The sequence below is a fragment of the Labrenzia sp. ATLA3 genome, from assembly GCF_057180185.1.
The window spans coordinates 57,082-171,155 of the sequence record NZ_JBXUKV010000003.1; the positions used below are offsets into that span (position 1 = coordinate 57,082).

107 protein-coding genes, 1 tRNA gene and 1 pseudogene (2 of these 109 only partly in view) are annotated in these 114,074 nt (G+C 60.3%); 61 read left to right on the forward strand and 48 right to left on the reverse strand.

Features of this window, described 5'->3' with window-relative positions:
* From AC2A6O_RS08155 to AC2A6O_RS08225, 15 genes are all read right to left on the reverse strand, one after another.
* Window positions 1-675, reverse strand: the 5' portion of a protein-coding gene (locus AC2A6O_RS08155) for a dihydrodipicolinate synthase family protein (RefSeq protein WP_498926408.1). It extends 489 nt beyond the left edge of the window; 675 of the gene's 1,164 nt are visible here — the first part of the coding sequence; the start codon lies at window positions 673-675; the stop codon falls past the left edge of the window.
* A 28-nt stretch (window positions 676-703) separates the two neighbouring features.
* Window positions 704-1,018, reverse strand: coding sequence for a Dabb family protein (locus AC2A6O_RS08160; RefSeq protein ID WP_498926409.1), 315 nt, complete (start codon window positions 1,016-1,018; stop codon window positions 704-706).
* Window positions 1,015-2,607 carry a GMC family oxidoreductase gene (locus tag AC2A6O_RS08165; RefSeq protein ID WP_498926410.1) on the reverse strand — a complete coding sequence of 531 codons (1,593 nt, stop codon included), beginning with the start codon at window positions 2,605-2,607 and terminating at the stop codon, window positions 1,015-1,017. Before AC2A6O_RS08165 ends, AC2A6O_RS08160 begins: the two co-directional genes overlap by 4 nt.
* Window positions 2,608-2,632: 25 nt before the next feature.
* The gene (locus tag AC2A6O_RS08170; RefSeq protein WP_498926411.1) at window positions 2,633-3,391 is read right to left on the reverse strand and encodes a 3-ketoacyl-ACP reductase; all 759 of its coding nucleotides are present in this window, start codon (window positions 3,389-3,391) and stop codon (window positions 2,633-2,635) included.
* The gene (locus AC2A6O_RS08175) at window positions 3,388-4,872 is read right to left on the reverse strand and encodes a GMC oxidoreductase (protein ID WP_498926412.1); all 1,485 of its coding nucleotides are present in this window, start codon (window positions 4,870-4,872) and stop codon (window positions 3,388-3,390) included. Before AC2A6O_RS08175 ends, AC2A6O_RS08170 begins: the two co-directional genes overlap by 4 nt.
* A gap of 3 nt (window positions 4,873-4,875) precedes the next feature.
* Window positions 4,876-5,985 (reverse strand): ABC transporter ATP-binding protein, encoded by a 1,110-nt coding sequence (locus AC2A6O_RS08180; protein WP_498926413.1) that lies wholly within the window; start codon window positions 5,983-5,985, stop codon window positions 4,876-4,878.
* Between the two features lie 4 nt (window positions 5,986-5,989).
* A complete protein-coding gene (locus tag AC2A6O_RS08185) occupies window positions 5,990-6,853 on the reverse strand; it encodes a carbohydrate ABC transporter permease (RefSeq protein WP_498927068.1) in 864 nt (287 codons plus the stop codon).
* Between the two features lie 8 nt (window positions 6,854-6,861).
* Window positions 6,862-7,767, reverse strand: a complete 906-nt coding sequence (locus AC2A6O_RS08190) for a carbohydrate ABC transporter permease (protein WP_498926414.1) — start codon at window positions 7,765-7,767, stop codon at window positions 6,862-6,864.
* A 165-nt stretch (window positions 7,768-7,932) separates the two neighbouring features.
* Complete coding sequence (locus tag AC2A6O_RS08195; RefSeq protein WP_148583532.1) at window positions 7,933-9,177, reverse strand: ABC transporter substrate-binding protein; 1,245 nt, start codon at window positions 9,175-9,177, stop codon at window positions 7,933-7,935.
* Between the two features lie 488 nt (window positions 9,178-9,665).
* A complete protein-coding gene (locus AC2A6O_RS08200) occupies window positions 9,666-11,186 on the reverse strand; it encodes an aldehyde dehydrogenase family protein (RefSeq protein ID WP_498926415.1) in 1,521 nt (506 codons plus the stop codon).
* Complete coding sequence (locus tag AC2A6O_RS08205) at window positions 11,183-11,956, reverse strand: enoyl-CoA hydratase/isomerase family protein (protein WP_498926416.1); 774 nt, start codon at window positions 11,954-11,956, stop codon at window positions 11,183-11,185. The genes AC2A6O_RS08200 and AC2A6O_RS08205 overlap by 4 nt, the downstream gene beginning before the upstream one ends.
* Entirely contained in the window at window positions 11,953-13,527 is a 1,575-nt protein-coding gene (locus AC2A6O_RS08210; RefSeq protein WP_498926417.1) for an acyl CoA:acetate/3-ketoacid CoA transferase, read from the reverse strand. The genes AC2A6O_RS08205 and AC2A6O_RS08210 overlap by 4 nt, the downstream gene beginning before the upstream one ends.
* 3 nt (window positions 13,528-13,530) lie before the next feature.
* Entirely contained in the window at window positions 13,531-14,529 is a 999-nt protein-coding gene (locus AC2A6O_RS08215) for a Gfo/Idh/MocA family protein (protein ID WP_498926418.1), read from the reverse strand.
* A 221-nt stretch (window positions 14,530-14,750) separates the two neighbouring features.
* Complete coding sequence (locus AC2A6O_RS08220) at window positions 14,751-16,868, reverse strand: ATP-binding protein (RefSeq protein ID WP_498926419.1); 2,118 nt, start codon at window positions 16,866-16,868, stop codon at window positions 14,751-14,753.
* Window positions 16,869-17,612: a response regulator transcription factor gene (locus AC2A6O_RS08225; protein WP_148583538.1), complete on the reverse strand. Its 744-nt coding sequence runs from the start codon at window positions 17,610-17,612 to the stop codon at window positions 16,869-16,871.
* A gap of 212 nt (window positions 17,613-17,824) precedes the next feature.
* Between AC2A6O_RS08225 and AC2A6O_RS08230 the strand changes: the two genes are divergently transcribed.
* From AC2A6O_RS08230 to AC2A6O_RS08250, 5 genes are all read left to right on the forward strand, one after another.
* Window positions 17,825-18,865: an ABC transporter substrate-binding protein gene (locus AC2A6O_RS08230; RefSeq protein WP_498926420.1), complete on the forward strand. Its 1,041-nt coding sequence runs from the start codon at window positions 17,825-17,827 to the stop codon at window positions 18,863-18,865.
* 198 nt (window positions 18,866-19,063) lie between these two features.
* Window positions 19,064-20,092 (forward strand): ABC transporter substrate-binding protein, encoded by a 1,029-nt coding sequence (locus AC2A6O_RS08235; protein WP_148583540.1) that lies wholly within the window; start codon window positions 19,064-19,066, stop codon window positions 20,090-20,092.
* A gap of 235 nt (window positions 20,093-20,327) precedes the next feature.
* Window positions 20,328-22,559, forward strand: a complete 2,232-nt coding sequence (locus AC2A6O_RS08240) for an ABC transporter permease (RefSeq protein ID WP_498926421.1) — start codon at window positions 20,328-20,330, stop codon at window positions 22,557-22,559.
* Window positions 22,556-23,617 carry an ABC transporter ATP-binding protein gene (locus AC2A6O_RS08245; RefSeq protein ID WP_498926422.1) on the forward strand — a complete coding sequence of 354 codons (1,062 nt, stop codon included), beginning with the start codon at window positions 22,556-22,558 and terminating at the stop codon, window positions 23,615-23,617. The genes AC2A6O_RS08240 and AC2A6O_RS08245 overlap by 4 nt, the downstream gene beginning before the upstream one ends.
* Before the next feature lie 22 nt (window positions 23,618-23,639).
* Window positions 23,640-24,458 carry an inositol monophosphatase family protein gene (locus tag AC2A6O_RS08250; protein ID WP_498926423.1) on the forward strand — a complete coding sequence of 273 codons (819 nt, stop codon included), beginning with the start codon at window positions 23,640-23,642 and terminating at the stop codon, window positions 24,456-24,458.
* 27 nt (window positions 24,459-24,485) lie between these two features.
* On the opposite strand, the gene AC2A6O_RS08255 is transcribed toward AC2A6O_RS08250, so the two are convergent.
* The gene (locus AC2A6O_RS08255) at window positions 24,486-25,409 is read right to left on the reverse strand and encodes a GlxA family transcriptional regulator (RefSeq protein WP_498926424.1); all 924 of its coding nucleotides are present in this window, start codon (window positions 25,407-25,409) and stop codon (window positions 24,486-24,488) included.
* 96 nt (window positions 25,410-25,505) lie between these two features.
* Here AC2A6O_RS08255 and AC2A6O_RS08260 point away from each other — a divergent pair, with 96 nt between their 5' ends.
* Window positions 25,506-26,345: an MBL fold metallo-hydrolase gene (locus AC2A6O_RS08260; RefSeq protein WP_209001020.1), complete on the forward strand. Its 840-nt coding sequence runs from the start codon at window positions 25,506-25,508 to the stop codon at window positions 26,343-26,345.
* A 118-nt stretch (window positions 26,346-26,463) separates the two neighbouring features.
* On the opposite strand, the gene AC2A6O_RS08265 is transcribed toward AC2A6O_RS08260, so the two are convergent.
* Window positions 26,464-27,471: a Gfo/Idh/MocA family protein gene (locus AC2A6O_RS08265; RefSeq protein ID WP_498926425.1), complete on the reverse strand. Its 1,008-nt coding sequence runs from the start codon at window positions 27,469-27,471 to the stop codon at window positions 26,464-26,466.
* Between the two features lie 357 nt (window positions 27,472-27,828).
* On the reverse strand, window positions 27,829-28,737 hold the full coding sequence (gene ppk2, locus AC2A6O_RS08270) for a polyphosphate kinase 2 (RefSeq protein ID WP_148583547.1): 909 nt from the start codon (window positions 28,735-28,737) through the stop codon (window positions 27,829-27,831).
* 222 nt (window positions 28,738-28,959) lie between these two features.
* Here ppk2 and AC2A6O_RS08275 point away from each other — a divergent pair, with 222 nt between their 5' ends.
* From AC2A6O_RS08275 to AC2A6O_RS08325, 11 genes are all read left to right on the forward strand, one after another.
* Entirely contained in the window at window positions 28,960-29,577 is a 618-nt protein-coding gene (locus AC2A6O_RS08275) for a TetR/AcrR family transcriptional regulator (RefSeq protein ID WP_498926426.1), read from the forward strand.
* Window positions 29,578-29,676: 99 nt separating this feature from the next.
* Window positions 29,677-31,284, forward strand: a complete 1,608-nt coding sequence (locus tag AC2A6O_RS08280; protein WP_498926427.1) for a carboxyl transferase domain-containing protein — start codon at window positions 29,677-29,679, stop codon at window positions 31,282-31,284.
* Window positions 31,285-31,295: 11 nt separating this feature from the next.
* Window positions 31,296-32,429, forward strand: coding sequence for a hypothetical protein (locus AC2A6O_RS08285; RefSeq protein ID WP_498926428.1), 1,134 nt, complete (start codon window positions 31,296-31,298; stop codon window positions 32,427-32,429).
* Window positions 32,429-32,587 (forward strand): hypothetical protein, encoded by a 159-nt coding sequence (locus tag AC2A6O_RS08290; protein WP_498927101.1) that lies wholly within the window; start codon window positions 32,429-32,431, stop codon window positions 32,585-32,587. Before AC2A6O_RS08285 ends, AC2A6O_RS08290 begins: the two co-directional genes overlap by 1 nt.
* Before the next feature lie 4 nt (window positions 32,588-32,591).
* The gene (locus AC2A6O_RS08295) at window positions 32,592-33,017 is read left to right on the forward strand and encodes an ASCH domain-containing protein (protein WP_498926429.1); all 426 of its coding nucleotides are present in this window, start codon (window positions 32,592-32,594) and stop codon (window positions 33,015-33,017) included.
* Entirely contained in the window at window positions 33,014-33,535 is a 522-nt protein-coding gene (locus tag AC2A6O_RS08300) for an O-acetyl-ADP-ribose deacetylase (RefSeq protein WP_498926430.1), read from the forward strand. Before AC2A6O_RS08295 ends, AC2A6O_RS08300 begins: the two co-directional genes overlap by 4 nt.
* Complete coding sequence (locus AC2A6O_RS08305; RefSeq protein ID WP_498926431.1) at window positions 33,525-33,854, forward strand: hypothetical protein; 330 nt, start codon at window positions 33,525-33,527, stop codon at window positions 33,852-33,854. Before AC2A6O_RS08300 ends, AC2A6O_RS08305 begins: the two co-directional genes overlap by 11 nt.
* A 3-nt stretch (window positions 33,855-33,857) precedes the next feature.
* The gene (locus tag AC2A6O_RS08310) at window positions 33,858-35,852 is read left to right on the forward strand and encodes an ATP-binding protein (protein ID WP_498926432.1); all 1,995 of its coding nucleotides are present in this window, start codon (window positions 33,858-33,860) and stop codon (window positions 35,850-35,852) included.
* The gene (locus AC2A6O_RS08315; protein WP_498926433.1) at window positions 35,839-37,470 is read left to right on the forward strand and encodes an acyl-CoA synthetase; all 1,632 of its coding nucleotides are present in this window, start codon (window positions 35,839-35,841) and stop codon (window positions 37,468-37,470) included. The genes AC2A6O_RS08310 and AC2A6O_RS08315 overlap by 14 nt, the downstream gene beginning before the upstream one ends.
* Window positions 37,471-37,586: 116 nt before the next feature.
* Window positions 37,587-38,447: a hydroxymethylglutaryl-CoA lyase gene (locus AC2A6O_RS08320; RefSeq protein ID WP_498926434.1), complete on the forward strand. Its 861-nt coding sequence runs from the start codon at window positions 37,587-37,589 to the stop codon at window positions 38,445-38,447.
* The gene (locus tag AC2A6O_RS08325; protein WP_498926435.1) at window positions 38,444-39,232 is read left to right on the forward strand and encodes a crotonase/enoyl-CoA hydratase family protein; all 789 of its coding nucleotides are present in this window, start codon (window positions 38,444-38,446) and stop codon (window positions 39,230-39,232) included. The genes AC2A6O_RS08320 and AC2A6O_RS08325 overlap by 4 nt, the downstream gene beginning before the upstream one ends.
* A 205-nt stretch (window positions 39,233-39,437) precedes the next feature.
* Here the strand turns inward: AC2A6O_RS08325 and AC2A6O_RS08330 are convergent, their stop codons facing one another.
* The 5 genes from AC2A6O_RS08330 to AC2A6O_RS08350 all read right to left on the reverse strand — a co-directional run bounded on the left by AC2A6O_RS08330 (window position 39,438) and on the right by AC2A6O_RS08350 (window position 45,387).
* Window positions 39,438-40,244 (reverse strand): hypothetical protein, encoded by an 807-nt coding sequence (locus AC2A6O_RS08330; RefSeq protein WP_498926436.1) that lies wholly within the window; start codon window positions 40,242-40,244, stop codon window positions 39,438-39,440.
* Window positions 40,245-40,453: 209 nt separating this feature from the next.
* Entirely contained in the window at window positions 40,454-41,275 is an 822-nt protein-coding gene (locus AC2A6O_RS08335; RefSeq protein WP_209001022.1) for a response regulator, read from the reverse strand.
* Between the two features lie 443 nt (window positions 41,276-41,718).
* Window positions 41,719-41,794 (reverse strand) — tRNA-Thr (locus AC2A6O_RS08340).
* Window positions 41,795-41,994: 200 nt separating this feature from the next.
* Window positions 41,995-43,992 carry a heme biosynthesis protein HemY gene (locus AC2A6O_RS08345; RefSeq protein ID WP_498926437.1) on the reverse strand — a complete coding sequence of 666 codons (1,998 nt, stop codon included), beginning with the start codon at window positions 43,990-43,992 and terminating at the stop codon, window positions 41,995-41,997.
* A gap of 78 nt (window positions 43,993-44,070) precedes the next feature.
* Window positions 44,071-45,387: a COG4223 family protein gene (locus AC2A6O_RS08350; RefSeq protein ID WP_498926438.1), complete on the reverse strand. Its 1,317-nt coding sequence runs from the start codon at window positions 45,385-45,387 to the stop codon at window positions 44,071-44,073.
* Window positions 45,388-45,463: 76 nt separating this feature from the next.
* On the opposite strand from AC2A6O_RS08350, the gene AC2A6O_RS08355 reads away from it, so the two are divergent.
* On the forward strand, window positions 45,464-46,168 hold the full coding sequence (locus AC2A6O_RS08355; RefSeq protein ID WP_498926439.1) for a hypothetical protein: 705 nt from the start codon (window positions 45,464-45,466) through the stop codon (window positions 46,166-46,168).
* A gap of 20 nt (window positions 46,169-46,188) precedes the next feature.
* Here the strand turns inward: AC2A6O_RS08355 and AC2A6O_RS08360 are convergent, their stop codons facing one another.
* Both AC2A6O_RS08360 and hemC read right to left on the reverse strand, forming a co-directional pair.
* Window positions 46,189-46,908: a uroporphyrinogen-III synthase gene (locus AC2A6O_RS08360; RefSeq protein WP_498926440.1), complete on the reverse strand. Its 720-nt coding sequence runs from the start codon at window positions 46,906-46,908 to the stop codon at window positions 46,189-46,191.
* Between the two features lie 7 nt (window positions 46,909-46,915).
* Window positions 46,916-47,842 carry a hydroxymethylbilane synthase gene (gene hemC, locus AC2A6O_RS08365; protein WP_498926441.1) on the reverse strand — a complete coding sequence of 309 codons (927 nt, stop codon included), beginning with the start codon at window positions 47,840-47,842 and terminating at the stop codon, window positions 46,916-46,918.
* Window positions 47,843-47,935: 93 nt separating this feature from the next.
* Here hemC and tsaD point away from each other — a divergent pair, with 93 nt between their 5' ends.
* From tsaD to AC2A6O_RS08430, 13 genes are all read left to right on the forward strand, one after another.
* The gene (tsaD, locus tag AC2A6O_RS08370) at window positions 47,936-49,042 is read left to right on the forward strand and encodes a tRNA (adenosine(37)-N6)-threonylcarbamoyltransferase complex transferase subunit TsaD (RefSeq protein WP_498926442.1); all 1,107 of its coding nucleotides are present in this window, start codon (window positions 47,936-47,938) and stop codon (window positions 49,040-49,042) included.
* A gap of 103 nt (window positions 49,043-49,145) precedes the next feature.
* Complete coding sequence (locus AC2A6O_RS08375; protein WP_498926443.1) at window positions 49,146-49,649, forward strand: NUDIX hydrolase; 504 nt, start codon at window positions 49,146-49,148, stop codon at window positions 49,647-49,649.
* Window positions 49,650-49,674: 25 nt separating this feature from the next.
* The gene (locus AC2A6O_RS08380; protein WP_162855006.1) at window positions 49,675-50,151 is read left to right on the forward strand and encodes an NUDIX hydrolase; all 477 of its coding nucleotides are present in this window, start codon (window positions 49,675-49,677) and stop codon (window positions 50,149-50,151) included.
* Complete coding sequence (locus AC2A6O_RS08385; RefSeq protein WP_148583564.1) at window positions 50,138-51,145, forward strand: NAD(P)H-dependent glycerol-3-phosphate dehydrogenase; 1,008 nt, start codon at window positions 50,138-50,140, stop codon at window positions 51,143-51,145. Before AC2A6O_RS08380 ends, AC2A6O_RS08385 begins: the two co-directional genes overlap by 14 nt.
* 173 nt (window positions 51,146-51,318) lie before the next feature.
* Window positions 51,319-51,609: a YciI-like protein gene (locus AC2A6O_RS08390; protein ID WP_148583565.1), complete on the forward strand. Its 291-nt coding sequence runs from the start codon at window positions 51,319-51,321 to the stop codon at window positions 51,607-51,609.
* Window positions 51,610-52,035, forward strand: a complete 426-nt coding sequence (locus AC2A6O_RS08395; RefSeq protein WP_023002897.1) for an EVE domain-containing protein — start codon at window positions 51,610-51,612, stop codon at window positions 52,033-52,035.
* Between the two features lie 28 nt (window positions 52,036-52,063).
* Window positions 52,064-52,735 (forward strand): class I SAM-dependent methyltransferase, encoded by a 672-nt coding sequence (locus tag AC2A6O_RS08400; RefSeq protein ID WP_498926444.1) that lies wholly within the window; start codon window positions 52,064-52,066, stop codon window positions 52,733-52,735.
* Between the two features lie 151 nt (window positions 52,736-52,886).
* Complete coding sequence (locus AC2A6O_RS08405; RefSeq protein WP_148583567.1) at window positions 52,887-54,059, forward strand: M20 aminoacylase family protein; 1,173 nt, start codon at window positions 52,887-52,889, stop codon at window positions 54,057-54,059.
* 122 nt (window positions 54,060-54,181) lie between these two features.
* Window positions 54,182-54,976, forward strand: coding sequence for an AlbA family DNA-binding domain-containing protein (locus tag AC2A6O_RS08410; RefSeq protein ID WP_498926445.1), 795 nt, complete (start codon window positions 54,182-54,184; stop codon window positions 54,974-54,976).
* Window position 54,977: 1 nt separating this feature from the next.
* Complete coding sequence (locus tag AC2A6O_RS08415; protein ID WP_498926446.1) at window positions 54,978-55,748, forward strand: sulfite exporter TauE/SafE family protein; 771 nt, start codon at window positions 54,978-54,980, stop codon at window positions 55,746-55,748.
* Window positions 55,749-55,928: 180 nt separating this feature from the next.
* Complete coding sequence (gene leuB, locus AC2A6O_RS08420; RefSeq protein ID WP_148583570.1) at window positions 55,929-57,041, forward strand: 3-isopropylmalate dehydrogenase; 1,113 nt, start codon at window positions 55,929-55,931, stop codon at window positions 57,039-57,041.
* An 80-nt stretch (window positions 57,042-57,121) separates the two neighbouring features.
* Window positions 57,122-57,541: a hypothetical protein gene (locus AC2A6O_RS08425; RefSeq protein WP_148583571.1), complete on the forward strand. Its 420-nt coding sequence runs from the start codon at window positions 57,122-57,124 to the stop codon at window positions 57,539-57,541.
* Window positions 57,542-57,554: 13 nt separating this feature from the next.
* On the forward strand, window positions 57,555-57,944 hold the full coding sequence (locus AC2A6O_RS08430) for a VOC family protein (protein ID WP_498926447.1): 390 nt from the start codon (window positions 57,555-57,557) through the stop codon (window positions 57,942-57,944).
* A 3-nt stretch (window positions 57,945-57,947) separates the two neighbouring features.
* On the opposite strand, the gene AC2A6O_RS08435 is transcribed toward AC2A6O_RS08430, so the two are convergent.
* Window positions 57,948-58,844 carry a LysR family transcriptional regulator gene (locus AC2A6O_RS08435; RefSeq protein WP_498926448.1) on the reverse strand — a complete coding sequence of 299 codons (897 nt, stop codon included), beginning with the start codon at window positions 58,842-58,844 and terminating at the stop codon, window positions 57,948-57,950.
* Between the two features lie 94 nt (window positions 58,845-58,938).
* On the opposite strand from AC2A6O_RS08435, the gene AC2A6O_RS08440 reads away from it, so the two are divergent.
* Window positions 58,939-59,676, forward strand: a complete 738-nt coding sequence (locus AC2A6O_RS08440; RefSeq protein WP_498926449.1) for an SDR family oxidoreductase — start codon at window positions 58,939-58,941, stop codon at window positions 59,674-59,676.
* 31 nt (window positions 59,677-59,707) lie between these two features.
* A complete protein-coding gene (locus AC2A6O_RS08445; RefSeq protein ID WP_498926450.1) occupies window positions 59,708-59,920 on the forward strand; it encodes a tautomerase family protein in 213 nt (70 codons plus the stop codon).
* 65 nt (window positions 59,921-59,985) lie between these two features.
* Here AC2A6O_RS08445 and AC2A6O_RS08450 read toward each other — a convergent pair whose 3' ends face one another.
* A complete protein-coding gene (locus tag AC2A6O_RS08450; RefSeq protein ID WP_498926451.1) occupies window positions 59,986-60,417 on the reverse strand; it encodes a YqaA family protein in 432 nt (143 codons plus the stop codon).
* A complete protein-coding gene (locus AC2A6O_RS08455) occupies window positions 60,414-60,863 on the reverse strand; it encodes a MarR family winged helix-turn-helix transcriptional regulator (protein ID WP_162855007.1) in 450 nt (149 codons plus the stop codon). The genes AC2A6O_RS08450 and AC2A6O_RS08455 overlap by 4 nt, the downstream gene beginning before the upstream one ends.
* A gap of 68 nt (window positions 60,864-60,931) precedes the next feature.
* On the opposite strand from AC2A6O_RS08455, the gene AC2A6O_RS08460 reads away from it, so the two are divergent.
* A complete protein-coding gene (locus AC2A6O_RS08460; RefSeq protein WP_498926452.1) occupies window positions 60,932-61,330 on the forward strand; it encodes an antibiotic biosynthesis monooxygenase family protein in 399 nt (132 codons plus the stop codon).
* Window positions 61,330-61,818 carry a cytochrome b/b6 domain-containing protein gene (locus tag AC2A6O_RS08465; RefSeq protein WP_498926453.1) on the forward strand — a complete coding sequence of 163 codons (489 nt, stop codon included), beginning with the start codon at window positions 61,330-61,332 and terminating at the stop codon, window positions 61,816-61,818. The genes AC2A6O_RS08460 and AC2A6O_RS08465 overlap by 1 nt, the downstream gene beginning before the upstream one ends.
* A 132-nt stretch (window positions 61,819-61,950) precedes the next feature.
* Here AC2A6O_RS08465 and AC2A6O_RS08470 read toward each other — a convergent pair whose 3' ends face one another.
* Together AC2A6O_RS08470 and AC2A6O_RS08475 are read right to left on the reverse strand one after the other, a co-directional pair.
* Window positions 61,951-62,847, reverse strand: coding sequence for a LysR family transcriptional regulator (locus tag AC2A6O_RS08470; protein ID WP_498926454.1), 897 nt, complete (start codon window positions 62,845-62,847; stop codon window positions 61,951-61,953).
* A gap of 423 nt (window positions 62,848-63,270) precedes the next feature.
* On the reverse strand, window positions 63,271-65,490 hold the full coding sequence (locus AC2A6O_RS08475; protein WP_498926455.1) for an esterase-like activity of phytase family protein: 2,220 nt from the start codon (window positions 65,488-65,490) through the stop codon (window positions 63,271-63,273).
* 225 nt (window positions 65,491-65,715) lie between these two features.
* Here AC2A6O_RS08475 and AC2A6O_RS08480 point away from each other — a divergent pair, with 225 nt between their 5' ends.
* The 10 genes from AC2A6O_RS08480 to AC2A6O_RS08525 all read left to right on the forward strand — a co-directional run bounded on the left by AC2A6O_RS08480 (window position 65,716) and on the right by AC2A6O_RS08525 (window position 77,416).
* Complete coding sequence (locus AC2A6O_RS08480) at window positions 65,716-66,915, forward strand: multidrug effflux MFS transporter (protein ID WP_498926456.1); 1,200 nt, start codon at window positions 65,716-65,718, stop codon at window positions 66,913-66,915.
* A 188-nt stretch (window positions 66,916-67,103) separates the two neighbouring features.
* Window positions 67,104-68,186: a pyridoxal-phosphate dependent enzyme gene (locus tag AC2A6O_RS08485; RefSeq protein ID WP_498926457.1), complete on the forward strand. Its 1,083-nt coding sequence runs from the start codon at window positions 67,104-67,106 to the stop codon at window positions 68,184-68,186.
* Entirely contained in the window at window positions 68,179-69,321 is a 1,143-nt protein-coding gene (locus AC2A6O_RS08490) for a M24 family metallopeptidase (protein WP_498926458.1), read from the forward strand. Before AC2A6O_RS08485 ends, AC2A6O_RS08490 begins: the two co-directional genes overlap by 8 nt.
* 18 nt (window positions 69,322-69,339) lie before the next feature.
* On the forward strand, window positions 69,340-70,083 hold the full coding sequence (locus AC2A6O_RS08495; RefSeq protein WP_498926459.1) for a maleate cis-trans isomerase family protein: 744 nt from the start codon (window positions 69,340-69,342) through the stop codon (window positions 70,081-70,083).
* A gap of 208 nt (window positions 70,084-70,291) precedes the next feature.
* A complete protein-coding gene (locus AC2A6O_RS08500) occupies window positions 70,292-70,429 on the forward strand; it encodes a hypothetical protein (protein ID WP_006937785.1) in 138 nt (45 codons plus the stop codon).
* A 110-nt stretch (window positions 70,430-70,539) separates the two neighbouring features.
* A complete protein-coding gene (locus AC2A6O_RS08505) occupies window positions 70,540-71,574 on the forward strand; it encodes an aspartate-semialdehyde dehydrogenase (RefSeq protein ID WP_498926460.1) in 1,035 nt (344 codons plus the stop codon).
* A gap of 196 nt (window positions 71,575-71,770) precedes the next feature.
* The gene (locus AC2A6O_RS08510; RefSeq protein WP_498926461.1) at window positions 71,771-72,502 is read left to right on the forward strand and encodes a TenA family protein; all 732 of its coding nucleotides are present in this window, start codon (window positions 71,771-71,773) and stop codon (window positions 72,500-72,502) included.
* 13 nt (window positions 72,503-72,515) lie between these two features.
* Complete coding sequence (locus AC2A6O_RS08515; RefSeq protein ID WP_148583590.1) at window positions 72,516-73,409, forward strand: DMT family transporter; 894 nt, start codon at window positions 72,516-72,518, stop codon at window positions 73,407-73,409.
* Window positions 73,410-74,186: 777 nt separating this feature from the next.
* Window positions 74,187-75,827 carry a methyl-accepting chemotaxis protein gene (locus AC2A6O_RS08520; RefSeq protein WP_498926462.1) on the forward strand — a complete coding sequence of 547 codons (1,641 nt, stop codon included), beginning with the start codon at window positions 74,187-74,189 and terminating at the stop codon, window positions 75,825-75,827.
* A gap of 494 nt (window positions 75,828-76,321) precedes the next feature.
* Window positions 76,322-77,416: an HD-GYP domain-containing protein gene (locus tag AC2A6O_RS08525; RefSeq protein ID WP_498926463.1), complete on the forward strand. Its 1,095-nt coding sequence runs from the start codon at window positions 76,322-76,324 to the stop codon at window positions 77,414-77,416.
* 99 nt (window positions 77,417-77,515) lie between these two features.
* On the opposite strand, the gene AC2A6O_RS08530 is transcribed toward AC2A6O_RS08525, so the two are convergent.
* The 3 genes from AC2A6O_RS08530 to AC2A6O_RS08540 are packed head-to-tail and all read right to left on the reverse strand — an operon-like array spanning window position 77,516 to window position 81,158.
* Window positions 77,516-78,538 (reverse strand): substrate-binding domain-containing protein, encoded by a 1,023-nt coding sequence (locus AC2A6O_RS08530; protein ID WP_286192572.1) that lies wholly within the window; start codon window positions 78,536-78,538, stop codon window positions 77,516-77,518.
* Window positions 78,539-78,594: 56 nt separating this feature from the next.
* Window positions 78,595-79,623, reverse strand: a complete 1,029-nt coding sequence (locus AC2A6O_RS08535) for an ABC transporter permease (RefSeq protein WP_209001024.1) — start codon at window positions 79,621-79,623, stop codon at window positions 78,595-78,597.
* A complete protein-coding gene (locus AC2A6O_RS08540; RefSeq protein WP_498926464.1) occupies window positions 79,620-81,158 on the reverse strand; it encodes a sugar ABC transporter ATP-binding protein in 1,539 nt (512 codons plus the stop codon). Before AC2A6O_RS08540 ends, AC2A6O_RS08535 begins: the two co-directional genes overlap by 4 nt.
* A 137-nt stretch (window positions 81,159-81,295) precedes the next feature.
* Here AC2A6O_RS08540 and mtnK point away from each other — a divergent pair, with 137 nt between their 5' ends.
* Genes mtnK through AC2A6O_RS08560 form a run of 4 tightly spaced genes read left to right on the forward strand, consistent with a single transcriptional unit; the run spans window position 81,296 to window position 85,341 of the window.
* Window positions 81,296-82,558, forward strand: a complete 1,263-nt coding sequence (gene mtnK, locus AC2A6O_RS08545; RefSeq protein WP_498926465.1) for an S-methyl-5-thioribose kinase — start codon at window positions 81,296-81,298, stop codon at window positions 82,556-82,558.
* A complete protein-coding gene (gene mtnA, locus AC2A6O_RS08550; RefSeq protein WP_498926466.1) occupies window positions 82,555-83,664 on the forward strand; it encodes an S-methyl-5-thioribose-1-phosphate isomerase in 1,110 nt (369 codons plus the stop codon). The genes mtnK and mtnA overlap by 4 nt, the downstream gene beginning before the upstream one ends.
* Complete coding sequence (locus tag AC2A6O_RS08555) at window positions 83,661-84,680, forward strand: sugar-binding transcriptional regulator (RefSeq protein WP_498926467.1); 1,020 nt, start codon at window positions 83,661-83,663, stop codon at window positions 84,678-84,680. The genes mtnA and AC2A6O_RS08555 overlap by 4 nt, the downstream gene beginning before the upstream one ends.
* Window positions 84,673-85,341, forward strand: coding sequence for a class II aldolase/adducin family protein (locus tag AC2A6O_RS08560; protein WP_498926468.1), 669 nt, complete (start codon window positions 84,673-84,675; stop codon window positions 85,339-85,341). The genes AC2A6O_RS08555 and AC2A6O_RS08560 overlap by 8 nt, the downstream gene beginning before the upstream one ends.
* 13 nt (window positions 85,342-85,354) lie before the next feature.
* On the opposite strand, the gene AC2A6O_RS08565 is transcribed toward AC2A6O_RS08560, so the two are convergent.
* From AC2A6O_RS08565 to AC2A6O_RS08580, 4 genes are all read right to left on the reverse strand, one after another.
* Complete coding sequence (locus AC2A6O_RS08565) at window positions 85,355-85,858, reverse strand: DinB family protein (protein ID WP_498926469.1); 504 nt, start codon at window positions 85,856-85,858, stop codon at window positions 85,355-85,357.
* Window positions 85,859-85,885: 27 nt separating this feature from the next.
* Window positions 85,886-86,545 carry a carbonic anhydrase gene (locus tag AC2A6O_RS08570; RefSeq protein ID WP_498926470.1) on the reverse strand — a complete coding sequence of 220 codons (660 nt, stop codon included), beginning with the start codon at window positions 86,543-86,545 and terminating at the stop codon, window positions 85,886-85,888.
* A gap of 218 nt (window positions 86,546-86,763) precedes the next feature.
* Entirely contained in the window at window positions 86,764-87,141 is a 378-nt protein-coding gene (locus AC2A6O_RS08575; protein WP_148583600.1) for a hypothetical protein, read from the reverse strand.
* A 155-nt stretch (window positions 87,142-87,296) separates the two neighbouring features.
* Complete coding sequence (locus AC2A6O_RS08580) at window positions 87,297-89,303, reverse strand: methylmalonyl-CoA mutase family protein (RefSeq protein ID WP_498926471.1); 2,007 nt, start codon at window positions 89,301-89,303, stop codon at window positions 87,297-87,299.
* A gap of 277 nt (window positions 89,304-89,580) precedes the next feature.
* On the opposite strand from AC2A6O_RS08580, the gene ccrA reads away from it, so the two are divergent.
* Window positions 89,581-90,876 (forward strand): crotonyl-CoA carboxylase/reductase, encoded by a 1,296-nt coding sequence (gene ccrA, locus AC2A6O_RS08585; RefSeq protein WP_148583602.1) that lies wholly within the window; start codon window positions 89,581-89,583, stop codon window positions 90,874-90,876.
* 208 nt (window positions 90,877-91,084) lie between these two features.
* Here ccrA and AC2A6O_RS08590 read toward each other — a convergent pair whose 3' ends face one another.
* Together AC2A6O_RS08590 and torT are read right to left on the reverse strand one after the other, a co-directional pair.
* Entirely contained in the window at window positions 91,085-93,226 is a 2,142-nt protein-coding gene (locus tag AC2A6O_RS08590; RefSeq protein ID WP_498926472.1) for a methyl-accepting chemotaxis protein, read from the reverse strand.
* Between the two features lie 62 nt (window positions 93,227-93,288).
* Window positions 93,289-94,341, reverse strand: a complete 1,053-nt coding sequence (torT, locus tag AC2A6O_RS08595; RefSeq protein ID WP_498926473.1) for a TMAO reductase system periplasmic protein TorT — start codon at window positions 94,339-94,341, stop codon at window positions 93,289-93,291.
* Between the two features lie 522 nt (window positions 94,342-94,863).
* On the opposite strand from torT, the gene AC2A6O_RS08600 reads away from it, so the two are divergent.
* The gene (locus AC2A6O_RS08600) at window positions 94,864-95,400 is read left to right on the forward strand and encodes a CAP domain-containing protein (RefSeq protein WP_353619174.1); all 537 of its coding nucleotides are present in this window, start codon (window positions 94,864-94,866) and stop codon (window positions 95,398-95,400) included.
* Between the two features lie 58 nt (window positions 95,401-95,458).
* On the opposite strand, the gene AC2A6O_RS08605 is transcribed toward AC2A6O_RS08600, so the two are convergent.
* Complete coding sequence (locus tag AC2A6O_RS08605; protein ID WP_148583605.1) at window positions 95,459-95,944, reverse strand: SH3 domain-containing protein; 486 nt, start codon at window positions 95,942-95,944, stop codon at window positions 95,459-95,461.
* 201 nt (window positions 95,945-96,145) lie between these two features.
* Between AC2A6O_RS08605 and AC2A6O_RS08610 the strand changes: the two genes are divergently transcribed.
* Complete coding sequence (locus AC2A6O_RS08610) at window positions 96,146-96,628, forward strand: hypothetical protein (protein WP_498926474.1); 483 nt, start codon at window positions 96,146-96,148, stop codon at window positions 96,626-96,628.
* Between the two features lie 22 nt (window positions 96,629-96,650).
* Here AC2A6O_RS08610 and AC2A6O_RS08615 read toward each other — a convergent pair whose 3' ends face one another.
* Window positions 96,651-97,382: a glycoside hydrolase family 25 protein gene (locus AC2A6O_RS08615; RefSeq protein WP_498926475.1), complete on the reverse strand. Its 732-nt coding sequence runs from the start codon at window positions 97,380-97,382 to the stop codon at window positions 96,651-96,653.
* A 186-nt stretch (window positions 97,383-97,568) separates the two neighbouring features.
* Between AC2A6O_RS08615 and AC2A6O_RS08620 the strand changes: the two genes are divergently transcribed.
* Window positions 97,569-98,762 carry a cation:proton antiporter gene (locus AC2A6O_RS08620; protein WP_498926476.1) on the forward strand — a complete coding sequence of 398 codons (1,194 nt, stop codon included), beginning with the start codon at window positions 97,569-97,571 and terminating at the stop codon, window positions 98,760-98,762.
* A gap of 70 nt (window positions 98,763-98,832) precedes the next feature.
* Window positions 98,833-99,642, forward strand: coding sequence for an exodeoxyribonuclease III (xth, locus tag AC2A6O_RS08625; protein ID WP_498926477.1), 810 nt, complete (start codon window positions 98,833-98,835; stop codon window positions 99,640-99,642).
* 222 nt (window positions 99,643-99,864) lie between these two features.
* On the opposite strand, the gene AC2A6O_RS08630 is transcribed toward xth, so the two are convergent.
* Complete coding sequence (locus AC2A6O_RS08630; protein ID WP_498926478.1) at window positions 99,865-100,839, reverse strand: NADPH:quinone oxidoreductase family protein; 975 nt, start codon at window positions 100,837-100,839, stop codon at window positions 99,865-99,867.
* 165 nt (window positions 100,840-101,004) lie between these two features.
* On the opposite strand from AC2A6O_RS08630, the gene AC2A6O_RS08635 reads away from it, so the two are divergent.
* The gene (locus AC2A6O_RS08635; RefSeq protein ID WP_148583610.1) at window positions 101,005-101,550 is read left to right on the forward strand and encodes an RNA methyltransferase; all 546 of its coding nucleotides are present in this window, start codon (window positions 101,005-101,007) and stop codon (window positions 101,548-101,550) included.
* Between the two features lie 11 nt (window positions 101,551-101,561).
* Here AC2A6O_RS08635 and AC2A6O_RS08640 read toward each other — a convergent pair whose 3' ends face one another.
* Window positions 101,562-102,134 carry a sigma-70 family RNA polymerase sigma factor gene (locus AC2A6O_RS08640; RefSeq protein ID WP_148583611.1) on the reverse strand — a complete coding sequence of 191 codons (573 nt, stop codon included), beginning with the start codon at window positions 102,132-102,134 and terminating at the stop codon, window positions 101,562-101,564.
* A gap of 251 nt (window positions 102,135-102,385) precedes the next feature.
* On the opposite strand from AC2A6O_RS08640, the gene AC2A6O_RS08645 reads away from it, so the two are divergent.
* Together AC2A6O_RS08645 and rlmN are read left to right on the forward strand one after the other, a co-directional pair.
* Window positions 102,386-102,895, forward strand: a complete 510-nt coding sequence (locus tag AC2A6O_RS08645; protein WP_148583612.1) for an invasion associated locus B family protein — start codon at window positions 102,386-102,388, stop codon at window positions 102,893-102,895.
* Between the two features lie 385 nt (window positions 102,896-103,280).
* Window positions 103,281-104,423, forward strand: a pseudogene (gene rlmN, locus AC2A6O_RS08650) (dual-specificity RNA methyltransferase RlmN); the annotation flags it as partial.
* A 129-nt stretch (window positions 104,424-104,552) separates the two neighbouring features.
* Here the strand turns inward: rlmN and AC2A6O_RS08655 are convergent.
* Window positions 104,553-106,739: a xanthine dehydrogenase family protein molybdopterin-binding subunit gene (locus tag AC2A6O_RS08655; protein WP_498926479.1), complete on the reverse strand. Its 2,187-nt coding sequence runs from the start codon at window positions 106,737-106,739 to the stop codon at window positions 104,553-104,555.
* Between the two features lie 3 nt (window positions 106,740-106,742).
* On the reverse strand, window positions 106,743-107,204 hold the full coding sequence (locus tag AC2A6O_RS08660; RefSeq protein WP_148583615.1) for a (2Fe-2S)-binding protein: 462 nt from the start codon (window positions 107,202-107,204) through the stop codon (window positions 106,743-106,745).
* A gap of 180 nt (window positions 107,205-107,384) precedes the next feature.
* Between AC2A6O_RS08660 and AC2A6O_RS08665 the strand changes: the two genes are divergently transcribed.
* From AC2A6O_RS08665 to AC2A6O_RS08675, 3 genes are all read left to right on the forward strand, one after another.
* Window positions 107,385-108,005: a TetR/AcrR family transcriptional regulator gene (locus AC2A6O_RS08665; RefSeq protein WP_148583616.1), complete on the forward strand. Its 621-nt coding sequence runs from the start codon at window positions 107,385-107,387 to the stop codon at window positions 108,003-108,005.
* Window positions 108,006-108,171: 166 nt separating this feature from the next.
* Complete coding sequence (locus AC2A6O_RS08670; RefSeq protein WP_148583617.1) at window positions 108,172-109,392, forward strand: argininosuccinate synthase; 1,221 nt, start codon at window positions 108,172-108,174, stop codon at window positions 109,390-109,392.
* An 8-nt stretch (window positions 109,393-109,400) separates the two neighbouring features.
* On the forward strand, window positions 109,401-110,087 hold the full coding sequence (locus AC2A6O_RS08675; protein ID WP_498926480.1) for a hypothetical protein: 687 nt from the start codon (window positions 109,401-109,403) through the stop codon (window positions 110,085-110,087).
* 39 nt (window positions 110,088-110,126) lie between these two features.
* Here AC2A6O_RS08675 and AC2A6O_RS08680 read toward each other — a convergent pair whose 3' ends face one another.
* The 3 genes from AC2A6O_RS08680 to folP form a co-directional block, all read right to left on the reverse strand.
* Window positions 110,127-111,428 (reverse strand): glycosyltransferase family 87 protein, encoded by a 1,302-nt coding sequence (locus AC2A6O_RS08680; RefSeq protein ID WP_498926481.1) that lies wholly within the window; start codon window positions 111,426-111,428, stop codon window positions 110,127-110,129.
* A 92-nt stretch (window positions 111,429-111,520) separates the two neighbouring features.
* Entirely contained in the window at window positions 111,521-112,036 is a 516-nt protein-coding gene (gene folK, locus AC2A6O_RS08685) for a 2-amino-4-hydroxy-6-hydroxymethyldihydropteridine diphosphokinase (RefSeq protein WP_498926482.1), read from the reverse strand.
* Window positions 112,033-112,869 (reverse strand): dihydropteroate synthase, encoded by an 837-nt coding sequence (gene folP, locus AC2A6O_RS08690; RefSeq protein ID WP_498927070.1) that lies wholly within the window; start codon window positions 112,867-112,869, stop codon window positions 112,033-112,035. Before folP ends, folK begins: the two co-directional genes overlap by 4 nt.
* Window positions 112,870-113,161: 292 nt before the next feature.
* Here folP and AC2A6O_RS08695 point away from each other — a divergent pair, with 292 nt between their 5' ends.
* Window positions 113,162-114,074 carry the 5' portion of an alkaline phosphatase D family protein gene (locus AC2A6O_RS08695; RefSeq protein WP_498926483.1) on the forward strand. Its footprint extends 662 nt past the window's final position, so 913 of the gene's 1,575 nt are visible here — the first part of the coding sequence; its start codon is at window positions 113,162-113,164; its stop codon lies off the right edge, out of view.

Below are 114,074 nucleotides of genomic sequence, written 5' to 3' on the forward strand. Positions count from 1 at the left end.
GACCTTGGCCGCGTGGCTTTCGATGATGGCGAGCACCGCGTCGGACGCCGCCGCGACGTCGGTCGATCCCCAATAGCCGGTGAGCGCGGGATCGAACATATCGCCGAGCCAGTGCAGGATAATCGGCTCCCGCGCCTGCGTGATCAGCCGGCCATAAACGTCGGCATAATCGTCCGGCCCCGCGCCGATGGCAGGAAGCGCCCGCGAGGCCATCAGGATCGCCTGCCCGCCTGCCGCCTCGATCGCCTCAAGCTGAACGGAATAGGCCGCGACGATGTCGTCGTTGGTCCTGAGCTTTTCAAGCGGCACCTGATCCGTGCCAGCACCGCACGCAACGCGCGGCTTCAGCGGATGCGCCTTGGCCTCTTTCATGGTGCGTTCGATCAGTTCCTTCGCCGTTGCCCAGTCAACGCCCATGCCGCGCTGTGCCGTGTCCATGGCCTCGGCCAGTCCGAGGCCCTGGTCCCACAGCCAGTGCCGGAATTTCAGCGTGTTTTCCCAATCGACCGCCGGAGACCCGACCCAGGGATCGCGCTCGCGCAGAGGATCGGACACCACATGCGCCGCGGCAAAAGCGGTTCGGGTCAGCGGCACGCGCGGTGCGCGCGGGGTCAGGGCTTCGCCGGTGAGGCTGTAAGGTCCCAGCTGGTTTTCGTAAGTGGGCAGGGTCAGCATGATACGCTCCGGAAAACTTGGCGGCCGGTCAGGCCGGAACGGGAATGTCGAGGACGAGAATGCCGTCGATCCCGCCGATGGCATTGGCGACCAGCCTGGCGCCAAGCGCCTTGTGGTCCGGATGGGTCTGGTAGGCTTCCAGCGCATCCCAGCTTTCGAAATCGACGGTGAAACCGTGCATATAGCCGCGTTCGATCTGTTCCGGGCTCTCGCTGCGGCCCGAAACGATCTCGCCGATGCCGGACACATGGTCGCGAATGCTTCTGAGCTCCTGAAACAGGCTTTCGATCAGCTCTTCGGCAACGTCCGGCTGAAACTTGATGAGAACGATATGACGGATCATGACAGCGCCCCGTGGTCTTCGCGGATCATGTCGGAGGCTTTCTCACCGATCATGATGGCCGCGGCATTGGTATTGGAAGAAATGACCCTCGGCATGATCGAGGCATCGACCACACGTAGCCCCTCGATGCCGTTGAACCTCAGGCGTGGATCGACCACCGCCTTGTCGTCGGACCCCATGCGGCAGGTGCCTGCCGGATGGTGGGAGGTCTTTGAGTGTTCGCAGATGAAGCGGAAGTAGTCTTCGTCCGTCTTCACTTCCGGTCCCGGCAGGTGCTCGGCCTTGATGAAAGGCTTCAGCGGAGCCTGCGCCAGAATTTCCTGCGTCAGTTTCAGGCCTCGGATCGACATGTCCCGGTCCTGGCTGTCCTGCAGGTAATTCGGGTCGATCAGTGGTGCATCGGCTGGATTGGAGCTCTTCAGGCGCACGCTGCCCCGCGAGCGCGGGCGCAGATAACAGGAATTGAGCGTCACGCCGCCGTTGGGCATGGCGGCAACACCGGATTCAATCCCCGTACCGAGACCGAGATGAAACTGCAGGTCCGGCGAGCGCGCATCCGGGTTCGCGTACCAGAACCCGCCCGTCTCGAAGAGGCTGGAGGACACCGGCCCGCGCCGGGTGAGCAGATACTGCAGGCCCGCCAGCACCGACAGATGTGGCTTGGCATAGCGGTCGTAGGTGTGTGGACCGCTGACCTCGCAAATGCAGTAAAGGTCCAGATGGTCCTGCATATTGGACCCGACCTCTGGCTGATCATAGGTGATATCGATACCGAGCTTCCTGAGGTCGTCCGCCGGACCGATGCCGGAAAGCTGCAGCAGCCTGGGCGAGCCGATGGAGCCGGAAGACAGAATGACTTCCGTCCCGGCCGTCAGGCGGGTCCCGTCGATCAGCTCGACACCTGTCGCCCTGCCCGTCTCAACCACAATGCGGCGCACCTGCGCACCGGTCTTGATGTGGAGATTGGGCCTGCCCTTGTTGGGTGCAAGATACGCCATGGCGGCGGAAGACCTGCGGGCATTGCGCTGTGTCAGCTGGTAGTAGGCAACGCCGTCCTGCTTTTCCCCGGTGACGTCCTCGTTCTTCGGAATGCCGAGCGCGGCAGCAGCTTCGAAATAGGCTTCGCAGATCGGCAGCGGGGCACAGGGCCTCGACACTCCGAGCGGGCCGCCCTTGCCATGGTAGCGGTTGTCGTAGGTGTCGTTGTCCTCGGCCTTGCGGTAATAGGGCAGAACGTCTTCATAAGCCCAGCCCTCGCAGCCCATCTGACGCCACTCGTCGTAATCAAGTGCGTTGCCGCGAGTGTAGATCTGCGCGTTGATGGCCGAACCGCCGCCGATCACCTTGGCCTGGGTATAGCGGAACACCCGGCCCTGCATGTGCTTCTGCGGCACCGTGTGCCAGCCCCAGGACCCGATGCCCTTGGTCATTTTCGCAAAGCCGGCAGGCAGGTGATAGAACGGATGCCAGTCGCGTCCGCCTGCCTCCAGCAGCAGCACGGAAACGTCCGGGTTCTCGGTCAAACGTGCGGCAACAACCGAGCCGGCGCTGCCACCACCGATGATGATGAAGTCGTAGCCTGTTTCCATCTGCAATCTCTCAGAACAACTCGCTCTAAAGCCGGGGGATCGACAGACCGCCGTCCACCGCGAAGGTCGAGCCGGTTGCAAAGGCCATGTGGCCTTCGGCAATCGGCACAATGATTGAGCCGACATCGGCGGGCTGCCCCCAACGGGCAGCAGGCACCAGACCGTCTTCGATCCGGGCCGTGTATGTGTCTTTCACACTGGCAGTCATGCCGGTTTCGATGATACCTGGCCGGAGTTCGAAGACCCCGATGCCATGCGGTGCAAGCCGAACGGCGAACAGCTCCGCCATCATCGCCGCACCTGCTTTCGACAGGCAGTATTCCGCCCGTTCGATTGACACCATCTCGGCGCTGACCGAGGTGATGAAACTCATCGAGCGATAGCTGTCGGACGGCTGCTTCAGCATGCGTCTCGCCACTTCCTGCGCCAGGAAGAACGCTCCGCGCAGATTGACGCCCATGACGAAGTCGAAACTGTCGGGCGCAAGATCCAGCATGTCGCCCCGGATCCTGGCCGGAACGCCCGCATTGGAGACAAAAGCCGTCACCGGTCCGAGATCCGCTTCCACCCGGTCGAGCAGGACCGTGCAATGGTCGATGTCCAGAAGATCGTGCCGGAAATAGGTGCCTTTGCCGCCGAGGCTGTTCAGGGCGTGAACCACCTCCGAAGCCTCCGTCTCTTCCTGCGCGGCGATAGCCACTCTATAGCCCGCATCCGCGAGCGCCCGTGAAATACCGAGACCGATGCCGCGCTGACCGCCGGTCACAAGTGCGATCCTCGTCATGCCGCCAGATCCTTCTTGATGGTTTCGGCGGCGCGCAGCGCCAGAGCGGCGACAGTGAGGGCCGGATTGACGGCGGCCGAGGTCGGCAGCGCACCGGCATCCGTCACGAAAAGGTTCGGATGGTCCCAGGACCGGCACTCCGGATTGAGCACGGAGGTCTCGGGATCATCGCCCATGCGCACGGTGCCGCACTGATGCGACGGCACCCTGCCGTCGAACAATCGCGACAGCACCATCGGAAAACCAGCCTCTCGCAAGGTCTTGCGGGTCTTTTGGACCAGCTTCCTGTGCGCTGTCATGTTGGACCGCCGCCAGATCAGCTGGATCTTGCCGTTCTTGAGGACAACCCGGCTTTCCGGATCGGGCAGGTCTTCTGAAATCAGATAGAGATCCAGGGCATGACCGGAGATCCAGCGGGCGGCGGCTTTGGGCAGCCGTGGCACCTGAATCTTCAGGATATCCGGTGTTACCCGGCCCAGAAGCTGGACGTTGCCCAGAGGCATGCCGTCCTCGCCATCATCAAGATACCAGTCATTCAGGCCGAAGGTCTTCTGATAGACGGAGGTGTTGCGGAAGCGCGGATCGATGGCAATCATCGCCGTCGCGTTGTGATTCATGAAACAGCGGCCGACGTTGTCCGAAAGATTGGCAACGCCGGACCGCAACAAGAGCGCTGCAGACTGGACCGCCCCCGCGCACAGGGCGACGACACCCGGTGTCAGGCAGTGATCTTCGCCGTCCTTGCGGTAGTGAACTTCCTCGATCTTGCCGAACATGGCTCCTGTCTTAAGCGCGGTGACGTCCGCGCCGGTGACGAGGGTCACGTTGTCATGGGCAAGAGCGACCTCCAGCGCGCAGGTTTCCGCATCCATCTTGCCGCATCGAAGATCAGGATACCCGTCCCAGCCGGTCTGCCCGGCATCGAGCCATCGGTCGATATCGACCCCGAGCGGCAGACTGAACGGCCGGACACCAGCCTGTTCCAGCCGCCGTCTGGCAATGCGGATCGCGTCTTCGTCCGGCACCGGTGGAAACGGATATGGCTTGCCGTGCTGCGGTTCTGTCGGGTCAGAGGCCGTATCGCCCCGGACCTGGAACAACTGCTCCGCAGCATCGTACCAGGGCGACAGTTCGTCATAGGAAAGCGGCCATGCCGGAGAGAGGCCGTCATAATGCTCCAGCACCCCGAAGTCCTCTTTCCGGTAGCGGATCAGCACCGCACCGTAGAGCTTCGAGTTGCCGCCGACGTTGTAATAGTTGCCAGGCTCGAACGGATTGCCTTGCCCGTCGAGCCAGGTTTCCGGTGCCCGGAAGGCGCTGTTGGTATAGATACGCCAGGGGTCCCGGGCCGGTGCATCGTCCGGTATCCGGTAGCCCCGCTCCAGGATCGTGACCCTGGCTCCGGTCGGAGCAAGGCCGGCGGCAAGGGTTGCACCACCCATGCCGCTACCGATAATCACGATGTCGGGCGCCGTGTTCATGGGTCAGGCGATCCGGTTTTCGGTCTTCGGGTCGAAGGCGACCGCCTTTTCCATGTTGAAGGCAAACGGGAAAACGTCCCCTGCCTTCACCGCAACATCAGCCCGAAAACGGCCGGTCACATCCTTGCCGCCAATCTGACTGACGACGAATGTGTCGGACCCGGCCGGCTCGGTGACTTCTACCGGCGCCTCAACGAGGTGAACCGCCCTGGAATTGCGATCCGCACCATCCCTGTCCGTGATGGCTTCCGGCCGGATGCCGAGAATGATGTCCCGGCCGATGCTGGAAGACAGGGCGTCGGAGGCGAACGGAATGGCGGCCTTTTTGCCGTCCGCCAGCGTGACTTCCGCCGCCGGCTTGCTGTCCGCCGAGACGACCGTGGCCGGGAACAGGTTCATGGACGGCGACCCCATGAAGCCGGCCACGAACATGTTGGCCGGATTATCGTAGATCTCCTTTGGCGTACCAAGCTGCTGGACATAGCCACCGAACATGACCGCGATCCGGGTCGACAGCGTCAGCGCCTCTATCTGGTCATGGGTCACATAGACGATTGTGGTGCCAAGCTTCTGGTGCAGCTTCTTGATTTCCGTGCGCATGTCGACACGCAGCTTCGCATCCAGGTTCGACAGCGGTTCGTCGAACAGGAACACATCCGGCTCGCGCACCAGCGCCCGACCCATGGCGACACGTTGGCGCTGACCACCGGAAAGCTGGCCTGGCTTGCGGTCGAGCAGATGGCTGATCTGCAGAAGATCGGCCACCTGTCCGATGCGCTTTTCGCGTTCCGGCTTGGCGATGCCGTGCATTTCCATGCCGAAGGAGATGTTCCCGGAAACGGTCATGTTGGGGTAAAGCGCGTAGGACTGGAACACCATGGCGATGTTGCGGTCCGCCGGCTTGACGCCGTTCATGCTCTTGCCCTTGATCGCGATCTCGCCGGAGGTGATGTCCTCCAGGCCCGCGATCATGTTGAGCAGGGTGGACTTGCCGCAGCCGGACGGGCCGACGAGCACGAGAAACTCGCCCTCTTCGATGGAGATGTCGGTTTCATGCAGGACCCGCAAGGATCCATAGGACTTGGTCGCCTGCTTGATGTCGAGAAAGCCCATTGTCTTATCCTTTTACCGAGCCTGCCATCAGACCGCGCACGAAGTAGCGGCCCGCGACGATGTAGACGAGAAGGGTTGGAAGCGCGGCCATGATCGCGCCGGCGAAATGCACGTTGTATTCCTTCACCCCGGTGGAGGATTGCACCAGGTTGTTGAGGGCAACGGTCATCGGCTGGCTGTCGAAATCGGAGAAGGACGCGCCGAACAGGAAGTCGTTCCAGATGTTGGTGAACTGCCAGATGACGCAGACCACGGCAATCGGCCCGGACGACGGCAGCAGAATACGCCAGAAGATCCGGAAGAACCCGGCCCCGTCGATCTGCGCCGCTCGCACAAGCTCCGTCGGGAAGGCCGCGTAGTAGTTGCGGAAATAAAGCGTCGAAAAGCCGATCCCGTAGACGAAGTGCACGAAGATCAGACCCGGCACCGTGCCGGCGAGCCCCATCAGCCCCAGCATCCGGGCCATCGGGATCAGCACCATCTGGAACGGAATGAAGCAGCCAAACAGCAGAAGGCCGAACAGGATGGTCGCCCCGCGGAACGTCCATTTGGTCAGCACGTAGCCGTTCAGCGCGCCAACCAGCGTCGACAGGGCAACTGCCGGAACCACCATGATGATGGAGTTGAGGAAGTAGGGCTTCAGACCCGTCGCCTCGACGCCGACCTGTGCGGTCGACCAGGCACTTTCCCACGGAGCGATGGTCCATTGCTTTGGCAGGGACATCATACCACCCGACGTGATCTCGGACAGCGGCTTCAGCGAGTTGACCACCATCACGTAAAGCGGCAGCAGGTAGTAGATGCAGAACAGTGCGAGCAGCAGATACAGGATCACGCGGGCCGGACGCAGAGAGGAAGACCTGGACATCGTCGACATCACTTTTTCTCCCTGAGCTCGGACCAGAGGTACGGCACGATGATCGCGGCAATCGTCATCAGCATGATCACGGCGGAGGACGCACCGATGCCCATCTGGTTTCGGGTGAAGGTGTAGGAATACATGAAGGTTGCCGGCACTTCGGTTGCGGTTCCCGGCCCGCCGCCCGTCAGGGCGATGACCAGGTCATAGGACTTGATCGCCATATGGGCGAGCACCACGAAGGCCGACATGAAGGCAGGCCGCAGCTGCGGGATCACGATCCGGCGGTAAAGCGCGAAGGTGGACGCCCCGTCGATCTGGGCGGCTTTCATCATCTCGCTGTCGATGCCGCGCAGGCCCGCCAGGAACATCGCCATGACGAAGCCGGACGTCTGCCAGACCGCAGCGATCACGATGGTGTAGATCGCAAAGTTCCGGTCCTTGATCCAGTTGAAGGTGAAGGTTTCCCAGCCCCAGCCGCGCACCACGGCTTCGATGCCGATGCCCGGGTCGAGGAACCATTTCCAGGCGATCCCGGTCACGATGAAGCTGAGCGCCATCGGATAGAGATAGATCGTGCGGATGAAGCCTTCTGCGCGGATCTTCTGGTCCAGCAATATCGCCAGCAGCAGCCCAAGGACGCAGCAGATGGTGATGTAGAGAACGCCGAACACTACCAGGTTCGAAACGGCGGTATCCCAGGCACGGATCCTGAAGAGGTTTTCGTAGTTGTGCCAGCCGACCCACCCGAAGGAGGGCAGAATGCGGCTGTCCGTGAACGACAGGTACAGCGTGAAGGCGATGAAGCCGTAGACGAAGATTGCCACGATGGCGATCGTCGGGCTCAGCACGAGTTTGGGCAAAGCATCACGCAGTCTGTCAACAACGGAACCGCGCGGGTTCGCCGTTTCAGAGAGAGACATCTTGAGTTCCCCGACCTGGAGCACTGGTGCCGGCGTTCGAATGAACGCGCCTGGCAGCTCTGAGACTTGGGATCCGGCCGACCCGGGAACGGTTGCTCGCAACCGCGCGTCGGTCCGCCGAACCGGTGGGAGAGCGGTGAAGGATCACCGCTCTCCGCGTGGCCGTTACTTGTTGATCTGTACGGCGGTCACGAGTTCCTCAACAGCGGTTTCGCTGTCGTATTCCCCGTTGAAATGCGCCGTGATCACGTCGTACATGGCATTCTTGATGGCTGCCGGGTTGGCGTGGCCGTGCGCCATGGAGCCATAGAGGTTGCCGCTGTCGGCAGCCTTTTTCAGATCCGCCATGCCCTTCTTGCCGCAAGCATCGAAAGCCTCGTTCGAGACGTCCGTCCGCGCCGGAACGGAGCCCTTCACGACGTTGAACGCAGACTGGAAGCTCGGCGACAGGATCGCCGTTGCAAGTGCAGCCTGCTCCTTGCCGACTTCCGGACCCTGCGCGAACATCGCAAACTGGTCGGCGTTGAAGGTTACCTGGTCCTGGGTGCCCGGGAAGCGGAAGCAGAGGAAATCCTCATCCGGCTTCTTGCCGGCATTCAGGAACTCGCCCTTCGCCCAATCGCCCATCATCTGGAAGGCCGCATCGCCGTTGATGACCATGGCGGTCGCAAGGTTCCAGTCACGGCCGGAGAAGTTGTCATCCACGTAGGAGCGGATCACGGCCATGCGGTCGAAAGATTCCTTCATAGTGTCGGAGCCAAGCGCTTCCTCGTCCAGATCGATGAAGGCCTTCTGGTAGAACTCGGGTCCACCGGTGGCCATGACGACTGCGTCGAAGATGGTCGCATCCTGCCAGGCCTGACCGCCATGAGCGATGGCCGTCTTGCCCGAGGCTTTCACCTTTTCCAGAGCAGCAACAAATTCGTCCCAGGTCTGCGGGGGCTCGATGCCGAGCTCGTCGAGGATGGCCTTGTTGGCCCAGACCCAGTTCGTGGAGTGCACGTTCACCGGTGCGGCGACCCACTTGCCGTCATACTTGGAGAATTTCTGCAGGGCTTCCGGAACCACTTCGTCCCAGCCTTCCATACCGGCCAGGATGTTCAGGTCGGCGAGCGCGCCTTCCTTGGCCCAGTCGGTAATGTCGAAGCCAAGCATCTGCACGGCGGTGGGCGGGTTGCCGGAGGTGACGCGGGCGCGCAGCACGGTCATGGCCTGAGTCCCGCCGCCACCGGCTACAGGCATATCCTTCCAGCCGATGCCCTGGCTTTCCAGATCCTGCTTCAGAACGTTGAGAGCGGCAGCTTCACCACCGGACGTCCACCAGTGCAGAACTTCAACATCGGCGGCGGATGCCATGCTTGTGCTCATTGCAAGGGCGGCAAGGCCCAGCTTCAGCGATTTCAAAGACATTGTATTCCTCCCATAGAGTGCCCTGAGGCGTTTCGAGTGCCGGAGCCCGGCATTCGAGTGTCACGCAACGTTGCTCGCAACGTTGCAAACTGGAGCGCATTCAGCGATTTTCATTGCGCTCGAGAATCGGCAAGTTTCGTTTGTTCTCCAGACCATTGAGGCGCGTGTTTCAGTGCCGTATGGCAGCGTATTTTTCCGTTGTAATTTTTGAAAGCCTCCACTTGGACGTGACTGGCTTTTCACGCCAGAACGCATCGGCTCAAGTGAACGGGCATGACGCGAAAAACCGTTGACCCTGCTGGCGGCCGCCACGCGGAAAAACGGCCTCGCCCCACCTTGCGCGCACTGGCGCAGGAGATCGGCTTTGCCGCAACGACGGTTTCCAGCGCTCTTGCAGGCACCCCCAAGCTCGGCAGAGCCTCCAGGAAGGACATCCAGGTCGTCCTGAAGCCCGTGGGCGCTTTCTCGATTTCGCACCAGCCTGATCATCATGCCACCCATGGAGCCCGTGTCTTGCCGATGCGCATGGTCACGGTCTTGGCTTCCAGAAATTCGTCCAGTCCGTATTTGCCAAGCTCCCGTCCCTGACCGCTTTCCTTCATGCCGCCAAAGGGAAGTTCGGCAAAACCGTCCATCCAGGTGTTGGTCCACACCGTGCCCGCATGGGCCCGGCGTGCGAATTCCAGGCAGGTGTGCACGTTCTCGCTCCAGACACCGGCGGACAGGCCGTAATCGGCGTCGTTGACGAGTTCAATCGCCTCATCCAGCGTCTTGAAAGTCAGCACCGACAGCACCGGTCCGAACACTTCGTCACGGGCAATCGGCATGTCGCTTTTCACATCCGCAACGACCGTGGGCTGGTAGAACTGACCGCCCAGACCGGGCACGGTCAGCGCCTCACCACCCAGACGGACGGTCGCCCCGGCCTCTGCGGCATCGCGCACATATTTGTCGATCTTGCTCTGGTGGTCGGGCGTGATGATCGCCCCGACCTTGGTCGATGGGTCCAGAGGGTCGCCGAAGGGCACCTTGCGCGACAGCTCAACCGTCGCCTTCACGAATGCCTCGGCAATGTCTTCGTGCACGATGATCCGGGATCCGGAATTGCAGCATTCGCCGGCATTGAAATAGACACCGAAAACGACCGCATCGACGGCGCTTTCAAGATCGGCATCGGGGAAGATGACCTGCGGGTTCTTGCCGCCAAGTTCCAGCGAGACCTTCTTCAAGGTTCCGGCCGCCGCCTTGACGATGGCCTTGCCGACACCGGTCGAGCCGGTGAAAGTGACCATGTCGACACGCTTGTCGGCGGTCATCGCCGTTCCGACCGGATCACCATAACCAAGGACAATGTTGACGACCCCGGCCGGAATACCGGCTTCGATGCAGAGTTCACCTAGAATGACCGTCGTTGCCGGGGTCATTTCGGAGGGTTTGATAACCGCGGCGCAGCCGGCGGCGAGCGCGAAAGGCAGTTTCTGCGACACGATCAGGAACGGGAAGTTCCAGGGCGTGATGATAGACACCACCCCAACCGGCTCCTTGAGCACCAGACCAAGCATATCGCTGCCGAGCGAATTGTAGCTTTCGCCATGCATGGTGCGCGCCAGCGAGGCAGCAAAGCGCCAGATGTCGGACGCACCTTCGATTTCCGCCATGGCCTGGCTGATCGGCTTGCCGGATTCCAGCGTTTCCCAATAAGCGATCCGCTCCCTTTCCCGGTCGATCAGGTCAGCGATCTTCAGGAGAAGCGTTGCCCGCTCCTTGCCGCTGGTGCGCGACCAGCGCCCCTTGTCGAAGGCAAGCCGCGCCGCAGACACCGCTGCATCAACGTCGCGTGCACCACCCTTCGCGGCCCGCGTGACAACGCTGCCATGGGACGGGGACACGCGGTCAAAGGTGGCCCCGTCAGCGCTCTGGCGCCAGTCGCCATCAATCAGGTGGCGGGCAACGAAGGGCTCGGCCGGCAGTTTTGCTTCGCTGATGGAAACGACGTTCAGGTCACTCATGACTTTACTTCCAGGAAATTCGGTTTGCGCTTTTCGCGAAAGGCGGTGACGCCCTCGTTGCGGTCTTCGGTCGGGCTGATCATGCCGGAGCCAAGCGCCTCGATCATGGCGCTGCGGTCTTCGCCGACGGCTGCGTGGATCATGTATTTGGCCACTTCCACGGCCCGGGACGATTTGCCGGCAAGCTTCTCGGCCATTTCGAAAGCAGCTGATGCCGGGTCGTCGGAAATCTCCGCGGCAAAGCCCGCAGCAAAGGCGCGTTCTGCGGAAATCCGCCGGCCGAACAGGGCCATTTCCTTTACCATCGGCTCCCCCAGCAGGCGGATCAGCCGCTGCGTGCCGGACCAGCCCGGCACGATGCCGACAGACGCTTCCGGCAGCGCCAACATTGCCCTTGGCGCCATCACGCGGATATCGGCAGTTGCCGCAAATTCCAGTCCGCCGCCAAAGGCGTGGGCGCCAAGCGCGGCCACTGTCGGCTTGGAAAGCCGTGCCAGCCGGTCGAAAACCCGGTGGCCTTCGCGCACCCAGTGGCGGGCAAAGTCGTAAGGCGAAAGCTCGGACCATTCGAGAATGTCCGCCCCAGCGCAAAAGGCCTTGCTCTCTGCCGCCGTAATCACCACGGCAAGAATGGACGCATCGCGTTCCAGCTCGTCGCAATAAGGCTCGACGGCTTTCAGCATGTCGAGCGTGAACGCGTTCAGCTTGGCTGGATTGTCCAGCTTCAACTCGGCAATCGACCCGTGACGGATGAGATGCAATGCGCTCACAGGCTCAGCTCCATCCCGCTTCTGGACAGAAGAGCTTTCGGCATCTCGACCAGATCGTTGGCAAGCCGGACCCGGCCCCTGGAGGCATCGACGATGTCCCGTGCCGGATCGATGCCCGGCATGACCTCCGTTGCGACCAGTCCCGCGTCCGTCAGATGAATGACGCAGCGCTCGGTCACATAGATGACGTCCTGGCCGAGTTCCTTCGCCCTGCGGCCGGAGAAAGTGACGTGCTCGACTTCGTCCACCATCTTGGTGAACTTGCCCGGCGTCCGGACCTTCAGCGCGTCTTCCGTCAGCTCCAGATCTGCGCCCGCTTCAAACAAGCCCGAGAACACGATCTTGCGCGCATTCGCGGTGATATCGACAAAGCCGCCGCACCCAGCCGTCAGATACGGCTTCTTGCCGAGCTTGGAGACATTGACGTTGCCGTCCAGATCGATCTCCAGGAAAGACAGGAAGGAAACATCGAAACCACCGCCCTGGAAATAGGTGAATTGCTGAGGCGACGGCATATAGGCATCGGCGTTGGAGGCACAGCCGAAGGCAAACCCCGTCAGCGGCATGCCACCGGTCGCACCCTGTTCGATGGCCCAGGTGACAGCCTGTTCCTGACCGGCTTCCAGCAGCACGCGCGGCACCATGGCCGAGATACCGAAACCGAGGTTTGCCGTCTGACCGGATTTGAGTTCCATTGCCGCCCGGCGCGCGACAACCTTCTCGATGCCATGCTCCGCCAGCGAGAAACTGGACCAGGGCCGCATGATCTCACCGGAGATGGCCGGGTCGTATCCGGTTTCCGTGGTCTGGCGCTGATCGGGATCGACGACGATGAGATCGACCAGGTGACCAGGCACACGGACATCATGCGGACGCAGAGAACCCGAGGCTGTTACGCGCTTGACCTGCGCGATCACCAGACCGCCGTGGTTGCGCACCGCAATTGACTGCTCGAGGCCACCAAGGTAGGCGCCCTCATGTTCATAGGTGAGATTGCCACGTTCGTCCGCTGTCGTTGCCCGGATGATCGCGACATCCGGCACGATATTGGGAAAATGCAGCCAGGTTTCGCCGCCAAGTTCCAGCCGCGACACGATCGGCCGCTCGGCCGCGACATCATTCATGGCACAGCCCTGGCGGATCGGATCGACGAAGGTGTCGAGACCAACCTTGGTCATGACGCCCGGACGCCGGGCAGCAACGTCCCGGTGCATGTCGAACAGAATGCCGGAGGGCACGTTGTAGGCAGCCACCCGGTTTTCCACCAGCATCTGCCAGATCGCCGGCATCGGCAGGTTGGACGGCCCGGAAGGATAGGAGCCTGCGACGATGGTCGACAACAGGCCGTCCTTGGCAAGGTGATCAATCCCCTTGATGCCGTACATGTCGCCGGCAGCAATCGGATGGAGCGTCGTAAGATTTCTCGGGTGCCCTTCACTGTCGAACCTTGCGCCGATGGCCTCAAGGATCTTGTCCGGGCACCCGAGACCGGAGGAAGAGGAAACGGTGATGACCGCGCCATCCTGAATGCGGGCGGCGGCATCCGCCATGGAAACGATCTTGGAGGCCATTGCTCAAAAGCCTCCATAGTTGATGGCAACGGCCTTGCCGGACTGAGCAGCTTCGCGCACGGCGAGCGCAACGGCGAGCGACTTGATCCCATCGACGCCATCCGCGGAAGGACGCCCCTTGCCGTTGACCGCACCGGTAAAGAGACCCAGCGCGCGGTGGTAGAGATTGTGCGTGTCATAGGAGATCGCGTGTTCGCCATCCGCATCGACCAGCCGAACCTCGCCAACAGGCTCCTGGGTCATGACATTGCGAGCAAAGATCGACCCATCCGTGCCGTGAAACTCGATCCCGGTTCCGGCAAATTTGTGCGTGAAGCTTTCATGAGACTGCACCATGGCACCCGAGGGCATCGACCAGACGGACATCACGCTGTCCTCGACCCCGTCTCCCAGGCCTGATGCCGCAGCCTTGGCAACGACCTCCTGCGGGTCTTCGCCCAGGTGGAAACGGATCGTGTCTGCGTCATGCACGGTGATGTCTGGAATGACGCCACCACCGGCAGCCGCGTCGTTGATACGCCAGCCACGCAGCGCGTCCGGCAGATTGACCGCATGGAAGACACGCGCACTCAGCACCTTGCCGATGCGGCCGGACGCGATCAGTTCCCGGATGGCGAGATGGGACCCGGCATTGCGCAGATGGTGGTTGGTGGCAAAGACCACACCCTTGCCGGCTGCGGTGCGCACCATGTCACCGGCCTCGTCCAGGGTCATGGCCAGCGGCTTTTCGCACAGCACATGCTTTCCGGCAGCTATCGCGGCCAGTGCCTGCGCATGATGTTTTTCATTGGTGGTGGAAATATAGACCGCGTCCACGGTGTCATCGGCCAGAAGCGCATCCAGATCCGTGAAGCTCTCGGCAATGCCATGCTCACGGGCATAGGCTTTACCGCGGGTTGCGTCCGAGCTCAGGACGGACTGGATGTCGGCATCCTGCGAACGGATGGCATCGATCATGTAACTCGACGCAATACGGCTCGCACCGATAAGGGCCCAACGCATCCATTCCTCCCGAAAACTTATTATTTTGGAACGTTCCAATTTCTTGATTGGAAGAATTACTGGAACGTTCCAAACGAGTCAAGGGTGGAATACTACGCAGACGTAAATTGCGGAGCGAAGGACGCGATCGGCAGTTGGATGACCCAGCACTCAACCGGGCGTTCGTGGCGCTCTCAAATACGATGAGCCGGGAAACCTTCCGCAGATGAATACTCAGCGCCTCAGGAAACCGCTTCGATGCTCGGGGTAGCCAACCCGACCTCTTCCACGTCCTTCGGAAACCGCAGTTCGACAGTCGTGCCCTTGCCCGGCTCGGAAAAGATATTTGCCGTGCCGCCGCTTTGGCGAACGAAACCATAGACCACGGCAAGCCCGAGCCCGGCGCCGCCTTCGCTTGTCTTGGTGGTGAAATAGGGTTCGAACGCCTTGTCGACCTCTTCCCGGCTCATGCCAATGCCCGTGTCCCGGACGGAAACCACGACAGCTTCGCCAGTCGAAAAGGTGGAGACCTTGACCTCACCGCCGTCCGGCATCGCCGCCGCCGAATTCAGGCAGAGGTTCAGTACGGACTGCTCGAACAGTTCCGGGTCCAGCACCAGCGGCGGCAAGCTGTCGTCCAGCTCCAGTTTAAGGCTGCATTTCTCGCCAATGGCGATTTCGAGAATGTCAGCCATGCCGCGTAGCAATGAAGACATGCCGATGCGGCTGAGATTGGCCGGTTGCTGGCGTCCGATGGTCAACATGCTGCTGGCAAGCGAGCGCCCCCGGTCGGCCGCCTTGCGGATGCGCGCGATGTTGCGGGCCTGACGGTCGTTGAACCCACCCTCCCGCTCCAGCAGCCCGAGGCTACCGGTAATGATGCCGATGGTGTTGCCAACCTCGTGGCTGAGCTGGTGCGTCAGCCGCATGATGCCATCAAGCCTCTGGGCCTTGGCCGCCTCTGCCTCCTGCCGGTCCAGAAGCGTCACATCCCGGGCGAGCAGAACGACACCGTCGTCGCTCTGCCGCGACAGCGAGATTTCCGTAACAGTCCCGTTTTCAGAACGATGGCGTACGGAAAAAGGCGCACTCAGGGGCCGGCCGTCCGGGGCGCCCGGAAGCAACTCTGTCCGGACTTCCGGAACAGGCTCCAGAAACTGGACCAGCGGCAGCTTGCGCGCCGCACCCTTGTGGCCCAGCAGCTCGATGACCCTCCGGTTCATGGTCACCGGCTGGCCGGTGGCATCGAAGATGGCAATGCCTTCGTTCATACTGCGGAAGGTGGACCGGATCGTCCGCGCCGCAGCTTCTGCAGTACGCCGCAACCGGGTGACCCGGTCGACGCTTTCCTTGAAGGCGAGAAAGGCCTGCTGCAGATCCAGGAGTTCCGTTTCATTGCCCTGATAGACCGGCGGTCCGACATCCTTCTGCCCCTTGGCAAGAGCGTTCATGCCGCTGGCCAGGGAGACGATGCCCTTCGACACCCGGATAACCGAGCGGATCGATATCACCGCCATGGTCAGCACCAGCAGCGAAGCCACGGCAACGATCACCAGAAGCTGCTGCAAGGTGGCCGAAGTCGACTGGAAATCCCTGTTGAGGGTTTCCGTCACGATGCCCGACTGGGTTTCGGTGGCAAGGGAGAGTTCGCGCGCAACCGTGTGCAGTCTGGCAATCGCAGTGCGTACAGCGAACATCTCCAGCAGATAGCTGGTCTGTGCCTCGAAAACCCGCTCATAGGGCCTGAGGTCTGCCGGTGGCAACGAGGCCGAAGCCATGCCTGCCACATAGCGCCGCTCCAACTCGCCTAGCTGAAACAGGCTGCCCGCGCTCGAAACCGAATGCACGATGGCGTTCAGCCGCTGGCGCAGTTCCTTCTGGCTCGCCGTGTCTGCAACCGCGATCACGCCCAGCGCGGAGGACACCTCCTCCTTGTAGTGTTGCGCGGTTTCGGCCTTGGCAGACAGCGCGAGCGTCTGCGCACGGATCTGGCCGAGCAGTTCGAAGATCCGCGTGTTGGCAGCCCGGTAGGTTTCCTTGCCCGGCGGATAGTCGGGCAGCGAACTCAACAACTGGTCGACCTGCTCCACCAGCAGCCGGCTCTTGCCGGAGACGGTGTATGGCGAGGTCGCATTCATCAGAAAGGGCGCGCTGGAGACAAGGTCAGACACCTGCCGGGAAACGAGCGCGGCATCGGCCAGGCTGGTGAAGGCCTGCAGCCCATAGGCGGCGGTTTCGTCGCGCGCCTTCAGAAGGCCGTAGATCGCGATGGCCGACAGGGTAAAGGCGACGGCACAGATCAGCGCAATGGCGGCAGGCAGCCTGAAGGCGATGGAGGAAAGAACCGACCGGCTGATCATTTAAGATACATGGGCCGGATCCCGGTGCAGGATGTAGCCCTTCCCCCGCCGGGTTTTGATGTGTTGCGGCAGATCCGGATTGCGCTCGATCTTGCGGCGAAGGCGCAGGACCAGAACATCGACGTTGCGGTCGATCAGCCGGTCTGTTTCCGCCCCCAGCTGTTCCAGGATCTTCGTCCGGCTCACCGGTTCGTTCGGCGTCGCGGCCAGGATCTCCAGCAGAGAGAACTCCGATGACGTGAGCGTCCGTGTGGGATGAGACGTGCAGACGGCCTTGCGATTGACGAGATCGATCACCCAGTCGCCCAGAAGCAGAGCGGTCGGTTCGTGCTGAACGTTGACCGTCTCCTTGTCGGCACTCCGCAGGGACGGGTGCAATCGCCGGAGCACCGCCTTGATCCGGGCAGTAAGTTCAATCGGCTCGAACGGCTTGACCACATAATCGTCGGCAGCGGTTTCAAGACCCAGCACACGCTCCGCCGCGCTGCCGGCAGCCGTTACCATGACGATGCCGATATCCGTCTGCGACCGCAGCTTCTGGGCAAACACCCGGCCGGACATGCCAGGCAGGTTATGATCGACCAGAACCAGGTGGAAAGCATGCTCCGGCAGGATCCTGGCAGCCTCTTCCGCCGAACGCGCGGCAACCGGCAACCAGCCCTCGGCTTCCAAGAGGTCCGATATCAATTCCGCCATATCCTGATCGTCCTCCACGATCAGGATCTTGATGCCTTCGTTCAGCAAACCTATGTCCTCCCAAGTGGCATCATATGCATAGAGCCGCGTTATGCAAATCCTTGGTTTTTCAATTGCTTGTCACAATTGTAAGGCTTGTAATATTTGTAACTCTTTTCTTTCGCCAGCGAAACAACAGTAACCATTCTCCTGTTGCGAACACTGCCACGTCTGCCATGGTAACAGCTGTCCGGGACCTGGGTTCCGGGCTGGGAGGAAACATGAAATTCATCACGTCACTCGGAGCGGGTGCGGCCGTATGGCTGTCGCTTTCGCTCAACGCCGCTTCGGCGCAGGACCTGAATGTCCTGTGCGCGGTGCAGGTCGAGTGGTGCCAGATGATGGAAGCCGTCTTCGAGGAGAAGACAGGCCTTGATGTTTCCATGGAACGCAGAAGCACCGGCGAGATCCTCGACAGGATCCGGGCCGAACGTGACGCGCCAAAGATCGACGTTTGGTGGGGCGGCACCGGCGACACGCATCTGCAAGCTGCAGGCGAAGACCTGCTCGAACCCTACCAGCCGGCAAACTTCGATGACACGCTGCCTTGGGCGCAGAATTTCTTTCTGATGTCGGGCGGCAAGGCCGCCGGCATTTACGCGGGCGCTCTCGGCTTTGGCTATAACTCGGAAACGCTGGCCCGCCTTGGCCTTGAAGCGCCGTCCTGCTGGAAAGACCTGACAGCCTCGCAGTACAAGGGCCTTGTTCAGATGCCTAACCCGAATTCCTCGGGAACCGCCTATACAATGCTGGCAACGCTCGTCCAGCTTCTGGGTGAAGACGAGGCTTTCGAGTATCTGGCCGCTCTCGCACAGAATATCGACCGTTTCACGGTCTCCGGCGCAGCGCCGGTTCAGGCAGCCGCCCGCGGTGAGACGGGGATTGGCATCTCCTTTATCCACGATGCCGTGACCCAGAAACTCGAAGGCGCCCCCATGGTCATCGTCGCCCCCTGCGAGGGTACCGGCTACGAGATCGGCGCCGTCAGCATCGTCAAGGGTGCCCGCCATCCGGAAGCCGCGCGCCGGTTCGTCGATTTTGCACTGAGCCCGGAAGGCCAGGAAACCTGCGCTGCCTCAGGACAAAACCAGATACCCGCCAATGCCAGAGTATCTCTGCCGCCGGCGGCCCCCGATATCTCACTCATTCGCATGGTCGACTATGACTTCGCTACCTTCGGGTCGCCCGACCAGAGACGAAGACTGCTCGACCGTTTCGACAAGGAGGTGCTGCAGACGGCAACCCCTGTAGCCATCCAGTAAAAGACGAGGTCCCGCCCGGCAAGCGCTCGGGAGAGACCTGACATTCGACATTCGAAATTCGACCGGCAACGGACCGTGGAGGCGGCTCCGAACGGGCAAGTTGTGCCTCAAGCCGGTCAACACATCAGCCCCCGGGCTGAAAGAAACGCCTGCCCGTCCGGGCAGGTAAAAGGCTGAAAGCCAAAAGTGGAGGAAACCATGTCTTTGAAAACACTCTCCGTCGCACTGCTTGCAACGGCAGCAACCTATATGGTCACACCGGCCATGGCAGAGGGCGATCTCAACGTCATCTGCTCGGCGGACGTCGTAATCTGCGAACAGCTGCAGGGCGACTTCGAAGCAAAGCACGATATCAAGGTCAACATGGTGCGCCTGTCATCGGGCGAAAGCTATGCGAAGATCCGCGCCGAATCCCGCAATCCGAAAACCGATATCTGGTGGGGTGGCACCGGTGACCCGCATCTTCAGGCAGCTTCTGAAGGCCTGACCCAGGAGTACAAGTCGGCAAAGCTCCCCGAGCTTCATGAATGGGCCCAGAAACAGGCGGAAAGCTCCGGCTTCAAGACCGTCGGCGTTTATGCCGGTGCCCTCGGCTGGGGCTACAACACCGAGATCTTCAAGGACAAGGGCCTTGCTGAACCAACCTGCTGGGCAGACCTCCTGAAACCCGAACTCAAGGCTGAAATTCAGGTCGCCAACCCGAATTCTTCCGGCACTGCCTACACCGCGCTCGCCTCCCTGGTTCAGATCATGGGCGAAGATGAGGCTTTCGACTATCTGAAGGAACTCAACAACAACGTTTCCCAGTACACCAAGTCCGGTTCGGCACCGGTGAAGGCGGCCGCCCGTGGCGAAACCGGCCTCGGTATCGTCTTCATGCATGACGCCATTGCGCAGGCCGCTTCCGGCTTCCCGGTCAAGGCCATTGCGCCTTGCGAAGGCACCGGTTACGAAATCGGCTCCATGTCCATCGTCAAGGGCGCCCGCAACCTGGAAAACGCCAAGGTCTGGTACGACTGGGCCCTGTCTCCGGAAGTCCAGTCCCGCATGAAAGACGCGAAGTCCTTCCAGCTTCCGTCCAACAAGGCAGCCGAAGTTCCGCCGGAAGCGCCGAAGTTCGAGGACATCAAACTGATCGACTACGACTTCGCCACCTACGGCAACCCGGACACCCGCAAGAGCCTCCTGGAGCGTTGGGACCGTGAGATTGGCGCTATCGCCAACTGACCCCAACACCCGAAGAAGCCCGCACTGGCCCTGAAAGCCAGTGCGGGCTTCACCCGGAGGACCGACGGCGCAGCAGAGCGGGGCATTCCGCACCATGACATCTGCCGCCACCGGCATCTGACAGATCATGTGCGGCGCCACGGCGCGTCCGCAGTCTCGGCCAGCTTTGCCGGCGCATCGACAAGGATGCGGCGAGGCTTGTCCGTTATTGAAAACCGAAAATACAGGGGTGGCCATGCTGAGTGGCAACAAACGGCTGAACGCTCTACTCGGGCTGGGGATCGGCGCCTTTCTGATCGTGCCCTGGTACAGGGTGGACCGGGGTTTCTTTTCCTTTGAATGGCCATCGGACTTTCTGGTCTCCTCCGATCTCGCGCCCGGCCTTCTGCAGATCTTTGCCGAAGGTCGTGTCTGGCTTGCGCTCGCGCTGGCGCTGTTTCTGATCGGCGGCAGTGCCCGCTTCATGACAGACGCCAACAAGCGCGGCCGGTTGCTTGTCGTCACCGGCACCATCGGCATTCTCTTCATGGCGCTTCAGGGGCTTGCCATCAGCTTCACCGGCTGGGCCTGGACCTTTCCCGAAACCACCTTCGGAGCCTTGCCGCTCGGCCAGCCTGCCATGGGGGCAGGCGCCATCGTCACCTCTCTGATCTTCGTGCTCTTCATCGCTTTCGGACTTGCCGAGCGTGGCTTCATGAAGGGCGATGCCTTTGTCGTCGGATCGATCTCCATCCTGATCTTCCTGGTGACGGTTTTCATCTTCTACCCCATCGGCTCGATGTTCGCCGGCTCGGTGCAGGATTTCGACGGCTCCTTCAAGCCGGACGGGTTCATCCGCAACATGCAGGACCCGGCCATCTGGAGCCTTGATTGCGTCTTTGGCGGCAACCGCTGCGGCGTTGCATGGCGCACGCTGTTCCTGGCCGTATTGTCAGGCCTCGGCTCCACCACGCTCGGTCTTGCCTTTGCGCTGGTTGCCACACGCACCCGTTTCCCGTTCAAGAAGGGCCTGCGGCTCCTCACCGTCCTGCCGATCATCACCCCGCCCTTCGTGATCGGCCTCGCGCTCACGCTGCTTTTCGGCCGCTCCGGCGTCGTCACCCAGGGTCTCGATACGCTGTTCGGCATCGAGCCAAGTCGCTGGCTTTACGGGTTGACCGGCATCTGGATCGCGCAGGTTCTGTCCTTCACGCCAATCTCCTTCCTGGTGCTGATCGGCGTTGTCGAGGGCGTCAGCCCCTCGATGGAAGAAGCCTCGCAAACCCTGCGGGCCGACCGCTGGCGCACCTTCTGGCGGGTTTCGCTGCCCCTGATGAAACCGGGCCTCGCCAACGCCTTCCTGATCGGCTTCATCGAAAGCATGGCCGATTTCGGCAACCCGCTGGTGCTCGGCGGCAGCCACGGCGTGCTCTCGACCGAAATCTTCTTTGCCGTCGTCGGCTCGCAGGTCGATCCGTCCCGCGCCGCCGTGCTGGCGATCATCCTGCTCAGCTTCACGCTGACCGCCTTCCTTGCACAGCGCATGTGGCTGTCGGGCAAGAATTTCGCCACCGTCACCGGCAAGGGCGACAGCGGCGCCCATGCCGGTCTGCCGAAGAGCCTCTCCCTCACCGTCTACGGCATCGTGCTGCCGTGGATGGGGTTCACCATCGTCGTCTATGGCATGATTCTGTTCGGCGGCTTCGTGAAGACCTGGGGTCTCGACAATTCCCTGACGCTGGAACACTACGCTAGGGCCTTCTCGGTCACCTTCCAGGACGGCGCACTTGTCTGGACCGGCGTTGCCTGGAACTCCTTCTGGACGACCATGGAAATCGCGCTCATCTCCGCACCATTGACGGCGGCCGTGGGTCTGCTGACGGCCTATATCATCGTGCGGCAGAAATTTGCCGGCAAGAACGCCTTCGAATTTGCCCTCATGATGAGCTTCGCCATTCCCGGCACCGTCATCGGCATCAGCTACATCATGGCCTTCAACCTGCCGCCCATCGAGATGACCGGCTCGGCCCTGATCCTGGTTGCCTGTTTCGTCTTCCGGAACATGCCGGTTGGCGTGCGCGGCGGCATTGCGGCCATGAGCCAGCTCGACAAGAGCCTGGACGAGGCGTCGCTGACGCTGCGGGCAAACAGCGCCCGTACGCTGCGCAAGGTGATCCTGCCGCTGCTGCGGCCGGCTATCACCGCGGCGCTGGTCTATTCCTTCGTCCGGGCCATCACCTCCATCAGTGCGGTCATCTTCCTGGTCAGCGCGGAATACAACATGGCGACCTCCTACATCGTCGGCCTCGTCGAAAACGGCGAATACGGCATCGCCATCGCCTATTCCTCCATGCTGATCTTCGTGATGATCACGGTTATTGCGGGCTTCCAGTTCCTGGTCGGCGAACGCCGCCTGCGCCGGGAAAACCGCGTCTCCGGCATGGCCAAATCCAGTAAAATTCGTATCGCGCAGGAGAAAACTGCATGACTGACCTCAAACCCGGCTCCGTCGTTTTTGAAAACGTCCGCAAGGACTTCGGCACCTTCACCGCCATTCCGGACCTGTCGATCACCATCGAACCCGGCACGCTGGTAACCCTGCTCGGCCCATCCGGCTGCGGCAAGACCACCACCTTGCGCATGCTGGCAGGCCTTGAACATCCGACCTCGGGCAGGATCCTGATCGGCGGACGGGACGTCACCATGGTTCCCGCGCATGAGCGCGATGTCTCCATGGTGTTCCAGTCCTACGCCTTGTTCCCGCACATGAATGCGCTCGACAATGTGGCCTACGGGCTGGAATCCTCCGGATACAAGAAGCGGGAGGCCCGCGAACGGGCCGAGGAAGGTCTTACCCAGGTCGGCCTTTCCGGCATGGGCCATCGCCTGCCGGCGGAACTGTCCGGCGGCCAGCAGCAGCGTGTCGCGGTTGCCCGTGCGCTGGTGCTGAACCCGCAGGTGCTGCTGCTGGATGAACCCTTGTCCAACCTCGATGCCCGCCTGCGCCGACGCGTGCGCACGGAAATCCGCGAGCTTCAGCAGCGCCTCGGCTTCACCGCCGTTTATGTCACCCACGACCAGGACGAAGCGCTTGCCGTGTCCGACAGGATCGTGGTCATGAAAGATGGCAAGATTGCCCAGGAAGGCGCCCCGCGCGAACTCTACGAAGAACCCGTATCCGAATTCATTGCCGATTTCATGGGCGAAGCGAATGTCGTTTCCTGCGAGATCGTCGGCCGGGAGGGCGACGACGCCCTGATCGATGTCGGCGGCCTGCAGCACCGCCTGCGCGCACGGCAAGCCACCAGCGGCCAGGCCAAACTGGCCGTGCGGCCCGGCTCCGTGATGCTCAATCCGGAGGGAGCGGCAGGTCTCGGCGGTGAAATCCTGACGGCTGCCTATCTCGGCGATCACGTCGAATACGAGATCGAGACCCCGGTCGGAAATTTCTTCGTCATCGATCACTCGGTCGAACGATCCTTCGCGCCCCGCACCGCCGTCTCGCTCGGCTTCCGCAACCGGGGCCTCGCCCTGATCGAGGCCTGACGTGACAATGGTTACTGAAGACATGAGCTCATCGACTGACGCGCTGACGGCAAGGTTCGCCGCAGCGCGGGACATTGCAGAAGAAGCCGGTTCCCTGGCACTGGAGTATTTCCACCGGCGCAAGGATCTGACCATCGAGATCAAAGGCGGGCTGCAGGACGTTGTCTCGATTGCCGACAAGACTGTGGAAACGCTCATTCGCGACAGGCTGCATACGTCCTTTCCAGAAGACGGGATTCTGGGGGAGGAACATGGGGTCGAACAAGGCAGCAGCGGGTTCACCTGGGTGGTCGATCCCATCGACGGCACCTCCGCCTTCGTCCACGGCCTGCCGAGCTGGTGCGTCTCCATCGCGCTGCTGCACGGCACGGACCTGGTCATGGGTGTTATCCGTGTGCCCTGCGGCGATGAAAGCTTCGCGGCCGTCAGGGGCGGCGGCGCAACACTGAACGGCGAACCGCTCCGCCTTGACGCATCGAAGACACTGCAGAACAGCTTGACCGGCATTGGCGCCAACAATGCCGTACCGCCGGAAATGATCGGCGCGCTCATCACGGGTCTGATGGCGCGCGGCGGCAATTACATCCGCACCGGTTCGGGCGCCCAGATGCTGGCCCTGGTGGCCGCCGGCAGGCTGGCAGGGTTCTACGAGCCTTCCATGCATGCCTGGGATTGCCTTGCCGGCTATTGCCTGGTTGCCGAAGCCGGTGGCAGCTACCGCCCCTTCCCCGTTGAAGGCGATGCCATTCTGGAAGGCGGCCCGGTCCTCGCAGCCGGTCCCGGCGCTTTTGAGGAGCTTTCTGCTCTGGCAAGCGAAAGCGAGCGCCTACTGAACACTTGAGACCATGGTTGCCCGATAGGACGCTCCTCAATCGGCAAGCTTGAGATCCTCCCGCCTGTACTGGTCCCGGAACGCCCCCGGCGTCAGGCCGGAAAGGCGGGAGAACAGGCGGACGAAGGACGGCGGATCGTTGTAGCCAACAGCAAAGCAGATCTCCGAGACTGCCCAATCCGTTTCAATCAGGAGATCCCTGGCCCGCTCGATGCGCAATTCCTGCAGATAGTGTTTCGGGGCAAGACCCGTTGCCGCCTTGAAGCGCCTTTGAAAAGTCCGCCCCGGCAGCCCGCTTTCCCGAACCATATCGGCCACCGACACATCCTCGCCGGACCGAGCTTCCAGAAAATGCTGCACCTTCAGGATGGCCGCATCGCCATGCCGAAGATCGGGCAGGAAGCGCCGGAAACGGCGCTGATCGCGGCGGCGGAAGTCGACAATGAAATGCCGCGCCGTGGCAACGGCCACAGGGTACCCCAGAAAGCGCTCGATCAGGGCCAGCGCAAGATCGACCCAGGCCATCAGGCCGCCGGCCGTGATCAGGTCCGAATATTCGATCAGCAACCTGTCCGTATCGAGCCTCAGGTCCGGATAGGCTGCTGAAAGGCGCTGCTCCAGCCCCCAATGGGTCGTCACCTTGCGCCCTGCCCCCAGCCCCGCGGCCGCAACGAATGTCAGCCCGGTGCAGGCAGAACACACGACGGACCCGTTGCCGTGCAGATGCTGCAAAAACGTGGGCAGCGCCGGAACGTCTTCCAGGCGAACCCGTCCGGCCGAAGGCGGCAGGATCACCGCATCGTAGCCTTCCACCACCACGGAGAAATCTGCCAGAACATCCAGCCTCACCTCAGCACCGCTAATGCCCGCGGCATGACCAAGAACGTCCTGCAGCCCATAGACGGCGGATTTGAGAGATCCCGGATAAGCGAGAATGGCGATGGCAAGCGACTGACCCATTTGGCCAATTTAGCACATTCTTTGTCATTTGCGCCAATCGTTCCCGAAGGCACCCGAAGCTAGGTTTCCGTCCGGCAAACAGACATGGAGACCCCAATGCCCGGCACTCTCGAAAAATCCGGCACCCGCCTTGCGCTTGGCGACCTGGCCCTCACGGCCCTGTCGGACGGTTATCTCGACATTCCCGCCGCCTATTTTTCCAACGTAACGCAGGCCGAACAGCAGGCTGTCAGCCCCAGCACACGCTTTGGAGCCAACACCTGGCTGATCGAGACGGGCACGCGCAAGATCCTGATTGATGCCGGATCGGGTGATTGTCTGAAGGAGCGTTTTCCGGCAAGTGGGGCCCTCACCTGGCAGGCACCGGAAAGGGCCGCAGAGCGCGCAGCGGTGACCGACATCGTCATTACTCACATGCATGCCGACCATATTGGCGGCCTGTCCGTAAACGGCAGCAGCCTCTTTCCGAATGCGGTCATCCATGTTCAGGCGACAGAGTGGGACTTCTGGACCGACGAAGCCCTGCTGACCACTGCGCCGGAAGACAAAAGACCGATGGTTGGCCTCATTCAGGCACTGGCGAAGCCGGTCGGCAATCAGCTGCGCCTTCATCGCGGTGATGCCGATCTCGGCAACGGCATCACCCTGCTTTCAGCGCCGGGTCACACACCGGGTCATCAGGCCGTGCATCTTTCCGCCGGCTCCAGGGAAATGATCCTGCTGGCAGATGTCGTCGTGTCCGATGCGCTGCAATTTGCCAACCCGGAGGTTCGCTATGCGCTCGACAGCGATCCTGCCTTGGCCGTTGAGACACGAAAGACGTTGTTCGACCGACTGTCAGCAGACAGGATCCCCTTTGCGGCAACCCACCTGTCGACGGAGCGGTTCGGATATCTGGAGACACGCGGCAACGGGTTCACTTTTGTGGAGGTTTGAACGCTGGGGACCTTTGCCGACGTTGCCCAACGCCCCAACTCCTACCTCGGCCCGCTCAAAAACAAGTCCCGGCTCAAGGCCGGGACGGCACATTAAGAAGATCAAACGTGCATTTGGATCAGTCGATGCTGACCCAGCCGTCTTTTTCCGCCGATGCGAAGATTGCGTCGAGGATCTTCATGTTCTGAACCGCGTCTTCCGCGCGATAGGGCAGCGGCGCTTCGCCGGTAATCGCCCGGCCGAACACATCCACCAGTTCGCCATACTGGTCGCACGGCGCGATGATATCCGACTGCATCGAGGCATCGCCGAGCAGGGAGCCGTCATCAAGCCGGATCTGCACTGCCTCGCCTTGGGGTGCGTTGAACGGGATGACGATTTCCAGACGCTTCTTCGTGCCGACCAGTTGAATGCGCTGATAAGGCGTGAGCTGGGTCGAAACAGTGAAGTTGAGATGCCGGTTGTTGCCGAAGTCGAGCAGAGCACTGGTCATCCGGTCCGTACCGAACTCCGGATCCCGGTCGATCAGCGACACCACCCGCTGCGGTTCGGCATCGAAGAAGTAACGCCCGGCCAGCATGGTGTAGCAGCCGATGTCGAGCAGCGCGCCGCCGCCGATGTCGGCCTTGTTGCGGATGTTGCCCGGATCGTCGTTGTAATAGCTGAAGAAGGTGTGGATCGCTTTCAGTTCACCCAGGTCGCCGGACCGAACGATCTCGCGCGCCTTGATCCACTGCGGATGAGCCCGCACCATGAAGTTTTCGGCCACCAGCTTGTCTTTTGGCAGTTTCAGAAGCTGCGCTGCTTCCTCGGCATTGAGTGCCACCGGCTTCTCGCACAGCACATGTTTGCCGGCATTCACCGCCTGGATCGTCACGGGCACATGCATGTGGTTGGGCAACGGATTGTAGATCGCATCGATCTCCGGATCTGCGAGCAGTTCCTCATAGGACCCGTAAGCCTTTTCGATGCCAAGTTCCCTGGCAGCTTCCTGCGCCCGGCCGAGATCGCGCGAGGCGATTGCATGGGCAATACCCGTCGCCGATTGCTGAATGCCCGGAATGACCTTTTCGAGACCGATTTTCGCGGTTGAAACGATCCCCCATTTGATAGTCTTTTCCGTCATGCCGGCATCCTTCCCACTTTTTTGAGGTACGCACCCCAGATGACATAAAACGATTTAACTCCGCAAGGGCGGAAAGGCAGGATAGAGGCCTGTTCTCGTTGTCAGCGCAGCATTCAGGAAGCAGACCAGGCCCCATTTCTGCGTCACCCCGGACAAGCGTAGCGCAGATCCGGGGCCTACTCGCAGAACCACCTGCTGAAACATGCGAAAGTCCGGTCGACACCTGCTCCAGCCTCAACGCTCCGCAAGCAAGTGGGCCCCGGGTTTCGCGTTGCTCGCCCGGGGTGACACCTGTGGTCTCTGGAGAGATCTACCCGAAGGCAGCAATCGCACCCATGAAGGGCGCAGCTGCCCGCCTCAGAATTTCTCCGGCACGTAGAGGTGCTCCGGCAGCACCTTGCGCTCGTAGTCGGAGTTATAGACACGCTCCGGCAATTCGATCGGATCGTGCGGCACTTCTTCGTATGGGATCATCGACAGAAGGTGGCTGATGCAGTTGAGGCGGGCTTGTTTCTTGTCGTTGCCTTCCACGATGAACCACGGGGCTTCGGGAATATTTGTCCGCTCGAAGGTCTCTTCCTTGGCCTTGGTATAGTCTTCCCAGCGCACCCGGGATTCCAGATCCATCGGCGACAGTTTCCATTGCTTCAGCGGGTCGTGGATCCGCATCAGGAAGCGGAGCTGCTGCTCCTCGTCGGTAATCGAGAACCAGTATTTGATCAGCCGCACGCCGGAGCGCACGATCATGCGCTCGAATTCGGAAACGTCGTTGAAAAACTGCTCGACCTGGTTTTCATCGGCAAACCCCATCACCCGCTCAACGCCGGAGCGGTTGTACCAGGAGCGGTCGAACAGCACCATTTCCCCCGCAGCCGGCAGATGCGGCACATAGCGCTGGAAATACCACTGGGTTTTCTCACGGTCGGTTGGCGCCGGCAGCGCAACCACGCGCGCGACACGCGGATTGAGCCGCTGGGTGATCCGCTTGATGACACCGCCCTTGCCGGCCGCGTCACGGCCCTCGAAGATGATCACGATCTTCTCACCGGTGTGCTGAACCCAATCCTGCAGCTTCACCAGTTCGGCCTGCAGGCGCAGCAACTCGTGAAAATAGGTGTTCCGGTCAATTGACGACTTGTGTTTCTTGTCCGAGATGAAGGCGAGATCCCTGGCGATGAGAAAATCGTCGATCTCCATCTCCAGCTCTTCGTCCAGGCTGTCTGCCCATTCCGCTTCAACCCAGGTTTTTGCGCTTTCGTCGGTCATCAATCGGTTCCTTTGAAATACATCCCCTAGGCACGACCCAGATCGGCGGTGCGTTCAACCGGATGCAGAATGCCCAAGGACTGTGAACAGGTTATCCATGAAAGTTTTTTGACAGTCGTACGTATTCCTCTGCCATTCTTTGTAGCAGCAACGCCTTCGCACTCAAATTGCCCTTGAAAATGAACAAACGTTCATTTACTTTTGCGGTCAGGGAGGATTGAAATGGCAAGCGCTGCTGCAAAACCGCAAAGCCGCTCCAGAACGGGCGCCAAGGGCCAGGAGACTGCCGCGCGTGTGCGCAAGGCCGCCCTGAAACGCTTTGCCGCCAACGGCTATGCCGCAGTGTCGATGCGCGAGATTGCCGCCGATGTCGGTGTTCAGCCAGGCGCGCTCTACAATCATTTCCCGACAAAGCAGGACATCCTGAAGGACCTGATGCTGGCCCATATGGGCGAGCTTCTGGCCGCCTGGGACGAAGCCCCCTTCCCCGTCGATATGGACCCGCTGGAGCGTTTCGTGCGGTTTCACATCCGCTATCACCTGGAGAGGGCTGACGAGGTTTTCATTTCCTACATGGAGCTTCGCAATCTCGAGCCTGACAATTTCGACGCCGTCGAGACAGAGCGCCGCCGCTACGAAGGCATCCTGACGCACATTCTCGAAAAAGGCTCGCAGCAGGGCCGCTACAGCCTGCACGAACCCAGGGTCACGACCCGGGCGATCATCGCCATGCTGACCGCCATTCCAAGCTGGTACCGCGAAGGTGGGCGCCTCTCCAGACAGGATATCGAAGAGATCTACCTCGACCTGGCGCGCAAGTCCGTCGCGCCGGAAGAATGAGACATACCGGCCCCTCAGGCGTCCAACCGGACGCATGGGGAGCCAACAAGAGAACGAGATCAACCGCCCAGAGGGTTGTTCCAAGGGAGACCGGGTGACATGAGCATCCTGAAATCGAGCCTATCGCCGAGAAGCGAACAGTTTGCAGCCAACCGTGCCGCCCACGAGGCCGCCATGGACACCGTCAAGGCAGCCGCCAGAACGGCATTGGACGGCGGCGGTGAAACCGCCCGCCAGCGCCACGTGTCCCGCGGCAAGATCCTGCCCCGCGAACGCGTCTCCCGTCTGCTCGATCCGGGCTCGCCTTTTCTGGAAGTCGGCATGCTGGCCGCCAACGACATGTATGACGGCGCAGCGCCCGCCGCCGGCATGATCGCCGGCATCGGCCGGGTTGAAGGCCGCGAGGTGATGATCCTTGCCAATGACGCCACCGTCAAAGGTGGCACCTATTATCCGATGTCGGTGAAAAAGCACCTGCGCGCCCAGGAAATTGCCTCGGAAAACAATCTGCCCTGCATCTATCTGGTCGACAGCGGCGGCGCCAACCTGCCCAATCAGGACGAGGTCTTCCCGGACCGAGACCATTTCGGCCGTATCTTCTTCAACCAGGCCAACATGTCAGCCAGGGGCATCGCGCAGATCGCGGTCGTCATGGGTTCCTGCACCGCAGGCGGCGCCTATGTGCCGGCCATGTCGGACGAAACCATTATCGTCAAGAACCAGGGCACCATCTTCCTGGCCGGCCCGCCGCTGGTGAAGGCCGCCACCGGCGAGGAAGTCACGGCGGAAGATCTCGGCGGCGGCGATGTCCACACGCGCCTGTCCGGCGTTGCCGATCATCTTGCCCGCGACGATGCCCACGCGCTGGCGCTTGCCCGCCGCGCCATCGCCAGCCTCAACCGCACCAAGACACCGTCCGTCGCCCTGCAGACCCCGGAAGACCCGCTCTACGATCCGGAAGAAATCCTCGGTGTCGTTCCGGCCGATCTGAAAACGCCCTACGACATCCGCGAGGTGATCGCCCGCACGGTCGACGGATCGCGCTTCGATGAGTTCAAGGCCCGCTACGGCACCACTCTGGTCTGCGGTTTCGCCCATATCCATGGCATGCCTGTCGGCATCATTGCCAACAACGGCGTGCTGTTTTCCGAAAGTGCGGTGAAGGGGGCTCATTTCGTTGAGCTCTGTTCCCAGCGCAAGGTGCCGCTGGTGTTCCTGCAGAACATCACCGGCTTCATGGTCGGCCGCAAATATGAAAGCGGCGGCATTGCCAAGGACGGCGCCAAGCTGGTGACGGCGGTTGCCACCACCTCCGTTCCGAAGATCACCATGCTGGTGGGCGGCTCCTTCGGCGCCGGCAACTACGGCATGTGCGGCAGGGCCTATTCGCCGCGGTTCCTGTGGACCTGGCCCAACTCCCGCATCTCCGTCATGGGCGGCGAACAGGCGGCCGGCGTTTTGGCCACCGTCCGCCGCGACGGTATCGAACGCAAGGGCGGCAGCTGGTCGGAGGACGAGGAAAAAGCTTTCAAACAACCGATCATCGACCAGTTCGAAGAACAGGGCCACCCGCTTTACGCGACCGCCCGGCTCTGGGACGATGGCATTGTCGACCCGAGGAAGACCCGCGACATTCTGGGCCTTTCCCTGTCGGCAGCACTGAACGCCACGATCGAAGACACGCGCTTCGGTCTCTTCAGGATGTGATGAGATTCGACATGCCACTCACTGATAAGTTCCTCTCAGGAACCTGTACACTACACATCGGGGACAAGAGTTTGCGTGGCTGCGCTTGCTATCTAAATTTAGAAAAGCAGGTTTTTGAAGTACAAGTCCGAAATGAAAACTCAGTTACTGAACTTAAGCATGAAGCTGACTTTCGCCTTACAAACGTAAAATTAATTACGCCACTCGGCGAATTAAGCGCGAACAGCATACCTATTGCCTTCGCTTCAAATATAAATCACAGAGGATGGAAATCATCATCAACTGAAATTCTTACTATTCTAGCAATAGACGCAAGCTTTGAGTTATTAAATCTAGTCGTAAATAGTGAAATTGAATTCGATATAAAATGCCCTGGAAAAGAAATATTATTTTTTCCCGGAATAGCAACTTATGGCAAATTCCAAGTTTCAGAAGATTTATTTATTAATGGCACAAAAGACAACATATCACTTATCGGGAAATTACCAGATAACTGTACACGCGCAAAATTTGCACTGAGTGTCGCTATTGGAAGCCCATTAAGAAAATTTTCTCACCTTTCGAACAACAAAATAAGGATGATAATAAATAATTTTGGCTTCGACCGCGCGTCAAGACCAATTTTTTATTGCGGATATCCGTACAGAGAAATGGAAATTGTTCGAAATAATCTTATAGAGACCTTCAACAAAACATACAAATACATGAGAAATCTAAACAAAGAAAAAGAATCCGGCATGAGAAACGCTCTCAGCAGCTTTCTACAAGCACGCACGCTCTCTGGCTCTTATCAAGTTCAAATTCTTGCAGCCTATCACTTCCTTGAATGGTTTGACGGCTCAAAAACGATGTCGGCAAACCAGTTACAGAACATACTCCAAATATCCAGATTAGAAGCCGAAGGGATAAACAATATTAGAAATGGATTAATTCACAACAACACTGATTTGTTAGAAATAATTCAAAGAGGATCGGAAAAAATAGCATCATCCAACTCTGAGTTATCCCAAAAAGTTCTAAACTTCAATCGTCACGATTTTGGCTACATGAACTATCTTTTTACACTGCTCGGGCGCGCCCTCTTTAGGGAAATCGGGATTCATGCCCAAACTGATTATTACCTACCAGTCACAGAGGATCACTAATGTCAAATCTTGTTGACTTGAGCAATCAACGTGAAGTTGGCCTCTGGGACGATGGCATCGTCGACCCGCGCAAGACCCGGGATATCCTCGGCCTCTCCCTGTCGGCAGCCTTGAACGCCCCGATCGAAGACACGCGCTTCGGTCTCTTCAGGATGTGATCCGATGTCCATCGACGCGTTGAAAGCAAAATACCCCGGTGCGGAAACCTTCAAGTTTGGCGACAGCGCGGACCTGTGCGCCCAGCTCATCGCCCTGGTGCGCGCCGGCAAGAAGACCGCCACATGCGGCGACTTGTACAGTTTTGAAGATGGCGACGAGGTCCTGCCCGTCGTAGGACGCCGGGATATTGCTGTCAACTGGGACGGCACCCCCGCACTGGTGATCGAGACGGTGGCAGTAACTGTCCAGCGGTTCTGCGATGTCGGAGAGGACTTCGCCCTGGCAGAAGGCGAAAACGACGACCTGGCCGGCTGGCGGCGGGATCATCAGATGTTCTTTGAACGCAACGGCGGTTTTGATCCGGAAATGCAGCTCGTCTGCGAGCGCTTCAAGGTTGTCGAGGATCTTCAGCCGGAGCTGAAGCCATGAGCAGGATCAAGACACACGTCGGCGACATCACCCGGCTTGCCGTGGATGCCATCGTCAATGCGGCCAACACGTCGCTGCTCGGTGGTGGCGGTGTCGACGGCGCAATCCACCGCACGGCAGGTCCCGAGCTCCTGGCTGAATGCAGGACACTCAACGGCTGCAAGACCGGCAGTGCCAAGATCACCAAAGGCTACCGCCTGCCGGCCCGCCATGTCATTCACACGGTCGGCCCGGTCTGGAAAGGCGGCGCGTCCGGCGAGGCGGACCTCTTGGCGTCCTGCTACGAAACCAGCCTGCGCCTTGCGGCCGAAAATGGCTGCAGGACAATTGCCTTTCCGGCGATCTCCACCGGCATTTACGGCTATCCGGCCGACAAGGCCGCCTCGGTTGCGGTCGCAACGCTCACGCGGGTTCTGGAAGACCTGCCGGAGATCGATTGCGTCACGCTGGTCGCCTTTGACGAGGCCAGCCATGCCCCTCTTCTGGAAGCGCTCGGGAGGACGCCCGATGAAAGGTGAAGTCCGCTCCATGGTGGAATGCGGTCCGGATATCGAAGCCGCATTTCGTGACCAGCATCCTGAAGTTCAACTCACGCAGCCACTGACCGCCATCCTGGTCGCGCTCGACGAAGGCAGCATCGACAAGGGCGACACGCTGTCCGTCGGCGGCCTGAAGGTGGACGTGCTGGCAACCGGGCGAAGCGCCCCACTGGCAGACGGCAGCCGGAACTCGGTCACGGTTTTCAGCACGCTGCCGATACACAATATGCCGGACCTTGCTCCGGACCGAGATGCCGATACCCCCGGCGCACTTGTCACTCCCTGGGAGGAGAGCTGAGAAATGTTCAAGAAGATCCTCATTGCCAACCGCGGCGAGATTGCCTGCCGGGTCATGACGACGGCCCGGAAGCTCGGCATCAAGACCGTCGCGGTCTATTCGGACGCCGACGCCAGGGCAAAGCATGTGGCCATGGCCGACGAGGCGTTCCGCATCGGCACGGCACCCGTTTCGGAAAGCTATCTGAAGGCCGACAAGATCATCGAAGCCTGCAAGCTGAGCGGCGCCGAGGCGGTACATCCGGGCTACGGTTTCCTGTCGGAAAATCCGGACTTCGTTGATGCTCTCGACAAGGCCGGCATTGCCTTCATCGGGCCAAGCGCCTCATCCATCCGCGCCATGGGCCTGAAGGATGCCGCCAAGGCGCTGATGGAAAAGGCCGGTGTGCCGGTAGTGCCCGGTTACCACGGCGACAACCAGGATGCGGATTTCCTGAAAGAGCAGGCCGACCAGATCGGCTATCCGGTGCTCATCAAGGCGCGTGCCGGCGGCGGCGGCAAGGGCATGCGCAGGGTCGACGACCCGCAGGATTTTGCCGAAGCGCTGAAAGGCGCCCAGCGCGAAGGCGAAGCCAGTTTTGGCGATGGCCGCGTGCTGATCGAGAAATATCTCACCAAGCCGCGCCATATTGAAATCCAGGTTTTCGGCGACAGCCACGGCAATGCCGTGCACCTGTTCGAGCGCGATTGCTCGCTGCAGCGCCGCCACCAGAAGGTGATCGAGGAAGCCCCCGCCCCCGGCATGCCGGAAGAAATGCGCCAGGCGATGGGCGACGCTGCCGTGACAGCGGCAAAGGCCATCGATTACTCAGGTGCCGGCACCATCGAATTCATCGCCGATGTCTCCGAAGGCCTGCGCTCCGACCGGTTCTATTTCATGGAAATGAACACCCGCCTTCAGGTGGAGCACCCGGTTACCGAACTGATCACCGGCGAGGATCTGGTGGAATGGCAGCTTCGCGTTGCGTCCGGTGAAACCTTGCCGAAACGCCAGGAAGATCTTTCCTTTGACGGATGGGCCTTCGAAGCCCGGCTCTATGCTGAAGACGCGCCAAAGGGCTTCCTGCCCGCCATCGGCACGCTGGAGCACCTGGCCCTGCCGGAAGACAGTGCCCGCGTCGACAGCGGCGTGCGGCCCGGCGATGAAATCACCCCCTATTATGATCCGATGATTGCCAAGGTAATCGTCCATGGCCCGACCCGCCAGGCTGCCCTCGGCAAGCTGCTGGCAAGTCTGGAGGCGACGGAAGTTGCCGGTTGCGTCACCAATGCCGGGTTTCTGGCGGCCCTGTGCCGCCACAAGGGCTTTGCCGCGGGCGATGTCGACACCGGCCTTATCGACAGGGATCTGGCGCAGCTCATCGAAGAGCCGTCCATTCCGGTGGATGCAATTGCCCTTGCCGCCCTCAAGGCGCTCGGCCTGACCAAGCCGGCAAGCGGCAACGATCCGTTCGACAGGCTGGCCGGATGGCGGATCTGGAGCGCGTCGCGCCAATACGCACTGCTGGAAATTGCCGGCGAGCGCCGGGATGTCGAGGTTCATGCGCTCGGCCACCAGCGATTTGCCGTACACCTGGAGGAAGGCTCGCGCGAATACGCGCTGGTGAAAGTCGACGCCGGTGCGATCACCTATGACTGCGACGGCCACCGGGCCCGCGCCGTGGTGGTTGAAGACCGCAAGGGGCTGACGGTCTTTCTCGGTGGCCATGCCTTCCCGGTAGCCTTGCCGGACACGCTCAGTGCCGACGAGGAAGCCGGCGGCGCGGACGACCAGCTCATCGCACCCATGCCCGGCCTTGTGAAAGTTCTGAACGCAAAAGCAGGCGAAGCCGTAACAAAGGGTCAGCCGCTGCTGATCCTGGAAGCCATGAAGATGGAACACACGCTGAAGGCCCCGCGCGACGGTGTCATCGGCGAGGTTCTGGTGGCCGAAGGCGAGCAGGTCACCGACGGCACCGTTCTTCTGGCACTCGCGGAGGAAGCCGATGCTGCCGCATGACGCCACAAGTTACGATGACCTTTCTGACAGGTTCAAATGGCAGATCCCCGACCGGTTCAACATCGGCGTTGCCATATGCGACGACTGGGCCGCGCGCGAGCCGAACCGGGAGGCGCTGGTCTATACGGACGAGGACGGCAACGCCACCAGCTACACCTATGACGACCTGAGACGGCTTTCCAATCAGCTTGCCAACCTGCTGACTGCCCGAGGCGCCCAGCCCGGTGACCGGATCGGCGTCCTGATGCCCCAAAGGCCCGAAACCGCCTTTGCCCATATCGCTGCCCTGAAACTCGGCGCGATCACCATTCCGCTCTTCACCCTTTTCGGTGAGGAAGCTCTGGAGTATCGGCTGAAGGATTCCGGTGCCAAAGCGGTGATCACGGACGCGAGCGGTGCGGCCAAGCTGGCGACGATCCGTGACCGCCTGCCTGAGCTGACAACGATCTTCTGCGCTGACGAAGATGTTCCAGGGGCGGAGAGCCTTCACCATCACATGGCCGGGCACGAAGGCAAATTCACCCCTTTCGACACGGGCCAGGACGACCCGGCCATCATCATCTACACCTCCGGCACCACCGGCCAGCCGAAGGGCGCCCTTCACGGCCACCGAGTGCTGCTCGGCCATTTGCCCGGCGTGGAAATGAGCCACGACCTGCTGGGCCAGCCGGGTGACCGGATCTGGACCCCGGCGGACTGGGCCTGGATCGGCGGTCTGCTCGACGTGCTTATGCCAGCGCTCTACCTCGGTGTCCCGGTGGTGGCCTGCCGGTTCCGGAAATTCACCGCGGACGCCGCCTTTCAGCTTCTGCAGGACCAGAAGATCCGCAACACCTTCCTGCCGCCCACCGCACTGAAGATGATGCGGCAGGTGGAGGCTCCTGAAGACCGCTGGCACTTCGCCCTCCGCTCTGTTGCGTCCGGCGGCGAAACGCTCGGCGCGGAACTGATCGACTGGGGCCGCCGCACATTTGGCCTGACGATCAACGAGTTCTACGGCCAGACCGAGTGCAACATGATCGTTTCCAGTTGCGCCAGACTGATGGAAGCGCGCCCTGGCATCATGGGCCGTCCTGTTCCCGGACACCACGTCAGCGTTGTCAGCGATACGGGTGAAGAACTGCCTGCGGGCACACTCGGCAACATTGCCGTCAAACGTCCTGATCCGGTGATGTTCCTGAGCTACTGGAACAACATGGAAGCGACGGAAAAGAAGTTCGCCGGCGTTTGGCTTTTGACAGGCGACACCGGCATCAAGGACGACACAGGCTGGATCCGTTTTGTTGGCCGGGATGATGACGTCATCACGTCATCTGGCTACCGCATCGGGCCGGGGGAGATCGAGGATTGCCTGATCAAGCACCCGGCGGTTGCCATGGCCGGTGTCGTTGGCAAACCCGACAGCCAGCGCACGGAGATCGTCAAGGCGTATATCGTTTTGAAAAACGGCATCGAACCGTCCGACAAACTTGCCGGGGAAATTGCCGACTTCGTCAAGACGCGGCTTGCCGCCCACGAGTATCCGCGCGAAGTCGCCTTTGTCAGCGCCCTGCCCCTGACTACCACCGGCAAGGTGATCCGCCGCGAACTGCGCGCCAGAGCCGGGCAGGAAGGGTGACTGCGCCCCGATGCCCAACGAACGCCTCCAAGACTTGCCTGGTGCCGTCCTTCCGGCGAAGCGTGTCAAACCATTAGGCTCAGTGTTAAGCGTCACGAGAAGCTAGAGAAGAAAACATGTCTGAATTTGTCACCCTGTTTGAAATGGGCCCGCGCGACGGTCTGCAGAACGAGAAGATCTTTGTGCCGACCGCGCAGAAGATCGACCTCGTGGACCGCCTCTCCGCCTGCGGCTTCCGCAAGATCGAGGTGACCAGTTTCGTCAGCCCGAAGTGGGTGCCCCAGATGGCCGACGCCCAGGAGGTGATGGAAGGCATCTACCGGCATCCGTCCGTGACCTACGCTGTGCTGACGCCCAACGTCAAAGGCTATACCGCCGCCAAGAAAGTGTCGGCGGATGAGGTCGCCATCTTCGGCTCGGCGTCGGAAGGCTTTTCCAGGAAGAACATCAACTGCTCCGTGGCAGAGAGCATCGAACGCTTCAAGCCGCTTCTGGAAAAGGCACACGAGGACGGCATACCAGTGCGCGGGTACGTCTCTTGCGTGACCGACTGCCCCTACGATGGCCCGACACCGCCGGAAAAGGTTGCGGAGGTCGCCAGCGCGCTGTTCGATCTCGGCTGCTACGAAATCTCTCTTGGCGACACGATCGGCGCCGCAACGCCGGAAAACACTGGCCGGATGCTGGACGCGGTGCTGACGGCGATCCCGGCTGGCAAGGCTGCCGGGCATTTTCACGACACCAAGGGCCGGGCGATCGAGAACATCGAAGTCAGCCTCGAAAAGGGCCTGCGTACCTTCGACAGCGCGGTCGGCGGTCTGGGTGGCTGCCCCTATGCACCAGGTGCCAAGGGCAATGTCGCAACCGAAGCCGTTCTCGACCTGATGACCCGCAAGGGCTTCGAGACAGGCATCGACCGGGCCAAACTCGCTGAAGTCGCCGATTTTGCCCGCACCCTCAGGAGCGTTGACGCATGAGCTTTGAGACAATCTCCCTCGCCGTTGATGAAAGGGGCGTCGCAACCCTGACGCTGAACCGCCCGGACAAGCACAATTCGCTTTCTGCCACGATGATCGCCGAACTGACGGACGCCGCCGCGCAGCTGGCCGAGGACAACTCTGTCCGCGTCGCTGTCCTGACCGGGGCCGGTGCAAGCTTCTGCGCGGGCGGTGATCTCGGCTGGATGCGCGAGCAATTCGAGGCTGACCGCGAGACCCGCATGACTGAAGCGCGCAAGCTCGCCATGATGCTGCAGAGCCTCAACAAACTGCCCAAGCCGCTGATCGGCCGCGTGCAGGGCCAGGCCTTCGGCGGAGGGATCGGCATGATGAGTGTCTGCGACACCGTGGTTGCGGTCGACACTGCCAAATTCGGCCTGACAGAAGTGCGCCTCGGCCTCATCCCGGCAACCATCAGCCCCCATGTGCTGGCCCGCATGGGCGAGGGCAAGGCGCGCCGCGTGTTCATGTCCGCCCGCCTGTTCGGCGCGGAAGAAGCACGGGATCTCGATCTTGTGGCCAAGGTCGTGGACGCAGCCAACCTCGACGCGGCCATCGAGAAGGAAATCAAACCCTATCTCTCCGCTGCGCCCGCCGCCGTCGCCGCCTCCAAGGCGCTGGCGCGCAGCCTCGGCCGGGAAATCACGGAAGAGATCATCGATGACACCATCCGCCGTCTTGCCGAGACCTGGGAAACCCCGGAAGCCCGGGAAGGCATCTCCGCATTCTTCGAAAAGCGGAAGGCGAACTGGGTCAGTTCGTAGTTTGCAGCGACTGAGGTCAGCACCGGGTCTTCAGACCATCAAACTCCCCAACTCCTCATCCTGAGGAGCGTGCTAGCGCGCGTCTCGAAGGATGGGCCACACAGAACAAGCGGCCCATGCTTCGAGACGGACCTGACGGTCCTCCTTAGCATGAGGGTGAATTTGCGGTGAGCTTCACCAGATAGCTGATAACAAAAACCCAGCATCAACGCCCGGTACTGCGCCTTGCGTGCTCGATCAGGGCCGCGATACGGGCGACTTCCTTCTCTTCCGACTGCGGAGGTTCCAGCTCGGGACCGCCATACATGCGTTCGCGCCGCTGGCGGATCTTCTTGCGCTGATATTCGCTGATCCCGTCGGGCAGCTCCATGCCGGCCCTGTCGATGTTGATCAGCACGCGCTGCAGGTCCGGAACCAGTTCGGAAGAAATGGTGAAGGTTGCGCCGTCCTGCCGTTTGAAAACCAGCGTCGTCGTAGTCTCCGCTCCGTTGAGCAGAACGGCGGATCTTGGACCGATTGAACCGATGGTGGACTGGAACCAGGCCGCCCAGCCAGAGGCCTGCCAGAGGCGGATGTCGATCTTCTTCAGATCCTCATACATCACCCGGACGCGTCGTCCGAACTGGGTGAACTCGAACCCGTTGCTGAAGAAGCGGACCCAGGACGTTTCCTGCCGCGCGGAGACGGTGAACAGCAGCGGCGCAATCGAAGCAGGGATAAGACAGAGAAGCGCAATCAGCGCTGCGCCGCCAGCCCAGTCGGCCATGCCGATGAACGCAATGGAAAAGAAAACGGCGCCGAAAGCAAAGCCGACCGCATCCAGCACGAGAACGGGCGGATGGCACACCGGCTTGACGGAACCGGACGGCACGTTCGGCCGCGGCAAGGCGGCATAGATCCCGGCGGCGGCGATGATGCAGAGCAGGCTGCTGAGCACCGATATGAAAAAATACCCGCCGACAATACCGAGTACACACAGACCGAGAGGCAGTATCCGGCGTAGTAATTCCAATTTTGCTGTTTTGCCCACACCGCTCTCCATGCATTCAGCCAGTGGAACCGATACGAACTGGGAGGAACTTCTGATTCTGTCATTGAATCAACTGAAGCAGGCTAAATCAAGAATCCTGACAAACTATCCAGTCTTGTCTTCCATAAACTGGCGGCTTGCACCCACGAAAACGAGGTATGAGCACGCTATACCAGCCTGCTGGACGACACTCAGGAGGCCTTGCGATCACGTTCCATGAAGCTGAACATGTCGCGCACCTTGCCGAATTTTGGCGTGTCCAGTTCCAGGAACTTGTGCATGAGCGTGTCGATGTCCTGCGCGGAGAACGGCTTTTTCAGAAAACCGTTTATTCCGACGAAGGCGGCAGACCGCTCAAGGTAGGTCGTGTCGTTGGTCGACATCATGTAGATGCCGATCCTGCTGGAAAGATCCCGGATCGACCCCGCAAGCTCGAGACCATCGACATCCGGCATGTGGAAATCCGTGAGCACTACCCGGAATTTGCCTGATGACAGGGTGCGAAGGGCGGCCGCCGCACTGTCGGCCTCCGAAATCTCGAAGTCGAACCGGCTGGCCTCCAGAACCTTGCGCGTCAGTTTGCGCATGGTTGCGCTGTCATCGACGATCAGGATCGGATAGGTGGTTGTCATCGTCATGTAGGTGGCGATGATTTCCGAGACCTCTGACTGATTGAACGGCTTTTTCAGGAAATGATAAGCCCCGAATTTCTTCAGCGTGTTGGCGTTGCGGTCGTCGAGGTCGCTTGAAATTGCAACAGTCAGGCACTCGGTCGACTTTGTCTCGCGCATCGCGGCGATCACTTCCGGGCCATTCAACCCGGGCATGTTGATGTCGATAAACGCCATGTCGATCTGCTTTTTCTTCAGAACCTCGACGGCGGAGCGGCCGTTGTCGACATTGTCTATCTCGATGTAGCGCTTGGCCCGGTGAACGGCGATGCCGTTGTTGATGACTTCGCGCGCGACGCCGCTATCATCAGCGACAAGAATACGGATCATTTTATGCAGCACGTCTCATCACCTTTGTGCGGCGCCCGCATCAATTTCTGACGCCAATCGGAAGATGTGCGCACAATAAACAAACATTTGTATATTTTCGGTTACTTAAAATTGTCAGGTAGACAACAACCAGCGATTTTATAAAGCCGCGCACCCCATCTTAAACCGCACCCAGATTTCTTTTACATATTACTTGAAAATGGTTCTCCAGCTACGGAAGACGTTTGATATGTCTGGGCTGAGTGTCGCCCCGTACCCGACCACGGGATGACATGACACAGGCCGTACAGTGCGTTCCTCATTAAGGTCGCAAAAGCACCGGCTCGCTTCATGCTGCCTGCAACGGTTTGAACTTGCGTAAATTCAGTCTGAAAAAGCCAAGCAAAAAGCAGCGGGGGCCAGAGGCTCTGTCTTGCCTCAGATATCCGGCTGAACTTTTCTGAACTCTTGGAAAGTGGTGCCGCTGATAGGACTCGAACCTACGACCCCATCATTACGAATGACGTGCTCTACCATCTGAGCTACAGCGGCATTTTCCGGCAAGTGCCGGGCGTCGCGCGATTTGGCGCGGACACTCAGGCCATGCCCGAGTGCGCCGCTAATTACCGGAGCTTGGCGTCAGATGCAAGAGGCTAAAACCGGTTCTTTCTGGAAGATCACATCTTCCCTTTTCGCAAGACCCGGCAAATAGCCGCCCAACGACGTTTTCCAGTCCTGACAGCCGCAAGCACTCAGTTGAAAAAGCGCGGACGCGGGGTCTTGGTCGACTCACTGTCTTCGTCCTCGTCCGGGCCCGGATCGTCCGGCATCCGCGACAGGGGAAACTCGATCGGCCCATTGAGGTTTCCTTTGGAGCTTCCGGATTTCGCTTCGCCCGACTTAGCATCACCAGACTTCGAATCGCCTGGTTTTGCATCGCCGGCCTTCGCCTCGGCGTTCCTGGAAGCGTCCTCAGCCTTGGCATCTGCCTTGGATGATTTCTCCGAACCGCTCCCGCCTTCAGCCTTGCTGGCGTCTTCGCCGGCCTCGGAAGATGGTTTGGCCGCGGCCACCGGCTCAGCATCCGCCTTGGCAGGAGCTGCTTCGGGCTTTGCCTCTTTCTTCGGCGCGGCTGTTGCGCCTTCGGCGTCGGGCAGGTCCGTCAAGGCCGGGGTGAACTTGACGTCGTCCGTCGTGCCCTCATAGCCTTGTTTGCCAACCGGCACGGTTGTCTTCTCAGAGGTCGCCCCAGCGGCCTTGGTCTCATCGCTCTTGGGCTCAGGACGCTTCGGATCGGCGGACTTGGTAACGGGCTCCACTTCCAGAACCACGGCGTTGTCATCCGCGTCTGCGACCGGCGGAACCGGTTCGGCAGCAGTGGCGGACGGCAGGGCCGGTGCATCGAACAGGCTGTCCTCAAGCAGAGGACCGTCTTCATCCGTCAGGCTGCCCGGCGTTGCCCACTGGAACGCGTCGAGCTTGCCCGTAACCGGTGAAACCGGCTGCCATTCGGCGGAAATGATCCCGTCCGCCATCCAGACCTTGTCCAGCGGCGCACTGACGGCACGGGACAGCCAGTCGCGCATGCGGCCCTTGTCGCCGTGTTCTGCTTCCTCCACTTCCGCCATCAGCAGGAACGCCTGACGAGTCGGTTCGGACTGCAGCACCTTTTTCAACTGCTGGCGCGCTTCCTCGAATTCGCGCGCCTCCATGGCGGCGCGGGCAATGGCCAGCGCGCCTTCGGCGGTATTGGCTCGCTGAGCAGACAGCGATTTCACCCGCTTCAGCCGGTCGACGGCCGAATCGCCGGTGCGGACATGGGCATAGGTTTCCGCCAGATCCGGATGCGGGAACAGACGCCACGTGGCTTCCAGCACCTTTGACGCCTTGCGGATATCGCCCCGGCGCGTTGCCAGACGCGAGGTCAGCACGGCTGCCGGCACAAGATCGAGCGCCAGTCCGTGAGCTTCCTTGGCCAGCGAATAGGCCCGCTCCGGCTCGCCGTCCTCAAGCTTCATGGCGAGAGCTGTCAGAATGACAGCGCGCTGACGCCGGTAGGTTTTCTTGTCGAGCATCTTGGCGGCGTAATTGCGCTCCAGCGTCTTGAGCGCTTCGTCCCAATGATGAGCAACCGCCTGATATCCGAGCACGGCCTTGCCGGCCCATTCCAGGCCCGGCGAGGTCTTGGCAGCTTCTTCCGCGTAGTGGCGTGCGGCAACCGGCTCCCTGTGCCGCTCGGCCTCCACAAACAGGCCGTGCAGACCAAGGGCCTTGGTGGCGGGGTCTTCCAGCATCGCTTCGAACCGCTGGCGGGCCTCGTCGTCCTTGCCTGCAAGCTGCGCCGTCTGCGCCAGCAGCAGTTTTGCGGCGGGTTCATCGTTCAACAGCTTGTCGGCATCCAGCGCGTAACGGCGTGCCAGTTTGGCATTGCCCGTTCCCAGCGCGATCAGGCCCTGAGACAGTGCGTTGTAACCATTATCTTTCCGGCGGCGCCGAAAGAAACGGCTGGCAATCTGCGGTGATTTCAGAACCACGCGGATCGCCCAGACAACGACCAGGAAGACTGCCAGGAATACAGCGGCGGCAAGGCCGACGATGACAGGCGACTGCTCCCAGATGTCCGTCCCGACCTGCTGACCGTTTTCATAAACTGGCCAGGAAATCTGGATTGTTCCGGGCAGGTCCGCCATCCAGGCAAAGCCCAGGGCAACGGCAAACAACAGCGCGAAAAAGACCAGAACGCGGATCATTCAGTTCGCTCCCTGCGACGGCCGGCTCCTACCGGCACTTGGTTCCATTGACGGGCGGGCAAGTGGGCCGGCCTGCATTCAACTATCCTTCGCAGCAAGCGCATTAAGTACTTCCTGCGACGCCTTGTTCGTGAGGTCATCAACCTCGACACGGGCTTCGGCGCGGGTTGCCCAGTCGGCACCTGCGGCCTGCGCCTGTTCCGGCAGATCCTTGTAGGCGACAAGCGCCTTTTTCAGATCACCCTTGTTGACGGCATTTTCCATGCGCTGCAGGGCAGCAGCAGGGCCATCGCCTTCCCCCGAGCCAGACCGGCGAACGGTGAAAAGCGATTGCGCGCTGGATACCAGGCTGTCGAGCATATCGCCGGAACGGTCCGGTTCGGAAAAGGTCTGGTAGATCGAACGTGCGACCGGCGGAAACTGTGCAATCAGCACCGGCACCGGTTCAACACCTGTCTTGGCATTGGCTTCCAGCGCAGACAGGTCGAGATCGCCCGGCAGGCCAGCCTTCACGGCGGCCAGTTCGGTTTCATAGGGACGTCCGGAATCGACAGCAGACTTCAGCGCGGAAACGGAAAGCGCCCGTGCAGCAACTTCTCGCGCGGTGGCATCGCCCATGGTCGCCTCGACAGCGGCAAGGCGTGAGGAAATCGAATCGAGTTCGGAGCGCAAGCCTTCCAGGGCCGCCTTGTTGGCCGCCCCGACGGACTTGATGTCGGCTGCGAGCGAAGACAGGGTGTCGGTGGCCCGCGCCTGACTGTCGGCAAGGGTTTTCAGCGACACATCCGACGTCGAAACGGCGGTCTGCGCCGCTTTCGCGGTTGCTTCTGTGTTGGAAAGACGGGTTTCCACATCCGAAATCGTCGACTTCAGATCCGAAAGCTGGCCTTCGAGCCCTGTAACGGACCCGGAAAGCTTGTCGGCTTCGGAAGAGGTCGAGCTGGCTGAGGTTTCCAGCTTGGCAAGGCGTGTCTCAAGTGGTGCCAGATCAACCTGGCTGCCGCTCTTGAGGTTGTCTTCCAGCGCGGCCACACGGTTTTCCAGCGGTTGAAGATCAGCCGGCACGCCTTCGCCCGTGCTGCTGCCGCCGCCTGCAGAAGCTACGGTGTTGCGCAGTCCTTCGACGTCCTTTTTCAGGGCATCGACCGTGGCACTGAGATCGGACGATGACGAATCCTGCAGCTTGGCCTCAAGCGAGGAGACCTTGCTCTCCAGTTCCGAAAGGTCGCTGGAGCTGTTCTGGCTGGAAATCGAAGACGTCACGTCGCCGAGTTTTTTCTCCAGGTCGGAGATCTTGCTTTCCGCCGCGCTGAGCGCACTTGTCACCTGCTGGTTCGGCTCCGGCGACAATTTGATGAGCCCGGCCTGATAGAGACCGAAGCCCCCGCCGACCACGAGTATGCCGCCAATAACCGCTGAAAGCAGAACGCCGAAGGCGCCGACGCCGCCGCGGTCTTGAGCGGCAGGTGGATTGGAAAAGCTGCTCGATGACCCACCCGGCCCGGAGCTGCTGCTTGTCGAAGACTTTCCAGGCTGGCTGGCGGAAGAGGTTGATGAGCTTGCCGGAGACGCCGGTTTGCTTGCTGCTGACGACGACGCGCCGGTGCTGGCGCTGGTGCCCGAAGGCTTGCCGGCGGTGGAAGACCCGGCAGCGGTGGAAGATGTCGAGGTAGAAGCACTTCCGGTCGAAGACGACGTCGGCTTGGACGAGAAAGGCGACGATGCACTGCCTGAACTACCGGAACTGCCGGAACTGCCGGCGCTCCCTGACGACGAAGTGCTGCCGGAGGAAGACGGACTGCCGGACGCCGAGGTGCTGCCAGTAACGCCAGGCTTGGAGGCACCGGCAGACGTGCTGCTGGACGCCGATCCCGACGACACCCCGGAGGCCGGCTTTGTGTCAGGCTTCGTGTCCGCCTGTTTGGCGCCGACCTTTTCCGCGGTCAGATCTATCGTCACCGGCCGCTTGCCGCTGCCGGAGGAAGACGGGGTGCTGCTGCCGGGCTTGTCCTTGCCGCTGGCGCTGCCACTGCCCGATGAGGATGTCCCGCCCGGGGATTTCTTGTCCGTCGTCATCTCATCTCCTCCTGAACCCTGCCGGTCCCAAGACCTTCACTATACACACCTCTTTGCGAAGCGGTACCGCTACAGCAAAGACTTTTGCGCGCTGCAATAGAACGACTCCACCGGATCCGGTTAACACTGTGTTAACGCCAGATCCAGCAAGAAGGTTTCATTCGGCTCAGCCGCAACGCGCACGCGGCTTACCCTGGATATGGGCTCGGCCGACTGCCGCGAAAGGGCATAGACAGGCAAACCGGACAAAATATGGTCGAGACCGTGGCTGCGCACCAGCGCCAGAAAAGCCTCGGCCGTACGTCTGGAATAAATGAGTACACCGTCAAAGGCATGGCTGCTCAGGCCCTCCACCACGGCGACGGGCAAATGCTCCACCGCGTCCATGCGGTAGACCACGACGGTTCGGCAGGAGACGCCGCCTGCGGCGAGAAGCCCTTCCAGATCCCCGGCTCGGTCCTCTGCCGCGGGATAAAGCACGTCGCCGGAAAGCAAACCGCTTCGTTTATCGAGAATCAGTTGCGCCAGAGCACTGACGTTGCCGCTGGCCGATTGGACCCGTGAGAACCCCGCCTCCCGGCAGGCAAGCGCGGTTGCGTCGCCAACCGTGAAGACCGGCAAATTCCGAAAGGTGTCGAACTGGCTGTGCGCCGAAAGAATGGCAACCGCCCGCCGGCTGGAAAAGGCCAATGCCGACACGCCCTCAAACCGGATGGCCGCCGCATCCCGTGCCTCGACAGTCTTCAGCACGGGGGCCTCTTCGGCACCATGCCCCAGGGCCCGCAGTTTTTCTGCGGTTCTCCGGCAATCCGGTTGAGGACGCGTCACCAGAAAGCGCATGACCGGATCAGGCTCCCGTCATGAAGTCCGGCCCCATGCAGGATTTCAGATCTTCCCCGACCGATCGGCCGATCTGCACGGCATCTGCCTTCACCCCGCTGGCCGAAGCTTCATGGGCTTCCGATCCATCCGGCTTCAGCACGATGCCCTTGAAGTGGAGCGTATCGCCCTCGAGCGTCGCAAGACCGCCGATTGGCGTGCGGCACGATCCGTCCAGAACCGCAAGAAAGCTCCGCTCGGCATCAAGGCGGGTCTGGGTTGTCTCGTCATGAATTGCTGACAGCATCTGAAGGGTTGCCGTGTCACCCTCCCGGCTTTCGATGCAGATCGCACCTTGCCCGACTGCCGGCAGAAACTCGCTGGTTTCCAGAAGGCTGGTGATCTCCGCTTCGAGGCCCAGCCGGCGCAGACCGGCCGCCGCCAGAAGCGTTGCGTCCACCTCGCCGTCCGCCAGCTTGCGCAAGCGGGTCTGCAGGTTACCGCGATACATCACCACTTCGATGTCGGGGCGCAGCCGCTTGATCATCGCCTGGCGGCGCAGTGAGCTGGACCCGACGACGGCCCCCTGGGGCAGGTCGGTCAGGGTCTTTGCCTTGGGCGACAGGAAAGCGTCGCGCACATCCTCGCGCGGCAGGAAGGCGGTCAGCGCCAGTCCATCCGGTAGAACCGTCGGCATGTCCTTGGACGAATGAACGGCAAGATCGATACGCCCGTCCAGAAGCGCTTCCTCGATTTCCTTCGTGAACAGCCCCTTGCCGCCGACTTCGGACAGCGGCCTGTCCTGGATCCTGTCGCCGGATGTCTTGATGACCACGATCTCGAACGCGTCTTCGGTCAGACCGTGGGCCGCCATCAGCCGGTCGCGGGTTTCATGGGCCTGTGCCAGCGCCAGCGCGCTGCCCCTTGTTCCGATACGCAAAGGATTTGATTGCAAGGTTTACCGTCCAGATGCTACGCCCGGCAGAAATGACGGGCACCGATTTATATCTTTTCGGATGTCCTAACACAGGCCACCGCATTTAGACCAATGACCTCAGTCAAAACAGATGACAATGCGACCAATCTGACGGTTCTGGGCATTGAAACCAGCTGCGACGAGACGGCAGCGGCGGTGGTGTGCGGACCTTCACACAAGAAAATCCTGTCCAACACGATCCGGTCGCAGATCGACGAGCACACAGAATTCGGCGGCGTGGTACCGGAAATCGCTGCCCGCGCCCATATCGAGATTCTCGACAGGATCGTCGCGGAAGCCATGGACGAAGCCGGTTGCGGCTGGGACGATATCGACGCCATTGCCGCCACCGCGGGGCCGGGTCTGATCGGCGGGGTCATCGTCGGCTTCATGACCGCCAAGGCCATTGCCATGGCTGCAGGCAAGCCGATTGTCGGCGTCAATCACCTGGAAGGTCACGCCCTGACCGCGCGCCTGACCGACGACCTCGAATTCCCGTTCCTCCTGCTGCTGGTTTCCGGCGGCCACAGCCAGTTTCTGCTGGTGCGCGGGGTCGGCGACTATGAACGCCTCGGCACGACCATCGACGATGCCATCGGCGAAGCCTTCGACAAGACCGCCAAGCTGCTGGGCCTGCCCTATCCCGGTGGCCCGCATGTAGAGAAGATGGCTGCACGGGGAGATGTCACCCGCTTCCGCCTGCCGCGCCCGCTACTCGACCGGCCTGGCCTCGATATGTCCTTTGCCGGGCTGAAGACAGCTCTTCGAACCCAGGCGAAAAAGCTGGAACCCGTTGACGAGCAGACGATTGCCGACCTTTGCGCCGCCTTCCAGCGGTCTGTTTCCGATGTATTGTCGGCCCGCACCCGCACGGCACTCGACCTCTTCCGGACGCGCCATCCGGGCGTCAAACCCGCAATTGTCGTGGCCGGTGGCGTCGCGGCAAACCAGGAAATCCGCAACAGCCTTCTGGCCGCGGCAGAAGAGGCGGACGCCCGCTTCATTGCCCCGCCGCTGAGCCTTTGCACCGACAATGCCGCAATGATCGCCTGGGCCGGCATCGAACGGCTGCAGCAGGGGCCTGTTGACGACATGGGCCTGTCGCCGCGCCCGCGCTGGCCGCTTGATGCGGCCAATGCCGGCGTGCTCGGCGCGGGCAAAAAGGGCGCCAAGGTTTAGGCAGCAGTCCAATAAAACGTCGCCCGAACAGGCGCCGACCCTTTTGCGCGGCCAAAGACCCTGTTAGGAAACTTCAGCCTTCCAACAAGGACTGTTTTGAAAGATGCGCGTCTACCACAAGGCCTATGTCTATCTGACCTGCGGCACGGACCTTCTGGTCTTTGATGAACCGGACACGCCCTGGCTCGGCCTTCAGGTGCCTGGTGGAACAATCGATCCTGGGGAAAGCTTCCTGCATGGCGCCATGCGGGAATTCACCGAGGAAACCGGTCTCGAGCTGGATGTGGCTTTCGACCAGTTCTTCGCCCAGGATATTCCCTTCGAGACGATCCCGCCCGTTGGTCAGTACCGGCCGCATCCGGATCGGCCTCTGCGCGGCCGGCACATCCGGCGCAATTATCACGTTCGGCTCGCCTCCCGGCCCGACACCGAGTGGGAACATTACGAAATGCATCCCAGCAGCGGTGGTGATCCGATTCGCTACCGCTTTTTCTGGGTCGACCTCTTTGGGGACAGGGTCCGCAACGAGGAAAACTTCTTCGCCGCCTTCGGCGCGCCCCTGAATGCCCTGCGTGAGCGCGTCGCCTCTGTCGCCAAGGCGGCATAAACAACCGTTTTTCGAGGATCTGCCGGTGCTGATCTACCAGAAGGCCTATGTTTATCTGACCTGCGGAACAGAGCTTCTTGTGTTTGAGGAACCGGATTTCCCCAATGCCGAAATTCAGGTTCCCGGTGGAACGCTTGACCCCGGCGAGAGCTATCTGCAGGCAGCCAGGAGAGAATTTGCCGAGGAGACAGGACTTTCGTTGGATATCGCGCTCGAATCGTTCGCCGACCAGGACCATTTCTTCAAAGATGTTCCACGTTGTCTCGACGGCTTGCATCGCCGGCGGCATTTTCACGGCCGTATTCGTGAAAAGCCCGCGAGTGAATGGGAACATTTCGAAACGTCACCGAATGCAGGCGGGCCTCCGATAAGGTTCCGTCTGTTCTGGATTGACCTGTTCACCATGGATGCGCCGACCGAGGCCCGCTTTTTTGAAGGGTTTGGAGCGCAGCTTGAAACATTACGGACGCGCGTGGAAAGGCAGAGCAATGGGCGCCATTAGGTCTATCGGCGTCGTTGGCGGAGGTGCGTGGGGCACGGCCCTGGCCCTGACCGCGGCACGTGCCGGCCGAGAAGTGCGCCTTTGGGCGCGCGATCCCGGCACGGTTTCCGATATCCGGGTCCGCCGGCAGAACCCGCGCTATCTGCCGGGGATCACCTTCGATGAGGATTTGGACGCAACCTCCTCGCTGGACGAGATCGCCGATGCCGATGCCATCTTGCTGGTGACACCGGCCCAGACCACCCGCGCCATGCTGGCTGCCCTGAAACAGACCGGCAAGGTGCGCGGACCTGTGGTCCTGTGCGCCAAGGGGATCGAACAGTCCTCCGGCAAGCTCCTGTCCAAGGTCATGAGCGAGGAACTGCCCGGCATCGAACCCGGCGTCCTGTCCGGCCCGAGCTTTGCTGACGATGTCGCCAAGGGCCTGCCGACGGCAGTGACTGTCGCCGCCAATTCCGCGAAGTCGGCGTTGAGCCTGTGCGAAGCCCTGCAATCGCCCTGCTTCCGGCCCTATGCCTCCATCGATATCCTCGGAGCCCAGATCGGTGGCGCCCTGAAGAACGTACTTGCGATTGCCTGCGGCGCCGTGGTTGGCCGCAAGCTTGGCGCCAGCGCCCAGGCGGCCCTGACCGCACGCGGGTTCGCCGAACTGTCCCGCCTCGGCACCGCCATGGGCGCTCAGGGAGAAACCCTGACAGGCCTTTCCGGTCTGGGCGATCTGGTGCTCACCTGCTCGTCCAGCCAGTCACGCAATTTTTCCTTCGGGCTAAGGCTCGGCGAAGGGTTCATGGCGTCCGAGCTGATTTCGGCCGGCGGTAAACTGGCGGAGGGAGCCTATTCCGCCCGCGTCGCCGTGAAGCTGGCGAGCAAATATGATGTCGAAGTGCCCATCTGCGACACTGTTGCCAAGATGATCGACGAGAACCTGACCATCGATGACGCCCTCAACACCCTGATGGCCCGCCCGCTGAAGTCGGAAACGACAGGGCTTTAGGCCAGTCTCAAAGAACGACGCTTGTTCCAGGTATCACCTATCCCTGAAGATACGCAGAAGGGCCCTTCTGAGGGGATTGGTGCAATGACATCCACTTGAAACAAAACCCCATTGAGTTTCCCCCGCCCCGGCCCTACGTTCGACGCAGATTCGACCAACCCGGGGATTTTTTCATGCTCTATGCCCTGATCTGCACCGACAAGCCCGGTGCCCTGCAGACGCGTCTCGACAACCGCGCCGCGCATCTCGACTTCCTGAAAGGCCTTGGCGACAGCCTCAAGGCCGCCGGTCCGTTTCTTGACGACGACGGCAACATGACCGGCTCGCTGGTCGTCATCGAAGCGTCCAACCGTGACGAGATCCTGGCAATCTCCCAGGAAGATCCCTATGCCCGTGCGGGTCTGTTCGAAAGCGTCGAAATCCGCCCCTGGAACTGGGCGGTCAAAAACCCGGAGGCAAACTGAGTGCAGTACTGGCTGATCAAGTCCGAGCCTGACAAATGGTCCTGGGAACAGCAGAAGGCCCGGGGCGACAAGGGCGAGCAGTGGGACGGCATCCGGAATTACCAGGCACGCAACAACATGCGGGCCATGGAAATCGGCGACAAGGCGTTCTTCTACCATTCGAACATCGGCAAGGAAGTCGTGGGCATCGTCGAAGTCTGCAGCGACATTCATCCCGACACCACCATCGATGACCCGCGCTGGGAATGCGTGGACTTCAAGGCCGTTCGGGACATGCCCAAGCCGGTTACCCTCGCCGACGTGAAAGCCGAGCCGCGCCTTGCCAAGATGTCGCTGGTCACCTCCATGCGCCTTTCGGTTCAGCCGGTCACGGAAGAGGAATGGAAAATCGTCTGTGAAATGGGCGGCCTGAAAGAGCCTGCGTAACTTCCTCTTGTCAGGAAACCTGCCCTGAATGGCTCTTATCAAGGATCCGGTGGCCTTCATCCGCGAGGAAACCAAGGTCAAACCTGTGCCGCATGCGGAGGAAATCCTTCTGCATGTGGCCGACGAAGCCATGGATCTTTGGCAGAAGACCGAAGACGAACTGGGCGAACTCGGCCTGCCGCCACCATTCTGGGCTTTTGCCTGGGCAGGCGGGCAAGGCCTTGCCCGTTATGTGCTCGACACGCCGGACCTGGTTAAAGGCAAGCGCGTCGTCGATTTTGCCTGCGGGTCCGGTCTTGTCGGCATTGCCGCCATGAAGGCCGGAGCCGCGTCCTGCCATGCGGTCGACATCGACACCTTCGCCCTCACGGCAACCCGGCTGAATGCCGCGCTGAACGATGTCGAAATCTCGACAGAGACTGCGGACATCACCGCCGCGGAGCCGCCACAAGCCGACCTCGTCTTTTGCGGTGACGTTTTTTACGACAAGCCCATGGCCGACAAGGTACTGGCCTTCCTCGACAGATTGCTGGCGAACGGCATCGAGGTTTATGTCGGCGACCCGGGCCGGTCCTACCTGCCGACGGCTCGCTTGAGCGAACTGGCTGCCTTCAGCGTTCCGGTGGTCGGTGCGCTGGAAGACAGCGAGATCAAACGCACGCGCGTATACCGGTTGGAGCAAAAATCATCCGCCAAATGATGCCCTGGCGGATCAGACTTGCAATCGACTGCCTGGTGGAAAACTTTTTCTGCAATTCCACTTCCTCTTTTTGCAGCTTGCGATAGGTTAGGAACCTAACCCTTCAAGCTTCAAGCGCTTTCCCGTTCAGACGTGTTTCTAGGAGTCCTTCATGCCCATCGTTAATCGCCTCGCGGATCTGGCCGACGAGATCACTGCCTGGCGCCGCGACATTCACGAAAACCCCGAAATCCTATACGAAACGGTGCGGACCGCCGAAAAGGTCTCCGAGCTGCTGCAGAGCTTCGGTGTCGACGAAATTGCAACGGGCATCGGCAAGACGGGCGTTGTCGGAGTGATCAAGGGACGCAACGGTGGCGCAGGCAAGACCATCGGTCTGCGTGCCGACATGGACGCGCTGCCGATCGAGGAAATCACCGGCAAGGAATATGCCTCCAAGATCCCGGGCAAAATGCACGCCTGCGGCCATGACGGCCACACCGCCATGCTGCTGGGTGCGGCGAAATATCTCGCCGAGACTCGCAACTTCGACGGCACCGTTATCGTGATTTTCCAGCCCGCTGAAGAAGGTGGTGCCGGCGCGAAGGCCATGATCGAAGACGGTCTTCTGACCCGCTGGCCGATTGAGGAAGTCTACGGCATGCACAATTTCCCGGGCCTTCCGGTTGGCGAGTTCGCCATCCGCAAGGGCCCGATCATGGCCGCGACCGATGAATTCCGCATCGTGATTACCGGCCGGGGCGGCCACGCCGCCAAGCCGCACGAAACCATCGATCCGATCGTGATCGGCTCGCAGATGGTCTCTGCGCTGCAGACCATCGCCAGCCGCAACGCCAATCCGCTCGATTCAGTGGTTGTGTCGGTCACTGTTTTCCAGGGCGGCAACGCCTTCAACGTCATTCCGCAGGAAGTGCTCTTGCGCGGCACGGTACGCACGCTGAGCCCGGAAATGCGCGATCTTGCCCAGGCCCGGATGGAATCCATCGTCAGCTCGGTCGGCGATGCGTTTGGCGCCAAGGCGGTTCTGCAGTTCACGCGCGGCTACCCGGTCACGGTCAACCACGATGAACAGACCGATTTCGCGACGTCGGTTGCCGAAGGCATTGCCGGGGTCGGCAAGGTCAACCGCGAGATCGACCCGATGATGGGCGGCGAGGATTTCTCGTACATGCTGGAAGAGCGCCCGGGTGCGTTCATCTTCGCCGGCAACGGCGACAGTGCCGGCCTGCATCATCCCGCTTACGACTTCAACGACGACCTGATCCCGGTCGGATGTTCCTATTGGGTGAAACTCGTCGAAACGGCCCTGCCTGCGGCAGCTTGACGCTTTTCGCTGCCTTCACCGTCATCCCGGCACACCTGATGCCAGCCGGGGATGACGGCGGGCGGGTTTTGGCTTAACAGTGACGCCGGTTCCGACCGGCGTTTTCATTTGGATTTTCGGATATGGCACTTTCCCCGTTCAAGCTTCCCTTCCTGGTAGTCTATGTCGCGGTCGGGGCCATCGTCGGGGTCCTGGTGATCCACCCGCTGAACCTGCTGGTGGTCTGGTGGGAACTGGCACGGTTCTCGGACTCCGCGCCCAGTCTTCTTGAATTTCTGATGGCCCGCCTGTGGCTGGTGCTGCTTCCCCGACATCTGGACGTGGCGACGGCCTACGCAGCGCTCGGTGCGGTTGTCGGCCTCGCCTTCGGCATTTTTACCCGCAACTACATGCGCACCAGCGAAGCCTACCGGTCTCTGCGCGAGGAACAGACCACCCTGATTCCCGACCTGTTGAAACAGGGCGAAAGCGGACGTGTGGAATTCAAGTCCTCGCTGCGTTGGGACCTGATCGAAAACCGGACCAACAGGTCGCTGGAAAAGGTCATCGCCAAGACCCTGGCAGGCTTCTTCAACGCAGATGGGGGCCATCTTCTGATCGGCGTCGATGACAACGGCACACCACTCGGGCTCGACAAGGATCTGGCAACGTTGAAAAGCCCCGACCTCGATTCCTTCGAGCGCACGGTCAATGACATCGTCTCCAAAACACTCGGCGGCGACCTCTGTCCCTACATCCACACGGTCTTTTCAAGGGTCGAGGGAAAGGACGTGGCCATGGTGATTGTCAGCCCTGCGCCCCGCGCCGTCTACATGGAAGAGAACAGGGCTTCGGTCTTCTACCTGCGCAGCGGCAATTCCACACGCGCGCTGGATGTCCGCGAAGCGATCAATTACGCCAACAAGAGATGGCCGTGACATGCCGGACATAGCCGGTTTCTTCTTTCCCGATCAGCTGCACCTTGCCGCTTCGCTGACGCTGATCATCGCAAGTTTCTTCACCTCTGCCCTGGCTGCAGCCGTCGGCCTTGGCGGCGGGGTCGCCTTGATCGCGATCATGGCGACCCTCATGCCCGCCACTGCACTGGTGCCGGTTCACGGTGTCGTGCAGCTCGGGTCGAATGCCGGGCGCGCCTTGGTCCAACTCAAGCATGTCGACTGGCTGATTGCGCTTTGGTTTGCGATCGGGGCCGCATTCGGTGCTGCGGTCGGCGGTTCAATTGCCATGGAATTGCCCCCCACCGTTCTCAGGGCGGGCATCGGCCTGTTCGTCTTGTGGGTCGTCTGGGGCAAGGCGCCCCGCTTCGGCAAGGCCCCGAAAAGCGCCATGGCGGCTGCGGGCTTTGTCTCGACTTTCCTGTCCATGTTCTTCGGTGCGGCCGGCCCCATCGGCGCCGCCGTGCTGTCCACCCTGGGCTTGACGCGCCACCAGTTTGTCGCCAACCAGGCGGTCACCGCGCTGATCATGCATATCTTCAAGATCATCGCCTTCGGCGCCCTCGGCTTTGCCTTCGCGCCCTGGTTCGGACTGATCGTGCTGATGATCGTCAGCGGCTTTCTCGGCACGCTTTCCGGCAGCCGCCTGCTCGGCCGCATGAATGAAAAGAGCTTCAAGACCGGCTTCAAGTGGGTGATGACCCTGCTCGCGCTGAATCTCCTGTGGCAGGCTGCACGCGGATGGCTCGGCTGACGGCTGCCGGCGCCCTCGGGAAAATGGTCGCAACGCCCTCACAGCCTTAAGCGTTCTGCCGTTCTTGACCTTTCCCGATGGCTTGCTTGAGTTCTTCGCAACTGGCTTCATCTTGAAAGACAACGGCCGACGCGCTAACCCATCGCCATCAGATTTCTCAAAATGCGGGATGGAACACCCATGGCTTCACAAAACCTTCTGCTTCTGCCGGGTGACGGCATTGGCCCGGAAATCATGCAGGAAGTGAAAAAGGTTATTCGCTGGTTCAACGAAAAGGGCGGCATGTCCTTTGAAACCGACGAAGGCCTGGTCGGCGGCTCTGCCTATGATGCACACGGTCAGTCGATCTCCGAAGAAGACATGGCCAAGGCCATGGCAGCCGACGCCGTGATTTTCGGTGCCGTGGGCGGTCCGAAGTGGGACGACGTTCCTTACGAGGCACGCCCGGAAGCCGGCCTGCTGCGCCTGCGCAAGGACATGCAGCTTTTCGCCAACCTGCGCCCGGCCATCTGTTATCCGGCGCTTGCCGATGCGTCTTCGCTGAAAAAGGACGTGATCGAAGGTCTCGACATCCTGATCGTGCGCGAGCTGACCGGCGGCGTCTATTTTGGCGAACCGAAGGAAATCATCGACCTTGGCAACGGCCAGAAGCGTGGCATCGACACGCAGGTCTATGACACCTACGAGATCGAGCGCATTTCCGGCGTCGCCTTCGAGCTGGCACGCACGCGCGGCAACAAGGTCACGTCCATGGAAAAGCGGAACGTGATGAAGTCCGGTGTTCTGTGGAACGAGGTCGTGACCCAGACGCACAAGAACGGCTACGAAGACGTTCAGCTGGAGCACATGCTGGCCGATGCCGGCGGCATGCAGCTCGTTCGCTGGCCAAAGCAGTTCGATGTCATCGTGACGGACAACCTCTTCGGCGACATGCTGTCCGACGTTGCCGCCATGCTGACCGGCTCGCTCGGCATGCTTCCGTCCGCGTCGCTCGGCGCTCCGGACGGCGTCACCGGCAAGCGCAAAGCCCTTTATGAGCCCGTCCATGGATCGGCTCCGGACATCGCCGGCACAGGCGCGGCCAACCCGATTGCCATGATCGCCAGCTTCGGCATGGCGCTGCGCTACTCCTTCGAGGAAGTCGCTGCTGCCGACAAGCTCGACAAGGCAATCGCCAACGCCCTCGACAAGGGCCTGCGTACCAAGGACATCGCGGCGGCTGGCCAGGCAACCGTTTCCACCGTGGAAATGGGCGACGCCATCATTGCCGAACTGGACGCCTTGAGCGCCTGATAGGCAATCGCCATTTGCAAGCAGGGCCGTCACCGGTTATCCCGGTGGCGGCTTTCCCTTTTCAAGACACCATTGGTCCCATGATCGAAGACAAACTCGCCCCCTTTCTCGGCACCTGGATCCTCGACACGGAGGAAAGCGACTTCGAGCAGGGTGAACCGCCCCGAAGCGCCACGCTGAAGATCGAAGACAATTTCGGCGTTGCGGTGTTCATCATGAACCAGGTCGCCGCCGACGGCGAAGTGACCAATGACACCTTCGAGGCGATGCCTGACGGGCCTGAAGTCCGCCTCGGCAAAAGCGGCCTGGTTGATGCCATGCGTCTCGTCTTCAACGGCGACCGCAACCTGATTTCGGAAGCCCGCCGCGGCGGACTGACCATCATGAAGGCCGACCGGGAACTGTCCGAAGACGGCAGAACCCTGACCGTAACCCAGACCGTCCACCTGGTGGATGTCGCAAGTTACACGAATGTGTCCGTCTACCGGCGCGCTCAGTAGGACCCGGTCTTCAATGAAACAGATGATTGGAGCGATTGCCCTTGTCGTGCCCGACTATGACGAGGCCATCGCCTATTACACCGGCAAGCTCGGCTTCGATCTGATCGAAGATACACACCTTGGCGTCAACAAGCGCTGGGTGCTTGTCGCCCCAAAGGGCAGTACCGAGACCCGTCTTCTGCTTGCAAAGGCCGATGGAGACAGCCAGCAAGCCGCCATCGGCAATCAGACCGGCGGACGCGTGTTCCTGTTCCTGCACACCGACGACTTCGACCGCGACCATCAGGCGATGCTGACGGCTGGTGTCAGCTTTCTGGAGGCTCCCCGCCAGGAAGCCTATGGCAAGGTCGCCGTCTTCCAGGACCCGTTCGGCAACAAGTGGGATCTGATCCAGACGATCTAAGGCCTAAATGTCCGCCGCGGCGAAGATGCCGGCCACCCATTCGACAAAGACACGAACGCGCGGTGAAAGCTGGCGGTTCTGGGGGTAGAACGCAGCCAAAGGCAACGAGGTCGGCGGCAAATCCGGCAGGACCTGCACCAGCGCTCCGCTTTCCAGATCTTCGGCAAGCCGGTAGCGAGGCGCCTGGAACAGTCCGAACCCAAGACACCCGAGTTGGTGTACCGTTTCGGCATCGTTGGCGACGATCCGGCTGGGCAGCATTATTTCGCGCACGCCTGCGGACGTCCGGAAGTCAAGCGGCATGACAGCGCTCGTCCGTGACGACAGGAAGCCGACCATCAGGTGCCCTTCCAGATCCTCAAGACTTGTCGGCGTACCGTGCGTGGCCAGATAGTCCGGGCTGGCACAGGTGATCTCCGCGATCTCCGTCAACTTTCGCATGATCAAGCCGCTGTCGTCCGGCACGCCGGCACGCAGCACGCAGTCGACCCCCTCGCGCACCAGATCCACCAGGCGCTCTCCCTGGCCGAGCTGCAAGTCGATCTTCGGATAACGCGCCATGAAGTCCGGCAGGTGCGGCAACAGGAAGGTGCGGGTCAGCCGTCCCGGCACATCGACCCGCAACTGTCCGGCAGGCTCATGCCCGCGCAGCGCGCCCTCGGCTTCCTCCACTTCCGCCAGGATTGACACACATCGCCGGTAATAGGCTTCGCCATCCGGAGTCGGCGTCACATGGCGTGTGGTGCGCTCCAGCAACCGGCAGGCGAGATCACGCTCAAGACGCTGGATCACATCCGTGGCGGTGGACCGTGGCAGGTTCAGATCTGCCGCGGCAGCAGTGAAGCTGCCCCGTTCGACCACCCGGACAAAGAGCTGCATTGCGTCGAACTTGCCGTACATTTGTTCTTATTATCCGGATTATCTTTTCAGTTAAAGCATCATTATCCGGAGTTTCCGCCTCGCTATCTTCAGGATCAACGAGAAGGAGACTTACATGACACCAGATCTCGACACCGCCATCGTCACCGGCGCCAGCAAAGGCATAGGCGCAGCCATAGCCCGCAGGCTTTCGCGCGATGGCTTTCAGGTGGTCATCAATTACGACAAGGATGAAGCCGCGGCTCACGCACTTGTCAAAAGCCTGGAAGACCAGGGCGGCAAGGCAATGGCGATCCAGGGAGACATTGCCGAGACAGCGAGCCACGAGCGTCTTTTCGAGGCTGCAGAAAAGGCCTTCGGTCCGGTGGGGGTACTCGTCAACAATGCCGGCACCATGCGCAATGCCGCCATTGCCGAAGCAAGCGACGAAGATTTCGACAGACAATGCGCGGTCAATCTCGGTGGTGTTTTCCGCGCCATGCGGCTCGCGTCGAGCCGGCTCGCGGATGGTGGCCGGATCATCAGCATTTCCTCCAGTGTGGTCGGTCTCTATCAGCCTCACTACGGCCTCTACGCCGCGACCAAGGCCGCCGTTGAAGCCATGACCCGGGTTCTGGCGAAAGAGCTTGGCCCGCGTGGCATCCGGGTCAACGCGATTGCCCCCGGACCGGTTGAGACTGACTTTTTCCTTGCCGGCAAGCCGGCGGAGCTTGTGGAAACGATCCGGAAATCAAACCCGCTTGGCCGTCTCGGCACCCCCGAGGACATCGCCGCAACCGTTGCGTTTCTGGCTGGTCCCGATGGGGACTGGATGAATGGCCAGGTTCTGCGCGCCAACGGCGGCATCATCTAGACACTTTCACCAAACCCCAAGGAGAATTGTAATGCCCTTTGCAAATTACAAACTGCCCGAAGCCGCGTTGAGCACAGCGCAAAAGGAAGATCTGATCCACAAGACCACCGACCTGCTGGTTTCCTTTTTCGGCGAGATCGTGCGGCCCAACACCATGGTTCTGGTGGAAGAGGTCAAGGACGGCGGCTATGGCCGCGCCGACGAAGTCTTCACGATACCGCCCGAGTATCGTGCCGGGGACTGATCTGAATCCGCGTCACTCGCCCGGCTGGAAACAGCCGGGCACTTTCCGTCATCTGGCCCGCAAACTCAGATGACCTGCAACGTGATGAGCGCAACCAGCACATAGCGCGTGGTCTTTGCAATGGCGACCAGCAGGGTGAAGCTCCAGAACGGTTCCTTCAGCACACCCGCCGCCAGTGTCAGGGGATCGCCGATGATCGGTGCCCAGCTCAACAGCAGGCTCCAGCGTCCGTACCGGTGATACCAGCCCGTCGCCTTGGCAAGCTTGTCTGGCTTGACCGGAAACCAGGACGCGGTCGACCACGCGGTTGCCGCCCGTCCCAGACCCCAGTTGACCATCGACCCGAGCGTGTTGCCGAGGCTTGCGGCGGCAACCAGCAGAAAAACCGGGTCCGTTCCCAGCGCGATCAAGCCGGAAAGGCCCAGTTCGGATTGGGCAGGCAGCAAGGTGGCGGCGAGAAACGACACGCCGAAAAGACCCAGCAGGCTGGCACTCACCGGGAGTTACCGGACTGGGCTTTCTGCATGGCGGCAACGGCCCTGTGCATGAAATCCAGGAACTGAGCTTTTTCCTGTTCCGAAAATCCTTCCAGTGCCTCGGCGTTCTGCGCAGTCGCTGCGCCGACGGCTTCCTTCTCCAGAACCCGTGCCTTGTCCGTCAGGAAAATCTCCTGAACCCGTCCGTCTTCCTCGCTCGCCCGGCGCGTGATCAGGCCGTCGCGTTCCATCCGCGCCAGCGTGTTGGCCAGTGTCGCCTGCTCAATATCAAGCAGTTGCACCAGTTCCTTTTGCGTGCGCCCCTCCTTCGCCCACAGCGCGAGCAGCGCCGGAAACTGCCCTGGCGACAGGCCAAGGGGCCGGATACGGCGCTGGAGACCCGCAGCAAACAACCGGGCCATCTGGTTTGCCAGATATCCAGCGGAGGAATCTTTTTCGAATGTCATCCCTTGCATATACGATAGATAGCTTACTATATAAATAAACATAGCTTGCTATATAAAAGGAGATGAAAATGACATCACTCTGGACCCGACGTGCCGTTCACCTGGCCGCGCTTTGTTTACTAACCGCCAACCTGGGAGTTTCCGCCATGGCGAATGAAATCACCTCAAAAGCCCCCGTCACGCTGATCAATTCCTTCGAGGTTCCGCAAGACCGCCTTTCCGATGCTGTCCGCGGCTGGGAAAAAGCCCACGATTTCCTGAAAGAACAACCCGGCTACATCACCACGCGTCTGCACCAGTCCCTGTCCCCGCGGGCGAAGTTCCAACTGGTCAATGTCGCGCTTTGGGAAAGTCCCGAGACCTATCAGGCCGCCATTCAGAAGCTTGGCAAAAGCGGCATTGTCTCGGAGTTCAAGGGGATCGATTTTCATGCCGCGCTCTACACCGTGATCCGGGAGGACGAATGATGTCTTCCCCCAGTTCCAGTATCCGGTTGCTGCATTGGACCATTGCCGGTCTTACCATTGGCGCCCTGGCGACAGGCTACGCCATGACGAACAGCGACACGTTTTCCGCAACCCTTTTGAAATCCCATCTGGCGCTTGGTTTGTCGGCCGGTGGTCTCGCTCTCGTGCGCACCATCAGCTGGATCATGAAGGGAGCCCCCGCCCCGGTCTTCATCGTCAAGCCCGGCTTCCAGGCGGTCCTCGGCAGGAGCGTCCATGTGGCCTTGCGCCTCATTCCGCTTCTGCTTCTGATCAGCGGCATTGGCATGATCCTGCTGTCAGGCACCCTGGGCGCGATCGTTGACGGTACAATCCCCGGCCTTGGGGCCCTTGCGGGATTGCCACCGGCAAATCTTCACCATGCCGCAGCACTCTTGCTGGCGGCCCTCATCGGGCTACACAGCCTTGCCGCCCTGTGGCACTGGCAACGACGAACTGTCTGGGGTTGAGATTGGTACTCCCAAAAAGGAAAGGCCCGGCCGCATAAAGCCGCCGGACCTCCGCTCAGGTCTTGGAAGGATCTTTCTCCAGGAATTACGCAGCGAGTGGACCCGCGATCTCCTGTTCAATGCCGGCAATCGTCACGGGAGCGGCTTGAAGAGCGCTGCATATCTCGGGGCGAAGAATTTCGTGAACTTCCGAACTTCGGGTCTTTTGTAAGCTTCGCTGGAAATCAGCATGAGATGCTCTGCTGCGAGTTCATCGATCGGCTCGAAGCAGCGCACGAGGTCGGGCTCCTGTTCTACGAGCTTCAGGTTCAGGAGGCCCAGGCCGACGCCGGACCTTATCGCGGCATGCATCAGCTCAAACTCACTGAACGAAAGAAGGATCTGCTCTCGCTTCACGCGGCAGGCCAGCCAATCGTGAAGGGTCGTTGGAACATCTTCCCGCTCGAAGGTGACGAAGGTGTGGCCGGACAGATCTTTCGGCGATGCGGGCAGGCCGTGCTTCTTCGCATAGTCACGAGACCCGAACAGGGAATATCTGGCGGTGCTGATCTTTCTGCAGACAAGGTCTTGCGACGGTAAGTTCCGGGTCAGCCGCAGCGCAATGTCGGCTTCACCTTTTTCAAGATCCAGCATGAGTTGGGTGGGTATAAATTCCAGCCGGACCTCAGGATGCCGGGCAGAAAAATCGCTGAAGATCTTGTTGGCTCGTGGTGAAAAATTTGCCGAATATGCGGTGATGCGGATCGGGCGCGGTGTTGCGAGACCGTTCGCCTCGGTTTCAAGCGCTGTCATCGCGGCTTCAATGGCCTCGGCTTTCGGGTAAAGCGCCCTCGCGTGCCGGGTCGGCCGAAAACCACGCGTGTCCCGGTCGAAAAGAGACAGCTGCAGTTCATGTTCCAACACTTCGATCCGTCGCGCAACAGTCGGCTGCGCAACACCGAGCCGGCGTGACGCCGCCAGAGTTGATCCTTCCCGGAACACGGCCAGGAAGGCCCTGATATCAGTCCAGTTCGAGATCCGGCTCTTCATTTATGTAGAGCAACACAACGCCGGGCCGGATACCAGCCGAATGTTGCCGAGGATATTTTAAAGGCAGGAAAACAAGCAGGAGGATCGGAAATGTCTGCAACTCTCACTTCGCGACACGGCTTCAGCCTGCTTCGATTTTTGCAAAACCCAACGAGACCCTGGAAAAGGCAGATGAGATCGGCAGAGGCATACCCCTCAAAGGACATGAAAGCGCGGCGCGCTTGCATCCGGGACCTGTTGCTGTCGCAGCCAGCCGCCTTCGCGAACGAAATGGACGTTCAATACCTTCTGCAGATGTACCCGCTGGAAAGATAAGGGCAGAGTGCAAAGGCCAAACAAAAAACCCCGCCGAAGCGGGGTTTTCCGAAAATCTTCAGGGACCGGATCGGTTACTTGATCGGTTCCGGCACTGTTTGAAACGCCTTATTTCAGGCGGCTTGCCGGACCGAGATCGATGAGCTGCGTTTCACCCGGCGCATCGTCGACACCATCATTGTCGGTCACCAGGATCAGGCGGCCGTCGGCGGTGATTGTCAGGCCTTCCGGCTTGTCGAGAACCCAGCCCTTGCCTTCTGCCAGCGCCGGCAGAATGTCCATGGCATAATGTTTCTCGACAACCGGCAGTTCGGAGCCGTAGGCAGCCGGTGTCACACCGTCCAGGGAGATCGTGGTGATCTGCTTGATGGCTGCGTCTTCACCGCCCTTGTTGTCGCGCTCCAGAATGGCGAACGTGCCATCACCCATGGAGACGATTTCAGACAGGCCGACCCAGCCACCGGCTGCGCTCTTCGGCTTGTCGAGCGGGTAATGCACGAAGCCCCAGGACTTGTCTGCCGGATCGTAGATGGCCAGCTTCACCATGCCCTTCGGATCGTCCTTCCATTCGCGCTGAACGGCGACGGCAACAAGCGTCTTGCCGTCCATCTCGAACTCGGAAACGCCTTCGAAGGAGAAGCGGACAGACTGGGCGCTCAGCTCTTCTGGAAGCGTGATTTCTTCCTCAACCTGACCGTCGGCACTGACTTTCAGCAACAGGTGCTGCAGGTCCTTGTCCAGGTTACCCTCGGAAGCCAGCCAGAAGCCGCCATCCTTGGCAATGGAAATACCTTCCAGATCCAGTTTCGCCTGTTTGCCGCCCTGAACGGTGGCATAGCCAACAATCTTGGCCGGCTTGGAGGAGATATCCAGCTTGTAGATGCGGGCATCGTCATAGAAGCTGTCGCTGACCGCATAGAGCTTGTTGGCATCCGCCGGGTCCGCCGCCAGACCGGACAGCGCGCCCCAACCGATCGGCGCACCTTTTTCCGGATCGACGTCGGAAGCAAGCATCGGATAGGACGAGGCGTCCGCACCGAACTTGTAGAGGGAGACCTGCGCACGAACGTTGTCTTCCGCACTGTCGACCTCGTTGGCCACCACGAACAGATCGCGGCTCGGGATTGCCAGAGAGCCTTCCGGACCGACGTGGGTCGGCAGGAACTGGACGAATTCCGGCTCGGCACCGGTGTCCTTGTAGACGGCGACGAAGTTGCCGCGCTCGGAGTTGACGAAGATCAACTTTTCGCCGCCAAATTCGCCAACGGTCACGCCTTCCGGCTCGGTGCCTTTCTTGGCCGCCCGTTTGGCCGGGTAATGGCCGTAGGACATGGCCAGATGTTCCATCTGGTTACCGCTGTCGAACAGGACCTCGCCCTTGGTGTTCCAGATGGTGAAGCCGCGCGAACCGCCTTCATAGTCGCCTTCGTTGGCCGTCACGAACCGCTCGTCATCGAGCCAGGCAACCGCATCCGGTTCACGCTTGACGTTTTCGATCGATCCGGAGGCATCGCTCATGCGGGCCTTGATGACCGGAATGTTTTCGGCGGACGACGTGCCGGCGGAGAAATGGCTGACAACCTCGCCGGAGGCCAGATCGACCACGGCAAGGTGGTTGTTTTCCTGCAGGGTGACGACGACCTGGTTCTTGGAATTGATGGAAACGAATTCCGGCTCCGGGTCTGTCGGCGCGATTTCGGCAAGACCGGTCAGGTCGACAATACGAACCGCGTCACAGTTGGTCGGCGCACCGGTCTCGTCCAGATCGAAGATCGCCAGATGACCGGCTGGCATCTGCGGGATCACGCCGTCGTTCAGGTCTTCGTCGCGCTCGTTCTCAATGGCGATGGCGATGAACTTGCCATCCGGGGAAATAGCGATGCTGTCCGGCTGCCCCTTGGCGTCGCATTTCGCGGTAATGCCGAGACCGTCGAGAGCAATCACGGCCAGATGACCGGAGGCATTGACGTAATCTTCAGAGGTGTTGACGCCGGCATAGGCGAAATTCTTGCCGACGGTGACCGAGGTTGGCTCACCGCCAAGGGCGGTGCGGCCCATCGGCTGCAGGTTCAGCGGGTTGGCCGCATTGACGAAGACGATGGCTTCGCCCGGGCTGTCGGTAAAGACGAGAGTGCGGCCGTCCTTGGTGGCGGAAATGATTTCCGCGACGGTTTCCGTCGCCTTATCCGCGCCTTCCGGCAGGGTCTTGTAGACCGGGAAAGTGTTGATACGCTCGAAATACGCAGCTTGCGCCGCCGAGACCGCGCCAAGGCCGAATAAAACTGAAAGGCTGACACCTTTTAAAAAGCGCCCACGAAGGTTCGCCATTGCACTCACTCCCACAAATATCGGGTTGATGTTGCGCGCAAGCTAGTGGGCCAGATTACCATATCGGTGACAATTGCATGAAGCTTTCATGACAACGCACTGCGCGGCTTGAATTTGCATTTCAGGCGTTTACCTCATATGAAGGAGGTGCGGCAGTGCCCGCCTTCTCCATCTTCCATTCTTTCCCATATTTGTGCCTCTGGCGCATTTTCATCGGATTTTCCAATGCAGATCGGTTTCATCCGCTCCGCCATTGTGCTGGGGCTTCTCGCGGCTGTCGGTCCGTTTGCAATCGACCTTTATCTGCCCGCCATGCCGGAAATCGTAAAGGCGTTGCAGACGGACGACGCGGCGGTTCACATGACCTTCACGGTCTATTTCATCGCTTTCGGATTTGCGCAGCTCATCTACGGCCCGCTGGCAGACCGATTCGGCAGAAAGCTGCCGGCCTTTCTGGGGCTTGTCGTCTTCATTATCGGCTCGATCATGTGCGCCACGGCAATTGACGTTTCGGCGCTGACATTCGGCCGTTTCGTGCAGGCACTCGGCGCCGCTGCGCCCATGGTCATAGTGCGGGCCGTGGTCCGCGACCTGCACACAGGCCCGAAGGCGACCCGGCTGATGGCGCTGGTCATGCTGGTCTTCAGCGTGTCCCCCATGCTTGCACCGCTTGCGGGCAGCCTGATCATCCAGTTCGGCAGTTGGCGTTTGATCTTTGTTGCCCTTGGGGTGATCGCCCTGCTGGCCACGTTGCAAATGGCCTTCCTGCTGCCCGAAACGCTGCCACCCGAGCGCCGGGGCAAGATCGACCCGACCGCCATCATCCGCAGTGTCATCTACCTGATGCGCGACGGCAGGTTCATGGGGCTGACGTTGATCGGAGGGTTCTCGCTGGCGAGTTTTTTCGTCTTCATCGCCGCCGCCCCGCTGGTGTACATGACCCAGTACCAGTTGACCCCGATGGCCTTCAGCCTTGTCTTCGCGCTGAACGCCATCGGCTTCTTCGCGTCGTCCCAGTTCGCCGCCACACTTGGAGAACGTTTTGGCATGGGCCGGGTGGCACTCAGGGCAGTCAGCGGCTTCGCCGCGGCCAACGTTCTCCTGGTCATTCTGGTCTGGAGCGGTATCGACGATCTGCCGGTGCTGATGGCCCTGTTCTTCATCGGCAACACCTGCCTCGGCCAGGTCATCGCCCCGGTGATGGTCATGGCCCTGGAAGAACATGGCGAACATGCCGGCATGGCCTCCTCCCTCGGCGGCACCTTCCAGATGGTCGCCGGCGGCGTGATGATCCTGATCTGCAGCCCGTTCTTCGACCGCACAGCCTTGCCCCTGGTCGGCGCTGTTGCCGCCTGCGCACTCATCGCCCTTGCCATCGCGCTACTGACCTTGAGGACAGGGCGCGAAGGCCGGGCCGTCGCCTGAGCGCAGAGTGTCTTGAACCCTGTCCGCTGAAGCAGCTTGTCACAGGCGCTTCGGTGGACGGGCCGGCCTGACCGGACACCACATCGCACAGACGGCCCGTTCTGGTCTGCAACCGTCATTTTCCGCAAGAGACTTGCAACCGACCGTCAGAGCTGCTGACCTGCCTGGGAAACCGTGCGGGGCAGACAATGAAAACACTGAAAAACCCTTTTCTCGGCAAAGGCCTTCCAGAACAGACCGGGCTAGCGGACGGATCCGTTTCGCAGGACGTTACCGGCGCGAAAAGCCTCTTCCGCAAATGCCCACAGGCCGATGAAACCCCGCTCTTGGCACTGCCGGACCTTGCAAGCCAACTTGTGATCGGCAGCCTGAGCCTGAAGGACGAACGGCAGCGCATGGGTCTTGGCAGTTTCAAGGCTCTCGGGGCGGCCTATGCCATTGCCAAACTGGCAGACCAGCGCGTGCAGGACGGACTGGCGCCTTCGCACGCCTCCGCGCTCGATGGCATGACCTTTGTCTGCGCAAGCGCTGGAAACCACGGCATGTCCCTTGCCGCAGGCGCACCGCTTTTTGGCGCCAGGGCCGCTGTCTTCGTCGCCGAAACCGTGCCCGAAGCCTTTGAGGCTCGCCTGAAGGCCCGGGGTGCTGACGTTGTCCGGGTCGGGGCCACCTATGAAGACAGCATGACGGAAGCCCAGAGACGAGCGGAAGCCGAAGGCTGGACCTTGCTGCCGGACAGCACCTGGCCGGGCATGACCGGCCCCGGACACGACGTCATGGAAGGCTATCTGGTGATGGCCGCAGAAATCGCACGGCAGATCGAAACACCGCCCACGCATGTCTTCCTGCAGGCAGGTGTCGGCGGCCTTGCCGCCGCCTGTGCCGTCGGCGCCCGCCTGACCTGGGGCAGGGACGTAACCATCGTTGTCGTGGAACCGGAAAATGCCCCCGCCCTTCTTGCCAGCATTGAAGCCGGCAAACCTGTTACGGCGCCCGGCCCGGTGTCGAACATGGGCCGGCTCGACTGCAAGGAACCGTCTCATCTGGCGTTGAAATACCTGGCCCGGGAAGCCGATTTTTTCGTGACCGTTTCTGACGATGAGGCGGCGGAAACAGTCAAATGGCTGGGGGAAAACGACATTGCGACAACGCCGTCCGGTTCGGCCGGCATCACTGCCGTGCGCCACGCTGCCGGTCAGGCCTCAACTCTTGGTCTTGGTCCGGAGGCTCGGGTGCTCTGTTATCTCTCCGAAGGACCGGAGGATGTCTGATCCCGATTTCCCTGAAGACGAATTTGCGGCCCGCACCCAAGCCGCCCAAACGGCCATGCGCGCGCAAGGCATCGACGCGCTGTTCTTCACGACGGAAGCCGAAATGCGCTATTTCACCGGCTTCCGGACTCTTTTCTGGCAGAGCCCGACCCGGCCCTGGTTTCTGGTGGTGCCGGGGAGCGGCAAGCCGATTGCGGTCATTCCGCAGATCGGGGCGCATCTGATGGCCGCCACCTGGATTGATGACATCCGGACGTTTTCCGCCCCGCACCCGGTCGATGATGGCATCAACCTGCTGGCCGATACCCTCAAAGACTTCCCGAAAATCGCCATGCCGATGGGCCGGGAAAGCGCGCTGCGCATGCCGCTTCGCGATTTTCAGCGCCTGCAGGATCTCACCAGCGGTTCCGAATATGTCGATGGAACGGACTTGATCCAGAGCCTCAGGATGGTGAAATCGGAACGCGAGGTTGCTCTGCTTCGCGAAATCTGCGGCATCGGTTCGGCTGCCTTCGCCAGAGGACCGAAGCTTTTCCAGGCTGGCCAACCGCTCAACGACGTTTTCCGGTCCTTCCGGATCGAGCTTTTAAGGCAAGGCGCCGACGACGTGCCCTATCTGGTCGGCGGGGCCGGACAGGACGGCTACGGCGATGTCATTTCGCCGCCGTCAGCCCGGCCGCTTCAGGAAGGGGACGTCCTGATGCTCGATACCGGCGCGACCAAAGACGGCTACTTCTGCGATTTCGACCGCAATTTCGCGATCGGCCGGGCAAGTGACGCTGTCAGGTCCACCCATGAAACGCTGGTCCAGGCAGTTGAAGCGGCTGCCGCCATCGCCCGCCCGGGAAGAGCCTGTGCCGATCTCTTCCAGGTCATGGCCGGGGTTCTGGGCGAGAGCGAAGGAGACGTCGGCCGGCTCGGCCACGGGCTTGGCATGCAGCTCACCGAGGCACCGAGCCTGACCAGCTTCGATCAGACCTTGCTGCGTGAAAACATGGTGCTGACACTGGAACCCAGCCTGTCGCTTGGCCCCGGCAGGATGATGGTTCACGAGGAAAACATCGTCATTCGGGACGGAGCACCCGAGTTTCTGACCGTTCGGGCAGCGCCGGACATTCCTGTTATCGCCGCATGAAACACCGGGAACAGCGCCATGAAACTGCCCTTCGACTGCGACACGGGATCTGCCACAAAAGCCGCTTTCGGCCTGATCTTGCTGTCGGTTGACGAAACCATCGAGAGCGAATTCCGGCCCCTGTTTCATCAGGAGGGCGTCTCGCTGCTTCACGCCCGGATAGAAAGCGCTTCTGAAGTCACTTCCGAAAAACTCATGCAGATGAAGACCCGGATGACGGACACGGCCGCTCTTCTTCCAGGCACGCGCCCGCTTGATGTCATTGCCTATGCCTGCACCTCCGGCGCAACGGTAATCGGCTCGGATCAGGTAGCTGGCGCGATCCAGCTGGCTCATCCGGGCGCCCTCGTGACAGACCCGGCCCGCGCAGTGATGGCCGCACTCGGACATCTTGGCGTCTCACGGGTCGCCATCGTCTCCCCTTATGTGGCGGAAGTCTCCGACGCGCTCTGCCGTCTTCTGGAGAAGAACGGCGTGATCCCCGCCAGCGTCGGCTCTTTCGGGCAGGCGGAAGAAGCTGTTGTCGCAAGGATCAGCCTTCAATCCGTGGAAGACGCGATCTGCGAAGTCGGCAAGGCTCCGGAGATAGAAGCCGTCTTTGCCTCCTGCACCAACTTGCGTACGCTGCCCGTCATAGAGACTTGCGAAAAGCGCCTGGGCAAACCCGTTATCAGCTCTAATCTGGCACTTGCCTGGCACATGATGCATCTGGCCGGCTTGCCGACGGCGGGACGCGGACCGGGACGGCTGTTCGCCGCGTGATCTGCTTGGGGGCAGTTGAAACGGGCCGGAACACCCTGTTCCCAAAGCGCCTCATCTGACGGAAATGCGAAGGCAGGTGCCGCCTGCCGGGCCCGGTAAAGCATCAATTCGTTCACTTAGCTGGCAACACCGGCCTATTCCTTGTTGACTCGCGGGAATTTCCGGGCAAAAACACCGCCGTCTCAAGTTTTGACGATTGCGAGCCCCGATGACCCGGCTGAAAGCCGACATTCTGGATATGATGTCCCAGGCCCTTGCCAGCGCTACGTTCATGCGCGGCGAGCCGCGGACGGCTGCAGCAACCGCTCTCAAACGCACTACCAAGACCACCAAGACCACCGCTTGACGGTGCCGCTCATCCCGCCTCCCCGGGGATGGGAGGCGCCGGGAGCCGGCCACGCCCATCCAGAACCGGGCGGCTGGCGAAGCGGGGAGACGGACAAGGACTAGTCAAAGATGGGTTTCAAGATCGCAATTGCAGGCGCTACCGGCAATGTCGGACGCGAGATGCTGGACATTCTCGCTGAGCGCGGTTTTCCGGCAGACGAAGTCGTCGCTCTCGCCTCCCGCAGGTCTCAGGGCACCGAAGTTTCCTTCGGCGACAAGACGCTGAAGGTTCAGGCCATGGAGAACTATGACTTCTCCGATACCGACATCTGCCTGATGTCCGCCGGCGGCACCGTCTCCAAGGAATGGTCGCCGAAGATCGCTGCCAAGGGCTGCATCGTCATCGACAACTCTTCCGCATGGCGCTACGACGCCGACGTGCCGCTGATCGTGCCGGAAGTGAATGCCGATGCCGTCGCCGGTTTTGCCAAGAAGAACATCATTGCCAATCCGAACTGCTCCACCGCTCAGCTGGTGGTGGCGCTGAAGCCGCTGCATGATCACGCCAAGATCAAGCGCATCGTCGTGTCCACCTACCAGTCGGTTTCCGGTGGCGGCAAGGATGCGATGGAAGAGCTGTTCAACCAGACCCGTGCGGTCTTCGTGAACGACCCGATCGAGCCGAGCAAGTTCACCAAGCGCATCGCTTTCAACGTGATCCCGCACATCGATACTTTCATGGAAGATGGCTACACCAAGGAAGAATGGAAGGTGCTGGCGGAAACCAAGAAGATGCTCGACCCGGCCATCAAGGTGACCTGTACGGCCGTGCGTGTGCCGGTGTTCATCGGCCACTCGGAAAGCGTCAACATCGAGTTCGAAAACGAGATCACCGCAGAAGAAGCGCGCAACATCCTGCGCGAAGCTCCGGGCTGCCTCGTCATCGACAAGCAGGAAGACGGCGGCTACATCACGCCTTATGAAAGCGCCGGCGAAGATGCGACCTATATTTCCCGCATCCGCGAGGACGCAACGGTCGAAAATGGCCTCAACATCTGGGTCGTTTCCGACAACCTGCGCAAGGGCGCAGCGCTCAATGCCGTTCAGATCGCCGAAGTTCTCGTCAACCGCGGCCTGATCACTCCGAAAAAGGCAGCAGCCTGATCAACAATTCAGACGGGCGCCTCTGGCGCCCGTTTTTTTGGGCCTACCGGCCGCTCGGGTGAAACCAGACACTGATCCCGGGCAGCCCCCCTCCTGAAAACGTCCAGACCACCCTCTCTCCCCGGTCCGTCAAGCCAGGTGCTCCCTTCTTCCTCGTCCTGAGGAAGCGCAAAGGCCGCCAAAGAGTTCCGTTTCCATGCCATCTGAATTCAACGGGTCGTTCGCCGACTTCCTTGATCGCTTTCCCGGCAAATGTTTCACCGACTGGCTGGCAGCCCGGGCCGAGCCCTGTTGGAGCGAGGCGACCGGCCATCCCTTCACAGTTGCCATCGGTGACGGCACCATGCCCGAGGCTGCCTATGCGCGGTATCTGATCGAGGATTACACCTTCGTCACCGATCTCGCCTCCACCCTGGGGTATCTCGTCGCAAAAGCCCCCGGCATGCCTGCCAAGTCCCGGCTTTCCGGTTTCCTGGCCCTGCTGACGTCGGAGGAAAACGACTACTTCCTGCGCTCTTTCGAGATGCTGGGTGTGGAACCGCAGGTGTATGAAACCGCGGCTCAAGGTCCGGTAACCCGCGCCTTCTCGCAGCTCATGCTGAGGTCCTCCGGACAAGGCAGTTACGCCGAAGGGCTTGCCTGCCTGCTCTGCGCCGAATGGTCTTATTTGATCTGGGGCCTGCGCGAAGCCCGGAAGCAGCGCCCGGATGCGTTTTATCTGGCCGAATGGATCGACCTTCATGCCGTGCCCGGCTTCGAGGCCTTCGTGAACTGGATCCGCGCGGAAATGGACCGGATCGGCCCCGCCCTGCCAGAAGCAGACCAACTCCGTGTTGCGGATCTCTTCCGCCGGATGAGCAAACTGGAAGCCGCTTTCTTCGAAACCGCCTGGACCGGCGAACTGCCCGGCCCGCTGGAAGACCTTTAACGGATCTGACCCAATGTTTTCCTATGAAGCCGCAGCCCTCGGCGCGGCGGCCCTTTGGGCACTTACCGGACTGCTATCGACCGGCCCCGCCCAGCATCTCGGCGCCATTACCTTCAACTGCACACGCATGGTGCTGGTGACAATGATGCTGAACATCTGGGTGTTCCTGACCACGGGTTGGGGCTCCATCGGCCAGGAGCAGATGCTGCCTCTGATCCTGTCCGGTTTCCTCGGCATCTTTCTCGGCGATACGGCTCTTTTCCTGACGTTGAACCGCATGGGGCCGCGCCGGACCGCGATGCTGTTTTCGCTGAACGCACCCATGTCGGCGATCCTCGGCTGGCTGCTCCTGAACGAGGATCTGACGTCCACGCAAGTGGTCGGCATTGGCCTGACGTTTCTGGGCGTTCTGCTGGCCATTCGGTTCGGCAAGCGCAAGTCCCAGCTTCACAAATGGGAAAACATCAAGGGTCCTGTCTGGATTGGTGTGCTTCTCGGCCTTGCCGCGGCGCTGTCCCAGTCGGCCGGGTCACTGATTGCCCGTCCGATCATGGAAACCGGCGCCGACCCGGTTGCCGCCTCCAGCATTCGCGTCGGCGTAGCGGCGCTCGGGCTGCTGCTCCTGACACGCTTGCCGGTTCGTTGGGTCAAGCCGGCGGGAAACTTTACGCTTCCGGTTGTCGGTCTGGTCGCCATTTCCGGCCTGCTCGGCATGGGACTGGGCATGACGCTGATCCTGTTCGCACTTTCGGGCGGAGAGGTCGGCATTATCGCAACCCTGTCGGCAACGACACCGGTGCTCATACTGCCGATGATGTGGTGGAGAACGAAGGAAGCGCCGGCACCTGGCGCGTGGGTGGGCGCCGCAGGCGTCGTCGCGGGCAGCGCACTTCTCTTTGTGAGCTAGACTGGCAGAAAAGGCCTATGGCGATCAGCAACTCATCAAGGATGAGGAAATATGGGAGCCGGCTTCTAACCAGTACGTTGCAGCAAGCTACAAGCGGGTTGTGCCGATCTCAACCGGCTCCCTAACGCCAGTATCAATATCTTATAAAAACACTCGAAACGAAGTTCGAGGACCGCCAACCCCCCCAAGAGGCAACCGGCAAAAAGTTAACTGACACCCGGCGCTACGTTGAAGCTTAAAAAAATCTCCTCCGCCGAGGCAGCAAGGTCATCTTATGCCCTTGCGTCATATCTACTATTCCCCAAATGGGGAATGTATCCTCACTTTCTCGCGAAAAGTGCGTAGGACGCCTTTTAAAAGACCAGAAACGGTGCGGAGTGGGCAGGCCTCCTGAAGAGCCAATGGGCACGACGCAATGGCCAATCTCGCTCCATGCGCAATGCTGTTTTCAGCCCTCAGACGCCCTTCTGGGCAGCCCCTGACGCCAACTCCACCTCCGTCTGCGGCATCGTTGATGGTTTGCTGCAATCAGGGCAGAGCCAACCGGAAAAATCATACAAAAAAGACAAGAAATGCACTCAAAACGAGTGAAGAGGTTACAGTAAATCCGTGAAAACTGTCTCCCAATTAGGTGAACCTGCCTTCACTGATAATTTACGAAAATCATTAAGAATAATGACAATGTTTACCTTGGGGGTGGCTATGAAGAATTTACTGTCTAAGTTGAGTGTGACTTCAACGCTTGCAATTATTTCTGCAAGCGTTCTTGGAATTTCGATGATCGTTGTGGGCTTTATCCTCTACCAGGTAGCCCTTGGCCAGGCGCAGGATCGCGCCCAGATCAAGCAGAATATCAACCTGCGTGTTGCTGCCACGCTGCTGGAGGACCGCATCGACGGGGCAAAGGTCACCTGGGACGCAAAAAGCAACGTCCAGCGGATCGAAATTGCCGAAATGCCGGAATTCGAAAACCATGACATGATCGACGCCGTCGGGCGCATGACAGGTGAAACCGCGACTGTTTTTGCCTGGGATCCTGAAACGAAGGATTTCTGGCGCAAGACCACCAACATCATCAAGGGTGACGGCAAGCGTGCCGTCGGAACCCAGCTTGGCCAGAACGGCGCGGTTTATCCTGTCGTGACAAACGGCAAGACCTTCCACGGTCAGGCCACCATTCTCGGCAAGGACTATTTCACTGTCTATCAGCCGATCTTCTCCACCAACGGCGATATTCTCGGCATCCTTTATGCCGGCGTAGAAAAGGCTGCGGTCGAAGCAAACGCATGGGAACTGACCAGCCGCTACGCAATGCTGGCACTGCCGGTCGTTGCCGTTTCAGTGATCCTCCTCATCCTTGCCATCCGCCGCCAGTTGCGCCCGATTACGAGACTTGCGGAAATCACCGATCAGATTGCGCAGGACAACCTTGCTGACGAAGTTCCCTTCAAGGAGCGTTCCGACCAGATCGGTACATTGGCCCAGGCCGTCAGCACACTGCGTCAGCGCGCCGTCGAGCGGATTGAACTGACCGAGAACCAGCGCACGTCCGAGGCCGAGGCCGTTGACCGGCAAAGCCGGGTTCAGCAGCTGATTGAATCCTTCCGGACCAATGTGTCCAACGTGCTCAACTCGGTCAACGAAACCGTGCATGGCCTGGAAGGCACCGCAGGACGCCTCTCCGACCTCTCCGGCCAGAGCGCATCAAGTGCAACAGAAACGCTGAATTCTGCCGATGAAGCAACCTCGAGCGTCCAGACCGTGGCCAGCGCTGCCGAAGAACTCTCCGCTTCCATCAGCGAAATCTCCCGCCAGGTGGCGCAGACGACGGAGGTTGTTGGCCGTGCAACCGAAGGCACGCGCGTGACCAATGAGAAGGTGGAAGGCCTTGCGGCTTCCGCTTCCAAGATCGGTGAAGTGGTGACCCTCATTCAGGCAATTGCCGAGCAGACCAACCTGCTGGCCCTCAACGCCACCATCGAGGCGGCACGCGCTGGGGAAGCCGGCAAGGGCTTCGCGGTCGTCGCGGCTGAAGTGAAGGAACTGGCCACCCAGACCTCCAAGGCAACCGAGGAGATCAGTGCGCAGATCACCGCCATTCAGGACGCCACGAAGGATTCCGTCGGTGCGATTGCGGAAATCACCAAGATCATGGAAGAGGTGAATTCCTACACCAGCACCATCGCCGCAGCCGTGAGCCAGCAAGGCTCGGCCACCGGCGAGATATCGCAGAACGCCCAGAACGCTGCCGAAGGCACCACGTTCGTCTCGTCCTGCATGTCCGACCTCTCAAGCGCCGTCAATCAGACGTCAGAGGCCTCTCACTCGGTTCTCGACGCGTCGGAATTGCTGTCGGCGCGCACGGAAGAGCTGAAACAGGAAGTGGAAACCTTCCTCAATGGTGTCGCGGCCGCCTGACACTTTCGGAAAAGACTTTTCCTTTCGGAAGGCGCGGTTCCCCAACCGCGCCTTTTTTGTCTTTGGCAGCTGCTGTCTCGTCATTATCGCGCGCTGTTGCCGGATCACTTCAGGCTTGGGCCGCCCAACACCCGTTTCCTGCAGGACGTCAGAACCACGCATCGTCGAGCCGGACATTGGGGAGGCTTATAAAGGGCGACGGCAATAAAACTCGCCGATGCAAGGTCGCAAAGACATTTCTGCCGGCACAGCCGCAACTTGCGCTTCTCACCGCCAGCAAATCGTTCTTCCATTGCATATAGCAATAACGAAACAGCCCAAAGCTTCACAGGAAAGCTGCCGCAGAGAGCGCTTAATCGATTAGATCAGAAATGCAGTCACCGTGATATCTGGGTAATACTACTGGTAAGTTATACTAAGGTTTTTTAGGGCTTTTTTAGGTTTTTTCTACAATTCTTGACCTGACCCAAAATTGTTTCAGATGCCGATTGATCATGATTCAAATCTTAATTGCGGCAGAGGATTTCGGAGCGTTTCCATCGCGATTTGCGAAGATCGCGACCCTCTATCCGACGAAAAGAATTGGCTTTTCTGAAACCAGTTTTCGGAAGATCAAGCCGCGTTCGCTCCTGCTTCTCGATTTTCTTGATCTTGGGTCTGCCCAAATCGATATCCTGCGGGCTTTTTCGAAAAGCGGCCAATCCGTCCCGACAATCGGTATTGTCGACATGAACAGCCGGCAAAATTTGCTGCAGGCACGCGAACTCGGATTTTACAATTTACTCGACCGCGAGGAAAAATTCGCGGCCCTGTTCGAAAAGATACGCGAAGTCGTGGGCGACTACTCCAAACCCACACTCCCCAGCCGGTTTTCGGAAACGATCGTCAAATCGGTCGAAACAACCAGCATGGGCTTGAACCTTATGTCGGCGGCCGCCCTTTCCGGAGCGCCGTTGCCCACGCGGTTTCTGGCAACCAACGCCCAGGACATAAGTTCCGCAATCATGACGGACGGTATCGACAATTGGCTCAGTGCCGTCCAGTGCCATCACAGCCATACGTTCTGCCACACGATGATGGTCGCCGGTCACACCGCTTCGTTTACGCGTTCACTTGGTTATTCCGAGGCAGACCAGGCACTGCTTGGCCTCGGCGCACTGGTCCATGACCTCGGCAAGGTCAAGATTCCGCTCTCCATCCTGGACAAGCCGGGCAGGCTGACCAGCGAAGAACGCATACTGGTCAACAAGCACCCGCAATACAGCGAAGAAATTCTTGCAACCCGGCAGGAACTCCCGAAACAGGTCGTGGAGATGGCCCTGTGGCACCATGAATTTCTGGATGGAAGCGGTTATCCGAACGGCTTGAAGGGAAATCAGATCCCGCAACCTGTCAGACTGCTGACAATCGCCGACATCTATTCCGCCCTCACCGAAAAACGGGCTTACAAGGAAAGCCTCAGCCCGCGTCAGGCCTTCGCGATCATGTTTGAGATGAGTGGCAAACTCGATATGGATCTGCTGCGTAAATTCCGTTCCCTCGTGCTGAGTTCCGACTTCGGCCATGTCCGCCGCAAGGTGCGCGCCTGAGAGCGGCAGGCGACTGTTTGCAGTCCTGACAACAAAAATCCGGCAACAAAAAACCCGGCGCGCGAGCACCGGGTTTTCGAGTGCGCTGTGAGATTGGTCTCAACGTGCCGGAAGCGGAATCCACTCGGCAACAGACACGTCGGCATGCTGGAACTGCGGCATCTTCTGGCCCAGTTCTTCCATGTTCTTGACGTCCTGTTCGTTGAGGAACTCCTGGGTGATCAGGGTCGGCGGCACAACAACCTGCTTGCCCGGGTCTTCCCCGGCCAGCATCAAGGCCAGCGTACGCACGCTGACTTCGCCAACCACTGCCGGGTTGGTTGCAACCGTTGCCGCCCAGGCGGAATCCGGTTCGCGCATGGCGGAGATATCGGCCGTGGAAACATCGGCGGAATAGATATCGATGTCCTGGTTGAGACCGGCTTCGTCAACCGCAATCTTCACGCCCTTTGCGAATTCATCGTAAGGGGCGAAGATGACGCTGATGGTCGGGTTTGCCTGCAGAACCGACCGGGCCTGGTTGGCAACCGAATTGGCAATCGGGTTGTCGAGCGTGCCGAACATGGCCGCTTCCGTGATGCCCGGGTTGGAATCCTTGACTTCCTTCCAGGCGACATCGCGGCGATCCAGCGGCGCAATACCCGGCACATAGACGTAACCGGCGGTAAAGGTATCGCCGTTGTCCTTGATCGCCTGATCCAGAGCCAGCTTGCCAAGCAGATAGTCGGACTGCTCGATCTGCGGGATCGCGTCGTTTTCAACGTTGACGTCGAAGGCGACAACCTTGATGCCCGCCTCGACGGCGCGTTGTGCGGCAGCCTTCATGGATTCGGTCAGGCCGTGCTGAATGATGATGCCGTCGACACCAAGCGCAATGGCCTGGTCGACCATGTCGGCCTGAAGGGCTGCATCCTGGCGGCTGTCGAGAACGCGCAGATCGACGCCAAGAGCGTCTGCCTGTTTTTCAACGCCCGACAGATAGGACTGGAAGAAGTCGCCGGTGGATAGGTAACGCACCAGGGCGATCTTGACGTCTTCCGGCTTGTCGAAGGGGGCCGGCATGTCGGCTGCGAAAGCCGCTCCGCCGGAAAGCCCGATCCCGGCGGCAACCGCCAACTTCATGAATTCACGTCTCAGCATTTGTTTTCCTCCCAATGGAAACGGCGCCATTCAGGGCGTCACGCTGTTCTCCGGCCCCCGCGTCGCGAGGACAGGTAGAATGTGAAGACAAGGGCGGCGACCAGTACGGCGCCCTTGACGAAATCCTGCATGTAGTAAGGGGCGTTCATCATGGTCAGCCCCTGAAGAAGAATACCCACGAACAGCGCCCCCGCTGCCGTACCGAAGGCGTTCGGCCGGGCGGCGCCAAGCACTGCGAACCCGATGAGGGCGGCAGCCACGCTGTCGAGCAGAAGATTGTTGCCCGAGGCAATGTCCCCACGGCCCAGACGCGCGGCCAGCAGAATGCCACCGACCGATGCCAGCATGCCGGAAATCATGTAGGCAACGATCTTGTAGCGCTGCACGTTGGTTCCCACCAGTTCGGCGGCCCGTTCATTGGACCCGATGGCGTACATCAGGCGGCCATGGCGCGTATACCCCAGGAACAACCAGATCAGCAGCGCGATCAGCAGGAACACCACCACCGGCACCGGGAGCAGGCGGTCCAGGAACAGATCGAACCGGTGCCGGCCAAGCCACAGGAACGCCGCGGAGAAGGTCCCTTCCGCAACGCCGCCGTCGCCCAGGCTCATCCCGGTCGCAATCGAATTGCCTTGGGTCGGAATGCGCTGCAATCCGATCAGCAGGAACATCATGCCAAGCGTTGCCAGAAGATCCGGCACGCGCATTTTCACGATCAGGAAGCCGTTGATCAGGCCGACAACCGCGCCCATCACCAGGCAAAGAACGACAGCCACAAAGGCGGATTGCTCCAGCACCACCATGGAATAGGCCGACAGCATCAAGGCCGAGGTTGCGACCGAACCGATGGACAGGTCGAACCCGCCCACCACCAGCGTACAGGTGACCCCGAGCGCCAGGATGCCGGTAATGGCAACCGACTGCAGAATGAAGACCGCCGAGCGCGGGCTGGCAAAGCCGCTGGCATAGAGACTGAAGAAAAGGGCCAGTCCGCCGAGCAGGACGAGGAAGCCGTAGCGGATGGCAAGTTCGAGCGGGGTCTTGTTCATTGTTCCGGTATTCATATTGCCATTGCCTGCGTTGCCGCCTCGCGCTGTCCCTGCCCGTTTGCCGGTCCGGAGACATCCGCGACCAGACGGTTAAGGTCGACGTTCTTGTTGATGTATTCGCCGACAATCGCAGCCTCGTGCATGACGACGATGCGGTCGGCGATTTCCAGGGCCTCATCGATTTCCGCCACGAAGACGAGCGTCGTGCGCCCCTTTGCGGTTTGCCGGATGTAATGACCGATGTCCCGCCGGGCGCCGATATCGACACCCTGGAAAGGTTCGTCCAGCAGCAGGACGCGGCTCGCCTGCAGCAACCAGCGGCCGATCATGACCTTCTGCTGGTTGCCGCCCGACAGGGTGTTGATGCCGTCGCTGTTGCCCTGACAGACGATGCCGATCTTGCCGATCATCTCATCCGCGGCCCGGCGCTGACCGCGTTCGCTCAGGAAAGAAAACCGGCTGAACGCCCCCAGGAAAGGCAACGTCATGTTGTTGGCAATGTCGAAGTCCGGCACCACCGCATTCACGCTGCGGTCCTTGGGTGACATGAAGACACCCTTGGAGACGGCGTCTTCCGCGCTTTTGGGTGTGTAGGCCTTGCCGTCCAGCCGCAAGCTGCCGCCGGCCGGTTTTGCCAGACCAAAAAGCACTTCCGCGAGTTCCGTGGTGCCACTGCCGAGCAGACCCGTCAGGGCAACCACTTCGCCTTCACGGGCGGTCAGGTCGATCTGCGGGCCGTTTTCGAAAAGACGAACGCCGTCGACTTCCAGGATCGGATCCCCGCCCGTGACCGGGTCGATGTCCACCTCGGTCATCTGATGGCCAAGCATGGCGTTGACCGCGCCGACATAGTCCAGCGGTTCTGTCTCGAACAGGCCGGAGATCGCCCCATCGCGCATGGAAACGATCCGATCCGCCACGCGGCGAATGTCCGACATGCGGTGAGAAATATAGAGAACGGCAACCCCTTCCGCACGCAGCCGGTCGATCAGCGCAAAAAGTCGATCGGCTTCGGAAGCCGACAGGGAAGAGGTCGGCTCGTCCAGAATGAGCAACTTCGGCGACCGGGCCATGGCACGGGCGATTGCGATCATCTGACGGTCGGCGACCTCCAGGTCCGCAACACGGGTGCGCACATCCATCGACAGGCCCATGCTTTCGGCGACCTTGCGAGCCTGCCGACGCAGTTTCCTGTCGTTGACGAAAAAATCGGCGCCCGGTTCGGTGAGCAGATCAAGCGTCAGGTTGGTGGCGACATCGAGATCCGGAATGACACCGTCATCAATGGACTGGTGCACGGTCACGACGCCCTTGGAGATGGCATCGGCCGCATCGAGAGGCTTGAAGGGCGCACCGGCCAGCTCGATCTCGCCAGCATCGGCAAAATGATAGCCGCACAGGACTTTCACAAGCGTCGACTTGCCGGCGCCGTTGGCTCCCATCAGCGCCGTGACTTCGCCGGCACGCAGCTCCAGATCGATCCCCCGAAGCACGTGGTTACGCCCGAAGGACTTTTCCAAGCCGCTCAATTTACAGGTGACGTTTGACACCTTTCCTCCCGATGTTTGGCGAGTTCCTCCCCCGCTTCTCATCGTTACAGCACGCTAAATAGGCAGTTGTCAACTGTATTGACTTTTGAATAATCTTGATCATTATCGGGGCCAAATAGGGAGGAACAAGACCCAAGATGAGTACCCCAGACCTCTATCGGCCCCTGACGCCGGAAACCCTCGGCGAGAGACTTTCCGGGATTTCCGCAGTCGCGGACAGGATCGGAGCAGACCCGTCTGACTGGACCGTTCGCGAAGTGGGCGACGGTAACCTGAACCTCGTCTTTATCGTCGATGGGCCGAAGGGCACCGTCATCGTCAAGCAGGCCCTGCCCTACGTTCGTCTGGTCGGCGACAGTTGGCCGCTGCCGCTTTACCGCGCGCTTTACGAGAACCACGCCCTGGTGCGCCAGGCTGCCCGCGATCCAGGCGCGGTGCCGGAGGTCTATTACTTCGACGAAGACCAGGCGCTGATCGTCATGGAATACCTCTCGCCTCACAAGATCCTGCGACGCAAGCTGATCGACGGCGAAAAAGTCGCCGGGCTCGGCACCTTCCTGGGCACCTTCTGTGCCCGCACGGCGTTTCGCGGCTCGGAGCTCTCCATGAAGAGCGCCGACAAGAAGGCTGATGTCAGCCTGTTCGCCGGCAACGTGGAAATCCCTGCGATCACGGAGGCGCTTGTCTTCACCGACCCTTATTACGCGGCAAAGATGAACCACCACACGGAAGGCCTCGACCCCGTGGTGGCAAACCTGCGCGCCAACATGGACCTGAAGGCCAGGGTGCAGCGCCTTTTGATGAAATTCGCCTCCAACACCGAAACCATGGTGCATGGCGACCTGCACAGCGGCTCCATCATGTCCACGGACAGCGACAGCCGCGTTATTGATCCGGAATTCGTGCAATACGGCCCGCTGGGTTTCGACATCGGCATGCTGACGGCCAACTTCCTGATGGCCTATTTCAGCCAGCCCGCTCACCGCAGCGCGCAGAGCGTTGACGACTTCCAGGACTGGATCCTGTCGGTCATCACCGAAACCTTCTCCACCTTCGAGACCGAGTTCACGCAGCTGTGGAACACCGAACGCACCGGCATGCTTTATCCGGCCGCGCTGTTCGAGGATCAGGGGCAGGCGTCCGATTTTGCCTGTGCCGGTCTCCTTGAGGAAATCCGGACCGAAGCCATGGGTTACTGCGGCATCGAGATGCACCGCCGCACCCTGTCGCTCGCCCATAATGCCGATTTCGAGGACATAAAGGACGAGCAACTGAAGCGCCGCCTTGAAACACGTAACCTGCTCATGGGCGCCGACCTCATCCTGTCGCCTGAGAGTTACGCCTCGGCCGATGCGCTTGTGAAGCTTGCGCGCCAATTCAACAAGAAGGACATCCCATGAAGGTCAACGGCACTCATTACCGCTCGCTCTGGTGGGATGACGACAAGGCTGCCCTGCAGATCATCGATCAGCGCTGGCTGCCGCATGAATTCCGCGTCCAGCAGGTCGACACGCTCCAGGACTTTGCCGAAGCCATCGTGGAAATGCGCGTGCGCGGCGCACCGCTGATCGGCGCTACCGCCGCCTACGGCATGGCGCTCGCCGCGAAGATCGATCCGTCCAACGCCCATCTGGACAAGGCCTGGGAATATCTCGACAAGACCCGGCCGACAGCCATCAACCTGCGTTGGGCGCTCAACCGTTGCCGCGCGCACTTGCTGCCCCTGCCCGAGGCGGACCGGGCAGAAGCCGCTCTGAAACTGGCGCACGAGATCTCCGACGAAGACGTCGGCATCAACCACAACATCGGCCAGAACGGCCTGGAAATCATCCGCAAGATTGCAGCGGGCAAGAAGGATGGCGAGCCCGTCCGCATTCTGACCCATTGCAACGCCGGCTGGATCGCCACAGTCGACTGGGGCACGGCCACAAGCCCGATGTACCAGGCTTATGATGCCGGCATTCCGATCCATGTCTGGGTGGACGAGACCCGCCCACGCAACCAGGGTGCCCTCACTTCCTGGGAGTTGGGCAGCCACGGCATCCCGCACACTTACATCACCGACAACGCCGGCGGCCATCTGATGCAGCACGGCCTTGTCGACCTTGTCATCGTCGGCACGGACCGCACCACCCGCCGGGGCGACGTCTGCAACAAGATCGGCACCTATCTGAAGGCACTGGCCGCCAAGGCCAACAACGTGCCTTTCTACGTTGCCCTGCCATCCCCCACCATCGACTGGACGGTGGATGACGGCGTTGCCGAAATTCCGATCGAGGAACGCCAGGAGCGTGAAGTCACGCATATCCAGGGCTTGACCGAACAGGGCAAGATCGGCGTCGTGCAGGTGACACCGACCGGTACACCGGGTGGCAACCCCGCCTTCGACGTTACGCCGAACCACCTCATCACCGGCCTGATCACCGAACGCGGCGTTTGCGAGGCCAGCGCCGAAGGCCTGGCCGCCCTGTTCCCGGATCTCAGCGGGATTGCCAAAAGCGCATGAGCCCGGGCCCGAGCAGCTCCCGACCTTCCGGCACCAAGGCCGCGACACCAGCCGCGGCCAGCAAGGCACGCAGTCAGGACGATGGCATCATTGAGGTGACCTGGTGCTACTATCAGGAAGGCATGAACCAGAACGAGATTGCCGAACGCCTCGGCATCTCGCGGGCAACGGTCGTCAACTATCTGTCCGAAGCGCGAAAGCGCGACTATGTCCGCATCACGCTGGATACGGACATCTTCCGCAATCATGATCTGGCCCGTCGTCTGGTCGACCGCTTCGGTCTGCAGGACGCCATTGTCGTTCCGTCCTCTCCCGCCGGCGCCGACCAGTCGCTCGACCGGGTAACCCGCGTGGTGGCCGACTGGCTGCCCGGTCTTCTGCAACCGGGTGACCGGCTTGGCGTTGCCTGGGGCGAGACAGTTTACCGGGTTGCGGAAGCTGCCCCACGGGTGACGGTTCCGGACCTGACCGTGGTTCAGCTTGTAGGCTCGCGCCCCGCGGCCCTCGGCTTTGCTGCGGAAACCTGTTCGGCGACACTTGCCCGCCGTTATGGCGCCCACTGCGTCAACCTTCATGTGCCGCTGCTGCTCTCCAACCGGACGCTGGTGGAAGAATTGAAACAGGAACCGGTCATCCGCATGCAGCTGGATGCGGTAGCCGACTGCAACAAGACCATTTTCGCCTGCGGTACCTGCACGGCGGACAGCCACGTCGTCCATACCGGCCTGCTCGATACCTCCGACATCGACCCTTGCGCGGAACGCGGTGCCATCGGCGTCATCTGCGGTCGCCTGATCGACCAGGACGGCAACGGCCTCAACCGGGAAATCGAGGACCGGATGATCGCCGTGACGCTGGACCAGATGCGCGGCAAGGACATGGGGCTGCTGGTCGGCTCTGGCCCGGACCGTGCCAGACCCATGCTGGCAGCTTTGCGCGGCGGATACGCCACCCACATCGCCACCTGCTCGGAAACGGCGATCGAAATGCTCAATCTGACGGAAAACAATGCTTAAGACGCCTTATCAGGACACACCCGACCTTCGCCAGGCCATCATCGATTCCTGCAAGGAGATGAACAGCCGGGGCATCAACCAGGGCACATCGGGCAATATTTCCGCGCGCGCCGGCGACCGGATGATCATCACGCCCTCCGGCGTACCCTACGACCGCATGACGCCGGATATGCTGGCCTCCATACCGCTGGACAGCGACGGCGCCTTCGAGGGGCCACTGCCGCCTTCAACCGAATGGCAGTTCCACCTCGCCCTGCTCCGGGCAAAGCCGGACATGCACGCGGTCGTCCATGCGCACCCGGTCCACTGCACGGCACTCGCGATCAACCGGATGGAAATTCCCTCCTGCCACTACATGATCGCCCTCTTCGGCGGCGACACGGTTCCGCTGGCAGGTTACGCGCTCTTCGGCAGCGACGAACTTGCACGAGAAGTGACCGGCGCCATGAAAGACCGGCACGGCTGCCTGATGGCCAATCACGGTGCTGTGGTGGTCGGGGAAACTCTTGAAAAGGGTCTGTGGCGACTGGAGGAACTGGAAATCCTGGCCAAGGCCTACATCCTCAGCCGCACCATCGGCTCGCCGCACATTCTTTCCAGTGCAGAAATCGATGCGGTGCTGGGTGCAGTGAAGAACTACGGGATGAAGACGGAAGTCTGAACCGGCTTGCCGATCACACCAGATCGGGCATGAACGGCAGATCTGTAACTCCGATGTCGTGCCCGGCCTGCGTGAGCAGCGTCGACACCTGACCGCGATGATGGGTCTGGTGATTGAACATGTGGGTGACGAGCAACCAGCGCGGCCGGGACCGGGTGATACGATCCTGGCCGCTTGTCCATTCCTGATCCTCGGCCAGCCAGTCGATGGTCAACTCATCGGCAAAATCGGAAATCTGCAGGCACATGTCGAAATGAGCGGCTTTCAGCTCGTCGAAGCTCTCGTAGAGATCGACGCCCATGCCCTTGATTTCGTATCTGCGGCCGGTAAACCGGCCCATCCAGGCTCTGTCGGCAAAAAGAATGTGATTGAGCGTCGAATGCACGGACCGGAAAAAGGCTCCCCGGTCTGCCTTGCGGTCTTCATCGCTCATCAGGTCGGCCGCAGCATAGACCTTTTCGGTCATCCAGCCGTTGTATTTCGCCATACGGCGATAAAGCATCGGATCGACAAGCATTATGTCCCTTTCCTTGCCTTGCCGCGCTTATCCAGCCGCTTCAAGAACGCTCGGCGCAGTGGTGGTAAACCTCTGGGTTTCGGGATCCATCACCCGCAGCTCACCGGAGCCGATGTCGAACCAGGAGCCGTGCAGGTTGAGCGTGCCTTCCTGAACCGCCGCCTCGATGAAGGGGAAGGTCAACAGGTTCTTCAACGACTGCCGGATACCGGCATACTCCATCGCAAGCTGCGGATCGTCTGCCTTGTCCACCGGCATGCAGGCCATCGCGATGGCCGCCGGTTCCAGAAGCTTGATCCAGCGGCCGATGAACTTGCCCGTCGCCATCGGTGCATTGGCGTTTTCCCGGAAGGCCATCACACCACCGCAGTGACCATGCCCCATGATGACGATGTGCTTGACCTGAAGTCCGTTGACCGCGAATTCGATTGCCGCACTGGTGCCGTGCTGCCCTTCCGTGTCCTCGTAGGGAGGCACCAGGTTGGCAACGTTGCGCACCACGAACAGCTCTCCCGGCCCCACGTTGAATATGCCTTCAGGCGTCACCCGGCTATCGCAACAGGAAATCACCATCACGTCCGGTGTCTGACCATAGATCGCCAGACGTTCATGGGTTTCCCTGTGCCTGACGAACCCCTTGTTGAGGTATCGGCTATAGCCTTCAAGAAGATGTGCGGGAAAAGTCAAACTCAAGTCTCCAGCTCTTGTCACCCGGAACCGGCTGCCTGCGCCAGACACGGGCAGGTCGCCCAGCCGGAACGGCGGCACCTGACGCAGCATCTGCAACAACGTGCACCAGCGGCCAAACGATAGGATATCTTCCCCGCCAGCGATAGATACGGCTTAGGGTGTGGACCCATAAATAACAAGCCAAGAAACTTCAACCGATAGGGCGTCCCCGCCCCTCAGGTCGCGACATTCACCTCATGCGGAGGTTCACCGTCATCGTGATCCTCATAAGCATGGCGGATATTGTCTGCCGGCATCCTGTCGACCGGCCCCTGCAACGGATGCACAGGCCCGTGGTCGATGCCCGGCTCCATGACCTGCAGCGCAGCGGCCCTGTAGGCGGCAACGCCATCCAGAACATGATTTACGGTATGATGATCGTCAATAAGAACGGCCGGAGTGTCCTCGGACAGTCCGGTTTCATTTTCGTGGCGCTCTGCGGTGTCACGCTGTTTTCTGCGGTCGTAACCTGTGCCGTCACCGTCACGGTCCGCTGGGTACTCTGTCGCATGCGCCACGACCTGGGCCGCTTGCGGCCTTTCGATCGTCGCCATTCCGGCCTCCTGGCCCTCAGAGAATTACCGCCTTCTGGCGGAACCCCTAGATTGTTTCAACAAAGAGTTAACAAAACTTTACGCTAAGTTAACCTTCTCCACAATCGAGCGCAACGGCGTCTGGTGAGCACAGACGCCTTTGAAACCACGCCTGCTCAAGCTGCCTTTTCCGCCCGATTGCCGACAATCCGTACAACATCGGCCATGATGTCGGTGAGCTGGAAGTCCTTGGGTGTATAGACCGCGGCAACGCCTTGCGCCTTGAGCTGCGCTGCGTCTTCGTCCGGAATGATGCCGCCGACAACCACCGGGATATCGTCCGCCCCGGCAGCCCGCAGCCGGTCCATCACATCGCGCACCAGCGCCAGATGCGAGCCGGAGAGGATCGAAAGTCCGATCACATGAACGTCTTCTTCCACAGCCGCGTTGACGATCTGCGCCGGGGTCAGACGGATCCCTTCATAGACCACCTCCATGCCGCAGTCGCGCGCCCTGACGGCAATCTGCTCCGCCCCGTTCGAATGCCCGTCGAGACCGGGCTTGCCGACCAGAAACTTCAGCCTGCGGCCAAGTTTCTTGGAAACCGCTTCCACGTTCGAGCGTATGTCGGCCAATGTGCCGGCGTTGTCCCGCACAGCCTGACCGACACCGGTTGGCGCGCGGTATTCGCCAAAGACTTCGCGCAGGGTCCGCCCCCACTCGCCCGTCGTCGCACCGGCCTTGGCCGCCGCAATGGAGGGCTCCATGATATTCCGGCCTTCCTGGGCCGCCGTCTTCAACTCCGCCAGCGCGGCTTCCACCGCAGCGTGATCGCGCGCGTCGCGCCAGGCCTTAACCTTTTCGACCGCTTCTTCCTCGACATGCTCGGAAACGGTCAGAATGCCGCCGTCTTCGCCGCTGGCCAGCGGCGAAGGTTCGCTGTCCGTCCAGCGATTGACGCCAACAACCACCTGCTCGCCGCCCTCGATGCCGGCAAGACGTGCGGAGTTGGATTCCACAAGCTGGCGCTTCATGTAGCTGCTATCGACCGCCGCGACAGCCCCGCCCATGTCATCGATCCGGGCGAGCTCTTCGCGGGCTTGCGCCTTCAGCTCCTCCACCTTGCGGGTGATTTCAGCAGACCCGTCGAAGATGTCCGCATATTCCAGAAGGTCGGTCTCATAGGCGACGATCTGCTGCATCCTCAGCGACCATTGCTGGTCGAACGGCCGCGGCAGACCCAGCGCCTCATTCCAGGCGGGAAGCTGCACGGCGCGGGCACGCGCGTTCTTGGACAACACCACCGCCAGCATCTCGATCAGGATACGGTAGACGTTGTTTTCCGGCTGCGGCTCGGTCAGACCGAGGCTGTTCACTTGAACCCCGTAGCGGAACCGCCGGTAGCGCTCGTCCTCGACGCCGTAGCGCTCCAGGCAGATCTCGTCCCACAGTTCGGTGAAGGCGCGCATCTTGCACATCTCGGTGATGAACCGCATGCCCGCGTTGACGAAAAAGGAAATGCGGCCAACTGCCTTCGGAAAATCCGCCTCGGGAATGGCGCCGCTCGCCTTGATGGAATCCAGAATGGCCACCGCCGTTGCCAGCGCGAACGACAGTTCCTGCACCGGCGTCGCGCCCGCTTCCTGCAAATGATAGGAGCAGACGTTCATCGGGTTCCACTTGGGCATGTTGGAATAGGTCCAGGCGATGACGTCGGTCGTCAGCTTGAGCGACGGCGCCGGCGGGAACACATAGGTGCCCCGGGACAGATATTCCTTGATGATGTCGTTCTGGGTCGTGCCGGACAGAAGGCTGCGGTCAGCGCCCTGCTCGTCGGCAGCGGCAATATAGAGCGACAGCAGCCAGGGCGCGGTCGCGTTGATCGTCATGGAGGTGTTCATGCGTTCCAGCGGAATATCCTGGAACAGGGTGCGCATGTCGCCCAGGTGGGTCACCGGAACCCCGACCTTGCCCACTTCACCGCGTGCCAGGGCATCGTCCGGATCATATCCGGTCTGAGTCGGCAGATCGAAGGCGACGGACAAGCCGGTCTGACCCTTGGCAAGATTACCACGGTAGAGCTTGTTCGATTCAGCCGCCGTCGAGTGGCCCGCATAGGTCCGGAATATCCACGGACGATCTTTCTCCGGACGGCTCTCACCCGATGCACTCATGCCACTCATCCTCCTAAGGCGTTCTGATGCCTGTTTTTTCTTGATTTGGCAGCACCGCGTCCGCCTGTTTCTCCCTAACAGTCAGCAGTGTGCCGGAGTTTACGCGACTGCGAAACCCCAATGTGCAATGCAAAATATGGTTGGCATCAAAACGCAAGTTAAGCAATAGTCGTATAGAACGGTGTTCGTTTTTGAACAATAGTTGCGCAAAATTGGGTATTTGCCCGATTAAGCCTTGTGCAAATGCGAAATTCTGAGGCCAAACAAAAGCCCTGGGAGGGGGAGAATGACAGCAAGCGCGGAAGCCAATGACAACGAAACGCGAGAGGGCGCGCCGGTGAAAGATCTTTATGAAGTCGGAGAGATCCCGCCGCTCGGACACGTTCCCAAGAACATGTATGCCTGGACAATCCGCCGCGAACGCCACGGTCCGCCGGAAGAGGCCATGAAACTGGAAGTCGTGCCGACCTGGGAACTCGACAGCTACGAGGTTCTGGTCCTGGTGATGGCCGCCGGCGTCAACTACAACGGCATCTGGGCAGGTCTCGGCCAGCCGATCAGCCCGTTCGACGGGCATGGCGCCGCCTACCACATCGCCGGATCCGATGCGTCCGGCATCGTCTGGGCTGTCGGCGACAAGGTCAAACGCTGGAAAGTTGGCGACGAAGTCGTGGTCCATTGTAACCAGGACGACGGCGACGACGAGGAATGCAACGGCGGCGACCCGATGTTCTCGACCTCCCAGAGAATCTGGGGCTACGAGACACCCGATGGATCCTTCTCGCAGTTCACTCGCGTTCAGGCCCAGCAGTTGATGCCCCGGCCGAAGCATCTGACCTGGGAAGAAAGCGCCTGCTACACGCTGACGCTCGCGACCGCCTACCGCATGCTTTTCGGCCATCATCCGCATGAACTGAAGCCGGGCCAGAACGTGCTGGTCTGGGGGGCGTCCGGCGGTCTCGGCTCCTACGCCATCCAGTTGATCACCGCAGCGGGCGCCAACGCCATTGGAGTCATCTCCGAGGAAGACAAGCGCCAGTTCGTCATGGAGCTCGGTGCCAAGGGCGTGATCAACCGCAAGGACTTCAACTGCTGGGGCCAGTTGCCCAAGGTCGGCTCGCCAGAATATGCGGAGTGGTTCACAGAAGCCCGCAAATTCGGCAAGGCGATCTGGGACATTACCGGCAAGGGCAACAACGTCGACATCGTCTTCGAACACCCGGGTGAGGCAACCTTCCCGGTCTCCACCCTGGTGTGCAAGAAGGGCGGCATGGTCGTCATTTGCGCCGGCACCTCAGGCTTCAATTGCACGTTCGATGTCCGTTACATGTGGATGCACCAGAAGCGTCTGCAGGGCTCGCACTTCGCCCATCTGAAGCAGGCGTCTGCCGCCAACAAGCTGATGATCGAGCGGCGCATCGACCCCTATATGTCCGAGGTTTTCCCCTGGGACCAGATTCCGAAGGCCCATACCAAGATGTGGAAGAACCAGCACGCTCCGGGCAACATGTCCGTGCTGGTCTGCGCACCGACCACCGGCCTTCGCACCTATGAGGACGTTCTGGAAGCGTCCACCCGCTGATCCGGCTCCGCCGCCTTCAGGTCTCCCCTCCTGGCGGCGGGCTCATCAAGCTCCCTGAAAGGCTGGGGGCAACTGCTCCCTGGCCTCGTACAGCCTGACCAGCCCGTGTCTCACGGGCTGGTCTTTTCCTTTTCGTCATCCAGGCGGTGGCAACCCGCCCCGTGAAGGCGTGCCGGCTTCAAGGCCACGTTGTGGCTCGTGACGTGACTTAAGCTGCACGCACCGATTCAAGAAACTTGCTGATATTCTGATTTATCTCATCAGCAGTGGTCGAAACCTCGAGTGAAGCGGACTTCACAAGTTCCGAGGATTGTTTCGTTTCTTCGGCCGACATCGACACATCTTGAATATTTGTGGCAACGATCGACGTACCTTGAGCAGCTTCCTGAACATTCCGCGAAATTTCGTTTGTCGCGGAACTTTGCTGTTCAGCAGAGGAGGCGATTGCAGCAGAATAGTCACGCACCGAATTCATGGTCGCAGAGATCTTCTCGATTGCAGCGACCGCATTGCTGGTAGAGCCCTGAATCGCGGATATTTGTTCAGCAATTTCACTTGTCGCCTTTGAAGTCTGGTCGGCCAACGCCTTGACTTCCGTGGCAACAACGGCAAATCCCTTCCCAGCTTCGCCTGCACGTGCGGCCTCGATTGTCGCGTTAAGCGCAAGGAGGTTTGTTTGTGCTGCGATGTCGGTAATGATATTTACAACGTCACCGATACGTTCAACGGTGTTGGCCAGCCCGACAATTTCATCACTAGCCGTGCTGACGTCTTGATCGGCCTGCAAGACCACATCACCTGTCGTCTTGATTTGCTGTTGTATTTCATTGATTGACTGCGACAATTCTTCGGCCGCGGCTGCGACTGCCTGAACATTCCGAGCGGCTTCTTCAGACGATCCGAATGCCCCGTTTGATTTTTCCGTCGTCATTTCGGCGACATTTCCAAGCCCATCGGCAGTCTCGCGCAAACTGGTCGCGGTATTTTGCGCTTGCTCCATCAAGTTTGCGACGTTGCTTTCAAAGTCGGAGATGAGATTGGAGATGACATTTTGACGTTGCTGTTCAACCGAGTTCGCTTCCGCCTGCTGATGGCGCAGGTTCTCGGCTTCGATCGCATTGTCTTTGAATACCTGCAAGGCAGAGGCCATCTGGCCGATTTCATCACGACTGACCTTGGGGACAACGGCTTCCAGATCACCTTGCGACAAGGCAAGGGTTGTATGATTCAGCGCCACCAGCCGCCGAACGACACGTCTTTCAACGTAGAATAAGCCGATCAACGCGGAAAGGACCACCGACGCGATTGACAGCACGATCATCAACATGAAAGCGAACGAAGTCAGTCGTTTCATATCGGATTTGGCTGAGGCGATGTTGTCCTTGGATATCCTGACAGTGTCTAGAACGGATGCTTCAAGTTCCTTGGTGCTTTGTTGCAAATCCGCCTGAAGAGCAGCCATCTCGTCTTTCGTTTCAATACGATTGACATTGATGGAGTGAAAGCTCTCTTCAGTTCCTGTGTCTACCAAGGATTGGATCTCAGACAAGACTGCCAGAGCTTGTTTTTTGCGGTCGGGATCATCAATTTTTTCTGCATTCCGACCCAGAGAGACAAGCAACGCTTCAACTTGTGCTTCAGCCTGCTCTATCTCTTCAAGTGTCTGCGCGTTCTTCACCAGACCAATACTGTGTTCGACGGCGAGGGCGTTCGCCTTGAAGCTTGTCATGGCGTCCGAGTAAAACAGCTGGATATCCAGCAAATCGTCGAGAGTGGCAAAAACAGCGTCAACGTTATCGCTGTCTTCAACGATATCGTACAATGTGGACACTGAATTCGTTACACTGGATTTCGAATTCGCGACAAGCGTCTCAGAAAGATCTATAAGGTCTTTCGCGTGCGCTTTAATTTCTTCTTCGACCAAATCACCATTATTACTAAGCTCTATGCGTGCATTGGTGAGTTCGGTGTACGTTTTCAGCTTTCCGGTCAGAGATTCAATTTCTGACGCCAGCTTGGAATTTGCTTCTTGCTGACCGCCAAGATCCCCCAACTTGTTCACGGCATCGTTCGCTTTCATCATCGCGCTTTGAAGAGAAGCTTCGATGCCGGAAATTTCTTCAAGGTTTTGCGCCTGATCCAACATGCCGGTCATGTTGGTGAGCAAGATGCCGTTTACGTAGAGGTCTTTTGCCGCCTCCGACGAAGGCATATCGACGTCGAGAACGGATGCCTGTTCCTTGTTCATGGAACTCAATGCAAACATCCCTGTCGCCGATGAAACAAGCACCATTGCGGTGACGACGCCAAATGCTCCCAGCAGGCCGGTTTTTACGGTAAGACCCTTCATGTTAACCCCCAAAGTGTATGGAAAAAGGAGCGTGCGTCACGCTCCTTTGTTTTCGTGTCCGCTCAGTCGACTTTGAAAGTCGGCTTGAAGTCGGAGGGGGCGAGCGATTCTTCGAGCGCGAAAGATTTCACATTCTCTTTGTTGACGTTGAAAATCGCGGGACCAACGTGGTCAGCTTCTACGGAACCTTCAAGAAACCGAACGGCCTGGTCGACCGAAATCATCCCCTGCAGCGCCGCGCTGTCAGTCGGAGCGCTTGAGATCAAGCCCCGGCGAATTCCGCGATAAATGGCTGGGGTGAAGTAATCCGAGACCAGTTTTACTTTGTCTTTCAGGCCCTTTTGCCGCACCACGCTCATCGCAACTTCAATCGCGACCGCATTTCCGGCGATATAGTCCACATCAGGGTGTTCTTCGAGAACGTCTTCAACAAGCTTTTGTTGAATTTCCTTGCCGGTATCGCCGTACTTGACGGCAACCAGGTCAATGGAAGAGTCCTTGACGACTTCCCGGAAGCCCTCATCTGTGAACTTTACCCAGCCTGCGCTTTCCGGCCCAGGCAACCAAGCGACTTTGGGGGAATCCGATCCCTTGGGATAGGTTTCGGAAAAATACCGGCCGGCCGAGCGGCCCATGTCGCGCCAATCGACGGCGGCCATTCCTGAAATTCCATCGGGCAAAATCGCATTTACCGTGGCAAAAACAGGCTTCTTCTTGGAAGCTTCGACGACTGTTGGTGTCATCTGATCGTGCGATACAGTACCCAAGAGTATTGCGTCGTAGTTTCCATCAGCGCAGTCCGCCACTTGCTGCTTTTGCTTTTCGAGATTGGGATATCCCCCTGCCTCGAAAAGATCGACAGCCACGCCAATTTTCTGCGCATGCGCAACAACACCGTAGTTTGTCGCGACCCAATAGGGGTCTTTCAGATGCGGAAAAATGACGCAAAGATTCCACTTCTTGGAAGCCTTCTCGACAGCTGTATAACTGGCATCTTCTGGCGAGTTCGAGAAATCATACGGGGGTGTCCACTTGTCGACCTCCCAGGTCTGCCCGAATGCGGCGGAGATTGAAAATGCGGCAATTCCAACCGCTAATGAAGTCCCTTTGAGCATGTCCTTTTATCCCTCAGTTGTTCTGAAATCGATTTCTACTTTAAGTAGCTTTAGTATAGGCATAGTCATTTCTGACAATGCAGCGATTTCTACTAGAATATTTCAACATTTTCCTGAAGATGGAGTTAATGACTTTTCCTGAGCGAGTAATGTAAGTTCTATGTATGAAGTAATACATATAGATTCATTTTTTAACGCTTAGGCAGTTTGGGAGCTGCGATTTCGACCAACTCGAAGTCCGGCTAGGGAAAACAGGTTCAGATGGCTAGTGATTTGGCCGCCTGAACCGAACAATGTCGGATATCGCAAACGCACCGAAACAACTTGGCGATGCCTTCCGGAGAGTTTCCCGTCCCGTCCTCATCGGCTCCCGCTGACCGGCTTGTGCACCGGTTTCAAAGGACACGCGCCGCAATTCTGCTCAAGTGTCGTCCCATCACCTTCCCAAGCGGGGCGAATCATGTGCCTCAATGGGGTTTGGACCCATAAATCTCTTTGATTCTGAGCGGGAGCTTCAACAGCGTGGCTGACAATCCGATGGTTCATCGATCCCTGAAACTCGGCCTCGCCGGTGCGCTGCTGCTCTCGGTCGCCGCCTGCATGGGCGACCGCATGCAGACGCCTCCCTTCTACGAGGATCTGGCGCGTGTCGATGGTGTGGTGGATGCAGCAACGGCCGCTCAGATGATCTCGCAGTACCGGATCAACAATGGGCTATCGCCCGTGACTGCCGATCCGCAGCTTACCTCGATAGCCAAGTCACAGGCTGACGCCATGGCAGCAGCTGGAAACGTGCAGGCCTCGCTTGCTCCCAATCAGCAACTGGCAACGCGCATGGCGTCTATTGGCGAGCCGAAAACGGCTGCTGCCGAAAACGTCAGCGCCGGCTACAGAACCTTCGCCGAAGCCTTTTCCGGCTGGCGGGAAAGCCCGAAGCACAATCAGGTTCTGCTGACAAAGGACGCCACACGGCTCGGCATAGCGACGGCTTATGCGCCAAACGCCAAGCACAAGGTGTTCTGGTCACTGGTCATGGCCGCGCCGAAACCGGCGCAATAACGCCGACCTCGATAAACGCGGTGTTCGAAACACCGTTGCGGATGACCCGGTATGACTCTCAATATGGCTGTATGATAACCGGCCGCGGCGGCGCCTGATAAATCGGGCCCGGAGCGGGAGCGTAGACGGGCCCTGGTGGCGCATATGGAGGGGCGCGGTTGTAGACCGGCCCGCCCCGATAGGGCGGCGCTCCGCCATAGATCGGGTAATCGCGGTAGTAGCGCTGCACACCCAGGTTGATACCCGCGCTCGGGATCGGCCGGCCGTAATAGATGCCTTCACCGCCATAGCTGAGATACTTGCCCGAAACCCATCCCTTGACGTTGGTAAAGGCGGCATCGCACCAGCGGAAGTCGGCTGTACATCCGAAAACGGTAACGCCGCCTCCGCGCGGCACGGTGGCAAGAACCGGATAGTTGGTTCCCGGTCCGGCACGCATGTTGAGATTGGCCGTCGTATAGGCAATCGCCGGCCGTGATTGCGCGCCCGCCGGCAGCGCCATCATCACGGTCGCGGCAAGTGCCAGCGAAAAACGGATCAACATGGTCGAAACTCCAAAGTTCTGCACCCCGATTCACTCAACAAGTGGCTAGCATCGTGGCGAAAGTATAGCGCGACAGGCATCTCGCATCTTTCACACGACAAATGGTGCCCGCTCCACGTTGTATCCGGCTTGCGTCCGATTTGCGTTGGGCAGGCCTTTCAGGCTTGATGGGCGCACAAACAGCCGGGGGGCTTTATGAAAATGAAACGCGTTCAAACTGTTGTGCCTGCCATGGCGCTGTGGCTGGTTGTTACCACGCTTGCGGCAGCCGCTTTTGACGCGCATGCCGGCTATTACTACCCGGAAGCCCAGACCCAGGAGGTTTACATCTCGGATCTTGCGCTGGCTGAAGACACTGGCAAACGCTCGCGCGCCGCATTCGTCAGCGGCCTTGCATCCCAGAATTCCAAGCTGGGTTATCCGCCCGGATATCACTTGTTCGCCAAGGGCACCGAACTGGAAAAACTGATTGTCGTGGCAACGGGAGACGGGCGCTATGACACGTTGTTCAGGCTGCGGGCCCTGCTCGCCTCCCTCACCTCGATGGCCCGCGCAACCGACCTGTTCGCACAGTCAAACCAGCCGCAGGACCTGAATTTTCTCGACCTGTGCAAACTGATCGGCTTCACCCAGGTTACGGTCAGCAACGGCAAGGACGTGACGCACCAGATCAAGGTGCGCTGACGCGACCGCGTCCTGCAAGCCGTCAGCGTTTCAGTTTGCCGTTCAGCCAGTCGCGGTATTGCGATTTCGTCCCGAAAAACGCATTCCGGTCGACGTCGCCCTGCACACCCGGCACACGGCCCTCGGCCGTGTATTGCCAGAACACCCAATCGTTGCGCTGCTCATAGATGTTGTTCGGGAAGCTGGCGACCGAGCGCAGCCAGAACTGCTCGTTCTTGAGCGCGCCGACCAGCCGGTCGCGGTGGAAATCGACAGAGGAATAGATCACGGGTCGCTTGCCGTAATGCCGTTCCATTTCGTCCAGGAAGATCTTCATATCCCGCAGGATTTGAGACCGTCCCGGCCGTTCCCGACAGGTCTTGGAGTGAGCGTTCCATTCCATGTCCAGCACAAGCGGCAGGGCTTGCGGGTCGACGGGAACGATTTCCTTCACCCAGGAAATCTGTTCTTCGACGGGACGGCAGAAATAATAGAAGTGGTAAGCGCCGCGCGGCATGCCAGCCTGGCGTGCCGCGACCCAGTTGTCGACAAAGCGCGGGTCGACGTGGTCGCCCCCTTCCGTCGCCTTGATCCAGGCAAAGGCGACACCGCCCTGCCTTGCCGCCGCCCAGTCGATATCACCCTGCCAGCGCGACACGTCAATGCCGTGCACAGCGTAGTCTTCTGGCGTTGGATCCGGAAAGTCATAAGCTGCACAGGAGCTTAAAAAGATGAACCCGAAAATGGAACAAAACGATTTCGCGATTGCCAGCACAGCGTCCTCGGCAGGGTTAAGAAAGGCTTTAAGTCACCGCACAAAATGACTGGGATTTCCTAACGGAGCGTAGACAAATTCACGATTTCTCCGCGTAAACACGTATCTGTTATCGTGCAGGCAATCGCATAGTGCGGGATTGCGGCGGATCAAAGACATCTGCCCCGCTTCGGCCAATGTAGGACCATGGAAATAGCGACCACACTGATCGCCATTGGCGCTCTTCTGCTGCTCGGCATGCTGGCCGACGAAATCGGTCACAGGACGCAATTGCCCCGTGTCACCCTGCTGATCCTGTGCGGACTGGCCGCCGGTCCGGCCTTTCTGGATCTTCTTCCCGAAAATCTGACGCAGCTTTACGAGACCCTGACCGTTCTGGCCCTGTCGATGGTCGCCTTTGTGCTCGGCGGCAAGCTCTCCAGGGTGCATCTGAAGAACAGCGGCAGAGCCGTCACGATCGTCTCGGCCGCCGCCGTGGTGTCCACAGCGGTCATCGTCTTTGCAGGTCTTGTCCTGCTCGGTTTTCCGCTGGAACTGGCGCTGATCCTGGCCGCACTGGCCACGGCGACGGACCCCGCCGCCACAAGTGACGTCATTCGCCAGTATCGCGCCAAGGGGCCTTTCACGACCATTTTATCCGGCATCGTCGCTCTCGATGACATCTGGGGCATTCTGGTGTTCGCCTTCTGCCTCATGGGCGCACAGGCCCTCATGGGCGGCGACGGCTCGGGCGCATTGCTGCACGCCGTGTGGGAAATCGTCGGATCACTACTGCTTGGTGCGGTCGTTGGACTTCCCGCGGGCTACCTGTCGGGCCGTTTGCAACCAGGCGACCCGACACTTGCCGAGGCGCTCGGCATCGTGTTCCTGACCGCAGGCCTCGCGCTCTGGCTCGACCTGTCGTTCCTGCTGGCAGGCATTGCCTGCGGTGCCATGGTGGTCAACACGGGACGCCACCATTCCCGGCCATTCTATGAAATCGAACACATCGAATGGCCGTTCATGATCTTCTTTTTCGTGCTTGCCGGAGCGGCGCTGCAACCGGATCTTCTTCTAAAGCTCGGACTTCTGGGGGCTGCCTACGTTCTGCTGCGGCTTGCCGGGCGCCTTGCCGGTGGCTGGCTGGGCGGCAAATTCACCGGCGCTGCCGGAACCGGACAAAGTTATCTCTTCGGCCTGTCGCTGCTGCCCCAGGCGGGGGTCGCGCTCGGCATGGCGCTGGTCGCCGCCGAGGTGCTGCCTCACTTCCGGGACGAAATCCTGACCGTCGCCATCGGATCGACAATCGTGTTCGAGCTGCTCGGACCCGCTGCCACCCAGCTCGCGCTGAAATGGGCTGGCGAAACCGGCAAGGCCGGGACGGACGATCCGGAGACCTGAAATCGTTTGCACTCGACGGCCAAATCCGTATGACTTGGCAAATCCCTCAACAAGCCTTGGCAAATTTCCCATGACAGACCGGATCAAACTCGTCACCTGGAACATCAATTCCGTGCGCCTGCGCATGCCGATTGTGGAACAGCTGATCGACGAAGTGTCACCGGACGTGATCTGCCTGCAGGAAACCAAGTGCCCGGACGCCAATTTCCCGGAAAACGCCTTCCGCAAGGCCGGTTACGAACACATGGCCATTCATGGTCAGAAGGGCTACCACGGTGTGGCGACGCTCTCCAGGCTGCCCTTGAGCAACATCGAGAAGCGCGATTTCTGCCAGGTTGGCGACAGCCGCCATGTGGCTGCGGATGTTCCCTTCAACGGCTCCAGCATTCGCGTGCATAATTTCTATGTTCCGGCAGGCGGCGACGAGCCGGACCGCACGATCAACCCGAAATTCGGCCACAAGCTTGATTTCATGAACGAGATGCTGGGATGGCTGAAAGGCGAGGAAACTGCGAAACCGGCCGTTCTGGTCGGCGATCTCAACGTCGCCCCCTACGAGCACGACGTCTGGTCGCACAAGAAGCTTTTGAAGGTCGTCTCGCACACACCGGTCGAAACGGAGCTGTTCGAACAGGTGCGCGAAGCTGGCGGCTGGCTGGACGCCATGCGCCAGTTCACGCCGATGGACGAAAAGCTCTACACCTGGTGGAGCTACCGCGCCAAGGACTGGGCCGCCGCCGACAAGGGCCGCCGCCTCGACCACGTCTGGGTCTCGCAGCCGCTCGCCCCGCATGTGAAGGGCACCACGGTGCTGCGCGACGCACGCGGCTGGGAAAAGCCGTCCGACCACGCCCCGGTGATCGCGGAATTTGCGGTCTGAAGTCAGCCCGGGCAAGCGGCCCATCCTTCGAGACAGCGCTTTGCGCTTCCTCAGGATGAGGTGGTTCCTTTTGGATCCTCCCGGATTTGCCAAAACCAGAGCCTCATCCTGAGGAGGACCGCAAGGTCCGTCTCGAAGGATGGGCCACGTGCTCGACAGACAGCACCCGGATTGACCAAACCTGGAAAGATCGCGCACCGTCCATCAAAGACATCGTGCACCTCAAGGCGTCACAATCACCTTGCCCTGCACCCGGCGCGCAGCGATTTCCTCCAGCGCCTGAGGGGTCTCTTCCAGCTGGTAGACCCCGTGGATATGCGGTTTCAGCTTGCCCTCGCCGACCCAGGTCAGAAGCTCTTTCATGTTGCGACGGTGGCCATCCGGGTCCTTGTCGAGAGCAGCGCCCCAGAAGACGCCACGAATGTCGCAGCCTTTCAGCATGACGATATTGAGCGGGATCTTCGGGATGTCACCCGCGGCAAAGCCGATCACCAGAAACCGCCCCTCCCAGGCCGTTGCCCGTATCGCCTGCTCCGAAAGATCCCCGCCAACCGGGTCGTAGACGACGTCGACACCCTTGCCGCCGGTCAGCTCCTTCAGGGTTTCCTTGAGAGGTTGAGCCGAATAGTTGACCGTCATATGCGCACCGAGCGAGCGGGCGAAGGCGAGTTTTTCCTCCGATGAAGCGCAGGCAATCACCTTAGCCCCCATGATCGCGGCAATTTCCACCGCCGCCTGACCGACGCCTCCAGATGCACCCAGAACGGCAACGGTTTCGCCCGGCTTCAGTCCGGCGCGGTCACGGTAGGCATGCAGCGTGGTGCCGTAGGTCACTGTCAGACCCGCCGCGACTTCAAAGGAAATATCATCCGGCAACGGAACAAGATCAGCCGCGGCAACCACCACTTTTTCCCGCGCCGCGCCCCAGCGCATATAGCCCATGACCCTGTCACCGGCAGCAACCCCCATGACATCGTCACCGACCGTTTCGACCACACCGGCAAACTCGGCACTTGGCGAAAACGGCATCTCCGGCTTGTACTGGTACTTGCCCCTGATGATCAGCGTATCGAAGAAATTGAGCGCGCAGGCCTTCACCCGCACCACGACCTCACCCGGTGCGGCAACCGGATCGGCAATCTCTTCGACAACCAGAGCCGACGGCGGGCCGAAGGTTTTGCAAAGACAGGCTTTCACGGCATCCTCATGAGGTTGAATGGGGCAAAGCGCCGGTCGCGCTGTGTTGACGGAGACGTTAGCAAGCCATGCTCAAGTCGGGAATTGGCTTTCCGGATAAGCTCGGAACTTTCAGCTCTGACGAAAGTCGGCTATGAGGCAGCCAGATCGAAAACGGACGAACTGATGCGCGGATACTTTGCAATCGGGGCCGAGGGCCTCTCCAAACGGATGAACCTGGGCACCTTGATGCGTTCCGCCCATGCGTTCGGCGCCAATTTCTTCTTCACGGTGGATGCCGACCACAAGCTGCGCAAGGCGCCGCCCTCCGACACCTCCAAAAGCCCCGGCCACCTGCCGGTTTTCACCTGGGACAGTGTCGATACCATGGACCTGCCCAGGGGCTGTCAGCTTGTCGGCATCGAGTTGACGGACGAATCAATCGAATTGCCAAGCTTCGGCCATCCGTTACAGGCAGCCTATGTGCTGGGACCCGAGCGCGGGTCCCTGTCGCCCCAGATGCTGGAACGCTGCGACCACGTGGTGAAGATCCCGACCAAATTCTGTATCAACGTCGCCATGGCCGGCGCAATCGTGATGTATGACCGCCACCGGGCCCTCGGCCGCTACGCGGATCGCTCCATCACGGCAGGTGCCCCGAAAATCGAACGGCCGAAGCATGTCAGCGGCGGCCCGGTGATGCGCACGGGCCGCAAGGTTCCGGGAACCTGAGCCGGACGGTATCAGTCCACATCCACGGATGAGTCGGTTTCCAGAAGCTGGCGCAAGCGTCCGAAGGCAAGCCTGATGCGCGATTTGACCGTCCCGAGGGGCAAGCCGGTTTCTTCGGCAATTTCGCTATGCGACTGACCTGAAAAAAATGCCAGGCGAATGACATTCCGCTGTTCGTCAGGGAGCTGCGACAAAGCGGCACGCACGCGGTCTTCCCGCAGCCGGGCATCCATTTCTTCGGCGATATCCGGCAAGGGTGTCGGTTGCAGGGACGGGTCTTCCTGATCCAGCGCGGCGGACTTCTGGCGGCGAATCCTGTCGATCCGCCGGTTGCGGGCGACACGAAACAGCCAGGTGCTGGCATTGGATTTTCTGGGATCGAACAAATCCGCCTTGCGCCACAACGTCATCATCACGTCCTGGGCGACTTCCTCCGCAAGAGCCTCGTCGGCCCCCTGCTTCATGAGATAGCCTTTCAGGCGCGGCGCAAAGTGATCGAACAGCTCAATAAAAGCCGCCCTGTCCCGGTCTTTCGCCACTTTGACAATGAGATCGGAAAAATACTGCACCTGCGCCAAAGACAATCAATCCCCCCTGCCGATACATCTTCTTTAGCAGGTTCGGCATAATTCGAAAGGGGGTCAAGCAGGCCTGCCACACTGTTGCCGCGATTAAACGCAAAGCGGTTAGGTTGGTGCACGCACCGAAAACAGAAAAACAATTGCCGGGCTTCAACCCTTTCGTAACCCGCTTTAAGTTATCATTAAAGCAAGGTTTATATGTCAGACGGCAATTGAACTAAATTTGACGGAAACTCAAATCCAACGGTGTGGAGATGATGAAAGCAAAATCGCTGGTTCTGGCCATCGCAGGTCTTGCCGTTTCGAGTGCAGCGGCTTTCGCACAAACCCCGACACTTCTGAAGCAGCACAAGGACTGGGCGGCCTATGCGCTGACCAGCGGTGGCGGCAAGGTGTGCTACGCGCTCACCAAACCGACCACGTTGCTTCCCGGGGATCGAAATCACGGCGACGTGTTCTTTTTCGTGACCACACGCCCGGCGGAAGGCGTTTCGTCCGAGCCGAGCCTGCTGGTCGGTTATCCTTTCAAGGATAAATCCTCGGTCAGCGTCGATATTGATGGCAAGGGCTTCACGCTCTTCACCAACAATGACGGGGCCTGGGTAGAGAACGCTGCAACCGAAGCGCAACTGGTCGCTGCCATGAAGGCAGGCCGGGAAATGACGGTATCGGGCGAATCCAGCCGCGGTACCAAGACCACCTACAAGTTCTCTCTGTCCGGCGTCACCGCCGCGATCGACGATTCCAACGCTGCCTGCCGCTAACGCGTTCAGGCAGCGGCTTCTCCGGCTTTCCCCTGCATTTGCAGGGCGAAAGGCCGAAGCCGGCAGGTGGTTTCCTCTCAAATTCGACTTTACCCCGGACGGGCTCAACAGCCTTTCCGGGCCATTTCCGTTTGGCCAAAACACCTCTGCATAGCTCCCCTGCACGTCGAGAAACTTGATTTTCGGCGCTTTTTGTGGTGTTAGGTGCGCTTGAATTCAGTCCTGCGAGGCAGGTGCCCGGCGACCGCGTCGTCTTGTTACAAGACGCTCAGACACCTTGCCGGACGAGATTACGGATCACGACATGGCAATTACGCTCGACATCGCGCGGGACAATCCCAACGCGCAAACAGTTTCAGCCGCAGCCGGCGCCGTTCTGCCCGGCGAAGACAAGCCGACGCTGATCGGCCTGTCGCGCGAAGAACTGGGCGAAGCGCTCGGAACCATCGGCGTGCCGCAGAAACAGTGGCGCATGCGTGCGTCCCAGCTCTGGCACTGGCTTTATGTGCGCGGCGTTTCCGACTTTTCGCTGATGACGAATATCGCCAAGGACCTGCGCCAGAAGCTGGCCGAGGCCTTCACGATTGCCCGCCCGGAAATCGTGTCCGAGCAGATCTCCGTTGACGGCACCCGCAAATGGCTGTTCCGCTTTCCCGCACGCAGCGCCGGCCGCCCTGTGGAGGTTGAAACCGTCTATATACCCGAAGAAGGTCGCGGCACGCTCTGCGTTTCTTCCCAGGTCGGCTGTACGCTGACCTGCACCTTCTGCCACACGGGCACGCAAAAGATGGTCCGCAATCTGACGGCTGAAGAAATTCTGTCGCAGATCCTGATTGCCCGTGACCGGCTGGGCGATTTTCCGCATGCGGACACCCCTCAGGGCGCCATCGTGCCGTCCGAAGGCCGGCTGGTGACCAACATCGTCATGATGGGCATGGGCGAGCCGCTCTACAATTTCGACAACGTCAAGAAGGCGCTGCTGATCGCTTCCGACGGCGACGGCCTGTCGCTTTCCAAGCGCCGCATCACCCTGTCGACCTCCGGCGTCGTGCCGGACATCTTCCGCACCGGTGAAGAGATCGGCTGCATGCTGGCCATCTCGCTGCATGCGGTCCGTGACGAATTGCGCGACGTGCTTGTGCCAATCAACAAGAAATGGAACATCAAGGAACTGCTTGACGCCTGCCGGCAGTATCCGGGACTGTCCAACGCCAAACGCATCACCTTCGAATATGTGATGCTGAAGGACGTCAACGACAGCAACAAGGACGCGCTGGAGCTGGTACGCCTGCTCAAGGGCATTCCGGCCAAGATCAACCTGATCCCGTTCAACCCGTGGCCGGGCACCGATTACGAATGCTCCGACTGGGAGCGGATCGAGGAATTCGCCGACATCGTCAACCGCGCCGGGTATGCCTCACCAATCAGAACGCCGCGCGGCCGTGATATCTTCGCCGCCTGCGGCCAGCTGAAATCGGCATCCGAGCGCATGCGCAAGAAGGACCGCGAGGCTCTGGCGGCTTCCTGAGGCCCCTTTCCTCCTGAACGAAAAAACGGCGGCCCTTGGAGCCGCCGTTTTTTGTTGATCAGATGAAATCAAGGCAATCCGAAAAAAGACCGCCCGCAGGCGGCCTTTCTCGTGCGCTGTCCTGAAGGCTCAGACCAGACCGGCCTTTGCCAGCGGCAGGCTGGTTGCCCATTCGCCCTTTGCAGCGGCGATCGCATTGGCAACGGCCGGACCGATCGGCGGAGTGCCAGGTTCCCCGATACCGGTTGGCGCTTCGTTCGAGGAAACGATATGAACCTCGATCTCCGGCATGTCGGACATGCGGAGCGGCTCGTAGGTGTCGAAGTTGGTTTCTTCGACAACCCCGTCCGCAAGCGTCACCTGATTACGCAGGATAGCACCAAGACCGTAGCCGATGCCGCCTTCGACCTGCGCCCGGATATTGTCCGGGTTAATCGGCGTGCCGCAGTCGACCGCCGCCGTCACCTTTTCCACCTTCACCGTGCCGTCGTCGCGGAACGAGACTTCCGCAACTTCCGCCACATAGGAGCCGAAGGACTTGTGCACGGCGACGCCGCGATGACGCCCCTCGGGCAGCGGGGTGTCCCAGCCGGCCTTTTCGGCAGCCAGCTTCAAAACGCCCACCTTGCGCGGATCGTCCTTGATCATCTCAAGACGATAGGCAACCGGGTCCTTGCCGGCTTCCTTGGCCAGGCGGTCGACCATGGTTTCCATGACGTAGGCCGTGTGGGTATGCCCTACCGAGCGCCACCACAGCACCGGCACCTGCGTTTCCTGGAAGGACTGATCCATGTTCATGAGCGGAAACGCATAAGTGGTGTCATGCGCGCCTTCTGTCATGTTGTGGTCGACACCATCCTTCATCAGCATGGCTTCGAAAGGCGTTCCCTTGACGATGGACTTGGCCGCGATGTTGTACTTGAACGCCGTCACGTTGCCTTGCTCGTCAAGCCCGACCCGCAGCCGGTGAGCCGACATCGGACGGTAGTAACCGCCCGCCATGTCGTCCTCACGCGTCCAGACGATCTTCACCGGAGCCGGCGCCATGCCGGCAGCCTGCATGGCCTTGGCCAGCGTGGTGATTTCCACGACGGGATGCGCATCGGCTTGGGCCCGGCGCCCGAAAGACCCGCCTGCCCACAGGGTGTTGATCTTGACCTTCTCGAACGGAATGCCGAGCACGGTGGCCGCCACGTTATGGTCGATGGTCGGGATCTGGGAAGCGAACCAGAATTCCGCTGTTTCACCGTCGAACATCATGGCGATATCCAGTGGCTCCATGGCACCATGGGCCAGGAACGGGAAGTCGTATTCCGCTTCGATGACCCTGGCAGAGGCTTCCAGGGCCGCATCGACGTCGCCGTCCTCGCGAACCTTCACACCCGGTTTGGTGGTCATGTCCTTGAGGTCTGTGATCATCGCATCGCTGGACCGGGTCTCGGCCTCGGCGTCGTCCCACTCGATCTCAAGCAGGGACCGGCCCTTGATCGCCGGCCAGGTCGACTTTGCAATCACCGCGACCCCATTCGGGATCTGCAGCACATTGACGACACCCGGCACCTTCTTGGCTTCGGTGGCATCGAACGACTTCACCTTGCCGCCAAAGCGGGGCGAGCGGGCAACGACGGCAACCAGCAGATCGTCGCGCTGGAAATCCATCGTATAGGTCTTCGGAGCCCCCACGGTCTTGTTCTTGACGTCAAGACGCGGGAAGGACTTGCCGATATAGACCCACTGGTCCGGTGTCTTCAGCACCGGTTCTGCCGGAACGTCCTCGTTGGCGGCAAGACCCGCCAGCTCACCCAGGGTCGCGGACTTGTCCGAACCATGGGAAACGACGCCGCCCGACACGGTGATCTCACCAGCCGGCACACCCCATTCCTTTGCTGCAGCAGCAACGATCATCGCCTTTGCCGCGGCACCGGCCTGACGGTATTGCATGAACGAGTTGGCCATAGCCGTGGAACCGCCGGTGCCCTGAACGCCGAACAGCGTGTTGGCATAAACCTGCGGATTGGACGGGGCGAATTCAACGCGAACCTGCTCCCAGGAGGCGTCGAGCTCATCGGCGACCAGGGTACTCAGACCGCTGGCCGTCCCCTGCCCCATGTCGAAGTGCTTGGAAATCACCACGACCGTGTTGTCCGGACGGATGTGAACGAACGGCTGGATGAACTCGCCCTCAGCGGCCAATGCGGCCGAGCGCGGCAGGTTCATGGCAAGCACGAGACCGCCGACGGCACCGGCAGATATCTTCAGGAAGCTGCGCCGGGTCGGCGTCGCGGCTGCCAGCGGTTGTTGCAAGAGATGCAGCATGGCTCAGGCCTCCATCTTGTCTGAGGCAAGGTGGATGGCCTTGCGGATCCGGGCGTAGGTGGCACAACGGCACACGTTGCCATCCATGGCGGCGTCGATGTCCTCGTCGGTCGGCTTGGGCGTTTCGGCAAGCAAGGCTGTCGCGGCCATGATCTGGCCGGACTGGCAATAACCGCATTGCGGCACGTCCAGCTCGTTCCAGGCGGCCTGCACGGCGGTTGCCGCCTTGCTGTCAATACCTTCGATTGTCGTGATTTCGGCACCTTCAAGGTCACCGACGAACGTCTGGCAGGAGCGGATCGGGACTCCGTCCCAGTGAACCGTGCAGGCACCGCAAGAGGCGATGCCGCAACCGAACTTCGTCCCCGTCATTCCCAGTTCGTCTCGCAAAGCCCACAACAGGGGACTTTCGGGATCCGCGTCGAGCGTGCGCGTTTCCCCGTTGATTTTTAATGTCACTGACATGAGGAGGCGTCTCCTTTGGCTGGCCAAATCTGGCTAAAGGAAGTAAACTACACCGTGCAGTTTAGTTCGTAACTGCACATCTGTAAACGCCAGAGTTTACATAGGGCGCGAATTTTGGGATTAAAGAGGCGGGGGCCTGTCAACCGGCAGATAATGCAACGGGGTCTATATGAGTAGATAATGTCCGTATCGGATCAGAAGAAGAAGCAGATCGTTCAGGCTGCAATCGCGGAGTTTCAGGAAAAGGGTTATGCCGGAGCCAGCATGGACCGGATTTCCGAGCGAGCCCACGTTTCCAAGCGCACGGTTTACAATCACTTTGAAAGCAAGGACGTGCTTTTCAAGGAGATCAACCAGTGCCTTGCCGACCAGATCAACTCGGCGCTTGAAGTCTCCTACGACCCGGCAGCCCCCATTCGCGACGCCCTGGTGCGCCTGGGCTGGGCGGAAGGCGAACTCATGATCAACCCTTGCTTCATGAGCCTGGCCCGTATGGTCATGAGCGAAACGATCCGCGACCCGGCCCTTGCCGCCGATATGGACAGCCGCATGACCAAGATCTCCGTCTTTACAGAGTTCATGGAACGCGCCACCCGCGAAGGCAAGCTCACCGCCACCGATCCGGCCCTGGCCGCAAGCCAGTTTCTTGGACTGATCAAGGCCCATTCCTTCTATCCCAACATCCACAGCGGCCGGGTGACCACCCGTCTCGAGATGGAACGGATCATTGAGGAAAGCGTCGACATGTTCCTGGCCCGATACGGCGCCAAGCCAACCGCGCAAACGGTCGCGGCACGGTAACGGACGCCCGCCGCAAATCTCCGATATGGCAGATCGACCCGCGTAGACCCAAACGCGACGAAATGAGTGCATTCCAGGGCTTGCGCCGTCCAGAGAACCGGCTAAATTGCCGCAAATTTTCATCGGCGGGCAACCGCCAGGAACAGCGAACTGGATTTTTCCCAAAATGGCGCATGGTGACATCAAAAAAGTCGTGCTGGCCTATTCCGGCGGCCTCGACACCTCCATCATCCTGAAATGGCTGCAGACCGAACTGGGCTGCGAAGTGGTGACCTTCACTGCTGATCTCGGCCAGGGCGAGGAACTGGAGCCGGCGCGCAAGAAAGCCGAAATGCTCGGCATCAAGGAAATCTACATCGACGACTTGCGCGAGGAATTCATCCGCGACTTCGTCTTCCCGATGTTCCGCGCCAATGCCGTCTATGAAGGCGTTTACCTGCTCGGCACCTCCATCGCCCGGCCGCTGATCTCCAAACGCCTGATCGAGATTGCCGAGGAAACCGGCGCCGACGCCATTGCACACGGCGCAACCGGCAAAGGCAACGACCAGGTTCGTTTCGAACTGTCCGCCTACGCCCTGAACCCGGATATCAAGGTGATCGCCCCCTGGCGCGACTGGAGCTTCAAATCCCGGACGGACCTTCTGGAATTCGCCGAACAGAACCAGATCCCGGTTCCAAAAGACAAGCTCGGCGAAGCTCCGTTCTCTGTCGACGCCAACATGCTGCACTCCTCTTCGGAAGGCAAAGTGCTGGAAGACCCGGCCGAGGAAGCACCGAACTACGTGTTCCAGCGCACGGTTGACCCGACTGAAGCTCCCGACGAAGTCACCTACATCGAAATCGGCTTCGAAAAGGGCGACGCCGTCTCCCTCAACGGCGAGAAAATGTCTCCGGCAACCCTCTTTGCCAAACTCAACGACTATGGCCGCGACAACGGCATCGGCCGCCTCGATTTGGTCGAGAACCGCTTCGTCGGCATGAAGAGCCGCGGTATCTATGAGACGCCGGGTGGCACCATCCTTCTGACGGCGCACCGCGCCATGGAATCCATCACGCTTGACCGCGGTGCATCGCACCTGAAGGACGAGCTGATGCCGCGCTACGCCGAGCTGATCTACAACGGCTTCTGGTTCTCTCCGGAACGGGAGATGCTGCAGGCCCTGATCGACAAGAGCCAGGAACATGTCACCGGCTCCGTCAAGCTGAAGCTCTACAAGGGCAACGTCATTCTCGTCGGCCGGTCCTCGCCCTATTCGCTCTATTCCGAAGAGCTGGTCACCTTCGAGGACGACCAGGGCGCTTACGATCAGAAGGACGCTGCCGGCTTCATCAAGCTGAACGCCCTGCGCCTGCGCACCCTCGCCAAGCGCAACCGGATCGGCTGAGGTCTGACATGACAAGACCGGCGACAGCAAACCTTGAACAGGACCTTGCTGCCGCCGGTTTTTTATTGCTCGGCGGCTTTGCCCCGGACGGCTCCGTTGCCGTTCCGCCTCTTGCCGGCGGCAAGCAGGCCCGAATCCTTCTGCTCATCGGAAGCACCGGACCATCAATCTGGCCGCACCTAACGGCAAGTCCGGAATACAGGAGCGGCCAAGCGGACCCGCTTGACCGCTACACGCGGCGCACACTTCTGGAGATTGCCGAGGCATCTGGCTACGAACCGGTGTTTCCGTTCGAAGGCCCGCCCTATTACCCCTTCCAGCAATGGGCGATGAAATGCGGCGGCTTCTCCCAAAGCCCCCTCGGCGTCCTCGCCCACCGCACCTACGGCCCCTGGGCCGGCTTCCGCGCAGCTTTTCTGAGCAGTGAACCACTTTGGACAGGAACATCTGACGGTCTGCCCGGCCCCTGCGAGACCTGCGAGGACAAACCCTGTATCGCCACCTGCCCGGCAGAGGCCCTGTCGCTGGAAACCGGCTACGACGTTCCTGCCTGCCGGACGCACCTTTCGGAAGACAGGATGCTGGCCTGCTGGACCGGCTGCCTTGCCCGCCGAGCCTGTCCTGTCGGCCGTGACCATAGCCAGGCCCCGGACAATGCCCGATTCCACATGGAGAGCTTTATCGGACTTTGTTAGAGCCAACCGACGGAGTAGCCCGGATTTGGAGCTCTGGCCCTATGGTGCTTGCACCATAGGCTTCTGACACCCAGCGACTCTGCCTGCTGATGGGGCGTTCCTGAAGCAGCAACAGGCGAGTGCCAGAACCAGAACAGCCAGGAACAAAATCGAACCTGAGAAGTAGAACGCCGCGGTGGCGTCATACTTTTCGGCAATGTCGTGCAGGACAGGCGCGGACCAGAGCAGCCCGGCGGCGGCCTGAAGGCCCACCGGCCAATGAGGTCTGACCTTGACCAGCAGAAGCAGGGCCATCGCGTAGATCAACCAGTCGTAGAACAGGAAAGATGGTGCCGCCAGGCACATTGCCAGCAGGCAGAAGGCCACCGCCTCTTCCCTCGGGCGACGGCGGGCAAGGAACCAGACAGCCACCGCAAAAGCCGGCATGACGAGCAGTTGCAATGCCTTCCTGAGGTCGGGTTGCACGCCGAATTTTCCGACAGAATTCCCGACCGTTACCATCATGTTGTGCAGCGCCTCGAACTGGACCGCATGCACGCCACTTGACAAGGACGTAAAGAATGCCTGCCAGACCTCGAGGCCGTAGACGGCGACGGACAGCGCCGTCAGCCCACAGGTTCCGAGCGCGGCGACAGCGAAGGCACGCCAATCCCGATTGGCTGCAAGGAAGACGGGCACCAGAACGCCGTACTGCGGCTTTATCGTGAGCACAGCCAGAGCGAGCCCCGTCAGCACTGGCCGCGTCCGGCTAAACAGCAGGGCGAACAGAAGCAGGAAAGTCGTGATTGGAGCAAGTTGCAAAAGCTGAAACGAATAGAAAGCCCCGCTCGACAGAAGCACGAAGACATAGGGCCACAGACCGAGCTTGAGCCGGATCATGTGAACGGACATCAGCAGGCAAAAAACACTCAGCACCATAAAGGCGGCTTTCGCCCCCGGATAACCTAGGTACGTGAGCGGTTCGAAGAACAGAAAGGCATGAGGAGGGTTCAGGAAGAACAGGAATTTGTTGCTCTCTGAAAATGCCTCCGTGAACCTGTAGTAATCGTAGGCATCGGACGCAATGCCAAGCCGCGCCATCTCGCCAGCACGGTAGAAGGCGGCGAAATCCTCGTTTTCCGCAACACCGACACTTTGCGCGAAGGTAAATGCGCCGCCGTCGTCGTAAAGCCAGGATGCAAGGAGAAGCAGTGAAGTGGAAAGCAGAATGAATACGAAAAGTGGCCCGGCAAAGCGGGTACTCAGATCCTCCGACCTGAGCATTCCCAGATAGAACTGTCTGACCTTGCCAATCACAACCTTGCCCCCTGCAACGACATGCCGACTGTAAATGGAGGACATGAAGTGCGCCCCGCTTGCGACAGTTTAGGACGTGTTTGGTTGAAATTTTCCAAAGGAAGCGGGATTAGGACCGCCGCATACGCATCAACAAATCACCCGTCCAGCCTCACAACCCCCTCCTGATCCGGACAGCTTTCCAGTGCCTCCATCGCGGTGCGGCCGTCGCCGAGGGGGGCGTCGGGCCAGATTTCGGCGAGCGGGATGAGAACGAAGGCGCGGTCGCCCATGCGCGGGTGCGGGATTTCGAGGTTGTTTTCGGCAACCCTTTGCAGGCCATAGATCAGAACATCGATATCCAGCGTCCGCGGTCCCCAGCGCACATCGCGCACCCGACCCAGTTCGGCCTCGATCTCCAGGCATCGCTGCAACAAGGCCTGCGGGCTCAAGCTGGTATCGATCACCGCGCAGCAATTGCGGAAATCATCCTGCGGCACCGGGCCCCAGGGCGGCGTCCTGTAGTCGGAGGAGCGGGACACCAGCATGATGCCGGGTGTCGCCTCCAGGCGGCGGATGGCTTCGTCCAGATTGGCCTTCGGATCTCCAAGGTTGGATCCAAGCCCGAGCGCACAGCGGGTCGGGGCATCGGCCATCGCACTTTCAGCATTCATTCGACAGGGTTCCGTTCCAGGCGGGTTGCCTCGATCATACGCGCGCAATCGGCATGTGGACTTACGTCATGCGTCCGCACGATGGCAGCGCCCTTCAACATGGCCGTCATGTGGACGGCAACGGATCCGAACAGCCGGTCCTCCGTCTCCGCTTCCAGCACGGCGCCGATCATGCGCTTGCGCGACGCGCCAGCCAAAAGCGGCAGACCATGTTTCCTAAGCGTTTCGAAGCGGTTCAGAACAATGAAATTCTGATCGATGGTCTTGCCGAAACCGAAACCAGGATCAAGGATCTGCTTTTCCCGCGCAATCCCGGCCTTTTCCGCCAGGTCCATCGAGGTTTCGAAGAACCGGTCGATGTCAGAAAGAATGTCCAGTCCGGCGTCGGCAGCAAGACGGTTATGCATCATGACCACATGCACGCCTGCCTCGGCAACGACGTCCGCCATCGCCGGGTCCTTTTGCAGGCCCCACACATCATTGATGATGAGTGCCCCTGCCGCGCAAGCCCGGCGCGCGATCTCCGCCTTGTAGGTGTCGATGGAGACCGGCGTGCCCATTGCGATTACCTGATCCAGGATCGGATCGAGCCGCGACCACTCCAGATCCAGCGGCACCGGTTCCGAACCCGGCCGCGTGCTTTCGCCGCCAACGTCCAGAATATCGGCGCCTTCCAGAATCATTTCCTGCGCGCGCTTCAAGGCGGCATCCGCATTGGCGTGGCGCCCACCATCGGAAAAGGAATCCGGGGTCACATTCAGGATCCCCATCACGTGGGGACGTTGGCTTCCAGCGTCGAAACGCGGCGGTTCATAGGCTGTCGGGCTCGGCATCATGGCGTCCTTTTGACGGTCAGGCACGTGTTTGGCCCGTCTGACACCGACGGTCAAGCGGCACCAATGCGACCTCGCCCTGCCTTGCCCCATCGCAGGGCTGTGGACGATCACGATTTGGAAGCAATTTGGAGGTTCAATCGTTCCGTAGCGGTTTTCGGCAATCCGGACACACCGTCATCAAAAATTCGGGAAACGGTCTTGGAACAGACATGCGTCTGTCACGGAGCTTCAGCACCAGATGTTTCGCCAAGGGACTCGCCCCCGCGGTCCCCAGCCACGGAGCTTGAAAATGCCTTCAAAAGTTTCTCGACGCAATTTCCTGAAATCATCTGCTGCCACCGGTCTGGTGCTGGCTTCGCCGCTGGCCATGCCTGGCCTGTCCCGCGCCGCCTCGCGCCCGCAGATCACCCATGGCCTGCAATCCGGCGACGTTGACGGCAATTCCGGCATGATCTGGGCCCGCTCGGACCGCCCCGCCAGAATGCTTGTGGAAGTCGACACCACCGGCGCTTTCGAATCGCCGCGCCGGCTCGCCCCGATCAATGCGCTTCCCGATTCGGATTTCGCCGTCAAACGGCTCATTGAAAATCTGCCGTCCGATCAGGACATCTTCTACCGCGTCGCCTTTGCCGACCTGAACGACGTCAATGCGGTGTCCGAGCCGATGACCGGCCGATTCCGCACGGCGCCCGCCTCCCGCCGCGACATCCGCTTCGCCTGGTCTGGCGACACTGTTGGCCAGGGCTGGGGCATCGATACCGACCGCGGCGGTCTGAAGACCTACGCCACCATGGCAAAGCATCAGCCGGACTTCTTCATCCACTCCGGCGACACGATTTATGCCGATGGCCCGGTGAAGGAAACCGTCGAGCTGAAGGACGGGACCGTCTGGAAGAACATCGTCACGGAAGAAAAATCCAAGGTTGCAGAAACGCTGGACGAATATCGCGGCCAGTGGAAATACAACCTTCTGGACGAGAACCTCAAGGCGTTCAACGCGGAAGTTCCGACGTTCTTCCAGTGGGACGACCATGAAGTCGTCAACAACTGGTCTTCCTCCAAGGATCTCCTGTCCGACGATCGTTACAGCGAAAAGAACATCCACCTGCTGGCCGCCCGTGCAGGTCGGGCTTTCCACGAACTGACCCCGATCCGCTACACACCGGCTGAACCTGGCCGCGTCTACCGCAAGATCGCCTATG

Coding starts and splice junctions, on each gene's coding strand:
- leuB (WP_148583570.1), top strand. CDS start 55,929: ATGGCTTCACAAAACCTTCTGCTTCTGCCGGGTGACGGCATTGGCCCG.
- AC2A6O_RS08290 (WP_498927101.1), top strand. CDS start 32,429: ATGTCAAATCTTGTTGACTTGAGCAATCAACGTGAAGTTGGCCTCTGG.
- AC2A6O_RS08345 (WP_498926437.1), bottom strand. CDS start 43,992: ATGATCCGCGTTCTGGTCTTTTTCGCGCTGTTGTTTGCCGTTGCCCTG.
- AC2A6O_RS08675 (WP_498926480.1), top strand. CDS start 109,401: ATGACAAGACCGGCGACAGCAAACCTTGAACAGGACCTTGCTGCCGCC.
- AC2A6O_RS08320 (WP_498926434.1), top strand. CDS start 37,587: ATGTCTGAATTTGTCACCCTGTTTGAAATGGGCCCGCGCGACGGTCTG.
- AC2A6O_RS08235 (WP_148583540.1), top strand. CDS start 19,064: ATGTCTTTGAAAACACTCTCCGTCGCACTGCTTGCAACGGCAGCAACC.
- ccrA (WP_148583602.1), top strand. CDS start 89,581: ATGACAGCAAGCGCGGAAGCCAATGACAACGAAACGCGAGAGGGCGCG.
- torT (WP_498926473.1), bottom strand. CDS start 94,341: ATGCTCAAAGGGACTTCATTAGCGGTTGGAATTGCCGCATTTTCAATC.
- AC2A6O_RS08460 (WP_498926452.1), top strand. CDS start 60,932: ATGACATCACTCTGGACCCGACGTGCCGTTCACCTGGCCGCGCTTTGT.
- AC2A6O_RS08465 (WP_498926453.1), top strand. CDS start 61,330: ATGTCTTCCCCCAGTTCCAGTATCCGGTTGCTGCATTGGACCATTGCC.
- AC2A6O_RS08190 (WP_498926414.1), bottom strand. CDS start 7,767: ATGTCTCTCTCTGAAACGGCGAACCCGCGCGGTTCCGTTGTTGACAGA.
- AC2A6O_RS08265 (WP_498926425.1), bottom strand. CDS start 27,471: ATGACGGAAAAGACTATCAAATGGGGGATCGTTTCAACCGCGAAAATC.
- AC2A6O_RS08425 (WP_148583571.1), top strand. CDS start 57,122: ATGATCGAAGACAAACTCGCCCCCTTTCTCGGCACCTGGATCCTCGAC.
- AC2A6O_RS08250 (WP_498926423.1), top strand. CDS start 23,640: ATGAGCTCATCGACTGACGCGCTGACGGCAAGGTTCGCCGCAGCGCGG.
- AC2A6O_RS08535 (WP_209001024.1), bottom strand. CDS start 79,623: ATGAATACCGGAACAATGAACAAGACCCCGCTCGAACTTGCCATCCGC.
- AC2A6O_RS08610 (WP_498926474.1), top strand. CDS start 96,146: ATGAAACGCGTTCAAACTGTTGTGCCTGCCATGGCGCTGTGGCTGGTT.
- AC2A6O_RS08245 (WP_498926422.1), top strand. CDS start 22,556: ATGACTGACCTCAAACCCGGCTCCGTCGTTTTTGAAAACGTCCGCAAG.
- AC2A6O_RS08620 (WP_498926476.1), top strand. CDS start 97,569: ATGGAAATAGCGACCACACTGATCGCCATTGGCGCTCTTCTGCTGCTC.
- AC2A6O_RS08415 (WP_498926446.1), top strand. CDS start 54,978: ATGCCGGACATAGCCGGTTTCTTCTTTCCCGATCAGCTGCACCTTGCC.
- AC2A6O_RS08210 (WP_498926417.1), bottom strand. CDS start 13,527: ATGGCCTCCAAGATCGTTTCCATGGCGGATGCCGCCGCCCGCATTCAG.
- AC2A6O_RS08175 (WP_498926412.1), bottom strand. CDS start 4,872: ATGAACACGGCGCCCGACATCGTGATTATCGGTAGCGGCATGGGTGGT.
- AC2A6O_RS08530 (WP_286192572.1), bottom strand. CDS start 78,538: ATGAAGTTGGCGGTTGCCGCCGGGATCGGGCTTTCCGGCGGAGCGGCT.
- AC2A6O_RS08475 (WP_498926455.1), bottom strand. CDS start 65,490: ATGGCGAACCTTCGTGGGCGCTTTTTAAAAGGTGTCAGCCTTTCAGTT.
- AC2A6O_RS08180 (WP_498926413.1), bottom strand. CDS start 5,985: ATGGGCTTTCTCGACATCAAGCAGGCGACCAAGTCCTATGGATCCTTG.
- AC2A6O_RS08645 (WP_148583612.1), top strand. CDS start 102,386: ATGATGAAAGCAAAATCGCTGGTTCTGGCCATCGCAGGTCTTGCCGTT.
- AC2A6O_RS08310 (WP_498926432.1), top strand. CDS start 33,858: ATGTTCAAGAAGATCCTCATTGCCAACCGCGGCGAGATTGCCTGCCGG.
- AC2A6O_RS08285 (WP_498926428.1), top strand. CDS start 31,296: ATGCCACTCACTGATAAGTTCCTCTCAGGAACCTGTACACTACACATC.
- AC2A6O_RS08230 (WP_498926420.1), top strand. CDS start 17,825: ATGAAATTCATCACGTCACTCGGAGCGGGTGCGGCCGTATGGCTGTCG.
- AC2A6O_RS08255 (WP_498926424.1), bottom strand. CDS start 25,409: ATGGGTCAGTCGCTTGCCATCGCCATTCTCGCTTATCCGGGATCTCTC.
- AC2A6O_RS08195 (WP_148583532.1), bottom strand. CDS start 9,177: ATGTCTTTGAAATCGCTGAAGCTGGGCCTTGCCGCCCTTGCAATGAGC.
- AC2A6O_RS08260 (WP_209001020.1), top strand. CDS start 25,506: ATGCCCGGCACTCTCGAAAAATCCGGCACCCGCCTTGCGCTTGGCGAC.
- AC2A6O_RS08455 (WP_162855007.1), bottom strand. CDS start 60,863: ATGACATTCGAAAAAGATTCCTCCGCTGGATATCTGGCAAACCAGATG.
- AC2A6O_RS08375 (WP_498926443.1), top strand. CDS start 49,146: ATGCGCGTCTACCACAAGGCCTATGTCTATCTGACCTGCGGCACGGAC.
- AC2A6O_RS08525 (WP_498926463.1), top strand. CDS start 76,322: ATGATTCAAATCTTAATTGCGGCAGAGGATTTCGGAGCGTTTCCATCG.
- AC2A6O_RS08445 (WP_498926450.1), top strand. CDS start 59,708: ATGCCCTTTGCAAATTACAAACTGCCCGAAGCCGCGTTGAGCACAGCG.
- ppk2 (WP_148583547.1), bottom strand. CDS start 28,737: ATGACCGACGAAAGCGCAAAAACCTGGGTTGAAGCGGAATGGGCAGAC.
- AC2A6O_RS08185 (WP_498927068.1), bottom strand. CDS start 6,853: ATGTCCAGGTCTTCCTCTCTGCGTCCGGCCCGCGTGATCCTGTATCTG.
- folP (WP_498927070.1), bottom strand. CDS start 112,869: ATGCCGAGCCCGACAGCCTATGAACCGCCGCGTTTCGACGCTGGAAGC.
- AC2A6O_RS08515 (WP_148583590.1), top strand. CDS start 72,516: ATGTTTTCCTATGAAGCCGCAGCCCTCGGCGCGGCGGCCCTTTGGGCA.
- AC2A6O_RS08165 (WP_498926410.1), bottom strand. CDS start 2,607: ATGGAAACAGGCTACGACTTCATCATCATCGGTGGTGGCAGCGCCGGC.
- AC2A6O_RS08480 (WP_498926456.1), top strand. CDS start 65,716: ATGCAGATCGGTTTCATCCGCTCCGCCATTGTGCTGGGGCTTCTCGCG.
- AC2A6O_RS08325 (WP_498926435.1), top strand. CDS start 38,444: ATGAGCTTTGAGACAATCTCCCTCGCCGTTGATGAAAGGGGCGTCGCA.
- AC2A6O_RS08520 (WP_498926462.1), top strand. CDS start 74,187: ATGATCGTTGTGGGCTTTATCCTCTACCAGGTAGCCCTTGGCCAGGCG.
- AC2A6O_RS08500 (WP_006937785.1), top strand. CDS start 70,292: ATGACCCGGCTGAAAGCCGACATTCTGGATATGATGTCCCAGGCCCTT.
- AC2A6O_RS08470 (WP_498926454.1), bottom strand. CDS start 62,847: ATGAAGAGCCGGATCTCGAACTGGACTGATATCAGGGCCTTCCTGGCC.
- AC2A6O_RS08605 (WP_148583605.1), bottom strand. CDS start 95,944: ATGTTGATCCGTTTTTCGCTGGCACTTGCCGCGACCGTGATGATGGCG.
- AC2A6O_RS08440 (WP_498926449.1), top strand. CDS start 58,939: ATGACACCAGATCTCGACACCGCCATCGTCACCGGCGCCAGCAAAGGC.
- AC2A6O_RS08495 (WP_498926459.1), top strand. CDS start 69,340: ATGAAACTGCCCTTCGACTGCGACACGGGATCTGCCACAAAAGCCGCT.
- AC2A6O_RS08385 (WP_148583564.1), top strand. CDS start 50,138: ATGGGCGCCATTAGGTCTATCGGCGTCGTTGGCGGAGGTGCGTGGGGC.
- AC2A6O_RS08295 (WP_498926429.1), top strand. CDS start 32,592: ATGTCCATCGACGCGTTGAAAGCAAAATACCCCGGTGCGGAAACCTTC.
- AC2A6O_RS08485 (WP_498926457.1), top strand. CDS start 67,104: ATGAAAACACTGAAAAACCCTTTTCTCGGCAAAGGCCTTCCAGAACAG.
- AC2A6O_RS08560 (WP_498926468.1), top strand. CDS start 84,673: ATGCTTAAGACGCCTTATCAGGACACACCCGACCTTCGCCAGGCCATC.
- AC2A6O_RS08435 (WP_498926448.1), bottom strand. CDS start 58,844: ATGTACGGCAAGTTCGACGCAATGCAGCTCTTTGTCCGGGTGGTCGAA.
- AC2A6O_RS08360 (WP_498926440.1), bottom strand. CDS start 46,908: ATGCGCTTTCTGGTGACGCGTCCTCAACCGGATTGCCGGAGAACCGCA.
- AC2A6O_RS08635 (WP_148583610.1), top strand. CDS start 101,005: ATGCGCGGATACTTTGCAATCGGGGCCGAGGGCCTCTCCAAACGGATG.
- AC2A6O_RS08490 (WP_498926458.1), top strand. CDS start 68,179: ATGTCTGATCCCGATTTCCCTGAAGACGAATTTGCGGCCCGCACCCAA.
- AC2A6O_RS08240 (WP_498926421.1), top strand. CDS start 20,328: ATGCTGAGTGGCAACAAACGGCTGAACGCTCTACTCGGGCTGGGGATC.
- xth (WP_498926477.1), top strand. CDS start 98,833: ATGACAGACCGGATCAAACTCGTCACCTGGAACATCAATTCCGTGCGC.
- AC2A6O_RS08505 (WP_498926460.1), top strand. CDS start 70,540: ATGGGTTTCAAGATCGCAATTGCAGGCGCTACCGGCAATGTCGGACGC.
- mtnK (WP_498926465.1), top strand. CDS start 81,296: ATGAGTACCCCAGACCTCTATCGGCCCCTGACGCCGGAAACCCTCGGC.
- AC2A6O_RS08655 (WP_498926479.1), bottom strand. CDS start 106,739: ATGCTGCATCTCTTGCAACAACCGCTGGCAGCCGCGACGCCGACCCGG.
- AC2A6O_RS08410 (WP_498926445.1), top strand. CDS start 54,182: ATGGCACTTTCCCCGTTCAAGCTTCCCTTCCTGGTAGTCTATGTCGCG.
- AC2A6O_RS08405 (WP_148583567.1), top strand. CDS start 52,887: ATGCCCATCGTTAATCGCCTCGCGGATCTGGCCGACGAGATCACTGCC.
- AC2A6O_RS08160 (WP_498926409.1), bottom strand. CDS start 1,018: ATGATCCGTCATATCGTTCTCATCAAGTTTCAGCCGGACGTTGCCGAA.
- AC2A6O_RS08670 (WP_148583617.1), top strand. CDS start 108,172: ATGGCGCATGGTGACATCAAAAAAGTCGTGCTGGCCTATTCCGGCGGC.
- AC2A6O_RS08170 (WP_498926411.1), bottom strand. CDS start 3,391: ATGACGAGGATCGCACTTGTGACCGGCGGTCAGCGCGGCATCGGTCTC.
- tsaD (WP_498926442.1), top strand. CDS start 47,936: ATGACCTCAGTCAAAACAGATGACAATGCGACCAATCTGACGGTTCTG.
- AC2A6O_RS08665 (WP_148583616.1), top strand. CDS start 107,385: ATGTCCGTATCGGATCAGAAGAAGAAGCAGATCGTTCAGGCTGCAATC.
- AC2A6O_RS08510 (WP_498926461.1), top strand. CDS start 71,771: ATGCCATCTGAATTCAACGGGTCGTTCGCCGACTTCCTTGATCGCTTT.
- AC2A6O_RS08390 (WP_148583565.1), top strand. CDS start 51,319: ATGCTCTATGCCCTGATCTGCACCGACAAGCCCGGTGCCCTGCAGACG.
- AC2A6O_RS08660 (WP_148583615.1), bottom strand. CDS start 107,204: ATGTCAGTGACATTAAAAATCAACGGGGAAACGCGCACGCTCGACGCG.
- mtnA (WP_498926466.1), top strand. CDS start 82,555: ATGAAGGTCAACGGCACTCATTACCGCTCGCTCTGGTGGGATGACGAC.
- AC2A6O_RS08305 (WP_498926431.1), top strand. CDS start 33,525: ATGAAAGGTGAAGTCCGCTCCATGGTGGAATGCGGTCCGGATATCGAA.
- AC2A6O_RS08580 (WP_498926471.1), bottom strand. CDS start 89,303: ATGAGTGGCATGAGTGCATCGGGTGAGAGCCGTCCGGAGAAAGATCGT.
- AC2A6O_RS08565 (WP_498926469.1), bottom strand. CDS start 85,858: ATGCTTGTCGATCCGATGCTTTATCGCCGTATGGCGAAATACAACGGC.
- AC2A6O_RS08280 (WP_498926427.1), top strand. CDS start 29,677: ATGAGCATCCTGAAATCGAGCCTATCGCCGAGAAGCGAACAGTTTGCA.
- AC2A6O_RS08400 (WP_498926444.1), top strand. CDS start 52,064: ATGGCTCTTATCAAGGATCCGGTGGCCTTCATCCGCGAGGAAACCAAG.
- AC2A6O_RS08555 (WP_498926467.1), top strand. CDS start 83,661: ATGAGCCCGGGCCCGAGCAGCTCCCGACCTTCCGGCACCAAGGCCGCG.
- AC2A6O_RS08200 (WP_498926415.1), bottom strand. CDS start 11,186: ATGAGTGACCTGAACGTCGTTTCCATCAGCGAAGCAAAACTGCCGGCC.
- AC2A6O_RS08575 (WP_148583600.1), bottom strand. CDS start 87,141: ATGGCGACGATCGAAAGGCCGCAAGCGGCCCAGGTCGTGGCGCATGCG.
- AC2A6O_RS08300 (WP_498926430.1), top strand. CDS start 33,014: ATGAGCAGGATCAAGACACACGTCGGCGACATCACCCGGCTTGCCGTG.
- AC2A6O_RS08275 (WP_498926426.1), top strand. CDS start 28,960: ATGGCAAGCGCTGCTGCAAAACCGCAAAGCCGCTCCAGAACGGGCGCC.
- AC2A6O_RS08315 (WP_498926433.1), top strand. CDS start 35,839: ATGCTGCCGCATGACGCCACAAGTTACGATGACCTTTCTGACAGGTTC.
- AC2A6O_RS08220 (WP_498926419.1), bottom strand. CDS start 16,868: ATGATCAGCCGGTCGGTTCTTTCCTCCATCGCCTTCAGGCTGCCTGCC.
- AC2A6O_RS08680 (WP_498926481.1), bottom strand. CDS start 111,428: ATGTCCTCCATTTACAGTCGGCATGTCGTTGCAGGGGGCAAGGTTGTG.
- AC2A6O_RS08430 (WP_498926447.1), top strand. CDS start 57,555: ATGAAACAGATGATTGGAGCGATTGCCCTTGTCGTGCCCGACTATGAC.
- folK (WP_498926482.1), bottom strand. CDS start 112,036: ATGAATGCTGAAAGTGCGATGGCCGATGCCCCGACCCGCTGTGCGCTC.
- AC2A6O_RS08215 (WP_498926418.1), bottom strand. CDS start 14,529: ATGCGTTGGGCCCTTATCGGTGCGAGCCGTATTGCGTCGAGTTACATG.
- AC2A6O_RS08590 (WP_498926472.1), bottom strand. CDS start 93,226: ATGAAGGGTCTTACCGTAAAAACCGGCCTGCTGGGAGCATTTGGCGTC.